The following is a 112514-nucleotide window of genomic DNA, read 5'->3' on the forward strand; positions in this document are numbered from 1 at the left end:
GGGTTGTGTCCCCCCCCCGGCGCCGCGGCGGCTCCGCGCCCCCCACAACCCGGTTGGAAACCCGGCGGGGCTGGATTGCCCCATCAGTACGCCCCTCGGCCGTCCACGACGGCCCGAAGCGTGCGGGCCATGACGTCGACGTCACTGGTGAAGGTCCAGTTGTCGACGTACCGAAGGTCGAGCGCAAGCGTCTCGTCCCAGGAGAGGTCCGAGCGGCCGCTGATCTGCCAGAGGCCGGTGAGGCCGGGCTTGACGGAGAGCCGCCGTAGCTCGACCTCGTCGTAGTGCGCGACCTCGTCGGGGAGGGGCGGGCGTGGCCCCACCAGGGACATGTCACCCATCAGGACATTGAAGAGCTGAGGAAGCTCGTCCAGCGAGCAGCGCCGCAGGATGCGGCCGATCGAGGTGACGCGGGGATCGCGACGCATTTTGAACATCAGGCCGTCGTTCTCGTTGACCGTGGAGAGGTCGGCCTTCCGGGTGTCGGCGTCGGTCACCATCGTGCGGAACTTCCACATGGTGAAGGGTGCGCAGTCCAGGCCGTGCCGGATCTGCCGGTAGAAGACCGGGCCCTTGGAGCCGAGCCTGATGGCTGCCGCGATCACCCCGAAAAGCGGTGAAAGCAGCAGGAGTCCGATTGCCGCGCCGGTCCGGTCCAGGGTCGCCTTGAGGCCGACCTGGGGTCCGCGCCGCACGGGCGGGCTGACGTGCAGCAGGGTGAGCCCTGCGGCGGAGGCGAGCTCCACTCTCCGTACGGAGACGTCCGTCAGGCCGGGCAGTACGGCCAGCGGCACCCCCGCGTCGTGCAGGGCCCACGAGAGTCTTCGGAGCCGTTCCCCCGCCATCCGGGGGCCCGGCGCGACCAGGACCAGATCCGCTCCGTGCTCCCGTATGGCGTCCAGCACCGACCGCGAGTCGCCACTGGGCTTGGCCGGCGGGACCGAGGCCAGCCGCGCCGCGACCGGTGCTCCGCATTCCAGGTTGGCCAGCCCCACCGGGACCACGCCGACCACCACGTACTCATGGTCGGTACGGGCGGCGAGATGGCCCACCACATGGTCGGCCGCACTCGGCTCGCCGATCACCAGCACCTGCCGTACGGCATGCGCCTCGCGCCGCGAGCCGAGCAGATGACGGTACGTCAGCTTTCGGCAGGCGGCCGTCAGCAGCAGCCCCGGCGTGAGTGCCAGCAGTGCCAGGAACGGCTCCGAGCTCTCGCCCAGCAGCGTCCGGGCGACGGCCAGCACGCCCAGCAGGATCAGCCAGTCGTACAGCACGGGCCGCGTTGCCCGTGACTCGCCCAGCGACCGTACGACGTAGCGATGCCGCGCCGCCTGTACGCACAGCCAGGCGGCCGCCGCCACGTACGCGCACAGCAGCGGATGCGGTTGCCGCGAGGCATGAAAGACCAGCCCGACGGCCACGCCGATGCCGACCACGTCGACGAACGCCGCAACCGGCAGATACCAACGCGCCTTCTCACTCAGTCCGAGCGGAGCAGGCCGGACTGGCCTGCTCCGCTCGGCGATGGAATCGATCACTCCGACTTCGGGGACAACGACACGCCGCATGGACCCCCCTGGCACATAGCGACAGATTTGGCGCACAAGCCACTTCCCCAAGCGGTGATGCGCCGTAGTAACCCGGAACGCTAGGCCAAACAGGTGTACGTTCGCTGCTGTTTGTGAATTTTCGGTGCCTAGTTGTCCTGAAGTTCACACAGGGACGTCTCGGGTGGATCTGAGGTGTCGGTCCGGGAAACATCCCGGCTCGCCGCGCCTGGCGCGCCGCGTAGGGCAGCAGGGCCATCGCGCGCGCGTTCTTGACGGCCCGGGCAAGCAGCCGCTGCTGCCGCGCACTCACCCGGGTCACCCGCAGGCTGCGGATCTTCCCCGGTCCGAGACGAACCTACGCAGCAGATCGGTGTCCTGGTAGTCGATAGTCGATATACGTGACCCCGGCCGCGTCAAGGGGGGTGACGCGCTTCTTCCGGTCCGGCTTCTCGGCGCGCACGCGCTTCATGGGGTCGTGTCCCTCGGGTGGCTCAGGTGGTGACGTGGTCGACGGGCTCCGGCGCCCCGCCGGCCGCGTCCCACGCGAGCATCGTGTCGGGCCGGTCCTCCAGGGCCGTATACAGGCGCTCCGGGCGGAACGGCCGGTGCCGATGCCACAGCCGCCGCGTACGGCGTCCAGCTGGGGGAGAGACGACTGCCCGCAACCCTTTACGGGGCCAACGGAGCCGCTTCGTCGGACTCGTCCTTCAACGCCACGCCCGTAAGCCCCAGCTCCCGCGCCCGGCGCATCAGCGCCGCGAGCTTCGCGGCCGCGTCGGCGTGGGAAAGGCCCAGCGGGGGGCGGATGTTGGAGAGGCAGTTGCGGTCGGCGTCGGTGGTGACACCGGGCCGGGGGCGGTACGTGAGGTACGCGCCGAGGGAGTCGGCGGCGGACATGCCGGGGCGTTCGCCGATGAGGACGACGACCATGGTGGCGCCGAGGGTGTGGGCGATGTCGTCGCCGAGGGCGACGCGGGCCTGTTCGGCGAGGACGACGGGGGCGGTGCGCCAGCCGGGGCCGGGGAGGAGGGCGGCGGTGGCGCGGAGGACGGCGGCGGCGTGCTCGTGGACGGCGCGGCTGGAGAGGCCGTCGGCGATGACGAAGGCGAGGTCCCAGTCGCCGCGCGGCAGGCGGGCCCGGTCGGCGGGGTCCAGCCGGCGGCCCAGGTCGGGGCGTTGGAGGTAGGTGAGCCGGTCGGGGGCGGCACTGCGCACCCGCAGCGTCGGCAGTCCGGTCAGCGCGCCGGCGACCGCGTCGGCGTCGAAGGGGGAGTGGACGGCGTCCCGGGCGGCGGCGTGCGCGGCCTGGAGCGCGAGCCGGTGCTGGGTGGGCAGCGCCGAACCCGCCCGCCCGAGCCCGATACGGGCCTGGGTGTGGCGGCGTAGGGCGGCCCACATCGTGGCGTCCGTGGCCTGGGCGACGAGGTCGGTCATGCGGCCAGCTCCTTCAGCGGGTGGGCGGTGCCCGTGACGTCGCGTATGCCGCCGCGCTCGTCGAGCAGCCCGATCCGGTCCAGCCAGGCCTCGAACTCCGGCGCCGGGCGCAGCCCCAGCACCTCCCGCAGATACAACGCGTCGTGGTACGAGGCCGACTGGTAGTTGAGCATGATGTCGTCGCCGCCCGGCGTGCAGATCACGAACGACGCCCCCGCCACGCCCAGCATGGTCAGCATCGTGGCGATGTCGTCGTCATCCGCGTCCGCGTGGTTGGTGTAGCAGATGTCCAGGCCCATCGGCAGCCCGAGCAGCTTGCCGCAGAAGTGGTCCTCCAGGGCGGCCCGCAGGATCTGCCGGCCGTCGTAGAGATACTCCGGGCCGATGAAGCCGACCACCGTGTTGACCAGCAGCGGCTCGTAGCGCCGGGCCACCGCGTACGCCCGCGCCTCCACCGTCTGCTGGTCCACTCCGTGATGCGCGTCGGCGGACAGCGCGCTGCCCTGCCCGGTCTCGAAGTAGAGCGCGTTCTTTCCCACCGTGCCCCGGCCGAGGGTGCCCACCGCCTCGTACGCCTCGTCCAGCAGGCCCAGCGTGACGCCGAAGGAGGCGTTGGCGGCCTGGGTACCGGCGATGGACTGGAAGACCAGGTCGACGGGTGCACCGCGCTCCATGAGGCCGATGCTGGTGGTGACGTGGGACAGGACGCAGGACTGGGTGGGGATGGCATAGCGCTCGATCACCCCGTCCAGCAGTTCCAGGAGATCGCGTACGGCCTTAGGGCTGTCGGTCGCCGGATTGATGCCGATGACGGCGTCGCCGGAGCCCAGCAGCAGACCGTCCAGCAGCGCCGCTGCCACGCCTGCCGGGTCGTCGGTGGGGTGGTTGGGCTGCAGGCGGGTCGATATCCGGCCGGGCAGGCCGATCGTCGAGCGGAAGGCGGTGACGACCCGCACCTTGCGGGCGACGGCGACGAGGTCGGCGTTGCCCATGAGCTTGGACACGGCGGCCGCCATCTCCGGCGTGATGCCAGGGGCGACGGCGGCCAGCGCGGTCGCGTCGGCGGCCTCCGACAGCAGCCAGTCGCGGAACCCGCCGACCGTCAGTCCCGCGACCGGCGCGAAGGCGGCGGCGTCGTGGGTGTCGATGATGAGCCGGGTGACGTCGTCGTCCTCGTACGGAATCACCGGCTCGGCCAGGAAGCGCTCCAACGGCACCTCGGCCAGCGCCAGCCGTGCGGCGACCCGCTGTTGCGCCGACTCGGCGGCGAGCCCGGCCAGCCGGTCGCCGGAACGCTCCGGGCTCGCGGCGGCCAGCAGCGGCCCGAGGCCTGCGAAGCGGTACTGGCGGCCGCCGAGCGTCGCGGTGTAACCGCTCATCTGTGTGGTGCTCCGTTCGTTTTCCGTCCCAGGGCCGACGGTAGGAGGGCCCGGGCCGCCGGTCCACGCGGGGACGGAGAGTTAACACAGACGTTCCTTTCCTGCGGGTAGTTGACGCGGAGTTAACGCGCTGACCAGCAGAACGACGCATTTGGGCTGTCACCATGCGATTCGCAGGACGCAACAGACAACATGCAGCGAAACGCGGAGAGGGGCCACTCGATGGCAGTACAAGAGGGCGTAGCCCCTGCGGCACCGGAAACGTCCGAGGCGACCCACCGACTCGCCTCCGGCGCGCTGGGGCTGCCGGGCGTCATCTTCTGCATCGTCACGGGCGCGGCGCCCATGACAGCGATGCTCTTCAACGTCCCCGTCGCCGTCATGGGTTCGGGATACAGCGCGCCCGCCGCCTTCCTGTTGGCCACCGTCGCGCTGACGATCTTCTCCGTCGGCTACATCGCGATGAGCCGCCGGGTGACGTCCGCCGGCGGCTTCTACACCTTCGTCACGCGAGGCCTCGGCCGGATCCCCGGTGTGGGCTCCGGTGTGCTGATCGCGCTCTGCTACATGCTCTTCTCGGCGTCGGTCATCGGCGTCATGGGCTACTTCGCGGCGACCAGCATCGAGTCCTGGACCGGGGTGAAGATCCCGGTCTGGGTCTACATGTTCGTGGCGCTGGGCGTCATGACCGTGCTCGCCTGGTTCCACATCGAGCTGACCACCAAGATCTTGGGCGTCTCCCTCGTCCTCGAGGTCCTGGCCCTGGTGATTCTCTCCGTCGGCGTGTTCGCGCACGGCGGGGCGCACGGTCTGTCGGCCAAGCCCATGAACCCGGCCGAGGTCTTCGGCAACAGCAGCGCGGCCCACACCTTCGGCACGGCCGCCGCCGGCGTCGCCCTCTTCGCCGCCTTCTGGTCCTGGGTCGGCTTCGAGATGGCGCCCAACTACGCCGAGGAGTCCCGCGACCCGCACCGCATCGCCAAGGCCGCGACCTACGGCTCGGTGATCGGGCTCGGCGTGCTCTACATGATCGTCTCCTACGCCTTCGTCTCCGGCTGGGGCCTGAGCCAGGCCGCCGAGGCGGTGAAGGCCCAGTTCGCCGGCACGTACGACTCCGCCTTCTATCCGCTCGCCGAGACCTTCGTCGGCCACTGGCTGGTGGTCATGATGCAGGTGCTGGCCATCGTCAGCCCCTTCGCCTGCGCCATGGCGTTCTACAACACCGGCGCCCGCTACCTGTACTCGCTGGCCCGCGAGGGCGTCGCGCCCGCGCCGCTGGCCCGTACCTCCAAGCACCACAGCCCCGCCGCCGCGTCGATGACCGTCACGGTCCTGGTCGGCCTGATCGTCCTCGGCTTCACCGTCTACGACAGCAGCACGCTGGGCGCCCTGACCAAGCTGGGCACCTGGGCGCCGCTGATGGGCGTGCTGGGCATCCTCGGGGTGCAGGGGCTGACCTCGTTCGCGGTCATCCGGTACTTCCTCACCACCGCCCGCGACGGCTTCCACTGGTTCACCACACTGGTCGCCCCGATCGTCGGCGCCGCGGCCATGATCGGCGCCTGCTACCTGCTGATCGAGAACCGCGACGTGCTGGCCGGCAACGGCGACGTGGCGTTCATCAAGTACCTGCCCGAGGCCGTCATCCTGATGTTCGCGCTCGGCGTGGGCATCGCCCTGTGGCTTCAGGCCACGAAGCCCGCGCAGTACGCGGCCCTGGGCCACTTCGACCACGCCGACCCGGTCGACACGGCGGTCCCGCCCGTCGCCGACGGACAGCCGGCCGTGAGCTGAGCTGCGCAGCGCCCTCCGGGGTTGATCGGTAGCTGATCGGTAAGGGGCGGGTGCCACGGCGCCCGCCCCTTACCCTTGACGCTTGTGTCCACTCTGCAAGCCGCCCTCGCGGACCTCCTCGACGGACTGCCGCCGGGCCGCGCCGCCCAGGCCGTCGACCGGCTGATCGCCACCTACCGGGGGCGTACGGCCGGCAAGACGCCCATCCTCCGTGACCGCTCCGACGTCGCCGCCTACGCGGCCTACCGGATGCCCGCCACGCACGCCGCCGTACGGGCCGCGCTCGGCGAGTTCCGCGCCCGGGCGGGGGAGTGGACCCCCGCGACCCACCTCGACGTCGGCGGCGGCACCGGCGCCGCGACCTGGGCGGTCGCCGCCGCCTGGGCGGACGCCGACTCCGCGCACACCAGCACAGTCCTGGACTGGTCGCAGGCGGCACTCGACCTCGGCCGCGAGCTGGCCGCCGGTGCCGAATCGGCCTCCGTACGCGAAGCGCAGTGGCGCAGGGCCCCGCTCAGCGGCGCCTCCGCAGCACGCCTGCCGGAGGCCGACCTCATCACCGTCTCGTACGTCATCGGCGAGCTGGCCGACCCCGACCGCAAGGCCGTGATCGCCGAAGCCGCCCGCGCCGCCAGGGGCGCCGTCCTCGTCGTCGAGCCCGGCACCCCCGACGGCTACACCCGCGTCCTCGCCGCCCGCGACCAGCTCATCGCCGCGGGCTACACCGTCCTCGCCCCCTGCCCGCACGACGCGGCCTGCCCGGTCCAGGCGCCGGACTGGTGCCACTTCGCCGCCCGCGTCACCCGCTCCTCGCTCCACCGCCAGGTCAAGGGCGGCTCCCTCCCCTACGAGGACGAGAAGTTCAGCTACGTCGCCGCCGCCCGCTTCCCCGCGGCTCCCGCTCCCGCACGGATCGTCCGGCATCCCCAGATCCGCAAGGGACAGGTCCTGCTCGACCTGTGCACCGTGGAGGAGGGCCTGCGCCGGAAGACCGTCACCAAGCGGCACGGCGACGCGTACCGCGCCGCCCGCGACGCGGACTGGGGCGACGCCTGGGAGCAGACCTGAGGTCCTAGAGCCAGCCGACCCGGCGGAAGGCCCGGTACGCGGTGTAGGACAGCGTCGCCGTGACGACCAGCATCAGCGGGTAGCCGTAGAGCCAGCCCAGTTCGGGCATGTGCTTGAAGTTCATGCCGTAGAAGCCGGCGATCATCGTCGGGATGGCCAGGATGGCTGCGCCGGCGCTGATGCGGCGCATGTCGACGTTCTGCTGGACGGCGAGCTGGCTGAGGTTGGCGGCGAGGAGGCCGTCGACGAGTTCGCTGTAGCCGGAGAGGCGTTCACGGACCTGGGTGAGGTGGTCGTGGACGTCGCGGAGGTAGCGGCCGGCCTCGGGGTCGATGCACGGGAAAGGCTCCTCGGCCAGGCGCTGCAGGGGCCGGGCCATGGGCTGGACGGCCCGCTTGAACTCGATGAGCTCACGCTTGAGCTGGTAGATGCGCTCCGCGTCGTCGCCGTGTCCGGCCGAGAAGACGTCGGCCTCCAGCTGCTCCACATCCAGCTCGACGGCGTCGGCGACATCGAGGTAGTCGTCGACGACCTGGTCGGCTATGGCGTGCATGACGGCGGCCGGCCCCTGCGCGAGCACCTCCGGCCGGGCCTCCAGGGAGCGCCGTACGCGGCCGAGGCCTGGGGCGCTGCCGTGCCGGACGACCACGACGAAGTCCCTGCCGATGAACATCATGATCTCGCCGGTGTCGACGACCTCGCTGGTCGCCGTCAGCTGCTCGTGCTCGACGAAGACGATGGTCTTCAGCACCAGGAAGAGCGTCTCGCCGTACTGCTCCAGCTTGGGCCGCTGGTGCGCGTGCACGGCGTCCTCGACGGCGAGCGGGTGCAGGTCGAAGGCCTCGGCGACCTCGGCCAAGTGCTCGGCGTCGGGCTGGTAGAGGCCGATCCAGGCGAAGCTTCCGGGCCGGTCGCGGGCGGTCTTCATGGCCTCGCGCAGCGGCAGCGTCGCCTGCCGTACGCCGTCCTCGTACACGGCGCAGTCCACGACCACGTCATCGGTGCACTTGCGGGGCGGGGGCGGCCCGTCCGTGGCGCCGGCCGCGCCACCGGCCCGCCGCCGGCGGTGCACCACCGGCATCCACTGCCGTCGTCCTGCCGTCGCGCTGTCCTTCATGCGTCACCCTCCCGTTCGAGCACGGCCATCGCTGCATTGTGCCCGGGAATGCCGCTGACCCCGCCACCGCGGACGGCGCCCGCGCCACAGAGCAGGACGTTCGGGCGGGACGTTTCGACTCCCCACCGGCCGGTGTTCTCCCCCGCGTACGGGAAGGAGAGGTCCCGGTGGAAGATGTGACCGCCGGGCAGCCCGACCTCCCGCTCCAGGTCGGCCGGGGTCTTCGCCTCGATGCACGGGCGGCCGTCGGCGTCCAGCGCCAGACAGTCCGTGAGCGGCTCGTCGAGCACGGCGTCCAGCTGGGCCAGCGTCGCCTTGAGCAGGGCGTCCTTGGCGGAGGACAGCCGCGCCGGGGCGTGCAGGCCGAAGAGGGTGAGCGTGTGCGTGCCCTGCGCGGCCAGCTCGGGGGAGAGGATCGACGGGTCCGTCAGGCTGTGGCAGTAGATCTCCGACGGCGGCGCGGTGGGCACCGCCCCGGCCGCCGCCTCCTCGTACGCGGTCTGCAACTGCCCGTACGACTCCGCGATATGGAACGTCCCCGCGAACGCCTCCCTCGGGTCCACCGTCCTGTCCCGCAGCCGCGGCAGCCTGCGCAGCAGCATGTTGACCTTGAGCTGCGCCCCCTCCGGCTTCGGCGGCGCCGCCTCGCCCAGCAGCCCCGCCAGCGCGTACGGCGACGCGTTGACCAGCACATGCCTCGCCCCCACCCGGCCACCGGCGTACGTCACTTCGGCCTGCTCGCCGTCCGTCTCGATCCCCGTCACCTCCGCCCCGGTGACGATCTCCGCCCCCGCCGCGCGGGCGGCGTCCGCCAGCGCGTCGGTGAGCGCGCCCATGCCGCCGACCGGCACGTCCCAGTCGCCGGTGCCGCCGCCGATCACGTGATACAGAAAGCAGCGGTTCTGCAGCAGCGACGGGTCATGCGCATACGTGAACGTGCCGATCAGCGCGTCCGTCAGCACCACCCCCCGCACCAGGTCGTCCGCGAACTCCGCCTCCACCGTTTCCCCCAGCGGCCGCTCGAACAGCGCCGACCACGCCTCCCGGTCGTCCACGATCCGCTCCAGCTCGGCCCGGGAGGGCAGCGGCCTCGTCAGCGTCGGGAAAACCCGCTGCGCCACCTGGTGCGTCATCCCGTAGAAGCGCTGCCACGCCTCGAAGTCCCGGTCCGAGCCCGTCACCCGCACAAAGCTCTCCCGCGTGCGGGACGCCGACCCCGAATCCACCAGCAGCCCGCCCTCCCCCTTCGGGGTGTACGACGAGATCCGGCGCCGCCGGGTGTCGAACTTCAGGCCCAGCTCCTCCACGATCTGCCGCGGCAGCAGGCTCACCAAGTACGAATACCGCGACAACCGCGCATCCACCCCCGTGAACGCCCGCGTCGACACGGCGGCCCCTCCGGTATGGTCCAGCCGTTCCAGCACGAGGACGGAGCGGCCCGCCCGGGCAAGATAAGCGGCGGCGACCAGGCCGTTGTGGCCTCCGCCGACGATGACGGCGTCGTACGCGGTACGTAGGGGCATGCGCCCTTTCGTATCACGTCCGGGTTGGGGGTAGGCCTCCCCCCAGCCTTCGGTCGGGGGACGGAACCGCTAGTCGCGGAGCTCGAGCGTGCAGCATTTGACGCTGCCGCCGGCCTTGTGGAACTCGGACATGTCGACGCCGATCGGCTCGTAGCCGCGGTCGCGCAGCGGCCGGAAGAGCCCACCGGCACCTGCGGGCAGCAGGACGTGCCGACCGTCGCTGACGGCGTTGAGGCCGAGCGCGGCGGCGTCCTCGGCGGTGGCGGTGAGGGCGGTGGGGAAGAGGCGGGCGAGGACGTCGCGGCTGCCGGGGGAGAAGGCTTCGGGGTAGTACATGATGTCGTCGCCGGACAGCACGGCCAGCGCCGTGTCGAGGTGGTAGAAGCGCGGGTCGACCAGCTCCAGCCCGATGACGGGGCGCCCGAAGAACTCCTGGGCCTCGGCATGCGACAGCGGACTGCTGCGGAAGCCCCGGCCGGCCAGCAGCCAGGAGGCGGTGACGACGAAGTCGCCCTCGCCCTCGTTGATGTGCATGGGGTCGTGGACCTGGGAGAAGCCCTGGCCGAGGAACCACTCCCGGTGGGCCGGGGCCTCGGCCGTGCGCTCGGCGTTGGCGAAGCGGGCGCCGAGGACGCGGCCGTCGACGACGGTGGCGCCGTTGGCGGCGAAGACCATGTCGGGGAGGCCGGGGAGCGGCTGGAGGATCTCGACGCTGTGCCCGAGGGCGCGGTAGCGGTCGCGCAGGTCCTCCCACTGGAGCAGGGCGAGCGCGGGGTCGACCGGCTTGGTGGGATCCATCCACGGGTTGATCGAGTAGGTCACCCGGAAGTACGTCGGCGGGCACATCAGATACCGCCGGGGCGTGCGCTGGCTCATGATGCACATGGTGGACCCGCCGCCCGCACATAAGGTGACGCCATGCCAACGCCTGACGAAGACTTCGAAGAGTTCCGGGAGCTGCTCCCGGAGACCCGCCGCGCGCTGTTGCACCGGATCGCGGTCGGCCAGGCCGAAGGCCGTACGCCGTCGCTCGTGGGCGCGGTCGTACGTGACGGAAAGCCGGTGTGGAACGGCTCCCGCTCCTGCGTGGACGGACATGCGCCGGACACGGACACGCAGTACCGGATCGGGTCGATCACCAAGACCTTCGCGGCGGTGCTGGTGCTGCGGCTGCGCGACGCGGGAGAGCTGGATCTGGCCGACCCCGTCGACAAGCACCTCGGGCCGACGGCGGCGGACGGGCTGACCATCGCCCAGCTCCTCGCCCACACCTCGGGCCTGCCCTCCGAGACCCCCGGCCCCTGGTGGGAGCGCACGCCGGGCTCACTGCGCCCCGAGCTCGGCGACGTGCTGGGCGCGCCCGTGCACCCCGCCGGGCGGCGGCACCACTACTCCAACCCCGGCTACGCCCTGCTCGGCGCGATCGCCGAGCGGCACCACGGCGCGCCCTGGTACGAGGTCCTGCGCCGCGACGTCCTGGAACCGCTGGGCATGCTCCGTACGACGCTGCTCCCGCAGGCCCCGCACGCGGGCGGCTTCGCCGTGCATCCGTACGCGGACGTCATGCGGCCCGAGGTCGTGGTCGACACCGGAATCATGGCCCCCGCCGGGCAGTTGTGGTCCACGGCCGCCGACCTGTGCCGTTGGGCGGCCTTCCTGGTCGACGGCGCCCCGGACGTGCTGAGCCAGGACACGCTCGCCGAGATGCGCAGGCCCGCCGCCCCGGACGGCGAGTACGGCCTCGGGCTTCAGCTCCTGCGTACGGACGGCCGCAGCCTCGCCGGCCACACCGGCTCCATGCCCGGCTTCGTCGCCGGCCTCTGGGTCAGCCCCGACGACCGCCTCGCCGGCATCGCCCTCGCCAACGCCACCTCCGGCACCCCGGCGGGCACCATCGCCGCCGACCTCGTACGCATCGTGGCCGACCGCGAGCCCGCCTTCCCCCAGACCTGGCAGCCCCGCTCCGACGACGACCCGGCCCTCCTCGCCCTCACCGGCACCTGGTTCTGGGGCACCGCCCCCTTCACCCTCCGCCTCCGCGCCGGCCGGGACCTCGAACTCGTCCCCGCCTCGGGCCGCGGCCGCGGCTCCCGCCTCCGCGCCGAACCCGACGGCACCTGGACCGGCCTCGACGACTACTACGCCGGCGAAACCCTCCGCCTCATCCGCGACCCGGACGGCACCCTCACCCACCTCGACCTCGGCACCTTCGTCTTCACCCGCACCCCCTACGACCCCGCGGGCTGGTCCGTCACGCGCTGACCCGGCCCCTCTTTCTGCCGCCCTCGCGCCGCTTCGCGGGCTTCGGGCGGCTGCGCCGGACTCCGTCCGTCGTGCCGGGGTCGGGGCCCGCGGGTCGTCACGCGCTGACCCGGAACTCCCGGCCGAGGTCGGCGAACAGCCGGGTGTTCAGCGCGAACGCGCCCCGGCATTCCTGCACGACGCGCTGCTTTTCCAGGTCGTCCAGCGGCAGCGCGTCGAGCAGGGCGCGGTACTCGCGTTTGAAGGCGGCGGGGTTGCTGATGGCGTCGAAGACATAGAAGCGGACGCCGTCGCCCTTGCGGGGGAAGCCCCAGGTTTTTTCGGCGATGCCGCGGATGATCTGGCCGCCGGAGAGGTCGCCGAGGTAGCGGGTGTAGTGGTGGGCGATGTAGCCGGCCGGCCAGGTGTGGGCGGTTTGGGTGATGCGGGCGGCGTAGGCACGGGTGGCGGGGAGGGGGGTGGCGCGGGGGCGCCAGGTGGGGCCGAGGAGGTGGTCGAGGTCGCGTTCGAGGGCGGGGACGCGGAGGAGTTCGGGGCGGAGGAAGGGGCCGGAGACGGGGTCGGCGGCGAGCCGCGCGGCCTGGGAGGCGTCCTCCAGGGCGCGGTAGACGAACCAGAGCTGCTCGGTGTAGCGGGCGTAGGCGTCGACGCCGAGGCGGCCGCCGAGCAGATCGGTCATGAAGGTCGAGTTCTCGGCCTGCGTGTGCTGGTCGTGGCTGGCCGTGCGGATCACGGTGGAGAACGGCGTCATGAGGCAATCATTCCCGCTCAGTCCCTCACATCAACGAGTTACCGACAGTCTGTCGGAAAACCAATCTACTCCTGCTTCGGCAACCCCGGCACTCCACGACCCCCTCCACCGCCCGGGCGCTGTCTGTGACGCTAGGTGTCCGGGTGGTGATGCGCAGTCGCAGCACGGCTGAACGGAGGGCACCCCGCGTGCGCACAGGATCCTGACAAGGAGCAGGATGGGGTCCATCATCCGTGAATTCCGCTTACGCCCTTCGCGGCGTTACGTACTGTGGAGCGTGGGTAACCACGGGCGAGGGAAGGGGCTCGATGGCAGGCAAGAGCAGGATGTCCGACTGGCTGCGCCGCCGTTCGGCAGACCGCGACAGCGACGACGGGGCGGGGGCCCGGGGGTCGGTCCGGAGGTCAGCCGTCCGCAGCCGGGACGATCTGCGCCGCGAGGAGCTGCTGCGTGCCGCAGCGGCCGCCGGCCTGCCGCTCGCTCCCGCCGCACACCCCTCCGGGGTCTCCGGCTTCCGATGTTCGTGTGACCGGATCGGCTGCCCCACGCCCGGTATGCACCCGGTGTCCTTCGCCTGGCACACCCAGGCCACCACCGACCCCGAGAAGCTCGACCTGTGGCTGCGTACCCAGCCCCTCGCCAACTTCATCGCGGCCACCGGCAGTACGCATGACGTCCTGGACGTCCCCGCCGAGGCCGGCCGCATCGCCCTGGACCGCCTCGCCGCCGAGGGCGCGGCGCTCGGGCCCGTGGCCTCCTACGGTGCCGACCGGCTCCTCTTCTTCACCGCCACCCGTGGCGCCGTGGAGGACGAGGACGAATGGTGGCCGTGCGAACTCGACTGCCACCCCGAGACGCTCGACGAACACCCCGGCCTGCGTTGGCACTGCCGCGGCAGCTATGTCCTCGTACCGCCCGCTCGTCTTCCCTCCGGCGAGACCGTCGCCTGGCTCCCGGGCCGCGGCCCCGACTGCGCCCTGCCCGATCCGCTGCCCCTCCTCGGGGTCCTCACGGACGCCTGCGCGCAGATCGAGCACGAACCGGAAACAGCGGGTTGGCTCTGAAGCGAGGACGTCACTCGCCCTTGGCGGAGATGAGGCCGACCACGCGGCTGAGGACGACCACCTTGCCGCCGGCCGACTTGGGCGGCACCGTCGCGGCCTGCTCGGCGAGCCGGAGGTACGTGACGGAGGTCTTCGCGGTGCCGGTCATCAGGGCCCGCGTGTCGGCGTTGGTCGGCGGGGCGACCCCGGCCCGGAGTGAGGTGTCCTTCGCGGTGTGGTGCGAGGCGAAGAAGACGAGTGCGCCGCCGTCCTTCGTACGGAGCGCGATCGGCGGGTACTCACCGGCCTTGGCGGGCTGGTCGGCGTACTGCGTGGCGAGCGTCGCCGTACGGGAGTTGGCGGTACGCCAGGTCCGCAGCTGCGAGGTGGCGGGGCCGGCCGCGAAGACGGCGGAGCCCGCCGAACCCTTCTGCAGGTAGTCCGTGTAGGCCGTGCTCAGGTCGCCGGGCCGGACCAGCAGACCGGACCCGGCAGAGGACACCGGCTCGACGTACCCCTCCCCGTCGCGGGCGAACGCGAGGTGGGTGGAGTCGCTGTAGACGCCGAGGTGGGAGGCCTTCCAGGGCTCGGCGGAGCTGTTGCGCTGGAAGACCAGCAGCCAGCGGCCGTTCTTGGTCTTGTTGCTGACCGCGTCGGCGACGAACCACTTGGGCCAGCCACGCTGACGCGGGATCAGAAAGCTCGGGTCGGTGAGCTGAATGGGGACGTACGAGGGATTGCCCGCAGGGTTGTTGGCGTGCTTCGCCTGGAGACCGGCCACGTCGGAGCCGCCGAGCGGGCCGGTCTCGATGGTGGCCATGAGCTTCGGGTCGAAGTTCTTGTTGGCCTTGTTGTTCGTGCTGGTGAAGTCGGCGAGGACCTTGGCGGCCTCAGCCTTCCTCACCGACGGTATGAGCGCCTGCTCCCCGTGCACCGTTACGCACCCGGTCATGGCCGACGCCATCAGTGTCAGCAGGGCGAGAGCTGGCAGGAAGCGCGACCTGCGGGTCATCGGACGTGGGCTCCTTCGGGACTGCGGCGGCACTCGGCGCGGCAACCCTACCGGGGGCCAGGAAGAGGAACATCGTCGGGACGAGATACAGCGCCCAGACCGTGACCTGCAGCCAGGTCGGGTCGGGCTGGAAGTTGAACACGCCCTTGAGCAGCGTCCCGTACCAGCTGTCGACCGGGATCTGCTCACTGATGTCGAAGGCCTTCGAACCCAGTCCGGGCAGCCGGCCGGCCTCCTGCAGATCGTGGAATCCGTACGCGAGGACGCCCGCCGCGACGACCACCAGCATGGCGCCGGTCCAGGTGAAGAACTTCGCCAGGTTGATGCGCAGCGCGCCCCGGTAGAAGAGCCAGCCGAGCACGACCGCCGTCAGCAGCCCCAGCGTGGCGCCCACCAGGGGACGTACGCCGTCGTCCGTCGCCTGGACGGCGGTCCAGATGAACAGGGAGGTCTCCAGGCCCTCGCGCCCGACGGCGAGGAAGGCGGTGACGACCAGCGCGGTGGTGCCCATGGCGATCGCGGCGTCGAGCTTGCCGTGCAGCTCGGCCTTGAGATGCCGCGCGGTACGACGCATCCAGAAGACCATCCAGGTCACCAGGCCGACCGCGATGACCGACAACGATCCGCCGAGCGCCTCCTGCGCCTCGAAGGTCAGCTCCTGGGAGCCGAACTGCAGCGCAGCGCCGAAACCGAGGCTGAGCGCGACGGCGAGGCCGACGCCGAGCCAGACCGGCGGCAGCTTGTCCGTGCGCTGCGTCTTGACCAGGTAGGCGATGAGGATGCAGACGACCAGGCTGGCTTCCAGACCCTCACGGAGCCCGATCAGATAGTTGCCGAACACGATCGGTCACTTCCCTTCAGAGGATTCGAACAGAGCCCGGCCCCACCAGTCGCCGCTGTTGCGGACGCCCGGCGGTACGACGAAGACCGCCGAACCCACGTGCTGGATGTACTCGTTGAGCGCGTCGTGCTGCGCCAGCTGCTTCTGCAGCGGGATGAAGCCCGAGCGCACATCGCGCTGGTACGCGAGGAAGAACAGCCCCGCCTCCAGGCGGCCCAGGCCGTCCGTGCCGTCCGTGAAGGAGTAGCCGCGGCGCAGGATCGTCACGCCGCTGTTGTCCGGGTGGGCGAGCCGGACGTGCGCGTCTGCCTTCATGGCCTTGAAGTTGGGGGTGTCGCGCTCGTTCTTCTTGCCGATCGGGGCGCCCTCGCCCTTCGTACGGCCGAAGACGTCCTCCTGCTCGCCGAGCGAGGTGCGGTCCCAGGTCTCGATGTGCATCCGGATCCGGCGGGCGACCAGATACGAGCCTCCGGCCAGCCAGGCCGGGCCGTCCGCCTCCGAGACCCAGACGTGCTCGGTCTGCGTGGCCCTGTCGGAGCCGGCGACATTGTGGGTGCCGTCCTTGAAGCCCATGAGGTTGCGCGGGGTCTGCTCGTCGGGGGTGGTCGAGGAGGTCTTGCCGAAACCGAGCTGCGACCAGCGGATGGCGACCTTGCCGAAGCCGATGCGGGCGAGGTTGCGGATCGCGTGGACGGCGACCTGCGGATCGTCGGCGCAGGCCTGCACGCACAGGTCGCCGCCGCTGCGCCGGGTGTCCAGGGCGTCACCGGCGAACTTCGGCAGGTCGACCAGCGCTTCGGGCCGGTGCTTCTTCAGGCCGAAGCGGTCCTTGCCGTCCTTCTCGAAAAACCCGGCGCCGAACCCCACGGTCAGCGTCAGCCGGGACGGCTGCAGGCCCAGCGCCTCGCCGGTGTCGTCCGGCGGCGCCTCGGCGAGGCCGCCGACCGCCCCGTCGCCGACCTGCTGGCCCTTGGTCATCCTGGCCGCCGCGTCCGTCCAGTCCTTGAGGAGCTGGACCAGCTCGTCGCGGTCGTCGGTGGTGATGTCGAACGCCGCGAAGTGCAGCCGGTCCTGGACGGGCGTCACGATGCCCGCCTGGTACGTGCCGTGGAACTCGACGGCCGCCCCCGCCGACGCCGCCGACTGCGCGTCGCTGCCGGTCTTGAGAGCGGCGACCGCCCCGCCCGCTGCGGCCGCGCCGAGCACGACGCCCGCGCCGGTCCAGCCGAGCACCGAACGGCGCGACGTGGTGGCGGTCGCGGTGCCGGTGTTGTCAGTCTCAGCCATGAGCCGGTGTCCCCTCTTCCTACTTCGCTACCGCGGCGGCCAGCTTGGACAGCGGCTCGGCCAGCGAGTTGACGGCGTCGGCCAGATCCTTGCGGTCGGTCTTGCCGACGGTGTCGTACGACACGAAGCCGTCACCCTTGCGGTAGGTGTCCAGGAGCTTCTTGATCGACGCGAACTGCTTGTCCAACTCCTTGGTGAGGGCCGGCTCGTTCGTGGACGCGACCGGCTTCAGCAGCTCGTAGGCCTTCTCGGCGCCCTCGACGTTGGCGTAGAAGTCCGACAGGTCGGTGTGGCTGTAGCGGTCCTCCTCACCGGTGACCTTGCCGGTGGCGACCTCGTCGAGGAGTTCCTTGGCGCCGTTGGCCATGCTGGTCGCGGTGATCTCGGCCTTGCCGACCCGGGTCTGCCAGTCCTCGAGGTCGGTGACCAGCTGGGCGGCGAGCTTCTTCTCGTCCGCGCCGATCTTCTTGTCCTGCCACAGCGCCTTCTCCAGGCGGTGCCAGCCGGTCCACTTCTGGCCCGGCTCGACGCCGTCCGCGCGAGTGTCGGTCTTCGGGTCGATGTCGCCGAAGGACTCCGCGACCGGCTCGGTGCGCTCCCAGCCGATCCGCGAGTCGGCGAACTCCGCCTTGGCGGCGGCGATGTCGCCCTTCTCGATCGCGTCGGCGAACTTCTTCACCGCCGGAATCGTCAGATCGGCCTGCGCCTGCGCGTACTGGCGGTACTGCGCGACGGCCGTGTCCAGGCGCGGGTCGGTCTTCGTCGCGCCCTTGCCGGTGACGGTGATCTTCTGCCGGATTCCGTCGCCCTTCATGCCGGGCTTGCAGGCGACCTCGTACGAACCCGCCTTGATCTCGGCGGTGATGGAGGCCTTGGTGCCGGGGCCGATGTTCTCCCGCTCGGTCACGATCTTGTCGCTCGGCGTGTAGACGTAGACCTCGGTGACCTTCGAGCCCTTGTTCTGCACCGCGATCTTGACGTGCCCGGCCGGGAAAGTGGTCTTCGAGACCTGGCACTTGCTGTCGGTCGCGGTCACCTGCACCACGTCCGAGCCCTTCGCGTCCGTCTTCTCGGCGCACCCCGTCACAGCGGATATGGCGACCACTATGCCGACGGCGGTGACGGCGGACGTACGGGCGGCGGACATGCGGGCTCCAGGCTGCAGGCGACAGATAGGGCAGCCTTCCCTTGGGAAGGCTGCCCTAACCTATATGAGCCTTGCCTAACCTGTCATGCCCGGCGGCGGTCACGGCAGGGTCAGGATCTCCGCCCCCGTGTCGGTCACCACGAGCGTGTGCTCGAACTGGGCTGTGCGCTTGCGGTCCTTGGTGACCACGGTCCAGCCGTCGTCCCAGATCTCGTAGTCATAGGTGCCCAGGGTCAGCATCGGCTCGATGGTGAACGTCATCCCGGGCTTGATCACGGTGGTCGCGCGCGGGTCGTCGTAGTGCGGGACGATCAGCCCGGAGTGGAACGACGTGTTGATGCCGTGGCCCGTGAAGTCCCGTACGACGCCGTAGTCGAAGCGCTTCGCGTACGACTCGATGACCCGGCCGATCACACTGATCTGCCGGCCCGGCTTGACCGCCTTGATCGCCCGGCTGAGCGACTCGCGGGTGCGCTCGACCAGCAGCCGCGACTCCTCGTCGACGTCGCCGACCAGGTACGTGGCATTGGTGTCCCCGTGCACGCCGTGGATGTACGCCGTCACATCGAGGTTGACGATGTCGCCGTCCCGCAGCTCCGTCGAGTCCGGAATGCCGTGGCAGATGACCTCGTTGATCGACGCGCACAGCGACTTCGGGAAGCCCCGGTAGCCCAGATCCGACGGGTAGGCCTGGTGGTCGACCATGTACTCGTGAGCGATCCGGTCCAGCTCGTCGGTCGTCACGCCGGGCGCGATCGCCTTCGCCGCCTCCTCCATCGCCCGGGCGGCGATCCGGGACGCGATGCGCATCTTCTCGACCGTCTCGCTGTCCTGGACCTCCGGCCCTGTGTACGGAGTCGGGCCCGGCTTGCCCACGTACTCCGGACGCGGGATCGAGGCGGGGACGGGGCGGGGCGGCGAGAGCTTCCCGGGCACGAGGACTGACATGTCAGCGAGTGTATCGGCGTGTCCGACGGGCCATGTCGGGCACCATTACGCCATGGCTCTGTTCAAGCGCGTACGCAAGCCGGCCGGCAAGCCGGGCGAGTGGTACTACTGCATCGAGCACAAGAAGGTCGAAGAGGGCCCGGACTGCCCGGGCAAGGACCGCTTCGGCCCCTACGCGACCCGCGCCGAGGCCGAGCACGCCATGCAGATCGCCGCCGACCGCAACCTGGAGTGGGAGACCGACCCCCGCTGGCACGACACGGACCGCTCCGGCGACGACGAGGGCGACTAGGGCGACCAGGGCGACCAGGGCCCGTCCTCGCTAAGCGGGCTCCACCGCCGTCCCCGTGGTCGTCGCTTCCCGGGCCGCCCCGGCCGCCGCCTCGCGCAGGCGTCGCGCGTGCTCGTCGGTACGGCCGTCGTACGACATGAGCTTGGGCAGGCACGCGGCGAGCAGGCCGACCGCCCCGACGCAGGCGAGGCCGCCGGACCAGATGGAGGTGCGGACGCCGGCCAGCGCGGCGACGCCGCCGGAACGGACCTGGCCGAGCTGGGGGCCGACGGAGAAGGAGAGGAGTTCGATCCCGGCGAGGCGGCCGCGCAGGTCGTCCGGGATGGTCTGGTTCCAGATGGTGGAGCGGAAGATGCCGCTGACCATGTCGCAGCCGCCCGCGAGGGCGAGGAAGAGGAGGACGAGCCAGACGTTGTGCATCCAGCCGGCGACGGCCATGGCGGCGCCCCAGGCGACGGCGGCGTAGACGATGAGCCGGCCGTGGTGGTGGACGCGCGAGGCCCAGCCGCTGGTGAGGCTCACCAGGAGCGAGCCGACCGTGCCGGCGGCGTACATCAGCCCCAGGGACCAGGGGGCGTGCAGGTCGTCGGCGAGGAAGGGGAAGAGGGCCATGGGGTACGCGAAGAACATCGCCGCCAGGTCGACGGCGTACGTGCCCAGCAGCTCCTTGCGGCTCCACGCGTAGCTCGCGCCCTCCCAGATGCCGCGCAGCGACGGCTTGCCGGCGCCGGGGGCAGCGGGCGAGGGACGCAGGCCCAGCCCGAGGGCCACGGAGACCGCGAAGGACACCGCGTCCAGGGCGTACGCCCACTCCAGGCCGGCGAAGGCGATCAGCACGCCGGCCAGCGACGGCCCCGCGATCGCACCGACCTGCCAGCGAAGGGCGTTGAGGGCGGCCGCCGCGCTCAACTGCTCGTGCGGGACGATACGCGGCACGATCGCGTCGAGCGCCGGGCGCTGGACACCGGTGAGCGCGCTGCTCAGGGCGGCGACGACGTACAGCGGCCAGACCATCGGGATCGGCAGCAGGGTGTTGGCCAGCAGCAGGACGGACAGCAGGCCCAGCGCCGCCTCCGTGTACACGATGAGCTTGCGGCGGTCGACCGCGTCCGCGAGCGCGCCCCCGTACAGCCCGAACACGATCAGCGGGACCAGCTCGACGACGCCGATCGCACCGACGGCGAGAGTGGAGCCGGTCAGCTCCTTGATCTGCACCGGGACGGCGACGACGGTCAGAAAGCTGCCGAAGATCGTCACCACTCCGGCCATCCACATCAGCCGGAAGTCGCGCGAGGAGCGCCAGGGGGCGAGGTCGGGCAGCAGTCGGGGCACGTTGGCTGATGCTGCGTGCCGTGCCGGGCCTGCGGCAACCGGTTTTCCGCCGCCGCTGTTCGTCGCCTATCCCAGTCCCGCCGCGGATAGCAGCCCCTGCACGTACTTGACCGCCGTGTCGTCCAGCGGCACCTGCGGCGCGGCCGTCGCCGGGCAGGCGATGACGCCGAGCAGATGCAGCGCCGCCTTGAAGGCGCCCAGGGCGGAGGAACTGCGGCCCATCAGCGCCTCGTCGCCCGCGTCCACGATGGAGAAGAGCGCCGCCAGCCGGTCCTGTTCCGCCGCCGCCTCCGTCCAGCGCCCGGCCCGGGCGTGCTCGTAGAGCCGTACGTAGCCGTGCGGATCGACATTGCCCAGCCCCGGCACCACCCCGTGGGCCCCGGCCAGCAGGGCCCCGTCGACGGCGAGTTCCGAGCCGGTCAGCACCGAGAACGACCGGTCGAGGCCGCGCCGGCGCAGCTCCACCAGGAGCCGCCGCAGCGGTCCGTCCGCGCCGCTGCTGTCCTTGAGCCCGGTCAGCGTGCCGTCCTCGGCGAGGGCGAGGACCGTGGCGGCCGGCAGGTTGGTGTGGACGGCGGACGGGATGTCGTACGCGAAGAGCGGCAGCCCGACGCCCTCGTGGAGCCGGCGGAAGTGGTCGGCGATCTCGACGGGATGGGTCGCGGTGTAGAAGGGCACGGTCGCGACCAGCCCGTCCGCGCCCTCGGCGGCGGCCACCCGGGCGTGGTCCAGCACGCGGGCGGTCGTCATGTCGACGGCCCCGGCCAGCACCGGCACCCGGCCGTCAACGGCCTCGACGACCGTCGCGAGCGCGGTGCGGCGCTGGGCGTCGGAGAGATACGCGGCCTCGCCGCTGGAGCCGAGGGTGAAGACGGCGTGGACACCCGCCGCGAGGACGTGCCCGACGAGCTGCCGCAGCGAGGCGGTGTCGACCTCGCCGTCGGGGGTCAGCGGCGTACAGAGCGGCGGTACGACGCCGCGCAGAGGGGAGGGGAGGGGCATGGTGGCGCTCCAGTTCGGTCCGAAAACGGCCGTCCGACGTGTCCCACGTAGGACGTGGGATGTCCTCCAGCCTAGGCCCGGCCGAAGGTTTTCCGCGGCACATGAAGCGGCAGGTCGGACAATGGACCAAAGGGGCCGCGAACTGCCTTCCGGGCACAGCGTCTTGGCGTAATCTCTGGGCCCGACGATCCGTCTCAACGGGGGACCACCGATGCCCACCAGCCATATCAGTTCCGTCCCGTTCGCCGCCGCCACCAACGACGTCTACGCCAGCTTCCGCATTCCGGCCGTCGTGGTCACCAAGAAGGGCACCCTGCTCGCGTTCGCCGAGGGCCGCCGCGATTCGGCGGCCGACACCGGCGACATCGAGATCGTGCTGCGCCGGTCCGTCGACAAGGGCAGAACATGGCACGTCCTGAAGAAGGTCGCCGACCACAAGACGAACACAGCGGGCAACCCGGTCCCGATCGTGACCAGCACGGGCCGCATCGTCCTGGTCCATGTGCGCAACGCGGCCGCCGCCGCCGAGAAACTGATCACCACCGGCGTCATCGGTCCCCTGAACGGCCGCCGGATCTGGGTACAGCACAGTGACGACGACGGGGTCACCTGGTCCAAGCCCCGCGAGATCACCAGCTCCGTCAAGCAGCCGACCTGGCGCTGGTACGCCACCGGGCCCGGCCACGGCATCCAGCTCAAGCACGGCAAGCACGCCGGCCGCATCGTGGTCGCCGCGAACCACTCCGTGCAGCCCACCGGCAAGGACACCGGGGGCGAGCGGAAGTACAACGCCGGGCACGGCATCTACAGTGACGACCTCGGCGAGACCTGGCACCTCGGCTACGTCGACGAGACCCCGAACGACAGCTGGATCAACGTCAACGAGTCCACCGCCGCCGAACTCCCCGACGGCCGCATCTACATCAGCGCCCGCAACCACTCCGACGCCCCCGGCAACCGCGCCGAAGCCTATTCCTCCGACGGCGGCACGACCCTGGACGAGCCCTTCCGGGCACAACCCGGCATCACCACCCCCGTCGTCGAAGGCAGCCTCCTGCACCTCGGCACACCGGACGTGCTGCTCTACTCCGGCCCCGGCGACCCCGACCAGCGCGCGGTCATGACGATCCGGGCCAGCCACGACCAGGGCGTCACCTGGAAGACCGTGCTCACCGTCGACCGGCTGCCGGCCGCGTACTCCGATCTCGTACGGATCGACAAGGACACCGTCGGACTGCTCTACGAGACCGGGAAGGCCGGCCCGTACGAGACCATCACCTTCCGCCGGATCCCCGTTTCCGAACTCACCGGCTGACCAGCGGCGGCGAGGCCGGCATCACAGTCCTGGCCGGTACGCGATCCGGCCGGGCACCTGGCAGGATCACGCTATGACTGCTGACAACACCGCTGCTCCCGCCCCCGCCAAGGCCCCGGCCAAGGACCCCTGGGACCTGCCCGATGTCTCCGGCCTGGTGGTCGGCGTGCTCGGCGGGACCGGCCCCCAGGGCCGCGGCCTCGCCTACCGGCTGGCCCGGGCCGGCCAGCAGGTGATCATCGGCTCGCGCGCCGCCGAACGCGCCCAGGCCACCGCCGACGAACTGGGCCTGGGCGTCCAGGGCGCCGACAACGCGGAGACCGCGCGGCGCAGCGACATCGTGATCGTCGCGGTGCCGTGGGACGGGCACGCCAAGACCCTGGAGTCGCTGCGCGAGGAGCTCACCGGGAAGCTGGTCGTCGACTGCGTCAACCCGCTGGGCTTCGACAAGAAGGGCGCGTACGCGCTGAAGGTCGAGGAGGGCAGCGCCGCCGAACAGGCCGCCGCGATCCTCACCGAATCGCGGGTCACCGCCGCCTTCCACCACCTGTCCGCCGTGACCCTCGAGGACCCGGCCGTCGAGGAGATCAACACCGACGTCCTCGTCCTCGGCGAGACCCGCGCCGACACCGACCTGGTCCAGGCCCTCGCCAACCGCATCCCCGGCATCCGCGGCGTCTTCGCCGGCCGCCTGCGCGGCGCCCACCAGGTCGAGGCGCTGGTCGCCAACCTGATCTCCGTCAACCGCCGCTACAAGGCCCACGCCGGCCTGCGCGTCACCGACCTCTGACCGCGACCGGGCATGGGGGACAATGGCCCGGTCCGTACGTGACCCGACAGGAGCCGCCCCCCATGCCCCGCCTCGCCCTCTACGCCTTCGTCGTCTGCGCCCTCGCCGTCGCCGCCGCCGTCGTCTCCTTCGTCCAGGGCAGTTGGCTCGGCATCCTCTGGGTCCTCATCGCGGGCGTGTCCAGCAACATGTGCTGGTACTACCTGCGGCGGGGCAGGCTCAACCGCTGAGGTAGCTGGTGCACAGCTCGGGATCGCCCTGCCAGAAGCGGAACCACTCCTGACCGCAGTACGTGAACAGGTCGTGCACCCCGAAGGTCCGCATGATCCCGTCCACCAGGCCGAAGAACGCGGTGTTCACCTCAGGGATCCACAGGATCCCGAACACCGCCAGCAGCCCGAACTGCGCGAACGGCTCCACCTGCCTGCGGATGCCGTACGACAGCCACGGCTCCACGATCCCGTAGCCGTCCAGCCCCGGCACCGGCAGCAGATTCAGGATCGCCGCCGTCACCTGCAGCATCGCCAGAAACGCCAGCGCCGACAGAAACGGCCCCGGCACGCTGTCGAACGCCCCCAGCGCGAACGGCGCCAGCAACACCACCGCGCACGCCACATTCACCAGCGGCCCCGCCGCCGAGATCAGGCTGTGCTTCCACCGCCCGCTGATCCGCCCCCGCTCGATGAACACCGCCCCGCCCGGCAGCCCGATCCCGCCCAGGATCACGAAGATCACCGGCAGCACGATGCTCAGCACCGCGTGCGTGTACTTCAGAGGATTGAGGGTCAGATAGCCCTTCGCCCCGATCGTGATGTCCCCGCCATGCAGCGCGGTCCGCGCGTGCGCGTACTCATGCAGACACAGCGACACCACCCACCCCGTCACCACGAACAGGAACACCGCGAACCCCGTACTCGCCGAGGCGCCCGTCCACACCCCCCAGCCCGCCACCCCCATGATCGCGACCAGCCCTATGAAAATCGGGCTGATCCGCCGCTCGCTACGCGTTGCTGCGGTGGTCATCTCGCGGGGCTCCTCTTACGGGTCTTACGGGCGGGCACAAGTTCCTGGCCGCCCGATCATGTCACCTGTCCCCCAACCGCACGAGTGCCTCCCGCTCCGTGGGCCTTTTCCCGCAACGAGGGGGCAAGCCGGGTTGTGGGTAGGCCGTCCGCCTGAGGCGAGCGAAGCGAGGTGGGGGTCCCCCCGGCCGAAGGCTGGGGGGAGGGCTGGCACAACCCGGCCACGCACCCACCCGGGGTCCAGGGGCAGCGCCCCTGGTTTCGGGAAGGGGCGGGGTGGGGGAACCGAATCCGCCCACGGACCCGCAGCCCCCGACGGACGGAGTCCGGCGCAGCCGGGCGCAACCCATGAGGCCCCCGGGGACCTCACGGTGCGAGGGCGGGGTCAAAGATAGGCAGAATGGGCCCGTGCGCTACGGGATTTTGGGGACGACGCAGGCTTACCGGGACGACGGCACCGCCATGCCGCTGTCCGGGACGCGGTTGCGCGCACTGCTCGCCGCGCTGGCGCTGAGCGCGGGTCGGGTGCGGACGACGGACGGGCTGATCGGCGAGGTGTGGGACGGGGAGCCCCCGGCGGACGCGGCGGGGGCGTTGCAGGCGCTGATCGGCAGGCTGCGCCGGGCGATCGGGCACGAGGCGATCGGCTCGGTCGACGGCGGTTACCGCCTCGACGCCCCGCCCGACGCAGTCGACGCGCACCGGTTCGAGCGGCTCGTGGACGAAGGCGGCCAGGCCCTCGCCGACGGCGACGCGGCGAAGGCCGCAAACGCCCTGGACGACGCGCTCGCGCTGTGGCGCGGCCCGGCGCTCGCCGACCTGCCGGACCGGACCTCGGCCGCGCAACGCTACGACGCGCTGCGGCTGAACGCCCAGCGGCTCCGCCTCACCGCCGAGGTGACCCTCGGCCGGGCCGAGCAGGCGCTGCCCGAGCTGACCGGCCTGACCGCCGCGCACCCCCTGAACGAGCCGCTGCAGGCACTCCGTATCCGCGCGCTGCGCGAGGCGGGCCGCCCGGCCGACGGGCTCGCCGCGTACGAGGAGGTCAGGCGGACCCTCGCGGAGGAGCTGGGCGCGGATCCGGGCCCCGAACTGCAGGCGCTGTACGCCGAGTTGCTGGCCGCTCCGGAACCGGTCGCCCCGCGGACCCCGCGGAGCGGCAACGCCCGGGCCCGCCTGACGAGCTTCGTGGGCCGGGAGGCCGACCTCGCAGCACTGCGCGCCGACCTCACGACGGCGAGGCTCGTGACGCTGACCGGGCCCGGCGGCACGGGGAAGACCCGGCTGTCCCAGGAGGCCGGCGACCTGGAGGCGAACCGCTGGCCGGACGGCGTGTGGTTCGCGGAGTTGGCCCCGGTCGAGGACCCCCGTACCGTCCCGGAGGCGGTGGTCAACGCGCTGGGCCTGCGCGAGACGCAGCTGCACGGCGGCTCGGCGGCCGAGGCCGCGATAGCGGCGAAGAACAAGGCGAAGGACGCGGCGCTGCAGCTCGCCGAGTACTGCGCCGGGCGCCGCCTCCTCCTCGTACTGGACAACTGCGAGCACGTCATCGACGCCGCCGCGGCGCTCGCCGAAGGGCTGCTGGAGCGCTGCTCCGGCGTGGCGGTGCTGGCCACCAGCCGCGAACCGCTGGGCGTACCGGGGGAGTTGGTGCGGCCCCTCGACCCGCTGCCGGAACCGCCCGCGCTGCGGCTGCTCGCCGACCGGGGCGCGGCGGCGCGGCCCGGCTTCACGCCGGACGAGGACCCGGAGGCCTGCGCCGAGCTGTGCCGCCGCCTGGACGGGCTGCCGCTGGCGATCGAGCTGGCCGCCGCCCGGCTGCGCGGGCTCACCCCGCGCCAGCTCGCGGACCGCCTGGACGACCGCTTCCGCATTCTGAACGCCGGCAGCCGGACCGTACTGCCGCGCCAGCAGACGTTGCGCGCGGTCGTCGACTGGAGCTGGGACCTGCTGGAGCCGGACGAGCGGGTGCTGCTGCGCCGCCTCGCGGTGTTCGCGGGCGGCTGGACCCTCGAAGCCGTCGAGGAGGTCTGCGCCGGGGACGGCATCGAGGCCGCCGACACCGCCGGGCTCCTCGGTTCCCTCGTTGACAAGTCACTGGTCCTCGCCGACCTCACCGACGACGGCGCCCGCTACCGCATGCTGGAGACCATCGCCGAGTACGCGGCCGAGCGGCTGGCCGCCGCAGGCGAGCGGCCCGCCGTCGAGCGCCGCCACATCACCCACTTCCGCGAGTACATCCGCACCGCCGACCCCAAGCTGCGCGGCCCCGAGCAACTGGTCTGGCTGGACCGTCTGGAGTGCGAGCACGACAACCTCCGTGCCGCACTGCGCCGGGCGATCGACGCGGGGGACGAGCACGAGGCGCTGGTCATCGCCCTGTCCTGCACCTGGTTCTGGGAGATGCGCAACTACCGTACTGAGCTGCGCTCCTGGCCGGACGCGGTCGCGGCGATGAGCGACGCGGACCCCTTCGCGGAGTCCGAGCCGCTCGTACCGCTGGACCACGGGCCGTTGGACCGGCCGCCGCCGTTGGCCCCCCTCCAGCTGCGGGAGGCCCGCCGCTGGGTGAAGCTGGCGGTCTACCTCGGCTATGAGGGCGACCTGGAGCGCTGGACCGACCCCGAGGCGATCCGGATCGGCAGGGCCTTCGTGGCGGCCTATCCGCCCGAGCTGCCGCAGTCCAGCGTGCGGCCGGGGCTGCTGCGGCCCTTCGCCTGCTTCATGAGCGGCCAGTTCGAGCGGCTGGGCGAGCTGGCCGACGAGGCGGTGGCGAGCTGCCGCCGCTACGGCCGCGTATGGGAGCTGGCGTACATCCTGCAGTTGCGCGGCAAGGTCATGAACGACATCGCCGACAGCATGGAACCCTCGATGAACGACCTCCGCGAGAGCCGCGCGCTCTTCGAGCGGGTCGGTGACATCTGGGGTGTGACCGAGTGCCTCGCCGGCGAGGCGGAGACCACCGCCGGCCTCGGCGACTGGGCCCGCGCCGCCGAGTGCTGCCGCGAGGCGATCACGCTGTCCCGCCGGCTCGGCTCCCACCAGTACGAGCCGCTGCTGCACGTCCGGCTCGGCGACGCCCTGGTCAACAACGGTGAGACGGAGGAGGGTGAGCGGCTGCTGCGCGCCGGCATCGCCGAGGCCGAGCGGTTCGGCGCCAGCGGCGACGGCGCCGGCCTCTACGGCCGGGTGCTGCTGACCGGGCTGCTCGGCCAGCGCGGTGACGTGGCCGAGGGGCACGCCCTGATGGACGAGGCGCTCGCCGACATGCCCGCGACCGTGCCGTCGTTCATGGGCGGGCTGCTGCTGGGCATGAAGGGCTGGCTGCTGGGCATCGAGGGCGACCCCGTCGGCGGTCTGGCGATGATCGCCGAGGGCATCGAGCGTCTCCTCGGCCACCCCCTGACCTCCGCCATCGCCCCTCGCCTCGGCGTCCTGCTGCTCCCCATCGCCGTCACCACCGTCGCGCGCCTCCCCGAAGCCGCGGCCGGCCCGGACCACGACCGCTTCCGCCGCGCGGCCGTCCTGCAGGGCGCCCAGCCGCGACTGCGCCCGTTCGCCCTCGGCCCGTCCCAGGCGGCCGCTGTCGCCGAGGCCGTGGACACGCTGAAGCAGCGGCTGGGGGAGGAGGCGTACGCAGCCGCTTACGCGGAGGGCGCGGATGCCCCCGAGCTCACCATCGAGCGGGCGGTCGACTCGATGCGCGAGATGGTCACCCTGCCGGGCGCAGCCGCAGCACCGTGATCAGCCCGTGCCGACCGGTGCCCTGCAGCACCTCCACCGGCAGCGGTGCGTCGGGCCTGGGCGGTACGGGAAGCGCGGCCAGCTCCGCACGCAGCTCGGCGCCCAGCGGCGCGGTCTCGACCGGCCCGTCGCCCAGGTCGACCACCAGCGACGCCCCCGCCGTGCCGATCGCCATCGCGTCCTGGGGCACGCTGTGCCGTAGCTTCAGCCAGTCCCGCCGCCCCGGCCGGTACCGCTGGGCCCGGCCCTTGACGACCAGGCCCTCGATGCCACTGGCGGCGAGCCCGGCATACCAGGACTCGGCCTCCGCGCGGTCCACGGTCATCGGCACCGGCTGCAACGGCGGGCCGAGCGGGCCCAGCAGCGCGGCCAGGCCGAGGCGGCGCTCCTCGTACGGGCGGCTCCGCCAGTCCAGGCCGTTGCAGGCCAGCAGGTCGAAGGCCGCGTAGTTGGCGGCCGGCGTGTGCTGCCCGCGCAGCGACCGCTTCTGCAACGCCCCGAAGTCCAGCTTGCCCTCCCGCCAGATCACCAGTTCCCCGTCCAGCACCGTGCCCGGCGGCAGCGCCTCGGCCGCCTCGGCGATCTCCGGGAAGGTGCCGGTGACCACCCGCCCGGACCGGGTCTGCAACCGCACCGGCCCGGTGAGCACCACCAGCCGGTGCCCGTCGAACTTCGGCTCGTACGCACACCCGCCGGGCATGTCGCCCGGCTCGGGCAGCCGTTCCACCCGCCGGGCCAGCATGACCTCGACGGGCTGCGGAATCGGGTCGCCGGTCGTCACGGCAGCGTCCCCCTCCCGGCGTCGGCGTCCAGCCCGGCGGCCAGGTCACCGTGCTCCTCCACCCGCCGCATCACGTGCTCCGGCGCGAAGGCGAGGTCCTCCGCGCTCCGGCAGGCGGCCACCTCGTCCCAGGTCACCGGTGTCGCGACCCCCGGCCGCTCCCGCACCCGCACCGTGTAGGGGCAGGCGGTGGTCTTCGCCGACGCGTTCTGCGACCAGTCGATCAGCACCTTGCCGGCCCGCAGACTCCGGGTCATCGACACCACCACCAGCCCCGGATGCTCGTCCCGCATCCGTCCCGCCAGCGCCTTCGCATAGCCGGTCGCCGCCTTCGCCGCGGCCGGCACGAGCGGAGCGTACAAGTGCAGCCCCTTGCTTCCGGACGTCACCGGATACGCCGTGAGCCCGTCGTCCTCCAGCATCTGCCGCAGCCGCTCGGCGACCCGGCAGCACACCACCAGATCCGCCCCTTCCCCCGGGTCGAGGTCCAGCACCAGCCGGTCGTGCGCGTCCCGGCCCCCCTCGGCCTTCCATTGCGGCACATGCACCTCGAACGCCCCCAGGTTGGCCATCGCCACCAGCGCCGCCGTCGAGTCGACCACCACATGCGGCTGCGGGTCACCGTTGTACTGCCCCTCCGCCGTCCGCACCCACTCGGGCGTACCGTTCGGCGGCCGCTTCGCGAACCAGATCTGCCCGTCCGGCCCCTCCGGCGCCCGTACGAAGGACGCCAGCCGCCCGGCGGCATGCGGCACCAACGCCGCTGCGACCTGCGCGTAGTAGTGCAGCAGCTGGGCCTTGGTGTGGCCGGAGGCCGGGAAGATCACCTTGTCCAGGTGGGTCAGGACCACACGGCGGCCGTCGACCTCCACGGCCTGCCGCTCGGGTGAGGTCGGCATAGTCTGGAAAGTCCCCATGGAGGGACAAAAGTATGCGAAGTATGTGGAAAGGGTCGATCGGCTTCGGCCTGGTGTCCATCCCCGTCAAGCTCTACTCGGCCACCGAGGAGCACGGGGTCTCGCTCCATCAGGTCCACGCCGACGACGGCGGCCGCATCCGCATGAAGCGCACCTGCGAGAAATGCGGCAAGGAAGTCGCCTACGCCGACATCGCCAAGGGCTACGAGGACGACGCCGGCCGCACGGCCGTCCTCACCGACGCCGACCTCGCGCAGCTCCCCCTGCCCAGCAAGAAGCTCATCGACGTCCTGGCCTTCGTCGACGACGGCGACATCGATCCCCTCTCGCTGTCCCGCGCCTACTACGTCGGCGCCGACGCGGCCGCCTCCAAGCCCTACGTCCTGCTCCGCGAGGCCCTCCTCAAGAGTGGCAAGTCCGCCGTCACCAAGATCGCCCTCCGCACCCGCGAATCCCTCGCCCTCCTCCGTGTCCACGACGACGTCCTCGTCCTCCACACCATGTACTGGCCCGACGAAATCCGCTCTGCGAGCGGCCTCGCACCCTCGGACAACGTCACCGTCCGCCCCCAAGAACTCAAAATGGCCGAAAGCCTCATGGAAACCCTCTCCGAGGACTTCGACCTCACCGCCCTCCATGACGAATACCAGCACGCCCTCGACGAACTCGTCGCCGCCCGCCTCGAAGGCGAACCAGTACCGGAAATCGCGGAAACCGCCGCCGCCCCCGACAACGTCATCGACCTCATGGCAGCCCTCCAGGCCAGCATCGACGCCCGCGCGGACGAGAAGAAGTCGGCTGCGCCGGCGAAGAAGGCTGCCGCCAAGAAGGCTCCCGCCAAGAAGGCCGCGGCCAAGAAGGCTCCCGCCAAGAAATCCGCTGCCGCCCGCAAGAAGGCCGGCTGACCTGCGGCCCCTTTTTTTGCGCCTAGCCTCGTCCGTCCGAACGGGGTGCCGTCGACGCCCCTGCGGGGTGGGTGGCTGGGGTCGCGTTGGCGCCTGCCGGTGTGTGGCCGGGTTGTGCCAGCCCTCCCCCAGCCTTCGGCCGGGGGGACCCCCACCTCGCTTCGCTCGCCTTGCGGAACGTTCTCCCACAACCCGGATGGGCAAATTCAGCCCGTCCGGCGTTTGAGGACACGCCCGAAGGGCGTTCGGGGGAGGACAACGGGCCCGGTCAGGCGGCCGGGTCGCGGGTGCGGGTCCAGGCGAGGAGTTGGGGGGCGGGCCAGGTGTTGATGACGCGCCCGGGAGGGACACCGCATTCCTCGGCCCGGGCGCAGCCGTAGATCTGCCAGTCGAGCTGCCCCGGGGCATGCGCGTCGCTGTCGACGGAGAAGAGAACGCCCGCCTCGACGGCCTGGCGCAGCAGCCGCCGGGGCGGGTCGAGCCGCTCGGGCCGGCTGTTGATCTCGACGGCGGTGCCATAGGCCTGGCACGCGGCGAAGACCATCTCCGCGTCGAACTCCGACTCGGGCCGGAGCTTGCCCTCGTTACGACGGCCCTCGCCGCCGGCGACGAGGCGCCCCGTGCAGTGCCCCAGCACATCGACGTGCGGGCTGGCGACGGCGGCGACCATGCGCCGGGTCATCTCGGCCCGGCCCATCCGCAGCTTGCTGTGGACGGAGGCGACCACGACGTCCACGCGCTCCAGGAGTTCGACGCTCTGGTCGAGGGAGCCGTCCGTCAGGATGTCGCACTCGATGCCGGTGAGCAGCCGGAAGGGCGCGAGCCGGGCGTTGAGTTCGGCGACCATGTCGAGCTGCTCCCGCAGGCGTTCCGCCGAGAGCCCCCGGGCGACGGTGAGGCGGGGGGAGTGGTCGGTGAGGGCGGCCCACTCGTGGCCCAGGTCGATGGCGGTACGGGCCATGGCCTCGACGGGGCTGCCGCCGTCGGACCAGTCGGAGTGCAGATGGCAGTCCCCCCGCAGCGCGGCCCGCAGAGCGCCGCCGCCCTCCACCGGCGGCCAGGCGGACGCCGCCTCGGTCTCCAGCTTGGCCAGATACCCCGGCATCCGGCCCCCCAGGGCCTCCTTGACGACGCCCGCGGTCTTCGGCCCGACCCCCTTGACGGCTTCCAGCGTCCCGGCCTCGGCCCGCTCCTTGAGCTCACGCTCGGGCAGTGCGGCAATCGCGGCCGCCGCCGTCCGGAAGGCCCTGACCCGGTAGGTCGGCGCCTGGTCGCGCTCCAGCAGGAACGCGATCCGGTCCAGGGCCCGGACAGGCCCGAGGGGCTCCATAGGTCCAGCGTGCACGCTGGTTGCGCTGACCGCGAACCGTCGCGCGCGCCCGGGCACCGACGCACATGCTGGAGGTCATGACACAGAGACCAGAGCGAGCAGCGACCCTCTACGAGGCCGTCGGCGGCACCGACGGCCTGCGTCGGCTGAGCAACACCTTCTACGAAGCCGTCCTGGCCGACCCGCTCCTCGCCCCCGTCTTCGCGAACTTCACCCCCACCCACATCGAGCACGTGGCCGTCTGGCTCGCCGAGATCTTCGCCGGTCCGGCGGACTTCACCGCCGATCTCGGCGGCCATCAGGCGCTGCTCCGGGCCCACCTCGGGCTGTCGATCACCGAGGAGCAGCGGCTGCGCTGGATGGAGCTGATGACGACCGCGGTGGACAAGGAGCTTCCGGACGACGAGCTGCTGCGGCGCCGCGTCCTGGAGTACTTCGACTGGGGCACCCGGATCGCCCGTGACGTCTCCGCCGCCTCCGTGGGCGAAGACCTCGGCGACCCGGGGCCCACCCCGCGCTGGGGCTGGGACGGCCTGGCCTGACGGAGACCCGGCCCGGGGCTCAGGTCTTCTTGCGGAAGCGGGCCACCGCCAGCGGCGCCGTGATGAGCGTGATGCCCGCCGCCCAGGCGAGGGTCAGCCACACGGAGTGGGCGACGGGTCCGCCGTTGATGAGGTTGCGGCTGGCGTCGGCGAGGTTGGAGAGGGGATTGACCTCGGTGAAGGACTGGAGCCAGCCCGGCATCGTGGTCGGCTTGGTGAAGATCGAGCTGCCGAACTGGAGCGGCATGACGACGATCATGGCGAGTCCCTGAACCGACTGAGGGGTCTTGGCGACAAGGCCCAGCAGGATGAAGATCCACATCAGTGAGGCACCGAAGACGGTGGACAGGGCGACCGCCGCGAGCAGTCCGAAGACGCCCGTGCTGACGTGCAGCCCGAGGATGAAGCCCATGGTCAGCAGGATGATGGTGGCGATCAGCGCCCGGCCGACCTCCACGACCATCTTGGCGATCAGCACCGAGGACCTGGCTATCGGCATGGTCCGGAAGCGGTCCATGACGCCGGTCTTGAAGTCGGAGTTGATGCCGGTGCCGACCGCCATCGCGATGTTCATGCCCATCATCGCCATCAGGCCGGGGACCATGTAGTTGACGTACGCGGTCTGGCTACCTTCGAGGGCGCCCCCGAAGACGTACACGAACAGCAGGGTGAAGACGATCGGCATCAGCAGGGCGTCGAACATCGACTCCGGGTCCTGCTTGATCTGCATGATATTGCGGCGCACCAGCGCGCCGATATGCCGGAGGTTCGCCCGCAGGCTGATGCGTCCCTCGGCGGGAGCGGGGGCGGGGCGGGTCAGTACGGTCGCGCTCATGCCACGAGCTCCTTGTCTTCGTCGCGTACGCCGTCCTGTGCGTCAGGGCTTGGTACGTCTTCCGGGGAGGCCTTCTGGCCGGTGATGGCGAGGAACACCTCGTCCAGGCTGGGCAGATGGGTGCCGATGCCGGCGACGGCGAAGCCGCGTGCGCCCAAGAGGCCGACGGCCTCGGTCAGTTGCTCGTCGCTGACGATCGGAACATTCAGCACGCCGGCGGCGTGGTCCGGTGTCGACCCGGCGAGCACGGCCGCCATGGCGGGGAGCGTGCCGGGGTCGACCGGGCGGATCTGCAGGGTGCGGCCGCCGACCTTGGCCTTGAGCTCGTCGACGCGGCCGGCGGCGATCACGCGGCCGCGGTCGAAGACCGTCAGCTCGTGCGCGAGCTGCTCGGCCTCCTCCATGTACTGGGTGGTGAGCAGCACGGTCGCCCCCTCGGCGACCATCCGCTGGACCTCCTGCCACACCTCGTTGCGGGTGCGCGGGTCCAGTCCGGTCGTCGGCTCGTCCAGATACAGCACCGCCGGGTGCCCGATCATGCTGGCGGCCAGGTCGAGGCGGCGGCGCATACCGCCCGAGTAGCCCTTGGCGGGCCGCTTGGCGGCCTCGGTGAGGGAGAAGCGCTCCAGCAGATCGTCGGCGCGGGCCCGGGCTTCCTTGCGGGACAGATCGAGCAGCCGCCCGATCATGTAGAGGTTCTCCCGCCCCGACAGGGCCTCGTCCACCGACGCGTACTGTCCCGTCAGCCCGATCACCCGCCGCAGCTCGCGCGGCTGGCGCAGTACGTCGTACCCCGCCACCCGCGCCGTCCCGGCGTCGGGCTGGATCAGCGTCGACAGCACCCGCACCAAGGTGGTCTTGCCTGCCCCGTTGGGCCCCAGGACCCCGAGTACGGTGCCTTGCCGTACGTCGAGGTCCACCCCGTCCAGCGCCTTGGTGGCGCCGTAGTGCTTGACCAGGCCGCGCACTTCAACGGCGTTCTCGTACGTCCTCCGTGATGTCATGCGGCAACGATCGCGTGCCCCACCGACAGGGCGCCGACATACCGCCGACAGGAATCAGGTGTTCACCGACACCAGCCGTTCGCCCTTGGTCGTGACGACGTCCAGCCGGGTGATGTCGCTGGGCGACAGTCCGGCACCGCCCTCGATGGTCAGCGGTGTGGGCTGGGTGGTCGTTCCGTAGCCGGTGGCCGGGACGGACCAGGTGGAGACGGTCTGCTGGGAGCCGTCCTTGCCGATGGCGACCAGACGGCAGGTGAGAGGACCGGAGACGCCGGCGAGGGTGAGGTCGACCTGGGTGCCCCACTTCTTGGGTGTGAGGCCGACGGTGGCCTTCACGCCGGTGGAGGGGTCCTTGGTGGTGTGGGTCTCGGAGGCGGTGACCTTGGGGGCGGCCGAGCCGGAGTTGCCGGAGCTCGCCGCCAGGTAGGCCGCGGTCGGGCCGCCGACGACCAGCACGGCCGCCGCCACCAGCGAGAGCCAGCGGCGGCGGCGTTGGACGCCCCGCTCCGTGCTGACCCGGTCGACGAGCTTGCGCAGCATCGCGTCGCCGCTGGGCGGCACCGGTGATCCGGCGCCGGCCGGGCCGAGCTCGGCCAGGAGGGGGACGAGCCCGCTCAGCTCGTCGAGCTGCTCCCCGCATTCGGGGCAGACCGCGAGGTGGTGTTCGAAGCGTGCCATCTCGATGTCGTCGAGCACGCCGAGGACGTACGCCCCGACGTCGACATGGGGGTCACGGGGGTCGTGGGGCGCCCCGGGCCCGGAACCGTAGACCGTCACGAGGTGGTCACACCCCTCTCCTCCAGTGCGATTTTCAGTGAGCGAAGTGCGTAGAACACCCGCGAGCGGACGGTGCCCGGCGGAACGCCCAGCTCGGCGGCCGCCTCGTTGACTGTACGACCCTTGAAATAGGTCTCGATCAGTACCTGGCGGTGTGCCTCGCTGAGGTCGTCCAGGGCGTCGGATATCGTCATCAGCCGCAGAGAACGGTCGAGTTCGTCCTCGGCGGGCAGTTGGTCAAGGGCTGCGGGGGAGGCCTCCGGAGGTCTGGCCTGACGGCTGCGGTGACCGTCGATGACGATCCGCCGTGCGACCGTCACCAACCAGGGCCGCAGAGACCGGGCAGCGGGGTCGAGCCGCGACGCGCTTTTCCAGGCCCGGAGCAACGTCTCCTGTACGACGTCCTCGGCCAGATAGCGGTCGCCGCCGACCAGCCGCATGACATAAGCGAAGAGCGCGCCCGCATGGGCTTTGTACAGCTCCCGCATCAAATCTTCTTCCGGGGCTCTCCCGGCGCGGTGATCGGCCACGGCCCGATCCTGCCCTACCTGAGGCCGTCGGTCGAGTCCCATCAAAGCTTCCCCGATCATCAGTATCCTGACGGGTTGGTCGAGGTGCTGGGGCTGCTGCCTGCGGGCTCTCCAGCCTTCTGACCATCGGGTGTTGCTGCGTACCAGACCTGGCCGACGTCCTGTCCGTTGGTGTCGCCGGGTTGTTTGTCGCCGGTGTAGCGGTAGAGCGGCCAGCCGTTGAGGGTGAGCTGCATGGTGCCGTCGGGGCGCTTGATGCTGCCGACGAGGTTCTGGTCCACGCCCGTCACTTGCGTGTCGGAGACGGCCGCGGCGGCCGGCCATGTGGTCGCGCACTGATCGGTGCAGTTGGTGGTGGGTGGATTGTTCTTGTCGTTGTCGAAGCGGTAGAGCGTCCAGCCGCTGCCGTCGGTGACGATGTTGCCGCCGAGCGCGGCACTCGGCGCGCTCTTCAGGCCTGCGCTGGACTGCGGCTGGGACTGCGAGGGAGACTGTGCGGGCACCGAGTTCGACGGAGCCGTACTCGTCGTGGCGGACGAGCCGCAGGCGGTGGCGACGATCAGCATCGCCGCGGCGAACCCGCCCGCGACGGCGGATCGGCGCATGCTTGAAGTATTCATGTCACGGCCCCAGGCTGCTGCTTCACTCGGCTTTCCGCATTGAGCGGCGGACACCTGTAGATACGCAGCCGGGCCGGGCGTGGCTCAACGTGGCCGGAAAAAAGTTGCGTGCCCGGCAATCCGCGGACCGCCGGGCACCGAACACCACCTGTCAGTGGAAGCTGTGCTCCTCCGCCGGGTACGCCCCGCCGATCACGTCCTCCGCGAAGGCCTGGGCGGCCCCGCCCAGCACCTCGCGCAGCTGGGCGTACTGCTTGACGAAGCGCGGCAGGCGGCCGCCGGTCATGCCTGCCATGTCCGTCCAGACCAGGACCTGGGCGTCGCAGTTCGCGCCCGCGCCGATGCCGACGGTCGGGATGTGCAGGGAGGTGGTGACCTCGGCGGCCAGCTCGGCCGGGACCAGTTCCAGGACGACGGAGAAGGCGCCCGCGTCCTGCACGGCCTTGGCGTCGCGCAGCAGCTGGTGGGCCGCCTCGTCGCCGCGCCCCTGGACCGGGTAGCCGCCGAAGGCGTTGACCGACTGCGGGGTGAGGCCGATATGCGCCATGACCGGGATGCCGGCCTGGACGAGCAGCTCGATCTGGTGGGCGGAGCGCTCGCCGCCCTCCAGCTTGACCGCGCCGACCCCGGCGTCCTTGACCAGCCGGGTGGCGCTGCGCAGCGCCTGCGTCGGGCTCTCCTGGTAGGAGCCGAAGGGCAGGTCGCCGATGACCATGGCGCGGCTGGTGCCGCGCACGACGGCCGCCGACAGCATCGTCATCTCGTCCATGGTGACCGGGACGGTGCTTTCGTAGCCGAGGTGACAGTTGCCCATCGAGTCCCCGACCAGCAGCACGGGGATACCGGCCTCGTCGAAGACGGAGGCGGTCATGGCGTCGTAGGCGGTGAGCATGGGCCACTTCTCGCCGCGCTCCTTGGCGGCGGCGATGTCCCGCACGGTGATGCGGCGGGTGCCCTTTCCTCCGTACAGCGCCTTGCTGCTGTCGGCGGGCTTTTGGGCAGCCGAAACGGGATGCGTCATTGCAACGGCTCCTTCGTCATCTCGAGGCGCCCTGACGGCGTCCCCGGACCACATCCATGCTGACACGCGCGGCTCCGGCCGCAAAGGGGACGGTCACGTGATCCACGAGACGTCCCGAGTTTGCCGAGCCTTTACGATACGAGACGGTCCCGTATCGTAAATCGGTCTAGCCTGGAGAACATGTCGTCCCCTGCAACCTCACCGGCCCGAAGCGTTTCCGAGGCGGTCCACAACCGCCGCTGGGCCATCCTCACCGTGCTGCTCTTCAGCCTGCTGGTGGTGGTCCTCGACAACTCGATCCTCAATGTGGCGATGAAGACCATCGCCCAGCCCGCCCCGACCGGCCTGGGTGCCACCCAGAGCCAGCTGGAGTGGGCGATCAACTCCTACACGCTGGTCTTCGCGGGACTGCTGTTCACCGCAGGGCTGCTCGGTGACCGGCTCGGCCGCAAGAAGACCCTGCTCCTCGGCATGTTCGTGTTCGGCGCGGGCTCCGCGCTCTCCGCGATGTCCGACTCCTCGGGGCAGCTCATCGTCTTCCGCGCCCTGATGGGCTTCGGCGGCGCCTTCATCATGCCCGCCACCCTCGCGATCATCATGAACGTCTTCGAGCGTGACGAGCAGCCCAGGGCGATCGGCATCTGGGCCGGCGTCGTCGGCCTCGCCATCGCGATAGGCCCCATCACCGGCGGCCTGCTGCTCCAGCACTTCTGGTGGGGCTCGGTCTTCCTGGTCAACGTCCCCATCGTGATCGCCGGCATCATCGCCATGATCCTCATCGTCCCCGACTCCCGGGACCCACGGCCCGGCCGCCTCGACCCGGTCGGCGTCCTGCTGTCCATCGTCGGCCTGGTCCTGCTGGTCTTCGGCATCATCAAGGGCGGCCAGCTCGGCGACTTCTCCGCCCCCGAGGCCTGGGGCGCCATACTCGGCGGACTCGTCGTCCTCGCGGCCTTCGTGCTGTACGAGAAGCGCAGCGACCACCCCGCGCTGGACGTCACGTACTTCCGCAACCGGCAGTTCTCCGCCTCCGTGGCCGCCATAGGCCTGGTCTTCTTCGCCCTCATGGGCGTGACCTTCTTCGTGGTCTTCTACACCCAGAGCGTGCGCGGCTACAGCGCCCTGCAGTCCGGCCTGCTGCTGCTCCCGCTCGCCGCCGCGCAGATGGTCTTCGCGCCACGTGCCCGGCTGGCGGTCGACCGCTTCGGCCCGCGCGCGGTGTGCGCGGCGGGCATGCTCGTGACGGCCCTCGCGTTCTTCGGTTTCCTGCTGCTGGACGCGAACAGCCCGATCTGGATCCTCGAGGTGCTGTTCGCCCTTATGGGTGTCGCGATGGCGCACGTCATGCCGCCCGCGACCGTGATGATCATGTCCTCGCTGCCGCGTGAGAAGGCCGGTTCCGGATCGGCCGTCAACAACACCTTCCGGCAGGTCGGCGGGGCCATCGGGGTCGCGGTGCTGGGCTCGGTGATGTCGACCATCTACCGCAACGGCATCAACAGTCACCTCAGCGTTCTGCCCGCCCCCGCCCGGCACGCCGCCGGTGAGTCCATCGAGGCCACCCTCGCCGTCGCCGGAAAGCTCGGGCCCGCCGGGCGGTCCCTGGTCGGCCCGGCCAACGACGCCTTCATCCACGCCATGCACATCACGGCCGTCTGCTCCGCCTCGGTGGCCCTGATCGGCGCGGTCGTCGTCCTGGTCTTCCTGCCCCGCAAGGAGGCCGTCGCCGGCGCGTCCGGCGGCGGTGAGCGCGAGGGCGAGCCGGTGGGGGCCGGCCGATGACCGCGCCAGGAGGTGTGGACGGCGGCACCAAACCGGTCGAGGCCGCCGTCGCGCAGCGTCGCGGGCGGCCGCGCAGCGTCGCCGTCGACACGGCGGTCGTCGAGACCGTGCTGCACCTCCTGGAGGAGGGCGCCACCATCGGTGACCTCTCGATAGAGCGGATCGCGCGCTGCGCGGGCGTCGGCAAGGCCACCCTCTACCGGCGGTGGTCGGGCAAGGACGAGCTGATGCTCGACGTCCTGCGCTCCATCGACGAGGATCCGCCGGCCCTGGAGGGCGTATCGGTCCGCGACGACATGGTCGTCCTCGTCGACACCATCAGGCGGCGCGGCCTCGCCAAGCGCACCTCCGCCGTCCTGCGCCAGATCATGGCGGCCCTCCAGAGTCGGCCCGAGCTGTGGGACCACTACCACCGCACCGTCATCGAGGCCCGCCGCGACCAGATGTACGAAGTGCTGAGCCGGGGCGTCCGCACCGGCGAACTGCGCGACGACATCGACCTGGAGACCCTCGGGGACCTCTTCTCCGGGCCGATGCTGGCCCGTTCGATGTTGCGGCCCGGGACCACGCTGGAAGAGGGACTGTCGGAACGTATGGTCGACGCGCTCCTCGAAGGGGTACGCAAATCGGCCTGAATGTAGCCGTTGTGTCACAGATGCGCGGTGTGGCGAGTCCCACGGGAACCCGCCGCACCGCGCGCCCCGTCCTCCAAGTGTCGATCCCCTATGGTCGACACTGCACTTGGCAAGACAGTGAGGACTCCCCCCATGACCCAGGCGTACGATTCGGACGTTTCCACCGACGGCGGCCCCGGGGCGCGCGGCACGGCGGACGCGTCCCGGCGCGGCGGACCCGGTGGGCGGTTCGGCTGGCGCAGAGAGGGCATGTGGCGGCGCGGCGTCGTCACCGCCGCCTGCGCCGTGGTGCTGGCGCTGCTGCTGCTCCTCCACTCCGATGTGCCCAACCGCATCGGCAATCTGGGCAGCCTTCTCGAGACCTTCCTGCCCTGGCTGGGCCTGGCGATCCCGGTGTTGCTGGTCATCGGCCTGCTGCGCCGCTCGGCGACCGCGCTCATCGCCGTACTGCTGCCGCTCGCCGTGTGGGTCAACCTCTTCGGCGGCCTGGTCAGCGACAAGTCGGCGGCCGGCGGCAATCTGACCGTCCTGACGCACAACGTCAACGCGGAGAATCCTGACCCGGCGGGGACCGCCAAGGACGTCATCTCGGGCGGCGCGGACGTCGTCGCGCTGGAGGAGCTGCCGGACACTCAGGTCTCCACGTACGTCGCGCAGCTGAAGAGCGCGTACCCCTACCACGCCGTCAAGGGCACGGTCGGGCTGTGGAGCAAGTACCCCATCAGCGGCGTCAGGGCCGTGGACATCCGGCTCGGCTGGACCCGCGCCATGCGCGCCGCCGTCGCCACGCCGCACGGGAGTGTCGCGGTCTACGTCGCCCATCTGCCCTCCGTACGGGTCAACTTCAGCCTCGGCTTCACCGCGAACGGGCGGGACCGCAGCGCCGACGCGCTCGGTGAGGCCATCGCGCAGGAGAAGCTGCACGACGTCATCCTGCTCGGCGACCTCAACGGCACCATGAACGACCGGGCGCTGGCCTCCATCACCTCGCAGATGCGCTCCACGCAGGGCGTCGCGGGCGACGGCTTCGGCTTCAGCTGGCCGGCGGACTTCCCGATGGCCCGGATCGACCAGATCATGGTCAAGGGCATCCAGCCGACCAAGTCGTGGGTGCTTCCGGCGACGGGCAGCGATCACCGGCCGGTGGCGGCCCGGGTGCAGATCGGTTAGCACGGTCGCAACCTGGCGTTTTCCGTGCGGGAAGATTTGTCTGAGAGACTTTGTTCCAAGACTGAACATACTCTCGCTCCTCCGCACCGCTGGAAGGTCTCTCATGCCCCTGGCCCTGCTGGCCCTGGCCATCTCGGCATTCGGCATCGGCACAACGGAGTTCGTGATGATGGGCCTGCTGCCCAACGTCGCCGACGATCTCCACACCTCGATCCCCACCGCCGGCTACCTCGTGTCCGCCTACGCCCTCGGCGTCGTCATCGGCGCCCCGCTGCTGGCCGCGCTCACGACCCGCATGCCGCGCAAGACCGTGCTGATCTCCCTCATGGGGCTCTTCACCGTCGGCAACGCCCTGTCCGCCCTCGCGCCCGGCTTCGGCTGGCTCTTCGCCGGGCGCGTACTGTCCGGGCTGCCACACGGCGCCTTCTTCGGCGTCGGCGCGGTCGTCGCCGCCGGCATGGTCGAGCCCGCCCGCCGGGCCCGCGCGGTCTCCCTGATGATCGCCGGGCTCACCGTCGCCAACATCGTCGGTGTCCCCGTCGCCACCCTCATGGGCCAGCACCTCGGCTGGCGCGCCACCTTCCTCGCGGTCGGGGTCATCGGGCTCGCCGCCATCGCCAGCATCGCCCTGCTCGTGCCCCAGCTCCCGGCCGCGCCCGGCGCCGGGCTCCGGGGCGAGCTCGCCGCCTTCCGCAGCGCGCAGGTCTGGCTGGCCCTGGGCACGACGGTCTTCGGCTTCGCCGCGGTCTTCGCGGTCTACAGCTACATCACGCCGCTGCTCACGGACGTCGCCGGCTTCGGCGACAGCAGCGTCACGCTGGTGCTCGCGCTGTTCGGCGTCGGCGCCACCATCGGCAACCTGCTGGGCGGCCGCCTCGCCGACCGGGCCCTGCGCCCCTCGCTCATCGGTGGCCTCGGCGCGATGGCGGTCGTCCTGGCGCTCTTCACGGTCACCGCACACGCGAAGTGGAGCGCGGCCCTCACGGTCGTCCTGCTCGGCATCGCCGCGTTCGCGGCCGGCTCCCCGATGATGGTCATGGTCATGGAGAAGGCCCGCCACGCGCCCAGCCTCGCCTCCTCCGCCAACCAGGCCGCCTTCAACCTCGCCAACGCCGGCGGTGCCTGGCTCGGCGGCCTCGTCATCGCCCACGGCTTCGGCTACACCGCCCCCGCCGTCCTCGGCTCCGCCCTCGCCCTCAGCGGCCTCGCCATCGCCACCACGGCGGGCCTCCTGGAGCGGCGCACGCCGGAGGCGTCCCGCGTCGTTGCGGGCGGTGCCGGCGCGCCTGCGGCGCAGGCCGAGCGGGTCTAGCGCGCGCTACTCCCAACGGGTTGGGGGTAGGCCGCCCGCCTGAGGCGGAGCGGGCTGGCCCAACCGCCCGCAGCCCGGCGACGGCGCGCACCACGACGGTGGGTGGCCGGGGCGGTTGGGCGGCGTGCGCCGGGTGGCCGGGTTGTGCCAGCCCGTTCCGCCTTGCGGAACGTTCTCCCACAACCCGGTGCGCCGGGGGGCGCGGCACCGTACCCCCGGCGAGGCGGAGCGCAGCGCTACGCGTGCTCGCGCCAGCGGTTGGTGATGGGGAGGCGGCGGTCCTTGCCGAAGCCCTTGGCGGAGATCTTGGTGCCCGGAGGGTATTGGCGCCGCTTGTACTCGGCGGTGTCCACCATGCGCAGGGTGCGGGCGACAAGTTCGGCGTCGAAGCCGGCGGCGACGATGGCGTCGCGGCCCTGGTCCTGGTCGACGTAGAGCGCGAGGACGCGGTCGAGGATGTCGTAGTCGGGCAGGGAGTCGGTGTCGACCTGGCCGGGGCGGAGCTCGGCGCTGGGCGGCTTGGCGATGGAGTTCTCGGGGATGGGCGGGGTCTGGCCGCGCTCTTCCGCGGCGGCGTTGCGCCAGCGCGCCAGCCGGAAGATCAGGGTCTTGTAGACGTCCTTGATCGGCCCGTACGCGCCCACCGAGTCGCCGTAGAGCGTCGAGTAGCCCACCGCCAGCTCGCTCTTGTTGCCGGGGGCGAGCACGATGTGGCCCTCCTGGTTGGAGATGGCCATCAGGGTCGTGCCGCGCAGCCGGGACTGCAGGTTCTCCTCGGCCAGCCCGGTCAGCTGGAGCGCGCCCATGTACGCGTCGAACATGGGCCCGATCGGTACGGTCCGGAGGTTGAGCCCGGTGCGCCGGGCCAGCTCGGCCGCGTCGCCCCTGGAGTGCTCGGAGGAGTAACGCGAGGGCATCGAGACGCCGTAGACGTTCGCCGCGCCGACCGCGTCGCACGCGATGGCGGCGACCAGCGCGGAATCGATTCCTCCCGAGAGCCCGATGAGCACCGAGCGGAAGCCGTTCTTGGCGACGTAGGCCCGCAGGCCCACCACCAGTGCGGTGTAGACCTCCTCGTCGTCGGCGAGGCGGGGCGCGTGACCGCCGCGCACCTCCACCTCGTACGGCGGAAGGGGCTCGGCGGTCAGGACGACGTGCTCGATCTCCAGGCCGTCCTCGGCGACACCGCTCGGCGGCTCGGGGGCGGCCGCCGGCAGGTCGAGGTCGACGAGGACGCAGCCCTCCTCGAACTGCGGGGCGCGGGCGATGACTTCGCCGTCCTCGGAGACGACGATGGAGTCACCGTCGAAGACCAGCTCGTCCTGACCGCCCGTCATGGCGAGGTACGCGAGGCTGCAGCCGGCCTCCTGGGCGCGCTTGCGCACCAGCTCGAGGCGGGTGTCGTCCTTGGCGACCTCGTACGGGGACGCGTTGATGGACAGCAGCAGCCCGGCCCCGGCGGTACGGGTGGCCGGCACGCGCCCGCCGTCCTGCCAGAGGTCCTCGCAGATCGCCAGGGCGACATCGACACCCCGGACCCGCACCACCGGGAGGGTGTCGCCGGGCACGAAGTAGCGGAACTCGTCGAAGACGCCGTAGTTCGGCAGGTGGTGCTTGGCGAAGCGCAGCACCACGCGGCCGCCGTGCAGCACGGCCCCCGCGTTGCGCGGGGAACCGGCCGGCTGGCCGTAGCGGGGCTGGGCCTTGTCGCTGCGGTCGAGGTAGCCGACGACCACCGGCAGCTCGCCGAAGCCCTCGGCCGCCAGACGGGCGGCGAGCGCGTCCAGGGCGGCCCTGCTGGCCTCGACGAAGGAGGACCGCAGGGCGAGGTCCTCGACGGGATAGCCGGTCAGCACCATCTCGGGGAAGGCCACCAGGTGGGCCCCCTGCTCGGCGGCGTGCCGGGTCCAGCGCACGATCGACTCGGCGTTCCCGGCGATGTCGCCGACGGTGGAATCGATCTGATTCAGGGCGAGGCGAAGTTGAGGCACGACGCCCAGTGTAATCGTCAGTCCGACGCATAGCCCAGCACGGTCATCATGCCCGCCTCCTGGTGGTAGATGTTGTGGCAGTGCAGCATCCACAGCCCGGGATTGTCGGCGTCCAGGTCCACCGTCAGCTTCCGCCCGGGCAGGATGATCGCGGTGTCCTTCCGGGCTCCTCCGCCGGGCTGCGAGAACGTGTGCCCGTGCAGATGCATCGGATGCCACATCCCGGTGTGGTTGGCGAACGCGAGCCGTACCCGCTCGCCCTCCCGCACCGCGTGCGGGGTGCTGTGGTGGTGGTTGTACGGCTGCCGGTTGAAGGCCCAGTCGTGCCGCCGCATGCCGCCGGTCAGCGTCAGCCGGATCGTACGGTCCGGCCGGCGGTCCGTCTGCCGCGCGCCGTCGGCCGCCCGCATCAGATCCGCGGTGACCAGCGCCCCGTCCAGCTCCGCCGGGCGGGTGCCGGCCGCCGGTACGGCCCCGGTCGGCGAGGTGCGCAGCACGGCCAGCGCGGTCGGGCCCTTGCCCTCGGCCAGGGAGGCCAGGGGGAAGACGCCGTCGCCGGCGGTGACCAGGACGTCGTAACGCTCGCCCATGCCGATCAGCAGTGCGTCGGTGTCGGCCGGCTGCACGGGTTCGCCGTCGGTGTGCGTCACCGTCATGCGGTGGCCGCCGAGCGCGACCCGGAAGGCCGTGTCGCTGCCGGCGTTGATGAAGCGGATCCGGATCCGGTCGCCGGGCTTCGCCGCGAAGACCGAAGGGTCGTCCGCCGTGCGGCCGTTGACCAGGTACATCGGGTAGTCCACATGGCCGACCTCGCCCCGGCCGAGCAGGAAGCTGCGCGCGCTCGGGCCCAGCATCCTGCTGGGATGGGTGGCCGGGCCGCCCATCATCTCGGCCATGACCGCGTCCGGGGTGCTGCCGTCCACCCCGTCGAGCCAGTCGTCGAGCACGACCGTCCACTCCCTGTCGTACGACAGCGGCTCCCTCGGGTCCTCCACGATGAGCGGCGCGTACAGCCCCCGGTCCACCTGCACCCCGGTGTGCGGATGGAACCAGTACGTCCCCGGCCGGTCCACCACGAAGCGGTACGCGAACTCGCCGCCCGGCGCGATCGGCGCCTGGGTCAGGTCCGGCACGCCGTCCATGTCGTTGCGGATGGACATCCCGTGCCAGTGGGCGGAGGTCGTGTCGGGCAGGTGGTTGACCACGGACGCCGCGAGCGTGTCGCCGGCGGTCAGCCGGATCTCGGTGCCGGGCAGGTCGCCCCCGTACGTCCACGTCCGCACGGTCCGGCCGCCGCCGAGCTCCACCGGTCCCTCCACCGCCGTCAGCCGCACCTCCCGGACGGTGCCGTTCGTCGTTCGCAGGCGTTCGACGGCCGCGACCTCGGGCCCGTTCGGGCTGACGAAGCCGCCGGGGGAGCCCCCGGGGTCCGGCGCCGCGTTGTCGCTGCGGTCCTGGGCGGTGCGTGTACAGGCGGCCAGTGCGGCCGCCCCGGTGAGGGCGAGCGCGGCTCGCCGGGTGTGCATGGCCATGGGGACAGCTCACAGCCACAGCCCGGCGAGCGCAGTGCAGGTTGCGCCGGACCGGGCCCGATTCACCGGAACGGCCCACATCCGGTGGTCGGACCAGGGCCGCCCTGTCGGAGAAGCCGTTCGCGATCCTTACGGCCACCTGGTCACCCGTCCGGCGGAGTGGGTGCGTAATGTGGAGGAAACCACAGGGGGCGATACTGGCATGCCCCCCGGAATGCCGCCGAATGCCCTGGCTGTGGTGCACAGGCCGTATGACCTGCAAGGATGTAGCTATGGACAAGCAGCAGGAGTTCGTTCTTCGTACGCTGGAGGAGCGGGACATCCGCTTCGTGCGGCTGTGGTTCACCGACGTGCTCGGCTATCTGAAGTCGGTGGCGGTGGCGCCCGCGGAGCTGGAGCAGGCGTTCGACGAGGGGATCGGCTTCGACGGGTCGGCGATCGAGGGCTTCGCGCGCGTCTACGAGTCGGACATGATCGCGAAGCCGGATCCGAGCACCTTCCAGATCCTGCCCTGGCGCGCCGAGGCCCCCGGCACCGCGCGGATGTTCTGCGACATCCTCATGCCGGACGGCTCGCCGTCCTTCGCGGACCCGCGCTACGTGCTCAAGCGCGCGCTGGCCAAGACCTCCGACCTCGGCTTCACCTTCTACACCCACCCCGAGATCGAGTTCTTCCTGCTCAAGGACAAGCCGACGGACGGCACGCGCCCCACGCCCGCCGACACCTCCGGCTACTTCGACCACACCCCGCACAACATCGGCCAGGACTTCCGGCGCCAGGCGATCACCATGCTGGAGTCGATGGGCATCTCGGTGGAGTTCTCCCACCACGAGGGCGCCCCCGGCCAGCAGGAGATCGACCTGCGGTACGCGGACGCGCTGTCCACCGCCGACAACATCATGACCTTCCGCCTGGTCATGAAGCAGGTCGCGCTGGAGCAGGGCGTCGAGGCCACCTTCATGCCCAAGCCGTTCAGCGAGCACCCCGGCTCCGGCATGCACACGCACCTCTCGCTCTTCGAGGGCGACCGCAACGCCTTCTACGAGTCCGGCTCGGAGTTCCAGCTCAGCAAGGTCGGCCGCTCCTTCATCGCGGGCCTGCTGAGGCACGCCGGCGAGATCTCCGCCGTCACCAACCAGTGGGTCAACTCCTACAAGCGCATCTGGGGCGGCTCCCAGCGCACCGCCGGCGCCGGCGGCGAAGCCCCCTCGTACATCTGCTGGGGCCACAACAACCGCTCCGCCCTCGTCCGCGTCCCCATGTACAAGCCCGGCAAGACCGGTTCCACCCGCGTCGAGGTCCGCTCCATCGACACCGGAGCCAACCCCTACCTCGCCTACGCCGTCCTGGTCGCCGCCGGCCTCAAGGGCATCGAAGAAGGCTACGAGCTCCCCCCGGGCGCCGACGACGACGTCTGGGCGCTCACCGACGCCGAGCGCCGCGCCCTCGGCATCGAGCCGCTGCCGCAGAACCTCGGCGAGGCGATCACCCTCATGGAGCGCAGCGAACTCGTCGCGGAGACGCTCGGCGAGCACGTCTTCGACTTCTTCCTCCGCAACAAGAAGCAGGAGTGGGAGGAGTACCGCTCCGAGGTCACCGCCTTCGAGCTCCGGAAGAACCTCCCGGTGCTGTAGGGACGTCAGGACCCGGTGATCGCCGGACGGGCGCGTTGGGCGCGCCTGTCCGGCGATCGCGTGTTCAGCGGTCAGGCGTGGGCGCGGGTGTGGGAGCCGATGACGGTGTCCAGCCGGCGGGCCAGCTCCGTGTCGAGGGCGGTGATGCCGCCCGCGGAGTGCGTGGTCAGCGTGAAGTGCAGCTTGTTGTAGCGCACGTCGACGTCCGGGTGGTGGTTGAGCTTCTCGGCCTCGATCGCGACGTCGTTGAGGATGCGAATGGCCGAGGGGAAGTCCCGGGCCTTGACGTCACGGCGCAGGGTGACTCCCTCCTGGCGCCACTCCGGTAGGTCCTCCAGGGCTTCTTCGATCTCGGATTCGTCGAGCAGGTCCAGGGGGTCCAGTTCGGGCATGTCGCACACACCTGCCTTCGCTTCCGTTTCCGCTGTCCCTTTCAGCCTACGTATGCGGGCGCCAGAGCGGCGGTCATGAGCCGCCGGGCGGTGCCCGTGCCGTCGGCGGGCACGGTCCACAGGTCGGCGCCGTAGTCGCCGGCGAGGGCGTAGACGACGGTGCGGCCGTCGGGCTGCCAGACGACCTGGTCGTCGACGCTGCGGGTCTCGGCGAGCGGGGTCTCGCGCATCGTGCGCAGGTCGAGTACGTAGAGCCGCCAGGGCGCGTCGGGGGAGCGGCCCGGGACGCGCTTTTTGAAGACGAGGCGGTCGCCGCCGGGGGAGAGGGACGGGCATTCGACGTTCGTACGGAGGGTGCGCACCGTGTGGGTGGCGGTGTCGCCGCGTACGAGGTAGGTGCTGCCGCCGGTGGCGAGGGTCGCGTAGAAGTGGGTGTCGTCGGCGAAGGTGACGCCCCAGAAGTTGGTGTCGGAGGCGTGGTAGGTGCGGCCCTGCTTGAGGATGCGGAAGCTTTCGAGGTTGGGCTGGAGGCGCCAGGTGCGGGTGTCGAGGACGGACGTGCGGGTGGAGAAGTTCGTGCCCGCGTACGAATCGCCGCTGACGAAGACGGTCCAGGCCACCATGCGGCCGTCCGGGGAGACCCGGGCCCGGGTCGGGATGCCGGCGAGGGCGTAGTGGCGCAGCTCGCGCAGGCGCGCGTCGAGCACCACGGCCCGGTAGGTGTCCTGGACGGCGCCGCGGACCGCCTGGAGGCAGATGCCGGTGCCGCCGGCGGCGTAGAAGCGCAGGCACTTCACGCCGGAGGCGGTGCGCCTGCCGTCGGGGGTGGTGGCGGGGACGGTCGCCAGTTCGTCGCGGTGGGGGCCCCAGGCCATGTTGCGGAAGACGAGCTTCCGTTCACCGGAGCCGGGCGTCAGGGCCACCGTTCCGGCTGCGACGTCCGGACCGCCGGCCTGCGGGCGGTCCTTGCGGGCGGCCCGGTCGGCGGCGTGCAGCACGGAGGCGGTGGCGACGGCGGCCAGTAGGGCGAGCGCGGTGAGCAGGATGAGCACGCGGTTACGGGTCGTCATGCGGTGGCCTCCGGTCGCAGCCCTGCGGCGGTGGCCGCGCAGACCGCCAGTGCCACGGCGGCCGTGATCAGCGCCGTACGGTCGCCCCAGGCCGTCCAGGCGGCGCCGAAGGCGATCGACGCGGCGAAGCGGGCCGCCGCCTGGCCGGTCTGGACGATGGCCAGCCCGCTCGCCCGCAGCTCGGCAGGCACCGCCCCGGAGGCGGCGGCCATGAGGACGCCGTCGGTGGCCGCGTAGAAGGCACCGTGCAGGACGAGGACGGAGTACACGGGCCCGTGCGCGAGCAGCAGCCCGTACGCGGCGAGCAGCGCGAGGTGCCCGCCCAGGAACACCCGCCACCGCCCGAGCCGGTCGGCCAGCCGGCCCAGCGGCACCGCGAGGACCAGGAAGGTGGCCGCCGTGCCGAGCGGGAGCAGCGCGAACCAGCGGTCCGGGACGCCCAGCCGGTGCTGGAGCAGCAGATAGACGAAGGCGTCGCTCACCGTGGCCAGCCCCAGCAGCAGCGCGCACGTGGTCAGCCGCCGCACGTCCCGGCGGCGCAGCAGCGCGAGGGCGGCTCGCAGCGACGGCACCGGGGCGGCAGCCGCGTCCCCCTCCACGGAAGGGGCAGAGGGCGTGCGGGCCCGGCCCGGCACGAACAGCAGCAGCACCAGAACCCCGACCGCCGCGACGCAGAAACTCACGGTGAACACGGCGTCGTAGCCGTCCGCCGCCTGCCGCAGGATGAGGAAGGCGGCGAGGGGACCGAGCAGCGCGCCGGTGGTGTCCATGGCGCGGTGGACGCCGAAGGCGCGGCCCCGGGCCTCGGGAGCCGTCGACAGCGAGATCAGGGCGTCGCGCGGGGCGGTGCGCAGGCCCTTGCCGGTCCGGTCGGCGGCGAGGACGGCGCCGATCAGCGGAAGGCTGTGGACCGCCAGAAGTGCGGGCTTGCACAGGGCCGAGAGGCCGTACCCGACGGCGGCCACGGTCTTGTGACGGCCGCCGCCCCGGTCGGCGAGGTGGCCGCCGACCAGCCGGACGAGCGCGCTGAAACCGTTGTAGACGCCGTCGAGGAGGCCGAAGCCGAGCGGGGTCAGGCCGAGGCCGGTGACGAGGTAGAGCGGCAGGACGGCGGTGACCATCTCCGAGGAGACGTCGGTGATGAGACTGACCGTGCCCAGCGCGAGGACGGTCGGGGCTATGGCAGCGGCACGGGACCGAGGCCCGGAGCGGTTGGCGCTCCGGGCCTCGGCCTCTGGGGTGCCGCGGCTGTCCGCGACATACACCTCAGGAAGCCCAGATGCCGGTGATGTCGGAGGCGGAAGCCGAGTTGCCGGCGTGCGCGGAGAGGCCGGCCATGTCCTCCAGCGTCCGCAGCAGGTTGTAGTGGTTGTACGTCGTCGAGGACGACGAGCCCGCCGTGACCGACTGCCCGTAGAAGACGGTCGGGATCTTGTTGCCGGACAGCCGGTTGTCCTCGTCGAAGGTCACGACGAGCAGGCTGTTGTGGGCCTTGGCCCAGGTCGCGTACGCGCTCAGGTTGTTCTGCAGCCAGGTGTCACCGGTGGCGACCGAGCAGTCGTGCATGTCGCTGCAGAGGTTCGGCACGACGAAGGAGACCTTGGGCAGCGTCGTGTAGTCCGTGGGGAACTGCGCGAAGGTGTGGGCGCTGGAGGTCGGCACATTGCTGAAGCCGAACCAGGGGTCGTGCTTCTGCGCGTAGTTGCCGCTGCTGCAGGTGGTCGAACCGGCGCTGGGCAGCGACTCGTTGTAGCTGCCCCAGGTCTGGCCGGCGGCTATCAGTTCGGAGCCGAGGTTGGCGGCGGAGCTGAAGCCGGGCGTGTAGCAGCTGTCGTCGGTGATGCCCTGGGTCGCGCCGGAGAACAGCGCGAAGTAGTTGGGCTGGCTGGGGTGGGTCTCGGCGTAGGAGGCGGTGAGGTTGGCGCCGCCGGTCTTCAGGGAGTTGATGTAGGGGGCGCTGGAGCTGCCGATGACCTGGCTGTACGCATGGTTCTCGAAGACCACCACGACCGTGTGGTCGGGGGTGGGCACGCTGCTCGCCGAGGGCGCCATCCGGGGGCCGCTGAGACCGGCCCAGAGGCCGATCGCCAGGCCGACCAGGAGGAGGGCGGTGCTGAGAGCGGTGAAGGTGCGTTGTCGGCCGGTCACGGCTGACCTCCGTTGAGTGTGGGGGGAACGGAAACGCGCAGGGTCAAGGCTAGGAGCAGGCTGTGAGCGCCGGAAGCTCACACAGGTAAAGCTCTGGGGAACGCTCAGGTGCGTACGGGGAACCGTGTGCCACAGGCCGCGTGCTGTGGGCTGACCCCGGCCGGGTGGCAGAGGTTAGGCTCTGCACGGGCGGTTCAGGGACGATCGGCCCAGCTCGGAGGCGGAGAGGCGGTGGGGTCGGCGTGCCGGAAGGGCGACGGGACAGCAGGTTCGGACGGCTGCTGCGACACGGCTTCACGGACGCGGCGACAGCGGAACGGCTGCTGAACACCCCGGAGCTGACGTCCGTACGCAGCGATTCGGTGCTCCTGGACGCCCTGGGCGCGACCGCCGACCCCGACGAGGCGCTGCTCGGCCTCGTACGGCTGGTGGAGGCCCTGGACCCGGGGGAGCGGCGGACCTTCCTGGACACCCTCACCTCCGCCAAGCCGCTGCGCGACCGGCTGCTCGGGGTGCTGGGCGCCTCGGCGGCCCTCGCGGACCATCTGGCGCGGCACCCCCGCGACTGGCACGCCCTGGTGACGTACGAGTCGGCGGACCTGCATCCCGGAGTCGAGGACTTCGAACGGGTGCTCGGGGACGCGGCGGATCCGGACGCGCTGCGGGCCGCGTACCGCCGCTGCATGCTGGGCATCGCGGCACGGGATGTGTGCGGGACCAGCGACCTGGTGTGGACGGCGGCGGAACTGGCCGACCTGGCCACGGCGACCCTGCGGACGGCGCTGGCCATAGCGGCGTCGGAGGCTCCGCACGACGCGGCGGTGTGCCGGCTGGCCGTGATCGGCATGGGCAAGTGCGGCGGCCACGAGCTCAACTACATCTCGGACGTCGACGTCATCTTCGTCGCCGAACCCGCGGAACCCGGCAGCGACGTCTCGGAGAACGCCGCCCTGCAGGCCGCCACCCGGCTCGCCTCGCGGATGATGCGGATCTGCTCGGACACCACCGCCGAGGGCAGCATCTGGCAGGTCGACGCCAATCTGCGGCCCGAGGGCAAGAACGGCCCGCTGGTACGGACGCTCAGCAGCCACCTCGCCTACTACCGGCGGTGGGCGAAGACCTGGGAGTTCCAGGCCCTCCTCAAGGCCCGGCCGGTGGCCGGCGACCGGGCGCTCGGCAAGGAGTACGTGGAGGCGCTGGCGCCGATGGTCTGGCAGGCCGCCGAGCGTGAGCACTTCGTACAGGACGTCCAGCAGATGCGTCGCCGGGTGGTGGACAACATCCCGGCCGCGCGTGTCGAGCGCGAGCTGAAGCTCGGCCCGGGCGGCCTGCGTGACGTCGAATTCGCCGTGCAGCTGCTGCAGTTGGTGCACGGCAGGACCGACACCTCGCTGCGCAGCGGCACCACGCTGACCGCGCTGGGCCGGCTCGCCGAGGGCGGCTACGTCGGCCGGGCGGACGCGGCGGCGCTGGACGCGGCGTACCGCTTCCTGCGGTCCATGGAGCACCACATCCAGCTGCACAAGCTGCGCCGTACGCACCTGGTGCCCGACGACCCCGCCGATCTGCGGCGGCTCGGCCGCTCGCTGGGCTTCCGCGGCGACCCGGTCACCGAGCTGCGGAGGGAGTGGCGGCGGCACGCGGTCGAGGTGCGGCGGCTGCACGAGAAGCTCTTCTACCGGCCGCTGCTGGACGCCGTCGCCCAGCTCGCGCCCGGCGAGGCGGGGCTCTCGGCGGCCGCGGCCAAGCAGCGGCTGGAGGCCCTGGGGTACGCCGACCCGGCCGCCGCCCTGCGGCACCTGGAGGCACTGGCCTCCGGCGTGAGCCGCAAGGCGGCCATCCAGCGCACCCTGCTGCCGGTCCTGTTGGGCTGGTTCGCCGACTCCGCCGACCCGGACGCCGGGCTGCTCGGCTTCCGCAGGGTGTCGGACGCGCTGGGGCGTACGCCCTGGTACCTGCGGCTGCTCCGGGACGAGGGCGCGGCGGCGGAGAACCTCGCCCGGGTCCTCTCCTCCGGCCGGCTCGCCCCCGACCTGCTGATGCGTGCCCCCGAGGCGGTCGCCCTGCTCGCCGACGACGAGGGCCTGCGCCCGCGTGGCCGCGCTGCCCTCGACCAGGAGGTGCTGGCCGCCGTCCACCGGGCCATCACCCCCGAGCAGGCGGTCGCGGCGGTACGAGGGGTGCGGCGGCGGGAGCTGTTCCGTACCGCGGCCGCCGACCTGATCGGCGTGCACCGCGACTACGCCGACGCCGACGCGATCGGCGCCGCCCTGACCGACATCAACGCCGCCGCCATCACCGGCGCCCTGCAGGCCGCCGTCAACGCGGTCGAGGCGGAGAGCGGCGAGTCGCTGCCCACCCGGATCGCCGTCATCGGGATGGGCCGCTTCGGCGGGCACGAGCTGGGCTACGGCTCCGACGCGGACGTGCTCTTCGTGCACCACCCGTACGAGGGGGTGGACGAGGAGAAGGCCTCGCGGGCCGCCCTGAAGGTCGTCAACGAGCTGCGGCGGCTGCTGCAGATCCCGACCGCCGACCCGCCGCTGCTGGTGGACGCCGACCTGCGGCCCGAGGGCAAGAGCGGGCCGCTGGTCCGGACGCTGGCCTCGTACGAGGCGTACTACCGGCGGTGGTCACTGGTCTGGGAACGGCACGCGCTGCTCCGCGCCGAGCCGATCGCCGGGGACGAGGAGCTGGCGGCGCGCTTCCTGAAGCTGATCCAGCCGCTGCGGTATCCGAGCGGCGGCCTCACCGAGGAGGAGGTGCGCGACATCCGCCGCCTCAAGGCCCGCATGGAGGCGGAACGCCTGCCGCGCGGCGCTGACCCGACGACCCACGCCAAGCTCGGGCGGGGCGGCCTCAGTGATGTCGAGTGGACGGTGCAGCTGCTGCAGTTGCAGCACGCCGACCGCGAGCCGGGCCTGCGCACGACCCGTACCCGGGCCGCGCTCGCCGCCGCGCGGGCGGCCGGGCTGCTGGACGCGGAGGACGCCGACGTCCTCGACACCGCCTGGGTGCTGGCCACCCGGGTCCGCAACGCCGTGATGCTGGTCCGGGGCCGGCCCGGCGACACCTTCCCCTCCGGCGGGCGTGAGCTCGCGGCGGTCGGGCGCTATCTGGGCTACGAGCCCGGGCACGTCGGCGAGATGCTCGACGACTACCGCCGGGTCACCCGGCGCGCCCGGGGCGTCGTGGACACGCGCTTCTACGGGGCGTGAAGGGGCGTAAAGCGGCCTGACGGAAGGCCTTCAGCCCCCGGCGGGCACCGGCACGCGGCTCGGGAGGCGGTAGGCGAAGCCGCCGTACACCGCCCAGGAGACGGCGAAGCCGACACTCAGGCAGAGGCCGCCGCCGAAGGCGTCCAGCCAGAAGTGGTTGGCGGTGGAGATGATGACGAGCAGGGTGACGACCGGGTAGAGCAGGCCGAGCACCTTGGCCCAGAGGGGCCGGGCGAGCATCGCGATGGTGATGCCGCACCACAGGGACCAGCCGATGTGCATGGACGGCATGGCCGCGTACTGGTTGGAGACATGCGCCAGGTCGCCGGAGGCCATGGAGCCCCACGTGTGGTGGACCTTGACCGTGTCGATGAAGCCGCCGTCCATGAGGCGGGGCGGGGCGAGCGGGAAGCAGTAGTAGCCGACCAGGGCGATGCCGGTGGTGACGAAGAGGACGAGCCGGGTGGAGGCGTAACGCCCGGGGTGCTTGCGGAAGAGCCAGACCAGGACGCTCAGGGTGACGATGAAGTGCAGGGTCGCGTAGTAGTAGTTCATCCCGACAATCAGCCAGGGCACCGAGTTCGCGGCGTGGTTGACGCCGTGCTCGACCGCGAGGTTGAGCGAGCGCTCGAAGTTCCAGACCTGGTCGGCGTGGCGCAGCGCCGCGTCCTTCTGCTCGGGCACGGCGTTGCGCACCAGCGAGTAGAGCCAGTAGCTGACCGCGATCAGCAGGATCTCGAACCACAGACGGGGTCGCCGGGGTGCCCTGAACCATTGCATGAGCGTGCGGGTGCCCTCCGTACGGCCCTCGTACTCGGACCGGCGCACTGGCGTCCGGTCTCTTACGATCTTCGTCGTCGTTTCCCCCATGGGGCGATAGTCTGCCATGCACCCGGCGGGCCCAGATCAACCCCCGGTGGGATTGCGTGCATCCCTTGTACGTCTGGCCGATACCTGCTGGACGGGCAGCGCCATGGCCTGCGCGGACTGTCCGCCGGGCCCGGAAGCGGTGGAGCCGCGGACCACCAGCTCGGGCAGGAAGACGAACTCGCTGTGCGGGGCCGGGGTGCCGCCGATCTCCTCCAGCAGGGCCCGGACGGCCGCCTGGCCCATCGCGGTGACCGGCTGGCGGATGGTGGTCAGCGGCGGATCGGTGAAGGCGATGAGCGGTGAGTCGTCGAAGCCGACGACCGAAACATCACCCGGTACGGTGAGGCCGTGCTGCCGGGCCGCCCGGATCGCGCCGAGAGCCATCATGTCGGAGGCGGTGACTATCGCCGTGCAGCCCGCGTCCAGCAGGGCCGAGGCGGCGGCCTGGCCGCCTTCGAGGGTGAAGAGCGAGTGCTGGATGAGCTGTTCGGCCTCTGCGGGCGGCAGACCGAGGACGTCCTCCATGGAACGTACGAAGCCCTGGATCTTACGCAGCACCGGGACGTAGCGCTTCGGGCCGACCGCGAGCCCGATCCGCTCGTGGCCGAGCGCCGCCAGATGGGTGACGGCGAGCCGCATCGCGCCCCGGTCGTCGGGGGAGATGAAGGGGGCCTTGACCTTGTCGGTGAAGCCGTTGATGAGGGCGAAGGGCACGCCCTGGCCGTGCAGTCGCTCGTAGCGCTCCATGTCGGCGGTGGAGTCGGCGTGCAGACCGGAGACGAAGATGATGCCGGCGACCCCGCGCTCGACGAGCATCTCGACGAGCTCGTCCTCGGTCGAGCCGCCCGGGGTCTGGGTGGCGAGCACCGGCGTGTAGCCCTGCCGGGTCAGTGCCTGGCCGATGACCTGCGCGAACGCGGGGAAGATCGGGTTCTCCAGCTCGGGCGTGATCAGGCCGACCAGACCTTCGCTGCGCTGCCGCAGCCGGACCGGCCGCTCGTAGCCGAGCAGGTCGAGCGCGGTCAGCACGGACTGGCGGGTGGCGGCGGACACTCCGGGCTTGCCGTTGAGCACACGGCTGACCGTCGCCTCGCTGACCCCCGCCTGTGCTGCGATGTCGGCAAGCCTGGCGGTCACAGGACTGGACCTTACCGGTCGCATCTCAGACCGCCCACCAAACACAGGAATCCGCCGGAACCCGGGCCATTTCGCCCTCAACGGTCACCGGCTCCGAGGCGAGCACCGGACGCCCCGGGACGGGCAGTTCGACCGCGTGGCCGAGCAGGTTGACCGTGCAGACGAAGCCCGGCCGGGCGAAGGACAGCACACCCTCCGGGCTGTCCAGCCAGCTCAGCGAGCCGTCGCCGAGGCCCGGCAGCTCCCGGCGCAGCCGCAGCGCGGCCCGGTACAGCTCCAGCGTGGACGCCGGGTCGCCGGTCTCCGCCTCGACCGAGAGGTCCTTCCACTCCGGCGGCTGCGGCAGCCAGCTGTCGCCCGGGCCGAAGCCGTACGGAGGCCGGTCCCCGGACCACGGCAGCGGCACCCGGCAGCCGTCGCGCAGGCCCTCCTGGCCGTTGTCGCGGAAGAAGGACGGGTCCTGGCGCACCTCGTCCGGCAGGTCGGTGACCTCGGGCAGTCCGAGTTCCTCGCCCTGGTAGAGGTACGTGGAGCCGGGCAGCGCCAGCATCAGCAGGGCCGCCGCCCGGGCCCGGCGCAGGCCGCGTTCGCCGCCGCCGTAGCGGGTCGGGTGGCGTACGACGTCGTGGTTGGACAGCACCCAGGTGGCGGGGGCGCCGACCGGGGCCATGGCCCTGAGGGTCTCGTCGATGACCGCGCGCAGCCCGGCGGCGTCCCAGCCGGCCATGACGTACTCGAAGTTGAAGGCCTGGTGCAGCTCGTCGGGGCGCAGGTAGCGGGCGCTGCGCTCCAGGGTGGGGGTCCAGGCCTCGGCGACGGCGATCCTCCCCCAGCCTCCGGCCGGGGGGACCCCCACGCCGGGGTACTCGTCGAGGATCCGCCGCCAGTCGCGGTAGATCTCGTGGACGCCGTCCTGGTCGAAGAACGGCAGCTCCTGGGTGTTGAGCAGGCCCATCTCCTCGTTGCGGCCGATGTCGGGCAGGCCGGCGGCCTTGACCAGGCCGTGGGCGACGTCGATGCGGAAGCCGTCGATGCCGAGGTCGAGCCAGAAGCGCAGGATGGAGCGGAACTCGTCGCGGACGGCGGGGTGCTCCCAGTTGAAGTCGGGCTGCTCGGGGGCGAAGAGGTGCAGGTACCACTCCTCCTGCTCGCCGTCCGGGCCGGTCACGCGGGTCCAGGCGGGGCCGCCGAAGAGCGAGTTCCAGTCGTTGGGTGGGAGTTCGCCGTGCGCGCCCTTGCCGGGGCGGAAGTGGAAGCGCTCGCGCAGCGGCGAGCCGGGGCCCTCGCGGAGTGCCTGCTTGAACCATTCGTGCTGGTCGGAGCAGTGGTTGGGGACCAGGTCCACGATCACCCGCAGGCCCAGCGCGTGGGCGTCGCGCACCAGGTCGTCGGCGTCCGTCAGGGTGCCGAACATCGGGTCGACGGCGCGGTAGTCGGCCACGTCGTAGCCGCCGTCGGCCTGGGGGGAGGCGTAGAACGGGGTCAGCCAGACGGCGTCGACGCCGAGGCCCTTCAGGTAGGGCAACCGGGCCCGGGCACCCGGCAGATCGCCGATGCCGTCGCCATTGCCATCGGCGAAGGAGCGCACGTACACCTGGTAGATGACAGCGCTCCGCCACCACCCGGCGCCGCCGGTACCCTCGCCGGGTCGGCCGGCCGGGCGGTCGTGGACGTCGGGGGCGAGCTCCTGGGTCATAGGGGTCCCTCGTGAGTCGGGCCTGGCGGAAGCAGTCCGTGAGCGAGTGAAGCAATGCGTTTCAGGAATTTGCGGAAGGATACGCAATAGCTTGCAGCAGGGGGAGCGTGCCACGTCAAGTCTTCCGACGGCAACCGTGAGGACACGCGGATGTAACGATCAGAAGATCTTGCAAGTCTTTGCAGCAAGGTCTTTCATCGGCCTTGCATCCCTGTTACTTTCACCGACAGCCCGACGGCCGCAAAGGCGCAGTCGGCAGGGGGGAAGCGTCATCGCATCCCTGACCATCACGGGCTTTCACCTCAAGGAGAACCTCATGCGGCGTGGCATAGCGGCCACAGCGCTGGTGGCGTCCGTCGCCCTCGCGGCGACGGCGTGCGGCGGCAGTGGCAGCGGTGACAAGGCGAGCGGCCCCGTCACCATCACCTGGTGGGATACGTCGAACTCCACCAACGAGGCCCCGACGTACAAGGCCTTGGTCAACGAGTTCAACAAGGCGAACCCCTCCATCAAGGTCAAGTACGTCAACGTCCCCTTCGACTCGGCGCAGAACAAGTTCGACACCGCCGCCGGCAGCAAGGGCGCCCCCGACGTGCTGCGCTCCGAGGTGGGCTGGACCCCCGCCTTCGCCAAGAAGGGCTACTTCCTGGCCCTGGACGGCACCGCCGCGCTCGCCGACAAGAGCAAGTTCCAGGCCAGCCTCGTCACGCAGGCCCAGTACGACGGCAAGACGTACGGTGTGCCGCTGGTCACCGACACCCTCGCCCTGGTCTACAACAAGGCCGTCTTCAAGCAGGCCGGCATCACCGCCGCCCCCAAGACCTGGGACGAGCTGAAGGCCGACGCCAAGCTCGTCAAGCAGAAGGCGAAGGTCGACGGCTTCTGGCTGAACACCGCCGCCTACTACGCGCAGCCGTTCCTGTACGGCGAGGGCGTCGACATGGTGGACACCGCCAGCAAGAAGATCACCATCGACGGTGCCGCCGCCAAGAAGGGTCTCGCGACCTGGCAGAGCATGTTCTCCGGCACCGGCCTGCACAAGGCCGACATCACCGCCGACGCCTACGCCCACATCGAGGACGCCTTCGTCAACGGCAAGGTCGCCTCGATCATCCAGGGCCCGTGGGAGATCACGAACTTCTACAAGGGCTCGGCCTTCTCGGACAAGAGCAACCTCGGCATCGCCGTCCTCCCGGCCGGCTCCTCCGGCTCGGCCGGCGCCCCCACCGGCGGTCACAACCTCGCGGTCTACGCGGGCTCGGACAGTGCCCACCAGCAGGCCTCCATCACGTTCGTCAAGTGGATGACCTCCGCGAAGACCCAGACGCAGATCGCGCTGAAGAACGCCACCCTGCCGACCCGCTCGGACGCCTACACCGCCGCGGTCACCGCCGACCCGGGTGTCGCCGGCTTCCAGTCGGTGCTGTCCTCCGCCCAGCCGCGCCCCGCGCTGCCCGAGTACAGCTCGCTGTGGGGCCCCCTCGGCACCGAGCTGACCAAGGTCGCCGGCGGCAAGGAGAGCCTGGACAGCGGCCTCAGCAACGCCGACACGGCCATGGCCAAGCTCCTCCCCGACTACAGCAAGTGATGTGAGCGGCCGCCGGCCCCGCCCCCACCGGGCGGACCGGCGGCCGGCCCGTTGTCGAAACCGAGAAGGTGTCCCACGATGACAGTCGCCGTCGAGGGCGGCGCGGCCGCAAAGAGCCGCGGTGCCCAGGGGCCGCGTAACGGCCCGTTCGAGCGCCTCAGGCGCTCCTACCAGAAGCACTGGTACGCGTACGTGATGATCGCCCCGGTGATCGTCGTGCTCGGCGTGCTGGTCGGGTACCCGCTCATCCAGGGCATCTACCTGACACTCACCGACGCCAACAGCCTCAACTCGTCGCGCACCATCGGCGTCAACCACATCGACGCCACCTACCACTTCATCGGCTTCGGCAACTACGCCGACATCCTGTGGGGCCCCACCTCCTGGGACCGCTTCTGGTCGCACTTCATCTGGACCATCTTCTGGACCTTCGCCTGCGTGGTCCTGCACTACACCTTCGGCCTGTCACTGGCCCTGCTGCTCAACCAGAAGCTGCGCGGCCGCACCTTCTACCGGATGATGCTGATCCTCCCCTGGGCGGTGCCGACCTTCGTCACCGTCTTCTCCTGGCGGATCATGCTCAGCGACTCCGGGGTGATCAACTCGATCCTCGGCGGCCTCCATCTGCCCCAGCCACAATGGCTGGAGGACACCAGCTTCCAGCGGACCGCCGCCATCATGGTCAACACCTGGGTCGGCGTCCCCTTCATGATCGTCTCGCTGCTCGGCGGTCTGCAGTCCATCCCCTCCGAGCTGTACGAAGCCGCCGAGATGGACGGCGCCAACGCCTGGCAGCGCTTCCGCAACGTCACCCTGCCGGGGCTGCGCTCGGTCAGCAGCACGGTGGTCCTGCTGGGCGTCATCTGGACCTTCAACCAGTTCGCCATCATCTACCTGCTGTTCGGCAGCAACGCGCCCGACGTCCAGATCCTGGTGACCTGGGCCTACTACCTCGGCTTCGGCCAGCAGCCCCGCGACTACGCCCAGTCCGCCGCGTACGGCGTGCTGCTGCTGTCCATCCTGATCGTCTTCACCTCCTTCTACCGACGCTGGCTGGCCCGCAATGAGCAGCTCGCCGGCTGACGCCGACAAGGAAGGGACCTCCACCATGAGCACCACCACCGAGATCACCGCCCCTGGCGCCGCCGAGCCCGCCCCCGCCGCCGGTTCCGGGCGATCCGGCCGACCGGCCCGGGTGCGGCGCCGCGGAGAGCGCAGCCGTACGGCCACGATCCTGACGCACGGCGCGCTGATCACCGCCAGCCTCGTCGCGGTCTTCCCGATCGCCTGGCTGATCTTCCTGTCGCTCGGCCCGGACAAGGACGACTACCTGCACCCCGGCCGGATCCTCGGCAAGTGGGGCTTCGACAACTACTCCTTCGTCCTGCAGCACACCAGCTTCTTCACCTGGTTCGGCAACACCTGCCTCATCGCCTTCGCCACCAGCGTGATCGGCGTTGGTATCGCCGCGACCACGGGCTACGCGGTGTCCCGGATGCGCTTCCCCGGCTACCGGAAGTTCATGTGGGTGCTGCTGGTCACCCAGATGTTCCCGATCGCCGTGCTGATCGTCCCGATGTACACGATCCTCGGCGACCTCGGCCTGATCGACACCTACAGCGGCCTCGTCCTGGTCTACTGCACCACCGCCGTGCCGTACTGCGCCTGGCTGCTCAAGGGCTACTTCGACACCATCCCCTTCGAGATCGACGAAGCCGGCCGCGTCGACGGCCTCAGCCCCTTCGGCACCTTCTGGCGCCTCATCCTCCCGCTGGCCCGCCCGGGCCTGGCCGTGGCGGCCTTCTACACCTGCCTCACGGCGTGGGGCGAGGTCGCCTTCGCCAACACGTTCATGCTCGACGACCAGAAGTACACGCTCGCGGTGGGCCTGAGCAGCTTCATCAGCGAGCACGACTCACAGTGGAACTACATGGCCGCTACGGCTGTGCTCATCGCGATCCCGGTGAGCCTCGTTTTCTACGTCGTGCAGAAGCACTTGGTCACCGGCCTCACCGCCGGCGCCGCCAAGTCCTGACGCCGGGGGCTCCGCCCCCGGACCCCGGTCCTCAAACGCCGGACGGGCTGAATGTGCCCCCGGGCTGGCACAACCCGGCCACGGCCCGCAGGCCGCTCACGAAACCGCACCCCCCACGAACCCGCGAACCAAGGACGTCATGACCCAGCACCTGGACCTCGACCAGGCCCTGACCGAAGCCGAGGCCGAGGCCACCGACACCGGTTGGTGGCGAAGCGCTGTCATCTACCAGGTGTATCCGCGCAGCTTCGCCGACGGCAACGGCGACGGCATGGGCGACATCCCCGGCATACGCGAGCGTCTCCCGTATCTGAAGGACCTCGGGGTCGACGCCGTGTGGCTGAGCCCCTTCTACGCCTCGCCGCAGGCCGACGGCGGCTACGACGTGGCCGACTACCGGGCCATCGACCCGATGTTCGGGACGCTGCACGACGCGGACGGGCTGATCCGGGACGCGCACCGCCTGGGCCTGCGCATCATTGTCGACCTGGTCCCCAACCACTCCTCCGACCAGCATGAATGGTTCAAGCGGGCACTGCGCGAGGGCCCCGGCTCGGCGTTGCGCTCGCGCTACCACTTCCGGCCGGGGAAGGGCGAGAACGGCGAACTCCCCCCGAATGACTGGGAGTCGGTCTTCGGTGGGCCCGCATGGACGCGGGCGGAGGACGGGGAGTGGTTCCTGCATCTGTTCGCGCCCGAGCAGCCGGACTTCAACTGGGAGCACCCCGCCGTCCGCGACGAGTTCCGCTCGATCCTGCGCTTCTGGCTCGACATGGGCGTCGACGGGTTCCGGATCGACGTCGCGCACGGTCTGGTGAAGGCCGAGGGGCTGCCCGACATCGGCGACCATGAGCAGCTGAAGCTGCTTGGCAACGATGTCCTGCCCTTCTTCGACCAGGACGGGGTGCACGAGATCTACCGCTCCTGGCGGCTGATCCTGGAGGAGTACGACGGCGAGCGCATCGGCGTCGCCGAGGCCTGGACCCCGACCGTCGACCGCACGGCGAACTACCTGCGGCCGGACGAGCTGCACCAGGCCTTCAACTTCCAGTACCTGAGCACCGGCTGGGACGCGGTGGCGCTGCGCGAGGTCATCGACCTGTCGCTGGACGCGATGCGCCCGGTCGGCGCGCCGACGACGTGGGTGCTGTCCAACCACGACGTCGTACGGCACCTCACCCGCCTCGGCGGCGGGGTGCGGCGGGCCAGGGCGGCCTCGCTGCTGATGCTGGCGCTGCCCGGTTCGGCGTACATCTACCAGGGCGAGGAGCTGGGCCTGCCCGAGGTCACCGGGCTGCCGGACGAGGTACGCCAGGACCCCGCGTTCTTCCGGGCCGCGGGGCAGGACGGCTTCCGGGACGGCTGCCGGGTGCCGATGCCGTGGACGGCGGAGGGGACGTCGTACGGATTCGGGGCGGGCGGCAGCTGGCTGCCGCAGCCGGCGGAGTGGGAGCAGCTCAGCGTCGAGGCGCAGAGCGGCGACCCGGACTCCACGCTGGAGCTGTACCGCAGCGCGCTGGCCGTACGCCGCGAGCAGCCCGGGCTCGGTGCCGGAACGGCGGTGGAATGGACCGGGGCACCGGCAGGGGTGCTGGCCTTCCGCCGGCCCGGCGGCTTCGCGTGCACGGTGAACACCACGGGCGAGCCGGTGACGATCCAGGCCCCCGGCAGGGTGCTGCTGGCCAGCGCGCCGGTCGAGGTGGGGGCGGAAGGCGTTATCGCACTTCCGGCCGACACGACCGTTTGGTGGGCTGTCTGACCTCGCTCGCATAAAGTCGGGCCGTGAACACAGCGCGACTTGCGGACATCGCGGCACAGGCAGGGGTCAGTGAGGCCACCGCCAGCCGCGTCATGAACGGGAAGCCCGGAGTCGCCGCCGCCACCCGGCAGAAGGTGCTGGCGGCGCTCGACGTCCTCGGCTATGAGCGGCCACTACGGCTGCGGCAGCGCAGCGCCGGGCAGATCGGGCTGATCACTCCTGAGCTGAGCAACCCGATCTTCCCGGCATTCGCGCAGGTCATCGAGCAGAATCTGACCGGCTGCGGCTACACGGCCGTGCTCTGCACCCAGCACCCCGGCGGCGCCACCGAGGACGAGTTGGTGGAGGCGCTGGCCGAGCGCGGAGTCATGGGCATCGTCTTCCTGTCCGGACTGCACGCCGACCTGAACTCCGACCCCGAGCGCTACGCCAAGCTCGTCGGCCGGGGCGTGCCGTACGTCCTGATAAACGGATACAACCCGGCCGTCGCCGGCCCCTTCGTGTCCCCGGACGACCGTGCCTCGGCCCGGATGGCCGTGCAGCACCTCGTCGACCTCGGCCATGAGCGGATCGGTCTCGCCGTCGGGCCGAATCGTTTCGTGCCGGTACGGCGCAAGGTGGAGGGCTTCATGGCGGCGCTGGGGGAGGGGGCGCTGGTGCAGCACACCCTGTTCTCGGTCGAGGGGGGCCACGCGGCGGCCGGGGCGCTGCTCGACAAGGGCTGCACCGGCATCATCTGCGGCAGCGACCTGATGGCGCTGGGCGCGGTCCGGGCGGCGCGCGAGCGCGGGTTGACGGTGCCGGGCGACGTCTCGGTGGTGGGTTACGACGATTCGCCGCTGGTCGCGTTCACCGACCCGCCGCTCACCACGATCCGGCAGCCGGTCGAGGCGATGGGCGCGGCCGCGGTCAACGCGCTCCTGGAGGAGATCGGCGGAAACCCGGTGCAGCGCGCCGAGTTCGTCTTCCAGACCGAGCTGGTCGTACGCGGTTCCACCGCCCAGATGCGCAGCCGCTGAGCGGCGGTTGATGAGGCCGGACCCGGGGCCTGCCCCAGGGTGGGGCGGCGGGGTGGTGATGTCGACCCCGGGTCCTGCCCCGGTCCTGGGGACCGGGCCGATCGGCCGGGCGCGTGGGACCTGCGCGGTGAACCCCCGTACTCCGCGCGGACCCCCGGCCGATCGGACCGGGCTGGAGAGGAACGTAACAGCGATGCAAGCCCTTGCGAAAGCCCTCGGTTAGAAACTTTCTGCAAGATCCTGCAAGGATCTCTTTACTTCCAGGTGTCGCTGGTCGTGTAGCCCGACGACGTGCCCGTGGTGTACGAGCGATTGTCCCCGGACTCCCAGGTCACGTTCCCGTTCGCGTCCTTCTTGATGTACTTGTACGTGAAGGACGTGCTCTGCGGCACGATCGCGAGCTTGCTCCAGGTCGGGTAGTTCGTCGAGGACAGCGGGATCGCGTCGTCGGTGTCCCAACTGCCGAGCGAGGCGATGGAGCCCACGACGTAGACATTGGTCCCGGAGATGGTCGTCGCCGTCTCGTTGAAGGTCACGTCGGTGGCGGAGGCGCCGGCCACGTTCCAGCTGTTGTTGAGGGTCACCGCCGAAGTGCCGGTGGTGGCCGATCTGTTGGCGTTGGACTCCCAGGTGACGTTTCCGGAGGAGTCCTTCTTGATGTACTTGTACTCGAAGCTGCTGCTCGCCGGCACCGAGACGGCCTTGGTCCAGATCGGATAGCCGCCTGACGAGAGCTGGATGGCGCTACTGGTGTCCCAGTTGCCCAGTGCGGAGTTCGAGCCGACCACGTAGACGTTGGTGCCGGTGTCGGTGGACGCGTACTCGTTGAAGGTCGCGGTGACGGTCGAGCTGGTCGACGTGGCCGTGGCCGTGGTGGTGGCTGTCGCGGTGGCGGTGGCCGTCGGGGTGCTGGTGGCGGTGGCGGTGGCGGTGGGCGTTGCCGTGGCCGACGATGACGGCGAGGTGTAGGTGCCGGTGTGGATCGCCACCGCGCTCATGGCGGGGACGGTGATGGTCGCCGAGCCGCTGGAGACGGTGACCTTGTCCGCGCAGTCGGTGATGACGTTGCAGTAGGTGCCGTCGGCCAGGTTGGTCGCGTAGGTGTAGGTGGCCGAGCTGGAGGTGTTGTTCATGGCGATGAAGCCGGTGGTGCCCCGACTGAAGCCGATGACATTGCTCGCCTTGGCCTGGAAGTTGGTGTACGAGGCCGAGCCGACGGCGTTGTGCCACTCCACCATGCCCTTGACGGCGGTGTTGCGGTCCAGGCAGGTCCAGCCGCTGGAGCAGTCGGTGTTGGTGACGAAGCCGCTGGAGTTCGGCGGGGCCTGGTCGCTGGTGGTCCAGTTCCAGCTGGCGTAGATCGAGGGGGAGGTGCCGTAACTGCGGGCCAGTTCGTAGATGTTGGCCAGGGTGGTCTGGTCTCCGCCCTGCAGGGTCAGCGTGTAGCCGTTGCGGTCGGTGTCGTGGTTGGTGACGAAGGTCGCCGAGGAGCCCTCGTCCACGAAGCCCCAGGTCGAGCCGAAGGTCTCCAGGTTGGAGATGCTGCCCTGGAACTGCGCCTTGAGCTTGTTGGCGTAGACGAAGTCCAGGACGTCGCCTGTTCCTTCGTAGGAGGCGGCCGTGGGTGTGGTGCCCGGGTAGACCTCCTGGAAGACGTACGGCGCGCTGCCCGAGGTGGTGTTGTTCAGGTACCCCTCGATGGCGGCGAGGTCGGTGGTCGGGATGTGCTTGGCGGCGTCGATGCGGTAGCCGTCGACGCCCAGCGCGGTCATCTTGTTCAGGTAGCCCGCGATGCCCTGGCGGACATTGGTGTTCTCGGTCTTCAGGTCGGGCAGGCCGAGCAGCTCGCAGTTCTGGACCTGGGAGAGGTTGGAGTAGTCCAGGATGGTGCCGTCGGACGAGGTGCACTCCGAGTGGTGGTAGTCGGCGTAGTCCCAGTCCGGGGTGTCGTACTTCGTGGTGATGGTGGTGCCGTTGTAGCCGGTGCCGGTCTGGGCGGCGGTGTGGTTGATCACCGCGTCGACGTAGACCTTGATGCCCGCGTTGTGGCAGGTGGTGACCATGTTCGCGAACTGGGTCGCCGTCCCGAAGCGGCTGTTGAGGTTGTACGAGTACGGCTGGTAGACGTCCCACCAGTAGTAGTTGGACTGCTTGAGGGACTCGGCGGGCGGGGCGACCTGGACGGCGCCGTAACCGGCCGGGTCGAGGACGTTGGTGCACTCGGAGGCGACCGAGTCCCAGTTCCATTCCCAGAGGTTGGCGATGACGTCGCCGTTGGCCACGCCGGTGTCGGTGGCGGCGTGCGCCTGGGTGGCCGGCAGTGCGGCGACGCCGCCGAGGGCGAGGGCGGCGGCGAGGGCGAGGGCCCCGGCGGAGAGCCGGGTCCGTATGCGGCTGCGTGGTGGTGGCGTCGGGGTTTCGAGTGTGCGGCTCATGGCAGTGCGGCTCTCCTGGGGTTGGTCCAATGGAGTGCGTTGAACGCGACAGTGAGCGTGCGACCGTGAACGATGCACGTCAATAGCTTGGTTGAAAGTTCTTGCTGTGAATTGCAAGCGCTTGCGCAGTGGTTGAGGGTGCCTGCGGGCGTCTTCGCAGCCCGGCGCACCTGTCCCCGAACCCGGTGCGGCGAGCCGATTCCTGGAAATCCTTGCGACATCTTGCTGTAAGGCCCGCGTAAGCGATACCGTCCGGCTCAAGTCCGGCACCGACGCCGGATGGCACCCGGCTCATGCGCGTGGGTACCGGGCGCGAGCGTCACTGGCGGTTCAGAGGGGGATCGCCAGCGGCACAACCGTCCGCACACGGATTCCGCAAGGAGATCGCCCCGTGGCCCAGCAGTCCTGGCTGTCTGTGTTCGCTGCGCGCGCCCGGCGCGTGCGCAGCAGACGCAACACCGTAGCCGTCGCCCTGGCGGCACTCGCCGCCGCCTTCATACAGCCCGTCGCCGCCCGCGCGGCCACCCCGCAGGCCCCGCCGTCCGACCGCACGCTGGTCGCGCAGGCCGCCGCCCGCAACGACCTGACCCGCGAGCAGTTCTACTTCGTCATGCCGGACCGTTTCGCCAACGGCGACACGTCCAACGACAAGGGCGGCCTCACCGGCACCCGGCTCACCACCGGCTACGACCCCACCGACAAGGGCTTCTACCAGGGCGGCGACCTCAAGGGCCTGACCAAGCGGCTCGACTACATCAAGGGCCTCGGCACCACCTCCATATGGATGGCGCCGATCTTCAAGAACAAGGCCGTCCAGGGCACAGGTGACAACGCCTCGGCCGGCTACCACGGCTACTGGATCACCGACTTCACCCAGGTCGACCCGCACTTCGGCACCAACGCCGACCTGAAGAACCTGATCTCCAAGGCCCACGACAAGGGCATGAAGGTCTTCTTCGACGTCATCACCAACCACACCGCCGACGTCGTGGACTACGAGCAGCAGTCCTACGGCTACCTCTCCAAGGGCGCCTTCCCGTACCTGACCAAGGACGGCGTGCCCTTCAACGACTCGGACTACGCCGACGGGACGAAGACCTTCCCCGCCGTGGACACCGGCTCCTTCCCGTACACCCCGACGGTGACCTCGCAGAGCAAGGTCCCGTCCTGGCTCAACGACCCGACCATGTACCACAACCGGGGCAACTCCACCTTCGCCGGCGAGAGCGCCGACCAGGGCGACTTCTCCGGCCTCGACGACCTGTGGACCGAGCGCCCCGAGGTCGTCAAGGGCATGGAGAAGATCTACGAGAAGTGGGTCAAGGACTTCGACATCGACGGCTTCCGGATCGACACCGTCAAGAACGTCGACATGGCCTTCTGGACCCAGTGGGCCACCGCCCTCGACGCGTACGCGGCCCAGCACGGCCGCAAGAACTTCTTCCAGTTCGGCGAGGTGTACTCCGCCGACACGTCCGTCACCTCGCCCTACGTCACCCAGGGCAAGCTCGACGCGACCCTCGACTTCCCGTTCCAGGAAGCCGCCCGCGAATACGTCTCACAGGGTGCATCGGCGGCCAAGCTCTCCTCGGTCTTCGCCGACGACTACAAGTACACGTCGGGCACGTCCAACGCCTATGAGCAGGTCACCTTCCTCGGCAACCACGACATGGGCCGCATCGGGTACTTCCTCAAGACCGACAACCCCGGCGCCACCGACGCCGAGCTGGTCAAGAAGGACAAGCTCGCCAACGAGCTGATGTTCCTCAGCCGGGGCAACCCCGTCGTCTACTACGGCGACGAGCAGGGCTTTACCGGCTCCGGCGGCGACAAGGACGCCCGCCAGACGATGTTCGGGTCGAAGGTCGCCGACTACCTCGACGACGACGAGCTCGGCACCGACCGCACCGCCGCCTCCGACGCGTACGACACGAGCGCGACGCTCTACCGTTCCATCGCCGCCCTCGCCAAGCTGCGCAAGCAGAACCCGGCCCTCACCGACGGCGTCCAGGTCGAGCGCTACGCGGCCGACGGGGCCGGCGTCTACGCCTTCTCCCGCACTCTCGCCTCGGACGGCGTGGAGTACGTCGTCGCCGTCAACAACGCGACGACCGCCAAGAGCGTGGACCTGTCCACGTACTCGTCCGGAGTGGGCTTCAAGGAGATCTACGGCGGCTCGGACGACGTCACCTCAGGCGCCGACAAGAAGATCACCGTCGACGTCCCGGCCATGTCCGCCGTGGTCTACAAAGCGACGAAGCGCCTTGCCGACGCGACCGGAACCCCCGCCATCACCCTCACCGCCCCCGACGCGGGCGCCACCGGCACCGTCACCGTCTCCGCCGACATCGACGCCCAGGCGCTGAGCCGCGTCGTCTTCGCCGCCCAGGTCGGTAACGGCGACTGGCAGGTCCTCGGCTCCGCCGACCACGCCCCGTACCAGGTGACGCAGACCATCGGCGACGACGTCGCACCCGGAACGGCCGTCCGCTACAAGGCCGTTGTCGTAGACACCGGCGGCCATACGGCAAGCGCCCTCGCGCAGACGACCAGCGGCACCCCGCCCGCGGCGGCGACCCCGACCGCCACCCAGCGGGACTACGCGATCGTCCACTACAAGCGCACCGACGGCGACTACACCGACTGGCGGCTCTACGCCTGGGGCGACATCGCCGACGGCGAGTCCACCACCTGGCCCGAGGGCCACAACTTCATCGGCCGCGACGCGTACGGCGCCTTCGCCTACGTCAAGCTCAAGGCGGGCGCGAGCAGCGTCGGCTTCCTGGTCATCGACAAGGACGGCAACAAGGACGTCTCCGCCGACCGCACCATCGACGTCAGCCAGACCGGCGAGGTCTGGGTCTCACAAGGCAACGCGGACGTCCTGACGAAGGCCCCCGACGGCGCCTACCCGGCCCAGGACACCACAAAGGCGGTCATCCACTACCACCGCGCCGACGGCGACTACAGCGGCTGGGGCCTGCACGTCTGGACCGGCGCCGCCACCCCCACCGACTGGTCCAGCCCCCTGGCACCGGTGAGGACCGACGCCTATGGCGCGGTTTTCGAGGTACCCCTCACCGACGGGGCGACATCGCTCAGCTACATCATCCACAAGGGCGACACCAAGGATCTCGACGCCGACCAGTCCCTGGACCTCTCGACGTACGGTCACGAGGTGTGGCTCCTGAACGGAACCCAGAAATACCTGCTGCCGTCCACCGCCGGCTCCTCCGCCGACCTCGACCTCTCCGCCTCGAAGGCCCAGTGGATCGACCGGAACACCGTCGCCTGGGACACCAGCACCACGGCCGCCGCGAGCTACCAGCTCGTCTACGCTCCCGACGGCGGCATCACAGTGAAGGACGGCGCCCTGTCGAGCGAGGGCCACTGGCTGCGCCTCCAGCCGGTCTCCGGCGGCCTCACCGACGCCCAGAAGGAACGGTTCCCGCAGCTCAAGGACTACGCCGCCTTCACCGTCGACCAGCGCGACCGCGACCGGATCGGCAACGCCCTGACCAGCCAGATCATCGCCACCCAGCGGCTCGCCAACGGCGCCCTGCTCGCCGCCACCGGCGTCCAGACGCAAGGCGTGCTGGACGACATCTACGCCGCCAAGGCCGGCAACGCCTCACTCGGCCCGGTCTTCAGGAACGGCACGCCGACGCTCTCCGTCTGGGCACCCACCGCCCAGTCCGTCGCCCTGGACCTGGACGGCACGACGGTCGCCATGAAGCGCGACGCCGGCAGCGGCGTCTGGAGCGTCACCGGCAGCAAGTCCTGGACCGGCAAGCCCTACCGGTACGTCGTCAAGGTGTGGGCGCCCAGCACCCAGAAGGTCGTCACCAACACGGTCACCGACCCCTACTCGGTTGCCCTCACCACCGACTCCAAGCGCAGCCTCGTCGTCGATCTGGACGCCAAGTCCCTCGCCCCCAGCGGCTGGACGAGCCTCACCAAACCCAAGGCCGTCTCCCTCAACAACGCCCAGATCCAGGAACTCCACATCCGCGACTTCTCCTCCGAGGACACCACCGTCCCGGCGGCGGACCGCGGCAAGTACACCGCCTTCACCGACACCGACTCGGCGGGCATGAAGCACCTCAAGGCGCTCGCCAAGTCGGGCGTCAGCTACGTCCACCTCCTCCCGGCCTTCGACTTCGCGACGGTCGCGGAGAACACGGCGGACCAGGCGGTGCCGGACTGCGACCTCTCCTCGTACGCCGCCGACTCCGACAAGCAGCAGGAATGCGTCAGCGCGGTCGCTGCCAAGGACGCGTACAACTGGGGCTACGACCCGCTGCACTACACCGTGCCGGAAGGCTCCTACTCCACCGACCCCGACGGGACGAAGCGCACCGTCGAGTTCCGCAGGATGGTGCAGAGCCTCAACACGGCAGGTCTGCGGGTCGTCATGGACGTGGTCTACAACCACACCGCCGCCTCGGGTGAGGACGACAACTCCGTCCTCGACCAGATCGTGCCCGGGTACTACCAGCGGCTGCTGGCCGACGGCTCGGTGGCCAACTCCACGTGCTGCAGCAACACGGCGACCGAAAACGCGATGATGGGCAAGCTGGTCGTCGACTCGGTCGTCACCTGGGCCAAGGAGTACAAGGTCGACGGCTTCCGCTTCGACCTCATGGGCCACCAGCCCAAGGCCAACATCCTCGCCGTGCGCAAGGCGCTGGGCGCGCTGACGCTCAGCAAGGACGGTGTCGACGGCAAGAAGATCATCATGTACGGCGAGGGCTGGAACTTCGGCGAGGTCGCCGACGACGCCCGCTTCGTCCAGGCCACCCAGAAGAACATGGCCGGCACCGGCATCGCCACCTTCTCCGACCGGGCGCGCGACGCGGTGCGCGGCGGCAGCCCCTTCGACTCCGACCCCGGCGTCCAGGGCTTCGCCTCCGGCCTCTACACCGACCCCAACACCTCGACGGCCAACGGCACCGAGGCCGAGCAGAAGACCCGCCTCCTCCACTACCAGGACCTCATCAAGGTCGGACTGACCGGCAACCTGAAGAACTTCACCTTCACCGACTCCGACGGCAAGGAAGTCAAGGGCTCCGAGGTCGACTACAACGGCACAGGAGCCGGCTACGCGGACGCCCCCGGCGATTCGGTGGCCTACGTCGACGCCCACGACAACGAGACCCTCTACGACGCCCTCGCCTACAAGCTCCCCTCCGGCACCTCGGCGGACGACCGCGCCCGTATGCAGGTGCTGGCCGAGGCGACGGCCGCGCTGTCGCAGGGACCGGCGCTGTACCAGGCCGGATCCGACCTCCTGCGCTCCAAGTCCCTCGACCGCAACTCGTACGACTCCGGCGACTGGTTCAACGCCATCCACTGGGACTGCTCCACCGGCAACGGCTTCGGCCGCGGTCTGCCCCAGGCGACGGACAACGCGTCCAAGTGGCCATACGCCAAGCCCCTGCTGGGCATCAGCTCGCTCAAGGCGGCCTGTTCGCAGATCGACTGGGCCACGGCGGCCTACCAGGACCTCCTCAAGATCCGTTCCACGGAGTCCGCGTTCGGCCTCACCACCACCTCCGCGGTCCAGGACCAGCTCTCCTTCCCGCTTTCGGGTAAGGACGAGACGCCCGGCGTCATCACCATGAAGCTCGGCAAGCTCCTCGTCGTCTTCAACGCCACCCCGCAAAGCCAGGACCAGCAGGTCACCACCCTGGCCGGCAAGACCTACGCCCTCCACCCTGTCCAGGCCAACGGCTCCGACGCCACTGTCAAGAAGTCCTCGTACGACTCCACCACCGGCACCTTCACGGTCCCAGCCCGAACGGTGGCGGTCTTCGCCCAGAAGTAACCGCCCCGTCTTCTCCGCCCCACGAACGCGGCCCGCCCGGAGAGCTCCGAGCTCCCCGGGCGGGCCGTCCGCCGTCCTCTACAGCTTCTTCTCCAGCAGCGTCACCGCGTACTTACCGCCCAGCCCCCCGTCCTTGGACGGCTGCTCGCCCACCACCACATACCCCTCGCCCTCGTAGTACGCCCGCAGCCGTGGATTCGTCGACACGCAGTCCAGCCGGCAGTACGCCCGCCCCGCCTCCGCGATCCGCCGTTCCGCCTCGCCCAGCATCGCCCGCCCCGTCCCGCGCGGCGCCGCCGACCGGGTCGTCGCAGAGGCATGCGTACACGGGGGGCGTCAGCGGAGCTCGTCCGCCAGCAGTCCCATCGTGAACATGTCGTACCACTTTCCGTCGCGGCGGAAGACCTGACGGAGGCGGCCCTCCTCGACGAAGCCGACCTTGTCGTAGACCCTGCGGGCGGCGTGGTTCTCGGTGACGACGGTCAGGGTCACCTTGTGGAGGCGCATGTCCTCGAAGCCGTAGCGGCAGATCGTCCGCATCGCGTCGGTGGCGTAGCCGCCGCCCCAGTAGTCCTTCTCGCCCAGGTAGATGTCGAGGGTCGCGATGCCCGTCTCCGGGTCTGCGTCGTGCAGTGTGACGAGGCCGATGAGGGTGCCGTCGGTGAGCGCCTCGATGCCGAGGAGAAGGTCGCGGTAGGTGTTGCGGGGGCGTTCGGCCAGCCGGTTGCGGACCTGCTCGACGGTCTGGGCGTATGTGTTGTCCATCCAGCGCATGACCTCGGGGTCGTGGTTCCAGCGCCACAGTGCCTCGGCGTCCGCGGGGCCCATCGCCCGGAGTTTCACCAGCTCGCCGACTGCCATGCTCACCGTCTCCTCGCGCGCTGTGTGATCGTCTTGCGAACCACGAAGTGGTACCACGGCGGGGATCGTACGTTCCATCGAATAAGGCGGTCCGGGGTGACCATCCCAGGAATCACTCGTTTCCCTGAACGTGGAGTCGAAGCAGGCGACAGCCGTCCGCCCGGCGCAGGGTGCGCCCGCCGAGGTGGACGTCGAAGAGGCAGAAGCAGCTCTGGTCGAGAGCTATCCGCATGTGGTGCGGCTGGCCTATCTGACGTTGCCCGCGTCCTTGGGGCGGCACCGGCGCGTGCTGACCGCGCACACGCTGGTGCAGGGGGCGCTGCCCCGGGCGCGGCGGGCGGCGGGCGAGGGTGCGGCGGATGTGCCGGGGCCGCGCGGGACGACGGACCCGGCGTATGCGCTGGTGCGGCAGGAAGTGCTGCGCGGGGCCCTGCGGTTCGAGGGCCGGGCGGGCTGGCGGCGGTATGCGGGGCCGGCGGTGGCGTGGGCCAGGCCGCCGTATGTGTGGGGCCTGCGGTTGCATCCGAAGGCGGGCGGGACGGACGAGTCGGCCCTGGACCGTACGTTGGCCGGGCTGGACGCGGCGGGGCGGGCGGCTTACGTACTGCGGGAGCTGGAGGACCTGGACGGCCGGGAGGTCCGGGGACTGCTGGCGGCGCTGGGGGTGCGGGATGCCCGGGCGGCGGTGCGGGCGGCCGAGGGCGTGGCCGAAGGGCTGCTGGACGGTGGGGAGTTCGATCCCTGCACCGTGCAGGCGAGGCCGACGGATCTGCTGCGGAGGCGGCAGCATGTGAAGGCGGGACTGATCGTGGCGGGCGCGGTGGCGATCACCGGCGTGCTGGTCGGGATGCTGGGCGGGGCGCCGGCGCCGTACGCGGCCGGAGGCTCCCCGTCAGGGACGTACGGCGGAAGCTACCGGGACCCGGGAAAGCTGGTGCGGGCCAAGGCCGCGGCCTGGAAGGACACCGGGCGGGTGGACTTCACGGCCTGGCCGGCGCGCGGCGGCCGCACCAAGGACGAGGCGCTGCTGCGCAGGGCGTTGGCGGTGTGGGCGAGCCCGGGCAAGCGCGTGCAGGTGTCGGCGACGCAGGGGACCTCGAAGGGCGTGCCGTCGCAGGAGCCGCAGCTGCTGTACGCGGGGGATGTGGACCAGGCCGCCGTCGTGGTGATGTACGACGGGATGCGGATCGTACGGTACGCCGAGCCCCACGGCGGCGACGGCGCGGCGGCGCTGGACTTCGCCCGGGTGGACGGCGCGGATGTGACGACGGCGGCCGTGGTGGTCGGGCGGGCGGACGGCAACACGCGCTTCCTGACCGCCCCTTGGGTGAGCGAGGCACGGACCCGTGACCTGCTGGGCCCCGGCCGGGCATCGCAGGGGCTGCACCGGTCGGCGGACGGGGTGACGGACCCGGTGCGGATGCCAGGGGCGGACAGCACGGACGGGGCGTGCGGCAGTTCGTGGCCGGTGCTCCAGCTGAAGGCCGCGGCAAGGCTCGGCGACAGCCGGCCCTTCCTGCTGACCGACCTCGGGGACCTGGTCCCGGTCCACCTCACCTACCAGGCGAGCGGATCGGCCGGCCCGACCGAGGCAACCGGCCGCAACGCGCTGGCGAGTTGGGCGCGTACGGCCTGCCACCTCGGCAGCCTGGCCGGCCAGGGCGTACGCAGCGTCAACAACTGGGAGTACGCGGACCAGCAGCTGCCCGAGTCCAACGGCACCGCCGCCTGGGTGTGCACGCGGTCCGACACCTGGCGGGGCGGCGGCCGGGCCCTGGCCCTGTTCCTGCCCCCGGCGTCGTCCGCGACCAGCCCGGCGGCACCGGTCGGGCAGAGCAGCTCGGACACCGGGGCGTGCAGCGGTTACGTACCCCACGTCCTGGCGGGCGTGCTGTGGAAGTCGACCGCCGGGCACTGGTACCTGCTGGCGGCCGGGAGCCCCGACGTGGCGCGGATCAGGGCCACGGACGGGGTGAGCGGGACAGCGACGGGCAGCACGATGGCGGTGCCCGCGAAGCAGGGCGCCCGGGCCGAGCTGACCGGCGTGCTCGACTCGGGCGACCCACTCACGACACTGCGGTAGTACGCGGGCGGCGCCGCCGGAAGATGCGGCGCCGCCTCGGCTCCTGGTCGGGCAGCCAGCCGAAGGCCATGCAGCAGCCGACGAGGCCGAGCAGCAGGCCGATGACGAAGCCGCCGAGGTTGGACGTGATCCAGGTGCCGAGGGCGAGCAGGCAGCCGACGATGGAGTAGAAGAGCCGCTGGGCCGGGTTGAAGAGGATCAGCAGGCCGCACACGATCAGCAGGGCGGGCAGCAGGAAACCGGCCAGGCCCAGCATGCCGATGTGCAGCGCGATGCTCATCGGCATGTGCTGGGTCAGCAGGATCTCGCCGCCGCCGAGGGTGGCCAGGACGCCACCCCAGAAGGGACGGCTTCCGCGCCACGCGGCGAACCGGCTCGGCTCCCGGTCTCGGTCAGCAGCCATCACTGCTGAAGCTGAGGTGGAGGCCGGGCAGCTTGAACGACGCCGCTGTGGTGGCGTAGTTGGTCTGCCGCAGGTTGTTGATGGTGACCGTGTCGGACTGCTGGCTGAAGACCCCGATCGGGCCCTTGACGCCCGCCTTGTCGAGGGTGCTGGCGTCGTTGCCGATCTCGATGTTGGTGAACGACGCGTCGCCCTGGACGATGGTGGAGTCCGTGGTCAGATCGCTCGCGCTGACCGGATCGCTGCCGCGGCCGGCCCGGATGAGCAGGTTGGTGCCGCCGAGGTCGACGCTCTGGCAGAGGTTGGTCAGGGTGGCCTTCTTGATGGCGGACGTGATGATCAGGACCTGGCCGCCGGTGTCACCGGCGTTCGGGCTGTTGTCGGCCATGTTGTCGAGGCCGCCGAACTGCTCGAAGCCGGTGCCCTCCAGCTTGTCCGCGGTGACCGTGAACGGCATGCCGGAGATGGCGAACTGGGCGGCGAGTACGCCCTGCGCGGTCAGGACCATCAGGGTCGCGCCGAGCAGACCGGCCGGTACGGCCATCACGGCGGCCCGGCGCAGCCGGACCCGCCCGCGTCTGGGCGAGGGCGGTGGGGCGGAGTCGTCGACTTCGACGGAATCGGGGGTCGTGCTCATGACAGCTCCCAGGAACGTGGTGAACGCGGAACGAAATCACGCATGATTCAGTGGCACGTTGTCCTGGCGCGGACAGCGGGTCGAACCGCAGCGGCGTACCTCGTCCCGTGGACTTCCCGGCGGAGTGCAAGGGCTTTCCCGCGGCACGTCGCTGTAGCCGGTGGCGAAGCTACCCCTGGGTAGTAGTCGGGTCAAGTGGCTTGTGCGAAACGGATGTTGATGATGTGTTGGTTACGTGATCGCGCTGCGTGCCGACCAGACACGGTGGCGAGGCCGCCAGCGCCACGGGCCCCGGCTCGGCCAGCCACGCGGCCGCCTCGGCCGGACCCAGGAAGGGCGCCAGTACGAAGTAGTGCAGCGAGGGCAGCAGTTCGGGCAGTTCGGCGGTCCGGCCTGCGGCGATCCGCCGGTAGATGCTGGCGTGGACCCCGCCCACGACGGCGTCGACCAGCTCGGTCAGCGATACGGCAGCCGGTGCCCCCGCCCCCGGTGCCCCGGCCCTCGGTGTCCCGGCCCCCGGTGCTGCCGACTGCCGCTCGGCCGTCGCGAAGAACCGCCGGAAACCCTCGAGCAGCCTCTCGCGCTGCGCCCGGCCTGCCGCGCCGACCGCGTCGATCTCGACCACGGCCATCGTGGCGAAGGCGGGCGCCTCGGCCAGGATGCCGAGCAGGGTGCCCAGAGCGTTCCGGATGCCGGCCGGCCAGTCCGGTGCCGCGTCGAAGGCCGCCTCCATCGAGGCCACGACCAGGGTGGTGCCGTGCCGGTGGGCGGCGAGGAAAGCGTCCTCCTTGCCCTCGAACTGCTCGTAGAAGACCGGCCTGGTGACCCCGGCCGCCTGGCAGATATCGCTGATCCGGGCCTTGGTGTAGCCGGACTGGGCAACCGTGCGGACGATCCCGTCCAGCAGTCGGTCGCGCTGGGTCGCGGCCACCACCTCGGCCGGCAGGCGGCGCGGTCCTCGCCTGATGGAGCGCTCTGGGTCGCGGCCGGTCCTGGTGCCGGGAAGAACGACGCTCATTTTACTCGAACTTCCTTCCGAGTCCTTGACGCTGAATACCTATCAGGTTTACAACCTTCACAGGTTTCTTACGAGTCCGTGGCGCCGGACCGAAACCACGTCACACCGTTCCATCGGACGTTCCGCACGTCATCCTCCCGGCACCCCTCCCCCCTGAGGAGTGCGTGCACATGAAGTTTTCCGGGCCGGCTGCCCCCCTTCCCCCCGCCCGCGCCATCCCCCGCGTCACGACCGCGTAGGCGCGTGGCGCGCTGCCCGGAAATATGCCGCTGCCGGTCCGTCGCGTTAGGAGAAGGCGCCACGGGCCGGCGGCGGCGCCCACCCCCGCGTACGCCTCCTCACCCCCCACTCCCGAAAGAGGCAACCCGCATGCGCAACCGAACCGCGTTCGCCATAGCCACCTCTGTCGCGGCGCTCTCGCTGCTGCCCGTCCTCCCCGCCTCGGCGGCGGCCCAGGACACGACCGTACTCACCACCGGCAGTGCGGGCGGCACGGCCGTGGCGGTGGGCGACGTCCTGACCGCCCCCCTGGCAAGCGGCACCACCGCCACCCTCTACTCCAGCTCCACCGGGACCAGCGGCGTCATCTGCTCCACGTCCCAGTTCACCGCCGGGGTGACCGACAACCCGGCCTCCTCCGGCACCGCCACCGAGTCCGTCACCGCCCACACCTTCGCCGACTGCACCAGCAACGTCCTCGGAGTCACCAGCGTCGGCGGCGTCACCGTCAACAACCTCCCCTACGTCACCACCGTGACCTCCGACGGCGTGGTCACCGTGACCCCGGCCGGCTCCGCGGCGCCCATCCAGACCACCGTCGTCCTCAAGACCCTGCTCGGCACGATCACCTGCGTCTACCAGGCCAGCAGCCTCAGCGGCACCGCCGGCAACACCGACAACAGCATCACCTTCACCAACCAGGCCTTCACCAAGACCTCCGGCTCCTCGCTCTGCTTCAGCACCGGCTACTTCACCGCGAAGTACGCGCCGGTCACCGACACCACCCAGACCGGCAGCCCCTCGGTCTTCGTCAACTGACATGAGCTGAGGTCTGTCCCACGATGACAAACCGCCGCCCGGATCCGTTGTTACCGACGGGTTCCCTTCCGGGCGGCGGTCCGGCACCTGGACGCCGGTGGTGAACCCTCCTCACGCCCCGTCGAGATAGGCCAGCACCGCCAGCACGCGGCGGTTGTCGTCGTCGGAGGGCGGGAGGTCGAACTTGGCGAAGATGTTGGAGGTGTGCTTGGCGATGGCCCGTTCGGTGACGACGAGTTGGGTGGCGATGGCGGTGTTGGAGCGGCCCTGGGCCATCAGTTCGAGCACTTCGCGCTCGCGCGGGGTCAGCCGGCCCAGCGGTTCGGCGCGGGTGTTGCGGCCGAGGAGCTGGGAGATGACCTGGGGGTCCATGGCGGTGCCGCCGCCTGCCACCCGGCGTACGGCGTCGACGAACTGGGCGGCGTCGAGGACGCGGTCCTTGAGGAGGTAGCCGATGCCGCCGCTGCCGTCGGCGAGGAGTTCGCGGGCGTAGAGCTGCTCGACGTGCTGGGAGAGGACGAGGACGGGCAGTCCGGGGATGGCGCGGCGGGCGTGGAGCGCGGCCTGGAGGCCCTCGTCGGTGAAGGACGGGGGGAGGCGTACGTCCACGACGGCGACGTCGGGCTTCAAATCCAGGAGGGCGGTGCGCAGTTCGGGGCCGGATTCGACGGCGGCGGCGATCTCGAAGTCGTACGCCTCCAGCAGCCGGACGAGCCCGTCCCTCAGGAGGAAGAGGTCTTCAGCGAGGACAACGCGCACGGAAGCTCCATCGTCACGGTCGTGGGGCCGCCGGGCGGGCTGCTGACGGCTAGGACACCGTCGAATGTAGCGAGGCGGCGCTCCACGCCGGCCAGTCCGGTGCCGCGCGAGGGGTCGGCCCCGCCCCGGCCGTCGTCACCGACCGCGACGCGCAGCACGTCGTCGGTGTAGTGGACGTCCAGCCAGAGCCGCTGGGCGCCGGAGTGCTTGGCGGCGTTGGTCAGCACCTCCGACACGGCGAAGTACGCGGCCGCTTCCACCGGGGCCTCGAAGCGGCCGGGCAGCTCCACGGTCACGTCCGCCGGGATGGGGGAGCGCAGCGCCAACGCCCGCACCGCGTCGCCGAGTCCGCGCTCGGCCAGTACGGGCGGGTGGATGCCCTGCACCAGTTCGCGCAGCTCGGTGAGGGCGTGCGCGGATGACTCCCGGGCGTCGGCGAGAAGTTGGCGGGCCTTGGCCGGGTCGGTCTCCAGGAGGTGCTCGACCATGCCGAGGCTCATGCCCATCGCGACCAGTCGGGCCTGCGCCCCGTCGTGCAGGTCGCGCTCGATCCGGCGCAGTTCGGCGGCGGAGGCGTCCGCGGCGGCCGTACGGGTCTCGGCGAGGCGGCTGACCCGCAGCCGCAGCGCCTGCTCGGGCGTGGGGGACAGGTAGGTCCGGCTCAGCCGGGTGTGCAGCACCATGAGGCTCGGCGCGAAGCGCAGTCCCAGCGCCAGCCATACGATGCCGAGCCCGGCCGCCGCCCATGCGGTGCTCTGGCCGGTGATGTGGATGAAGCCGTACCAGTCGGCGCCGCCCAGCTTGTGGACGCCCTGCCATGCGCCCGCCCCCAGCGCGATGCCCCACAGCCCCTCGGCGAACATGCCGACCGCGAGCCAGCCGAGAAAGGCGCCGGCGATGGAGTCGACCACCAGCCATTGGAGGTCCCGCCAGGTCGCGTGGTCCTCCAGCATCCACCGGGTGCGCTGCCACTGCCCGGTGAGGCCCCCCTTGAAGTGCGGCGGTTCCGGCCGGTAGGGGCTGGGAATCCGTACGCCGTACCACTCCTCGGCCAGCCGCCGCCGCTGGTCGGCCCGGCGGCGCACCCTCGCCAGGACGCGTGGGGTGGTCAGGATGCCGACCCCGGAGCCGATGGCGGCGATCGACCAGGTCGCCAGGGCCAGCAGGCAGACCGAGTCCAGCGCCAACAGGCCCGTCACCAGGCCCTGCCGGGCCGCTCGCAGTGCGCTTCGCATCTTCATGGTTGAAGTCTGTCGACGGCGGCCGTGCCCGTCACGGGCGTTCGCCCCCGGAAGTGGGGGTGTAGCCGGCACCACCTCCCGGTGTCAGCCAAGGCCTTCGCCGCCCTCGCGGCCGTCGTACGCCGCCCGGGCGGAGTCGATCGTCGGCCGGTGGCGGCGGGCCCAGGCGGCCATCGCCTCCAGCGGCTCGTACAGCTCGCGCGCGATGTCGGTGGCGGTGTACTCGACCTTGGGCGGGACGGTCGGGTACACGGTGCGGATCAGCATCCCGTCGCGCTCCAGGTGGCGCAGGGTCAGGGTGAGCATGCGACGGCTGATGCCGGGGATGCCGCGCTCCAACTCCGTGAAGCGAATAGGGCGTTGGATCACCGCCAGGATGATCTGCACGCTCCACTTGTTGCCGACGCGGTCGAGGATGTCGCGGATCGGGCAGGCGACCTCATGGATGAACGGATCGGGTACAGCGATGTTCCCCTGGGACATAAAAGTGCCTCCTTACGCCGATCGTCAGGGTCACAGACGATGGACCCGGTAACAAGACGTGCCCCAAGGGCACTTGTCGATACTTACAGGGGATTCCCATGCCCAAGACGGCGAAGACAGTCCTGTTCGACGAGATCGGCGGCCCCGAGGTCCTCAGAGTCGAGGAGATCGAGATCCCCGACCCCGGCCCGGGCGAAGTCCGCATCCGCGTCGACGCCTTCGGCCTCAACCGCGCCGAGGCGCTCTTCCGCGCGGGCGCGTACTACTACCAGCCGACCCTCCCCGGCTCCCGCAACGGTTACGAGGCGGCGGGCGTCGTGGACGCGGTCGGCGAGGGCGTCGGGGACCTCGCGCCGGGCGACCCGGTCAGCACCTTCCGGGTGCCGGAGCTGTCCGCGTACGGGGTGCACGGCGAGTACGCCGTCCTGGCGTCAACGGACCTCGTCCACCGGGCGGAGGGGGTCGACGTCGTCACCGGTACGTCGGTCTGGCTGACGTACGCGACCGCGTACGGGGGCCTGGTGGAGACCGGCGGAATGCGTCCCGGCGACACCGTCCTGATCACCGCCGGGTCCAGCGCGGTGAGCCTGGCCGCCATCCAGGTCGTCAACCACCTCGGCGCGATCCCCGTCGTGACCACCCGCACCGGCGCCAAGCGGGACCGGCTGCTGGAGGCGGGTGCGGCGCACGTCCTCGCACTGGACGAGGGAGACCTGGTCAAGCGGGTGCAGGCGGTCACCGGCGGCCAGGGGGCGGACCTGGCCTTCGACTCGGTCGGCGGCCCGGAGTTCGAGGAGCTCGCCCAGGCGCTGGTCCCGGGCGGCGCCGTGATCGTCTACGGCTGGCTCAACCCGGACCGGCCGCTGCTGCCGCGCAACTGGCCGCAGACCATCCACACGTACGCCAACTACGCCCTCATGGCGGACCCGAAGGTCCGTCGCCGTACCGTGCACTTCATCAACGCGGGGTTGCGCTCGGGCTCGTTCAAGCCGGTGATCGACCGGGTCTACGAGGGCATCGAGCAGGTCGCCGACGCCCACCGCCGCATGGAGTCCAACGAGCAGTTCGGCAAGATCGTGGTGACCGTCCAGCACTGACGCGCCGAGGGCGCCCGTCGTGTCGACGGGCGCCCTCAGGACGAACAGAAGTGCGGAACGGATCAGACGAGGTCGGCCTCGGCGAGCGCCTCGCCGCAGGTGCCGACGATCAGACGGGTCACGACGTAGGGGTCGACGTTCGCGTTGGGACGCCGGTCCTCGATGTAGCCCTTCTTGTCGACCTCGACCTGCCACGGGATGCGGACCGAGGCGCCGCGGTTGGAGACGCCGTAGCTGTACTCGTTCCACGGGGCGGTCTCGTGGGCGCCGGTGAGGCGCTCCTCGACACCGGTGCCGTAGTTCGTGATGTGCTCGAGCGGCTTGTCGCCCTTGCCGAGGGACTCGGCCGCGACGATGATCGCGTCGTAGTCCTCGCGCATCTTCTTGGTGGAGAAGTTGGTGTGCGCGCCCGCGCCGTTCCAGTCGCCCTTGGCCGGCTTGGCGTCCAGGGTCGCGGAGATGCCGAAGTCCTCGGCGGTGCGGTAGAGCAGCCAGCGCGCGATCCACAGCTGGTCGGAGACCTCCAGCGGGGAGACCGGGCCGACCTGGAACTCCCACTGGCCGGGCATGACCTCGGCGTTGATGCCGGAGATGGCGAGGCCGGCGGTGAGGCAGTTGTCGAGGTGCTTCTCGACGACCGGGCGGCCGAAGATCTCGTCTGCGCCGACGCCGCAGTAGTAGCCGCCCTGCGGGGCCGGGTAGCCGCCGATGGGGAAGCCGAGCGGCCGCGAGCCCTCGAAGAAGGTGTACTCCTGCTCGATGCCGAACAGGGACTCCTGGGCGGCGTACTTCTCGGCGACCGGGCGGAGCAGCGCACGGGTGTTGGACTCGTGCGGGGTGCCGTCGATGTTGAAGACCTCGCACATGACGAGGATGCTGTCGCCGCCGCGGATCGGGTCCTTGTACGTGGCGACCGGCTTGAGCACGCGGTCCGAGGCGTGACCCTCGGCCTGGTTGGTGCTGGAACCGTCGAAGCCCCAGGTGCCCGGCTCTTCGCCGTCGGCGATGATCTTGGTCTTCGAGCGGAGCTTGGCAGTCGGCTCGGTGCCGTCGATCCAGATGTACTCAGCCTTGTAGGGCACGGGCCTCATCCTTAACAAACGCGGGCTTTGCGGGTGCATTGGGCTATGCCGCAGCGTCACAACCTGCGATTTCTCAACCATTGCCCTGGTGTTAACCCACTGTGAACGAGTCTACGAATGTCTGGGAATGCGAGCCGGGTGGCCACAGGAGCCCCGGTAATCGCCGGTAATAGGGTGGAGGCATGCCGCACATCACAGTGGACTACACCGACACCCTCGCCGAGGCGTTCGACCGGCAGGCCTTCGCGCACGAGCTGCACCCGCTCGTCGCCGACATCGCCACGACCAAGGTGGAGGCCTGCAAGACCCGCTTCCGCCGGGTCGACGAGGCGGTCATCGCCGACGGAGCCCCCGGCCACGCCCTGATCCACATCGAGCTCGCGCTGCTGGCCGGACGCACCCCGGAGACCAAGTCCGAACTCACCGCCGCCGTCCTGGACCTGGCCCGCCGTCACACCGCCGCCACCCCCGGGCTGAGCGTCTCGACCTCGGTCGACGTCTCCGACCTCGGCCCCGCCTACGTACGCCACACGGAGCCGTAGGCCATGGCCCTGCGATTCGGACTCCTCGGCACCGGCCCGTGGGCTGCGCTCGCCCACGGACCGGCCCTTGCCGCGCATCCGGATGTCGAGCTCGTAGGCGTCTGGGGGCGCCGCCCGGAGGCCGCGGCCGCCCTCGCCGAGCGCCTGGGCGCCGCGGCGTACCCGGACGCCGACGCGCTGTTCGCCGATGTGGACGCCGTCGCCATAGCGCTGCCCCCGCACATCCAGTCGGGCCTGGCGGTCCGCGCCGCCGAGGCGGGCTGCCACCTGCTCCTCGACAAGCCGGTCGCGACCACTGCCGACGCCGCCCGCCGGGTCGCCGAGGCGGCAGAGCGGGCGGGGGTCGCCTCCGTGATCTTCTTCACGCTGCGCTTCGCAGCCGAGAGCGCGGCCTGGATCGAGGAACAGGCGGCGGTCGAGGGCTGGTTCACCGCCCGCGCCGACTGGCTCGGCTCGGTCTTCACCTCCGGGGACAGCCCGTTCGCGGCTTCCGCCTGGCGCCGCGAGAAGGGCGCACTCTGGGACGTCGGGCCGCACGCCCTGTCCGTACTGCTGCCCATCCTCGGCGACGTAACCGAACTGACCGCCGCTCGCGGCCCCGGCGACACCACCCACCTCGTGCTGCGCCACGCCGGAGGGGCCTCCAGTACCGCGACCCTCAGCCTCACCGCGCCCCCCGCCGCGGCCGGGGTCAGCGTCGAACTGCGCGGCGAGGCAGGAGTGGCAACGCTTCCGGCCCGGACCGAAGGACCTACGGCAGCCTTCCGTAACGCCATCGACGCCCTTGCCGACGCCGCCCGCACCGGCCGCCCGCACCCCTGCGACGCCCGGTTCGCCCTTCGCGTCACGGAACTGCTGGCATCCGCCGAATAGCTCTGGCGGTGCGGCCCGGCGGTGCCTATCGTCATGGTATGGCTGCGGATTGGTGGTCGATCGAGGTCCTGAACGCCCCCGGGACCCCGGCCGCCGGGTGGCGTGACGCGTATGCGCCCGCGCTCGTCGAATCGGCTGTGACGAACAGGGCGTTGGCGTGGGAATGGCACGGGTTCAGCTGGGGTGTGGTCTTCGAACTGCGCTTCGCGACCGAGGAGCACTGGCAGGTGTGGCACGCCCGCCCCGGGACCCGGGCGGCTCTCGACGCCGTTCCCGACCCGGTCGCCGGGCTGCTCGTCCATCGCGGCCGGGGCGGTGCCTCGGGCGCGTACGTACCGCGTCGCCCGCGTCGCTCGCCGGGGGCGGAGGCCGTGGAGCTGCCGGTTCAGCCGGCCATGGACCAGGCCGTGATGACGTAGATCATCCCGGCCAGCCAGGCCACCCCCACCGCGCCCGCCACCGCCAGGCCCGCGGCGACCGCGCGGTCGGTCCGTATGCCGTCCCGCGTCCCGGCCTGCATCTCGTTCATACCGTTCATACGGTGCAGCCTGCCGGGCGCGGCCGCCGAGCGCATGAGTGCGGATACTCAGATGTCGGCCGGGACCACGGCGGTGAGGCTGCTGCCGGCCACCGCCGCGTTCCCGTCCGCGGTCAGCCCTTCGGCCCGGAGTCCGGTCCCTGCCCGGAGTCCTGCCCCGGCCCGTAGTCCGGTCCGGGCCTGGAGTCCTGTCCCGGCCGGTCGTCCTGTCCTGGCCGGGAGTCCTGTCCCGGCCCGTAGTCCTGTCCGGGCCTCGAGTCCTGTCCCGGCCGGGAGTCCGGTCCCGCTCCCGGCCCGTGCTGCTCTCCCGGTCCCTGCTGCTCTCCCGGCCCGTGCTGCTCTCCCGGTCCCTGCTGGTTGTACGGCTGGCCCCCTGTGCCGATCGCCGGGCGGCGGATCGACTTGATGTCCGAGATCCGCTTCGCGGCGAAGTCGGACTGCACGCTCAGGTAACTGAACGTGCGCTGCCCGCCGTTGCCCCACGTCAGCCGTACGAGGCTCCACAGGTGGCCCGCATCACTCCTGTCGTACTTGACCGCCCATGCGGTCGGCACGTTCTGGGCGCGCAGCACACCGTCCGCGTGGTTGTGCTGCTCCCACGTCGCGAGGCGCTGCTGCAGCTTGCCGGTGAGGTAGTGGTTGCGCAGCTCCGCGGCGAGCCGGCTGCGGCCCGAGTCGTGGACGGCGTCGATGTACGCGCCGTAGAAGTTCGCCACCCGGTCGGTCGGCGAATTCGTGTTGCCGCTGCGAACGACGGCCGCCGGTGCCGGCCCCTGCGGCCCGGGCGGTGGCGCCTGCTGCGCCGCCGCCGGGATGGTGAACGCCGCCACCAGAGCGGCGGCGGCGAGAAGAGTGCGGCGGACCGTGCGAGTGCTGGTCATGGCGATCGGTAACCTTTCGCGTGCCGGAATGGGCTAATTCACCCATAAGGTGACGCCTTATCCTGTGCGACCCGATACGTCACAGCCGGTTGCACACGCGGCGAACGCCCGACAGTCCTACGAAAGGCCCTGCCGCCCCGGCCCGGCGTAGCGGCCGGGCGGGTCGCCCACCGCCGCGGTGAAGTCGCGGGTGAGGTGGGCCTGGTCCGCGTAGCCGAGGTCGGCGGCGAGGGCGGCCCAGTCGATGCCGACGCCCTGGTCGGCGCGTGCGGCGGCCTCGTGGAGCCGGGCCCGGCGCAGCACCCACTTCGGGCTCGCGCCGACGTACTCGGCGAAGAGCCGCTGAAGGCGCCGTACCGACAGGCCCAGGTCGGCCGCGACCTGGTCGACGCGGAACATGGAGGGCTCGGCGGTGATCCGCTCGAGCATCAGCCCCACCTCGAGCGCGACCGGGTCGGGCCGCGCGGGCAGCCGGGGGAGCAGGAAGCCCTCGGCCAGGCCGGCCATCGCGGTGCCGTCCTGACCCGCCCCGAGGATCACGCGGCCGGTCACCTCGGCCTCGGCCCCGAAGACCTCCGACGCCGGCACCCGCCGGTCCGCGAAGTCCGCCACGGGCCTGCCTGCGAAGGCCCGGAAGGCCCCCGACCGGAACTTCACGCCGAGCACCTGGCCCACGCCTTCGAGGCGTCGTACGAACAGCCCCCGGTCGACGCCGTACACCAGCGGCACGGGCTCCTCGAAGACCAGGTGGACGTTCGGATGCGCCAGCACCTTCGTCTCGTACGGCGGCCTGCCGCGCAGATCCCAGCGGACGTGCCAGTAGAACTCCACGTACGGCTCGGCCGCCGGCCCCGGCTCGTGCCGTACGAGAGTGCTGACCTGCGCCGTCTCGCCGGGGTGGAGCACGCCGCGGCCCATGTCGCGTTTGTTCAAGACCAGCCTCCGCCCATGCCTCTAGCGTCCCATCCATGCAGACACCCGTGGAGCACCTGCACGCATACATGTCCGAAGCCGCCGCCGAGGCGGCCCGTATCGCCCGTGGCGTCACCCCCGACCAGCTGTCCGCGCCAACCCCCTGCGACAAGTGGGACACGCGGACGCTGGTCAACCACTGGGTCCTCTACTCCTCCCACGGCCTGGAGCACCGCGCCCTGCGCAAGCAGCTCCCCGAGTCCCTCACCGAACGCGACTTCACCACGGACCCCGACTGGGCGGAGGCCTACGCGGCACAGCTGGACCGCGCGGTCGCGGCCTGGGCGGACCCGGCGGTGTGGGGGGGAGAGGTGGACCTCGGCTTCGCGAAGATGCCCGCGGCCGAGATCGCCTCGCTCGTCGTCAAGGAGACCGTCGTCCACGGCTGGGACGTGTCCCGCGCCACCGGCCAGCACTACCGCTGCTCCGACGGGCTCGGCGAACTCATCCTCAAGGTCGTGGACCACCACGCCGAGATCTACCGCCAGTACGAGGGCTTCGCCGAGCCCGTCCCGCTGCCGGACCCGGCCCCGGACTCCACTCTGGACCGCGCGCTGGCCCTGTCGGGCCGCGACCCGCGGTGGGTCAGGCGTTGAGCACGCCGGCACCCAGCAGGCCGAACAGCAGCACGCCGATGATGAGCCGGTAGATCACGAACGCGTTGAAGGAGTGCTTGGCCACGAACTTCAGCAGCCAGGCGATGGACGCGTAAGCGACCAGGAACGACACCAGCGTGCCGACCGCGAGCGGTGCGGCACCGACACCGGCGCCGACCGCGTCCTTGAGCTCGTACAGGCCGGCGCCGGTGAGTGCGGGGATGCCGAGGAAGAAGGAGAGGCGGGTGGCGGCGACGCGGTCGAGGTCCAGGACGAGGGCCGTGGACATGGTGGCGCCGGAGCGGGAGAAGCCGGGGAAGAGCAGGGCGAGGATCTGGGAGGAGCCGACGAGCATGGCGTCCTTGAAGGTGGTGTCATCCTCGCCGCGCTTGTGGCGGCCCATCTGGTCCGCGCACCACATCACGATGCTGCCGACGATCAGGGAGCCCGCCACCACCCACAGTGAGGCCAGCGTGCCCTCGATCAGCGGCTTGGCGGCGAGCCCGACGAGCACGATCGGGATGGTCGCGTAGATGACCCACCAGGCGAACTTGTAGTCGTGGTGGTAGCGCTCCTCGCGGTTGCGCAGGCCGCGGAACCAGGCGGAGACGATCCGCACGATGTCCTTGAAGAAGTACACGAGCACGGCCGCGATCGCCCCGACCTGGATGACCGCGGTGAAGGCCACCACCGACGTGTCGTCCACCGGGATGTTCATCAGCCCTTCGGTGATCTTGAGGTGGCCGGTCGAGGACACGGGCAGGAACTCGGTCACCCCCTCCACGACTCCGAGCACCGCGGCTTGGCTGATACTGATCGCGCTCATGAGACCCATCTCTGCGGAGTTCGTGGGACGGCCTGGAGTCAGACCCTACGTAGTGTAGGGGCTCGCCTTTGGTGGCTCCGCACAGTCTGCAACAAGCCCGCGGCGGCCCGCACCGAGGCTGCCTTATTGACGGCGTGACGCACAGCGGCGACTGTAATGAACATGACCAGACGAGTCGCTTTACTGGGTACCGTCCTCGCCCTCGTCGCGGCCCTCGCCTTCGGCGGCGCCGGTACGAGCGCCGCCGCTACCGGCGCTCCGGCCGACTCGCTCTGGTTCGACGGCACCGCCCTGACGGTCACCGGAACCGGCTTCACCGACAGCTACGGCCGCCAGGTCGTCCTGCGCGGCTACAACGTCTCCGGCGAGACCAAGCTCGAGGAGAACGCCGGACTGCCCTTCGCCTCCGTCGCCGACGCGAAGAAGTCCGCCACCGCCCTGCGCGCCCTCGGCGGCGGCAACGCCGTCCGCTTCCTGCTGTCCTGGGCGCACGCGGAGCCCGTACGCGGCCAGGTCGACACCGCGTACCTCGCGGCCGCCACCGCGCAGATGCAGGCCTTCCTCGACGCAGGGATCCGGGTCTACCCCGACTTCCACCAGGACCTCTACTCCCGCTACCTCTTCAACGAGGGCAGCTGGTACAGCGGCGACGGCGCCCCGAAATGGGTCGTGGACGCGGGCGGCTACCCGGCCGAGTACTGCGGCGTCTGCCTCTTCTGGGGGCAGAACATCACTGGGAACCAGGCCGTCACCCTCGCGACGTACGACTTCTGGCACAACACCGGCGGCGTCCAGGACGCCTTCCTCGCCACCGCGCAGACCACCATGACGTACCTCGCCCAGCACCTCACGAGCTCCGAGTTCGCGGCCGTCGCCGGCTTCGACCCGTACAACGAGCCGCACTTCGGGACACTCGACTCGGGCCAGACCAGCCGCAGCTGGGAGCAGGACGTGCTGTGGCCCTTCTACCAGAAGTTCCGGGCCCGGATGGACAGCGCGGGGTGGACCGCCAAGCCCGCGTTCGTCGAGCCCAATCTCTTCTGGAACGCCAACCTCGACTTCCAGAAGCAGGAGGGCGGCCTGCTCGACGCCGGGACGCTGGGCCCGCGCTACGTCTTCAACACCCACTTCTACGACCAGGCGGCGATCTCCGGCGTCTTCATGTGGGGCAACGCCTCCGACGGCCAGTACGCCGGCAACTTCGGCACCGTCCGCGACCGCGCCACGGCCTCCGGCACGGCGGCGGTCGTCAGCGAGTTCGGGCACCCCCTGTCGGGGTCGGTGTCGGGCAAGGCGCCGACCGTCCTGAAGGCGATGTACCAGGCACTGGACTCCCGGGTGAAGGGCGCCGACTGGTGGTCGGATCCGCAGGACTCCGGGTCCGTGCTGTCCGGCACGCAGTGGCAGTGGGACATCTACAACGACCGCCACAGCGAGCTGATGAACGGCAACCCCGACAAGGTCCTCACCGCCGACGACGCCTGGAACGACGAGGACCTGTCCGCCGTCGCCCTCGACGACTCGGGTACGGCCGTCCTGCGCCAGGACACCCGGCTGCTCGACCGCGTCTACCCGGCGGCCACGGCCGGCAGCACCCTCGCCTTCACCTACGAGGACCGCTCCCGCGACGGCTCCACCACCCTGACCTGGAACCCGGTCCCCAGCTCGCTGCCCAATGTCTCCTCCCTCGTCGGCACCGGCCAGTACGGCCTGCTCGTCTGGCGCTCCAGCGGCATCACCGCCCCCACCGAGCTGCACCTCCCGGCCTCCTTCGCGACCGCCTCGACCACGGTCGTCTCCGACCTCGGTACGGTCACCGGCCCCTCCGCCTACACCGCCGGCACTGCTGTCGCGGCCGCCGCCGAGCCCGGCGGCACCGGCAGCCGGCGCCTCCTGCTCACCGCTCCCGCCACCTCCGGCACCCTCCACTACGCCCTGGTGGCCAACACGGCGGGCGCGGCGCCGTCGGCGGCACTGCGGGCGGCCGCGCAGAGCGAGTTGGCGGCGTGGGCGGCGAATCACTTCTGACCCAGATGCCCCACCCACACCGGAAGTGACACAGCTTGACATATACCCATAAAGAAAAGATAAGCGCACAATAGTGGTGAACCAGCTCGGTCAGACTTGCAAGGAATCGAAGGAGGCGAGTCGTATGGCCGACGTCTCTCACCGCCCAGGCGATATCTCCGGTCACCCCGATGTGACGGAGATGCGCGACCGCTACGCCCGTGTGCTGGGCGGGCGGGATGTCGTTCTCGTGGACGGCCCGGTGCTTCTCGCCGGCCTCTACTGCGCCATCTCCCCCTGGACGGTCCACTTCTCGGGTGCCCAGCCGCAGCTGGCGCTCAACAACCTCATCTTCGGCATCGCCATCGCCGTGCTCGGGTTCGGGCTCGCGATGGGGCCCACCAGGATGTACGGCCTGAGCTGGGCCTTGGCCGCGGTGGGCGTCTGGCTGATCGTCGCCCCGTGGATCGTCGGCAGCAACCCGACGACCGGCACGATCGTCAACAACATCATCATCGGCGCCATCACGTGCCTCCTCGGCCTCGTGGCCGCCGCCACACTGATGCGGGCGACCCGCCAGCCACCCGGCTGACCTCTGAGAGGACCCGGGCCGTCGCGCGAGCGGCGGCCCGTCTGTTTGCTGCGCCTTGCCTTCGCTGTGCCTCCGCGCCGGTCCGGCCGAGGAGGCAGAATCCGGCGTTATGGAACTGCGCCAGCTCGAATACTTCGTCGCCGTCTCCGAAGAGGCGAGCTTCACCAAGGCCGCCGCCCGCCTGCATGTGGCGCAGCCAGGGGTGAGTGCGCAGATCCGGCAGCTGGAACGGGAGTTGGGCCAGCCGCTGTTCGACCGCTCGGGGCGGACCGTACGGCTCACGGAGGTCGGACAGGCCGTGATGCCGTTCGCACGGGCGGCGCTCGGGGCGGTCGCCGGAGCGAGGCTCGCCGTGGACGAGCTGGCGGGGCTGGTGCGCGGGCACGCCGCCGTGGGCATGGTGGCGTCGTGCGGGCCGCTGGGCCTGCCGGGGCTGCTGGCCGAGTTCCACCGCGTACACCCGGGCGTCGAGATCAGCCTGACCGAGGCCAACTCCGACGTTCTGCTGGAGGGCATCCAGAGCGGCCGGCTCGACATGGCCGTGGTGGGCCTGGCCACCGACCCGCCACCGGGGATCGCCGTCCAGGTCGTCGTCGACGAAGCCCTCGCCGCGGCCGTGGCCCCGGACGACCCCCTGGCCGGCAGCCGTACGGTCCGCCTGGACGCCCTCCAGGACCGCGCCCTCATCACCCTCACCCGGGGCACCGGACTGCGCACCGCCGTCGACAACGCCTGCGCCAAGGCCGGCTTCCGGCCGCGTATCGCCTTCGAGGCCAGTGACCCGAACATCCTGGCCGACCTGGCCGCGCAGGGCCTCGGCGTGGCGATCCTCCCCGAATCCCTCGCCGCCGCCCGCACCGCCGACCTGTGCCCCCTCACCGTCACCGACCCCGCCCTGCGCTCCCAACTCGCCCTCGCCTGGCGCGCCGACACCCCGCCCGGCCCCGCCGCCCGGGCCCTGATCCGGCACGCCCGCGCCGCGCTACGGTGACCTGAGGATCATCTGCTGTAGCCCGGGAACTCGGCCCACGGCGCCCCCAGCCGCTCGGCGATCACCAGCGACGGAGTCCAGTAGTCCCGGTCCCGGTCCTCGGCGCCGGCTCGCGCAGGGCCGGGAATTCGCGGCGGAAGATACGGTCGCGGTTGCCCGCGAAGCGCTTCCGGACATCCGCCGGCCAGGCGTACGTGCCCTCGCCGTGGATGGTGGAGCCGAAGCGGACGGCGGCCGGGATCAGGCCTTCGTCGCGCGCGAGGGCGATCATCTCGTCGAAGAAGGCCCGCCACGGATCACCCTCGGGGAGCAGCTGGACGAGCGGTGGCTCGTGCGCGATCAGCCCGGACAGCGCCTCCGGATGCCCGGCGGCCGGCGCAAGACCGATGATCGCGCCCGCACTGTTGCCGAAGACCAGCGCCTGCCCGCCCGCGAGCCGGTCGATGACCTCCTCCACGTCGGCCGCCTGCTCGGAGACCGATGTCGGCGCCTCAGACTCACCGGTGCTGCGCCGCGAGTTGCCCCGCCGGTCGTAGGCGATCACCGTGAACGCGTCGCCGAGTGCCTCGGCCACCTCCGCGTAATAGCCCGCGTCGCCGCCCGACCCGGAAATCATCCTCTGATGAACGTTGGCGGCTGTGTCAGGTTTGCCAGGTCGCCGGGGTCGGTGTTGGCGCCGCACAGGACGACAGCGACCTTCTCGCCGGGTTCCGGGACGTACGCGCCCGTGCGCAGCGCGGCCAGTGCGGCGGCGGCGGAGTGCTCGACGGCGAGCCGGCGCTGGTCCCACAGGGCCTGGCGGGCGGCGACGATGGCCTCGTCCGGGACGAGGACGGAGCGTACGTCCGCATGCTGCGCCCAGCGCAGGGCGGTGGCGGAGACGCGGCGGGCGCCGAGCGAGTCGGCGGCGACGGAGTCCACCGGCACGTCCACGACCCGGCCCGCTTCGAGGGCGGCGTTGAGCGACCGGCAGTGCTCCGGCTCCACGGCGACGACCCGCACTCCGTGGTGGTCGGCGGCGGCCGCGACGCCCGCGAAGAGTCCGCCACCGCCCACCGAGACGACGACGGTGTCCAGGCCGCCGCCGAGGGCTGCGTGGACCTCGTTCAGCAGCGTGCCGGCGCCTGCGGCGATGAGCGGGTGGTCGAAGGCGTGGGACTGGACCGCACCGGTCTCGGCGGCGTACGTACGCGACGCCTCCAGCGCCTCCGCGTACTCCGTACCGACCTGCGTCACATCCGCGCCCAGCGCCCGCAGTCCCGCCACCTTCACCTCGGGCGCGGTGACCGGCACGAAGACGCTCGCCCTGATCCCGTACCGCCCGGCCGCCCAGGCGCAGGCCAGGCCCGCGTTGCCGCCGCTGGCGATGACCACGCCCGCCTCGGGCATCGTGCCGGCCTCGAGGAGCGCGGCGGTGAAGTTGGCCGCGCCCCGGGCCTTGAACGTGCCCGTGTGCTGAAGGAATTCAAGGGCGAACGACACCTCGGCGGAGCCGAACTCCCCGGGGTCGGAGGGGACCACGGTGACGGGCCGGACGTGGCCGGCGATGCGGTCGGCGGCGGACTTCACGCCGCTGTAGGTGAGCTCAGGGAGTTCAGTCATGGTCCGATCACGGTATCCCTCACGCCCACGACGAGCCGCCCCCGCTCCGGCGGAGCCGATGCACCCAATGCCGTATCCAGGACCCGACAGGCAGCGGGACCGCGACGCGCGTCTCGTGCCTGTGCTGAAGTTGCCGCTCGTATCTGTCAGTGATGTCCACTCGGCTGAGTCTGTAGAGTGATTGGCCTGGACGACATGGCCAATCACGGGAGAGTGGCACGGTGGCGGAGACACGGCTCGGCGCCCGGCAGCTCGCCGCACTGCTGCCCGATCCGGCGGGGGCACGGCCCGCCTACCGGCATCTCGCGCAGGCGGTCGGCGCGTTGATCCTGGACGGCCGGATCGGGCTGCACGTGAAGCTGCCGGCCGAGCGCGAGCTCGCCCCGGCGCTGCGGACCAGCCGGGCCACCGTCACGGCGGCGTACGACCTGCTCCGGGAGAGGGGTTACGCCCGCAGCAGGCGCGGCTCGGGGACCTTCACCGCGCTCCCGGAGGACCTGCGGCCGGCCGCCGTCAACCGGCTGCTGAGCACCGAGGACACCGCCATCGACCTCACGAAGGCGGCCCCCGGGATCCCCGGACAGGTGCTCACCGACGCCCTCGCCGAGATCGCGCCCAGGATGGCGGAGTACGCCCACACCCCCGGCTACCACCCCTACGGCCTGCCCGAGCTGCGCGCCGCCGTCGCCGACCGCTACACCGCGCGCGGCCTGGCCACCCTGCCGGAGCAGATCCTGATCACCTCGGGGGCGCAGCACGCCAACACCCTCGTGCTCGGCCTGCTGTGCGGGCCCGGCGACCGCGTGCTGATCGAGAACCCGACGTACGCCAACGCCCTTGACGCCATCCGTCGCGCCGGGCTGCGGATCGCCCCCGTGCCGGTCACCGACGACGGCTGGGACAGCGAGATCTTCGAGTCGACCTGCCGCCAGGCCGTGCCCCGCCTCGCCTACCTGATCCCCGACTTCCAGAACCCGACCGGCTGCCTCATGCCCGACGAGCAGCGCGCCCGGGTCCTGCGGGCCACCCGGCAGTCCGGCACATTGTTGGTCGTCGACGAGACCATCGCCGCCATGGCGCTCGACGTCCCCGCCCCGGCGCCCCTCGCGAGCGTCGCGGGGCGCGGCGAGAGCGACCACGTCATCACCATCGGCTCGATGAGCAAGACCCATTGGGGCGGTCTGCGCGTCGGCTGGCTGCGCGCCCCCTCCCGGCTGGTCACCGAACTGGCGGGCCAGCGCGTCGCCTCCGACATGGCGGGCGCGGTCCTGGACCAGCTGCTGTCCGTGGTGCTCCTCGCCCGCGACGGCGAGCTGATGCCGGCCCGCCTGCAGCGGCTGCGCGAGCAACGCGCGGCCCTCACCGCCGCCCTGGCCCGGCACCTCCCGCAGTGGAGCCGGCCGTCGCCGCCCGGCGGCCTCGGGCTCTGGGTCGACCTGGGCGAGCCGATCGGTTCGGCCCTGGCCGAGCGGGCCCTCGACTACGGCGTACGGATCGAGAGCGGCACCCAGTTCGCCGCCCACCCCGGCACGCTGGAGCACCGGCTGCGCATCCCGTACACCCTGCCCGCGGACACCCTCGACGAGGCCGTACGCCGCATGGCCGCCGCCCTCGCCACCGGCCTGCCGCCGTCCCCGGGGGCCGAACGGCCGCGCTGGGTCGCCTGATCAGGCCGGCTGTGGCTTGCGTACGAAGGTGAGCGCGGCCAGCGTCGTCAGCCCGGCCAGCAGCCCCCAGAACGGCGCGCTGACCCCCGCCACGGTGATCCCCGACGCGCTCACGGCGAAGGCCACCATCGCCGCCTCCCGGCGCTCGGGGTCGGCCATCGCGGCACCGAGGGCGCCGCTCAGCGCGCCCAGCAGCGCGAGTCCGGCGACGGCCTCGATCAGCAGCGGGGGAGCGGCGGCGAGCAGCAGCGTGGCCGAGCCCGCGCACAGCCCGAAGACCAGGTAGGCGCCGCCCGCCGTCACCGAGGCGACCCACCGGCGCTCGGGCAGCGGATGCGCGTCGGGCCCGGCGGCCAGCGCCGCCGTGATCGCCGCCAGGTTGACGGAGAACCCGCCGAAGGGTGCACCCAGCACGGTGGCGGCGCCGGTGCTCAGCAGCACGGGCCGCATGGGCGGCCGGTAACCGTACGTGGCGAGGACGGCCGCGCCGGGGAGGTTCTGCGAGGCCATCGTCACCAGATAGAGCGGGACGCCCAGACCGATCAGCGAGCCCGCACCGAACGCGGGCATGGTGAACGTCAGACTCGGCAACAGGCTGCCCGATATGTGCGCGCCCTGTGTCCCCGGGTGCCAGGCGATCCCTGCCAGCGCCACGACCAGCGCCCCCGGTATCGCCCACCGCCGCGCGAAGCGGCTCAGCAGCAGCCACGCCGCGATCACCGGCAGCGCCAGCGCGGGGAGTTGCACGGCGGCCCTCGCCGGGGCGAGGCAGATCTGCAGCAGCACGCCGGCCAGCATCGCGGCGGCTATCGGTGCCGGAATGGCGGCGATCAGGCGGCCCAGTCGGCCGGACAGCCCAGTGAGCAGCATCAGCCCGCCGGCCACCACGAACGCCCCCACCGCATACCGATATCCCCCCGGCTGCCGCCCCGCCGCCACCAGCATCGCCGCGCCCGGCGTCGACCACACAATGCTGATCGGCTGCCGATACCGCAGCCCCAACCCGATCCCCAGCGCCCCCATCGCCACACACAACATGAACAGCCCCGACGTCGCCTCCCCCTGATCCGCCCCCACCGCCCGCAGCCCCGCCACCACCACCGCAAACGAACTGGCAAACCCCACCACGGCCGCCACCACGCCGGTCCACACCGTGTTCCACATATGGAACACCCTAACGGGTTGGGGGTAGGCCGCTCGCCTGAGGCGAGCGAAGCGAGGTGGGGGTCCCCCCGGCCGAAGGCTGGGGGTGGGGGCACCTCCCAAAGGAAGCTTTGGGGGAGGCTGGCCCAACCCGCCCGCACCCGGCAACGGGCGCGCACCACGACGGTGGGTGGCCGGGGGTGCGTCGGCGGCTGACGGTCCGCAGCCGGGACCGGGGTTGGCCGGGGGTCCGGGGTGCAACCCCGGAGAGGCGGCGGCCAGGCGATACTGTCGGCCATGAGCGCAAGCGCCCCCGGCGACCTCGCGGCAGCGATCGGCACCCGAATCGCGCGGCTCCGCCGCGAGCGGGGGCTGTCCCTCTCGGAGCTGGCCCACCGGGCGGGCGTCGGCAAGGCGACCCTCTCCGGCCTGGAAGCGGGTACCCGCACCAACCCCACCGTCGAGACCCTCTACGCACTCACGGGACAACTCGGCGTACCCCTGGCCGCCGTCCTCCCCGAGCCCACCACGCCAGGCGCGAAGACCCTGCACGGCGCCGCCGTCTCCGCCACGCTTCTGGAGGCCTTCACCGACGCCGACGGCTCCACCACCGAGCTCTACCGCCTCCGGATCCGGCCCGGCCGCACCCAGACGTCCCCGCCGCACCCGCCCGGCACCGTCGAGTACCTGACCGTCTTCTCGGGCACCGCCCAAGTCGGTCCCGCCGAGGCGCCGTTGACGGCGGGCCCGGGCGGTCACGTCAGCTGGTCCGCCGACGTCCCGCACACCTACGCGGCGGTCGGCGAGGTCGAGGTCGAGGCCGCACTCCTCATCCGAAGTCCGGTTCTGATCAGGGGATTTGTCGGCGGCACGGGGTAAAATCGAAGGAGTGAGCGAGAGTTCGCCGACCGCCTCAGGAGGTTGCCCATGACCGCTTCCGCAACCCTGACCACTCCTCTGACCACATCTCTGCCGAAGAAGCCCCTGCCCGCCGGACAGCCGCGCGAGTGGTACGTGTCCCACAACCGCCGGCTGAAGGCCATGCGCCTGGCCATCGCCCTGCTCGACGCGGGGGTCTACACGCCCGCCCAGGCCCACAATGTGCGGATACGTTCCACCGCGGCCCGCATCGGCGTGCACCCGCCATCCAACACCACCTGCCACCTGGTCCGTTCACTGATCCGCCACCACGCCTGATCCGACGACCGTGCCCGCCGCCGCACACGCGGCGGCGGGCACGGTCGTCAGAGCCGGATGACGACCAGGGCTGTGTCGTCCGCGGTGCCGTGCGCCGGGGTCAGGTCGTCCAGCAGGGCGTCGGCCAGCGACTCGGGGTCGAGGCTGCCGTGCCGGACCAGGCTCTCGGCGAGCCGGGCCAGGCCGGTGTCGATGTCCTCCCTACGGCGCTCGATGAGGCCGTCGGTGTAGAGCGCCAGCAGGCCGCCGGCCCTGAAGGAAACGCCGGCCTGTGGCCTCGACCGCTGATCCGGCCGGGCCGCGAGCGGCGGATCAGTCGCCTGGTCCAGGAACTCCACCGTGCCGCCCGGACTCACCAGCACGGGCGGCGGATGGCCGGCGCTGCTGTACGTGATGGTGTGCGCGGCATCGTCGATCACCGCCTGCACCGCCGTCGTCGACTCGGCCCCCGGCACCGACCGGGCGTACAGCTCAAGCCCCTCCAGCGCCTGCGCGGGCCCCTCCGCGACCCGTACCGCCGCGCTGAGCGCACTGCGCAGCTGCCCCATGACGCACGCGGCCGCCAGTCCGTGCCCGACCACGTCCCCCACCGCCACCGCGCAGCGCTCGTCGGGCAGCACCACCAGGTCGTACCAGTCGCCGCATACATTGAGCGCGGTGGTGGCGGGCCGGTAGCGCACGGCGGTCAGGTGCGGCCCCACGGGCTGCGGTGCGGGGAGCATGGCCTCCTGCAGGGCCAGAGCCACTTCCCGCTCCCGGGCGTTTGCCTGCCGCAGCCGGTCGTTGACCTCCTGGAGCTCCCGGGCGCGGGTGTACAGGTCCGCCTCCAGCACGCGCTGCCGGTCGTCCCCGTCCGGGGTCCCCTGGCGCCGGATCAGCTCGGTCACCTCCTCCACCCGGTGCACGATCAGCGTCACCTGCCCGTCAGGCCCGACCACGGGCGTGTTCACCGGGCTCCAGTACCGCTCCTCGAACGTCCCCGGATGGCCCGGGACCTCCACGTCGTACCGCTGCAGCGCCATGCTCTCCCGCTCGCCTGTCTCCGTGACCCGGCGCAGCGAGGCCTGCACGTGCCGCATTCCGGTCGCCCCGGAATTCGCCGGATTGTCGGGGAACACATCGAGGAGATGCCGCCCCACCAGCTCCCACCGGTGCTTCCCCGCGAGCCGCAGATACTCGTCATTGACGTCGGCCACGACCAGCTGCGGCGTCAGGAGCGCGGCGGCACCGGGCAGGGCCTGGAACACGGCCGCGTAATCGATCTTCTCCCCGCTCACGTGCCACCTGCTTAGTGAAGCCCCCGCAGCTTCGCTTCTAGAGGAACTTGGCCTCGATCTCGGCGAAGAAAGCCTTGGCGAGCAGCTGGAAGTCGTTCTCGCGCAACGCGATCACGTCGCCCACCTTGTACCCCAGCACCGATTTCTCGGGGTTCAGCCGGATCTGCTTGTCGGCTGACAGCTTGCCGTCATTGCTCGTCATCGAGGTGCACAGCACTCGCACCTCGTTGAGCGCGTTGCCGTCCTTCTTCTCCAGCGTGCGGCTGCGGTGCACGAAGTAGTTGTCCAGGACCTGGACCATGTTGTTGAAGAACACCGGCTCGAAGGCCTCCGCCGCGGCGTCGTACCGCGCCTTGCCCTCACCGCCCAGGGCCGCTCCGGCGGCCGCCGTCTCGCGGTACGCGGCGACCTGCCCCTCGATCTTCGCCCGGCAGTCGTCGATGTACTCGCGACTGTATTTGTTCATGCTCAGCATGACCGCAGCCTCCTGGTCCTTTGCCTATCCACATCGTGCCACGCCGGGCAAACACCGCTTCAGTCGTGGTCGTACACCGTCACCGCTATGCCCTGCTCGCTCAGCCTCGCCAGGACCAGCGGTTCAATCCTCTCCCATCGTCCGCCCGCCGGCCCACACCCGATACGAGGCATATGCACGGACGCACCGAGCCCGGCCACGCGGCCGGGGACGCCCTTGCTGCCGGGGCCGAAGTCATTGCCCGCCGTGATCCGCACCGTAGCGGGCGGCACTGACAATCGGCGCACGGCTCAACCTCGACCGGAGCTTCTGCGTCCTCGTACATACCGCGTATGCATACGCGGTATGGAGAGAGCAGAAGGGCATCCATGTACAGCAAGGCATTCGCCCCGGAGTATCAAGGGGCGCTCACCTCCCTGTCGGTGAACTCCTCCCTGGTGGACGTACTGGCCAAGGGAAAGGAGCAGTTGAGGTGGGCGGAGCGCGCGGGGTCGCGGGAGGAGGTGTCGCGGTCGGCGCTGGCCGTCGCGGAGGCGCACCGGCGGCTGGGGCATGTCGCCGAGGCCGACCGGGCGTGGAAGGCGAGCTACGGCGCGGCTCGGTCCGTCGGTGACCTCGGGGCGATGGCGTGGGCGCTGTGGAGCGGCGGCACGCTGGCCCGGCAGCGGGGCGCGCTGGCGCTGGCGCGCCGGCTGCTCGGGCTCGCGGCGGAGCTGGGTGAGCGCGGCGGGGACGTGGTCGTACGGGGATACTCGCTCGCCGGGATGGCGGAGACCGGCCGGATCCAGGGGGACTACGCGTCCGTGGCGACCCTGCACGAGCAGCTGCTCGCCGAAGCCAGGAGGCGCGGCGAGGCCCGGCACACGGTGTGGGCGCTGGAGGGCATCGCGCAGATACACCGCAACACCGGCTTGTACGACACCGCGCTGGCGATGTTCGAGGAAGCGGCCGCGATAGCGGAGAAGGCCGACGACCGCCGGGGCCGGGCCTGGGCACTGCGCGGCATCGCCGACATCGTGTCCGTACGGGACGAGGACGCCGACCGCGCCCTGGCACTGCTCGCCGAAGCGGAACTCACCTGCCGCGAGATGACCTTGTCCAGCGCCCTGGCCTACAACCACAAGATGCGCGGCAACGTGCTCTTCCGCGCCCGCCGTTACCAGGAGGCCAGGCCGGTGTACGAAGAGGCGCTGGCGGAGTTCCGCGCCATGAGCGAGCCGCGCGGCGAGGCACTGGCACGGCTGGGCCTGGTCAAGACGCTGGCCCATCTCGGGCGGGACCGCGCGGAGACCGCCGCCGATCTGGACGAGCTGCGCGAGACCCTCGACCGGATCGGCCTGCGCCACGCCCGCGACATGGTCGACAAGGCCCGCGCCGAGTTCGGCCTGGACGGGGAGGCCCGGCGATGACCGTGCCGACGACAACCGACCGCACCGCCCAGGCCACCGCCCAGCAGATCCTGGCCCGCTGCCGCGAACTCGTGCGGCCGCAGCTGGCGGCGGCCATCGGACGCCTCCACCCCTGGCCCGGCGAAATGGCGGCCTTCTCGCTCGGCTGGAGCGAGCTGAACGGCAGGCCGGTTCCCGGCACCGGCATCGGCTCCGGACGCGGCACCGGCACCGGACGCGGCACCGGCGGCAAGGGGGTGCGCCAGGCCCTCACCGTGCTGTGCGCAGAGGCCGTCGGCGCGCCCGGCGAGACCGCCGTCGCCGGCGCGGTCGCCGTCGAGCTGATCCACACCTTCTCCCTGCTCCACGACGACATCATGGACGGCGACGAGCTGCGCCGGCAGCGCGCGACCGTATGGAAGGCCTACGGCACCGGCCCCGCCGTCCTCGCGGGGGACGCACTGTTCGCCCTCGCCCTGGAGACGCTCGCCGAATCCGGCAACCCCCACAGCGGCGAAGCCGTACGGCATCTGGCAGGGGCGCTGAACGACCTGGTCCGCGGGCAGGCGGAGGATCTGCTCTTCGAAAGCCGCCCGTGGACCGGCCCCCATGCCGTGGAACCGCACGAGTACCGGTCCATGGCCGACCACAAGACCGGCTCCCTCCTCGGCTGCGCCGCCGCCCTGGGCGCGACGCTCGCCGGAGCTCCGGCCCCGACCGTCGCCGCCCTCGCCCGGGCCGGACGTCACCTCGGGGTGGCCTTCCAGGCCGTCGACGACCTCCTCGGCATCTGGGGCGACCCCGAGGTCACCGGCAAGCCCGTCCACAACGACCTCCGTCAGACGAAGAAGACCTTCCCCGTCCTCGCCGCCCTGGCCACCCCCGGTCCGGCCGCCCGGCGCCTCACCGCGCTCCTCACCTCGCCGACCCCGCTGGACGCCGCCGCCCTGCGCGACGCCGCCGCCCTGATCGAGGAGGCCGGCGGGCACTCCGCCGCCCTGGACGAGGCCCACCGCCACCTCGACATCGTCCGTGACTGCCTGGACAGCGTCCCGCTCTCACGGGACGCGGCCGGTGACATCCGTACGCTTCTGCCCTTCCTCGTCAGCCGCAGAATGTGACCCGCGGGCTCAACTGACCGTCCATACGAAGTCGGCGGTATCGGTGGCACCGCCGCTGTCGGTCGCGGTGACGTGGACCGTCCTGGTGCCGGTGGAGGTGGCGGTGCCGGAGATCACCCCGGAGCGGCTGATGGACAGTCCGGCGGGCAGCCCGGTCGCGGTGAAGGTGAGGGCGGACCCGGCCGTGGTGGTGCGTCCGGCGATCCGCAGCTCCACCGCGCTGTGGGCCTGGCTGCTCATGCCGTGCGGATTGGTCACCGTCACGCTGCCACCAGAACTGCCCGTGTCGGTGAGGGCCTTGGCGCTCAGCGTGCTGCTGACGGTCAGGGCCCCGGTCAGGGGCAGGTTCCTGGACGAGTCGCCGACCATGATCTGGTAGCTGCCGGCGGTGGTGGTCCAGCCGCCGGCGCTGTCCGACCAGTGCGCCAGATCGTGCGCGGTGACGGTGAAGTGCACAGTCTGGCTCGCCCCCGGTTGCAGGTCGACCCGCTGGAATCCCTTGAGCTGCTTGGCCGGTTCACCCGTCGAGGCCGGATCGCCGACGTACAGCTGGGCGATCTCGGCGCCCGCCCGGCCGCCGGTGTTGGTGACGGTCGCGCTGACCGTGGCATTGCCGCTCGCGTCGAGCGCGCCGACCTGGAGGCCGGAGAAGGAGAAGGTCGTGTACGACAGCCCGTACCCGAAGGGGTAGAGCGGGGTGATGTTCTGGGCGTCGTACCACCGGTAGCCGACCTTGAGGCCCTCCGAGTACTGCACCGTGCTCCCGTCGCCCGGCCACTGGGCGGTGGTGTGCGCGGGCACGTCGGCCAGGCTCGCCGGGAAGGTGACCGGCAGCTTCCCCGAGGGGTTGACGTCGCCGAACAGCAGCGCCGCCACCGCGTTGCCCACCTCCTGGCCGGCGTACCAGTTCTCCAGCACGCCCTGGACCTGACCCAGCCACGGCATGGTGACCGCCGAGCCGGTGTTGAGGACCACGACGGTCTTCGGGTTGGCGGCCGCGACCTGCGAGATCAGCGAGTTCTGCTGCCCCGGCAGGTCGATGCCGGTCAGGTCGGTGCCCTCCCGCTCCCCGTAGCTGGCGAAGACGATCGCCACGTCGGAGTTACGGGCCAGGGTGACCGCCGACGCGATGTCGGAGGCGTCGTTGTACTGCACGCTGACCCCGGAGCCCGCCCGGTTCTGGATGCCCGTCAGCGGCGAGACCGTACCGGAGCTGGTGGCGGTGGCGCTGCCGCCGCCCACGCTCTGCACGCCGGCGCCGCCGTCGGTGCCGAGGACCGCGATGGACTTCGTCGTCGAGGTCGACAGCGGCAGGATCCCGGTGTTCTTCAGCAGGACGCTGCCCTGCTCGGCGACCTGGCGGGCGGTCGCCTGGTGCGCGGCGGAGGTGACGACCGCCGTGGTCGAGCCGGTCTTCGTCTTGTCGAAGAGGCCGAAGGAGAACATCTGGGTCAGCACCCGGCTCACCATCGTGTTCAGCGTGGCCTGGCTGACCTGGCCGTTGGCGAGCGCCTGGGCCAGGAAGTCGGCGTAGAAGTAGCCGCCCGGCATCTCCATCGTCATCCCGTTGTTCGCCGCCGCGACGGTGGAGTGCGCCGCGCCCCAGTCGCTGGTGACGAATCCGCCGAAGCCCGCCTGCTGGTAGAGGGCGGTGTTCAGCAGATACGGGTTCTCGCAGGCGTACGTGCCGTTGACCGTGCTGTAGCCGCACATCACCGACGCGGCCGCGCCCTTGCTCACCGCGTCCTGGAAGGCGGGCAGATAGATCTCCTGCAGGGTCCGGGTGTCCACGACGGCGTTGTCGGCCGGCCCGTTGCGGTTGGTCTCCTGGTTGTAGACCGCCGCGTGCTTGGCCTGCGCCATGACGCCCTGGCTCTGCAGGCCCTGGATGGAGGCGGTGGCCATCTGCCCGCTGAGATACGGGTCCTCGCTGTACGTCTCGAAGGCCCGGCCCCAGCGCGGGTCGCGCACGATGTTGAGCGTCGGGCCGAGCGCCACATCGGCGCCCTTGCCCGCGAACTCGTTCCCGGCGACGGCGCCGTACTGCTGTTGCAGACCGGTGTCCCAGGTCGCGGCGGACGACACGGCCGAGGGCAGCTGGGTCACGCCGCCGAGGCCGTCACCCACGCCGCTGGGGCCGTCCTGGAAGCCCATCGCGGGGATGCACAGCGACGGGATCGCGGACATGTCGCCGATGTAGGGCGAGGAGTCGCCGTTGCCGTGCAGCATCTGGATCTTCTGGGCCTGCGTCATCTGCTCCATGACCTGGGCGACACGGTCGGCGACCGGTGCGCTGGAGCCCACCCAGGGGCAGACCCCGTTTCCGCCGGAGGGCGGGGTGGTGCCGCCGGGGGTGAGAAGCGTGAACTCCCAGAGGGAGTAGCCGTACTGGGTGGCCCGCTGGGTGCCGTACAGGCGGACGTAGCGGCCGGTGCCGTTCAGGCTCAGCGTCTCGGTGTTGCCCGTGCCCGTGGTGGTGGAGTAGACGGTGGACCAGTTCGTGCCGTCCGCCGAGGTCTGGATCTGGTACGCCTTCCCGTACGCCGTCTCCCAGCTCAGCTGTGCCCCGCAGATCGTCTGGCTGGAGCCGAGGTCGACCTGCAGCCACTGCGGATCACTGGCGGCGCTGGACCAACGGGTGCCGAGGTTGCCGTCGAAGGCCGAGCTCGCCGGGGTGCCGGTGTTCTCGGTGGAGGACGCGGTGGCGGGCTTGCCCAGCGCGGCGGTCGCGGTGCCGCAGGCGGCCGCCGAGCCGCCGTAGACCTGGAACTCCCAGAGGGAGTAGCCGTACTGGGTGGCCCGCTGGGTGCCGTACATGCGGACGTAGCGGCCGCTGCCGGTGAGGCTCACCGTCTGGGTGCCGCCGGTGCCGGTGGTGGTGGAGTAGACGGAGGTCCAGCTCGTGCCGTCCGCCGAGGTCTGGATCTGGAACGCCGTCGCGTACGCCGTCTCCCAGGTGAGGACGACCTGGGTGATCGACTGGGTCGACCCCAGATCGACCTGGAGCCACTGCGGATCGCTGAAGGCGCTGGACCAGCGGGTGCCGGTGTCGCCGTCCACGGCCGCGGACGCGGGCGAGGCCGTGTTCTCGGTCGAGGACGCCGTCGCGGCCTTCCCCTGGGAGAGCAGGACGGGATCGGCGGCCACGGCCTGCTGAGGCGTGCTCATCAGGCCGAGGACGGCGATCATCAGGAACCCGAGAAGGGCAGCCAGCCGTGACCTCGACGTCGACGCGCGCCGGCGTCGTCTCGCGTACCGCGTCTGGGACATGGTGGCTGCCCTTCTCTTACGGGTGTGGGGGGATATGTGGGGGGATGTGGGGGGTCTGGAGGTCTGGACGTGTGGGGGGTTACTGCGAGACGCGCACGTAGTCGATCAGCATCTTCTGCGGGAAGACGGTCGAGGCGTCGGGAGCGCCGGGCCAGTCACCGCCCACCGCGTTGTTGAGGATGATGTAGAACGGGTGGTCGTACACCCAGGGGCCCTTGGTCTGTTCCAGGGTCGAACGCTCCACGGTGAAGAAGGCGTTGCCGTCCACCGAGAACGTCATGTGGCTGGAGTCCCAGTCCAGGGCGTAGGTGTGGAAGGCGCTCGCGAAGTCGCTGCCCGCGACCGTGTAGGGGAGGCCGTAGCCGCCGGCGCCGAAGTAGGCGGGCGCGTGAATGGTCGAGTAGACGGAGTCCGCGACCTTGCCGACGTGCTCCATGATGTCGATCTCACCGCAGTTGGGCCACGGCGTACCGGTCTTGAAGTTGGAGCCGAGCAGCCAGAAGGCGGGCCACAGTCCCTGGGTGCCGGTCACCTTGATGCGGGCCTCGACATGGCCGTAGGTGAAGTTGAAGTGGTCGGAGGTGTTGATCCGGCCCGAGGTGTACTGGCAGGTCGTGCTGCCGCTCAGCGGGTCCGTGGGGCAGCTGGAGCCGGGGGTGACCTCCTTGCGGGCCTCCAGGACCAGATTGCCGTTCCCGTCCTGGTAGGCGTTCTTGTTGTCGGTGTAGTACTCCAGCTCGTTGTTCACGCCGGCGCCCGCGTCCGCCGTCCACTTGGACGAGTCCGGGGTGGTCCCGGAGGCGGCGTTGAACTCGTCGCTCCACACCACGTGTTCCGGGTTGCCCGGGTTCGGCGGCAGCGCCGGGGGAGCGGTGGGGTTGCCGCCGGTGCCGTAGACGTCGAAGGTCCAGAGGGAGTAGCCGTACGCAGTGCCGCGTGCGGTGCCGTACATCCGCACGTATCGGCCCGTGCCGTCGACGGTCAGCGTCTCCTTGAAGCCCGTGCCGGTGGTGGTCGAGTAGATGCTCGTCCAGTTGGTGCCGTCGGACGAGACCTGGATCTGGTACGCGGTCGCGTAGGCCGGGTCCCATTGCAGGACGACCTTGTCGATGTGCGCGGTGGCTCCCAGGTCCACGGCGATCCAGCCGGGGTCGACCCAGCCGTTGGTGTCACTGGTCGCCCAGCGGGTGGCCGGGTCCTCGTCGAACGCCTTGGCCGGGGTGCAGCCCGAGCAGTTGGCGCTGTCCTGGTAGGTGGAGGCGGTGGCCGGCTTGCCGTACGAGAGCAGTACGGAGCTGTCCGACGGCGGGGTCGTGGTGCCGGTGGTGAAGACCTGGAACTCCCAGAGGGAGTAGCCGTACTGGGTGGCGCGCTGGGTCCCGTACATCCGGATGTAGCGGCCGGTGCCGGAGAGGGTGATCAGCTCGGTCGCCCCCGGGCCGGTGGTCGTGGAGTGGACGCTGGTCCAGTTGGTGCCGTCGGTGGAGACCTGGATCTGGTACGCGGTCGCGTACGCGGTCTCCCAGCTGAGCTGGACCCCGCAGACGGACTGGCTCGAGCCGAGGTCGACCTGGAGCCACTGCGGGTCGGAGGCGGCGGAGGACCAGCGGGTCCCCGTGTTGCCGTCGACCGCTGCGGAGGCGGGGGTGCCGGAGTTCTCGGTGGACGACGCGGTGGCGGTCTTGTTGAGTGCCGCGTTGGTGGTGCCGCAGCCCGCGTCGGTGGTGCCGGCGGTGCCGTAGACCTGGAACTCCCAGAGCGAGTAGCCGTATTGGGTCGCGCGCTGGGTGCCGTACACGCGGACGTAGCGGCCGGTGCCGGTGACGCTCAGGGTCTCGGTGCCGCCGGTGCCGGTGGTGGTGGACCGGATGCTGGTCCAGTTGGTGCCGTCGGTGGAGGTCTGGATCTGGTAGGCGGTGGCGTACGCGGTCTCCCAGTTCAGGATGACCTGGCTGATCGTGGCGGCCGCGCCGAGGTCGACCTGGAGCCACTGCGGGTCGGCGGCGGCGGAGGACCAGCGGGTGCCCGCGTCGCCGTCGACCGCTGCGGAGGCGGGGGTGCCGGCGTTCTCGACCGAGGAGGCGGTCGCCGTCTTCCCCTGGGAGAGCAGCGTCGCGGCGGCCTGGGCCGGTGAGCCGGTCACGGCCACGGCGAGCACCGCCACGAGAGCGGAGACGACTGCGAGGGCGATGCTGCGGTAGCTCAGGCGTCTTGCGAAGGGGGTGGGGGGACTGCCTGTCATGGCGTCTCCTCTCGGTAGTCGCCAGGCAGAGAGAGCGCTCTCTCGGGTCCTGCGATAATTACGGCGCTGTTGCTTACATGTCAACGAGTAGGACGAGATCCGGCCGAAGCCTTCATTAGTTGACAGTCAACTCGCCCAAGACCCGGGCTATTTGCCGGACTTGACGGGATACGTGGCGTCGGTCGGCCGGGGGCCGTGTCCGATGCCTCGACAGTTCGTATGCGTTGCCCTGGGGCCGACTCCCCGGGGGAGCGCTCTCTCGACCAAGTGGCCAGGGTATAAAGGCGTGATGAGCTCCGATCCGCCCCCGCTGCCCCGGCCGGCCACCCTGGAGGACGTCGCACTCGTGGCAGGCGTCTCCCGGGCCACCGTGTCCCGGGTGATCAACGGTGCGCAGACCGTCGACCCGGCCATGCGACGCGCCGTCGAGCGTGCCATCGCCGACACCCGGTACGTACCGAACCGGGCCGCCCGCTCCCTGGTCACCCGGCGCACGGGCTCCATCGCCCTGGTCGTCTCCGAGCGGGAGCAGCGGGAGGTCACGGACGCCTTCATAGGGCGGATGTTCACCGACCCCCACTTCGGCAGGGTGGTCAGCGGTGTGCTCGACGTCCTGCGCCCGGCGGGCACCCAGATGCTGCTGATGCTCGCCGACGACGACACCTCCCGCACCCAGCTCGTCAGCTACCTGCGCCAGGGGCACGTCGACGGCGTCATCCTCATCTCCTCACACGCCGCCGACCCGCTCCCCTCCATGCTCACCAGAACCGGGCTCCCCGCCGTCCTGGCCGCCCGCCCCGCCCAGCCGACCGATATCAGCTTCGTCGACGTCGACCAGCAGGCCGGCGCCAAGGTCGCCGCCGACCACCTCGTCGCCCTGGGCTGCCGCAACATCGTCACCATCTCCGGCCCCCTGGACATGCCCGCCGGCCAGGACCGCCTCGCCGGATTCCGCGCCGCGATGGCCGAGCACGGCAGACCCGACATCATCTCCGCCGAAGGCGACTTCACCCAAGCGGGCGGCGCCGCCGCCATGAAGCGACTCCTCGGCGAACACCCCGGCCTCGACGGCGTCTTCATCGCCTCCGACCTGATGGCCCTGGGCGCCCTCCCGGTCCTCTACCGCCAGGGCCGCCGCGTTCCCGAGGACGTCGCCGTCGTCGGCTTCGACGACAGCAGCGCCGCCCTCGCCTGCGACCCGCCCCTGACCACGGTCCGTCAGCCCGTCGAGGAGATGGCCGCCGAAATGGCCCGCCTCCTGCTCCGCCGGATCAACGAGCCCGACCGCCCGGTCACCTCTGTGATCTTCCAACCCGCCCTGGTGGCACGGCAGTCCGCCTGACCGAGGCGACCGCGGAGCGGCAGTGCCGTGCCGGCTCAGCTAATAGTAAAGACTCTTGACAGATGATTGGACTAGACCAATCATTGATCGCAGTCCGGCGGGTCGGGAGTCATTCCCGGAGGTTGGGGCGGCCGTGGGTGGTCGGTCGGACGGATTTCGCACAGAATCCGCGCTCGTTTCTGTCCTGTCCTGCTTGCTCTTTTCCTCTGTGGGAGCGTTGATGAGACGATCTAAAACCGTTCGCGCGTCACTGGCGGCCATAGCCACCGCTGCCGTGTCCGCCGGACTGGTTGTCCTCGGGGGAGGCGCCGCCCAGGCCACCTCGGCCGCGTCGGCACCCATGCCGCCTCACCTGTCGGCCCCGTACTTCGAGACCTGGTCCGGCCAGAGCCCGGCCACGGTCGCCGCCGAGTCCGGCAACACGTACCTGACGATGGCCTTCCTCCAGACCGACGCGCCCGGATCGTGTACGGCGTACTGGAACGGCGAGACGACCCAGCCGATCTCCAAGTCGGTCTTCGGCAGCGACATAGCGAAGATCCAGGCGCGCGGCGGCAACGTCATTCCGTCCTTCGGCGGCGGCCAGGCGGACGGCAACCAGACCGAGCTCGCCGACAGCTGCACAAGCGTCGACGCCATCGCGAAGGTGTACGAAAGCCTGGTCACGACGTACGGCGTCACCCGGATCGACCTCGACATCGAGGGCGCCTCCGTCAACAACGCCGCCGGGGTCGACCGCCGCAACAAGGCGATCGCGCAGGTCCAGCGCTGGGCCCAGCGCACCGGCCACAGCGTGCAGTTCGCCTACACCCTGCCTGCGGCCCCGACCGGGCTCGAGTACAACAGCCTCGACTTGCTGCAGAACGCCGTCGACAACGGTGCCCGGGTGGACATCGTCAACATCATGACGTTCGACTACTGGGACGGCCTGGACCACGACATGGCGGCCGACACCGAGACGGCCGCGGCCGCCCTGCACGACCAACTGGCCGCGCTGTACCCGTCGAAGTCGTCGGCGAAGCTGTGGAACATGATCGGCGTCATCGAGATGCCCGGGATCGACGACTACGGACCCAACGAGACGTTCACCACGGCCGACGCCGTCACCGTCGAGCACTGGGCCGTCTCCAAGGGGATCAACACCCTCTCCTTCTGGGCCCTCCAGCGCGACAACGGCGGCTGCCCCGGCACCGCCAGCGCCCCCACGTGCTCCGGTGTCGAGCAGCCGGACTGGTACTTCAGCCACGCCTTCGAGCCCTTCAACCACGGCCGCAGGACCAAGCCCGGCGATCTCCCCACCGGGGCCTCACCGACTCCCGCCTCCCCGGCACCGACGGCTCGCAACCGGCGTATGTGATCCCTGAATCCCTGAGCTGAATTGACGTGCCCGAACAACACGTCGGCCGTGCCACCCCCTCACGGGATGGCACGGCCGACGGCGTGGAGACGGTGTTTCGGCTTGGATGTCGAAGTACTGCATGAAGAAAGATCTGACCAGCGGCTTTACAGCACCTTGGTTGATCATCTTGCACAACCGCTGCACAAAAAGTTGATCAGGATTGCCCGGCGCTGATCAATTGGCGTAAGGATTCCCCAAGGTCATCGGGGTGCGAGCGATATCGAGGGCGGACTGGGGGAAGCGCGGGCCTGCGGTGTAGTAGCGGGCCCGAGTCCGGCCGACGGGTTCGAGGATCTGTGCGGTGACGAGGTCGCGGAGGTCTCGTTGCGCCTGCTGCAGGCTCAGGCCTTCGGCGTGCTCGTATCGGGAGCGGCGGACGCGGCCGGCCATGGCCACGTCGTGCAGGGCGGTCACCGCGCGCTCGTCCAGGCGGTTGTTCTCGGCGAAGTCGGCCAGTGATCCCCATACTCGCCCGGAGCGGTCGAGTCGGCCTTGGACGGTCTGGGCCTGTTGGTGGTAGGCGGTCAGGTTGAAGCGGATCCAGTTGGAGACGTCCTGGTCGGGGACGTACTCCGGTCCCCGGTCTGCGAGTTCGCGGTAGTACTCCCAGGTGTTGCCAGGGCGGCCCAGCCAAGCCTCGATGGACGAGAACTCCGGGGCCAGGACTCCTTCGCGACCGATCATGAGCGTTTGCAGCGAGCGGGACATCCGGCCGTTCCCGTCGGCCCAGGGGTGGATGGAGACGAGGTGCAGATGTGCCATCGCGGCTCGCACCAGTAGGTGGGTTTCATCATCGACGTTGAGCCAGTCGACGAGTTCCTGCACCAGCACGGGAACGCTGTCGGCGTCCGGGGCGGTGTACGCCGCGATGCTGGGGTCGCGGGCGTCAGTGACGTAGACCGGGCCGCGACGCCACTGCCCTGCCGGTTTGCGCACGGTGTGGCGATGGCCTTGCAGTATCCAGTGCAGGGCGTTGAGCAGACCTTTGCTGTAGGTGAAGTCCCCCGCGTCGTGGAGTGTGTGGATGTACGTCATCATCCGCTGATAGGCGAGGGTCTCCTCACGGTTCTCCTCCGAGACCTCGACGTCGCGCTCGCCGTCCATCAGGTCTTCCACGTCGACCGTGGACACCTTGAATCCCTCGATGGAGTTCGAGGCCGCGACGGCATCTGCGGTCAGGAACTTACGGAGTCCAGCAGTCCATTTCGACGGCGCTGTGCGCACTTGGTGCCGCAGCGCCTCCCGCATGCGGTCGATCTCGCCGAGCACGTGTTCGTCGACGGGGCTGAGGGCAGGAGTCGGGTAAAGCATGCAAGAATAATACATTGACGCAGTCATTGCGTCAATGTAGGAAGGCTGCGCTTTTGAGGGTCCTTGGCCAGCACCACCCGCATCAGCGCACTCGTCCAAGCCATCCTCACCCTCCGCCTCAACGCCTCAGGCTGAGGTTGGGAAAGGCTCAGTGGGAGTGATCCCGGAGAGGCGACCGGGCGAGCGCTTCGCCTCGTCGCGCGGACATGGGATGTACGTGCTGCGGCACTTCTTCGCCTTGGTCGTCCTGGACGCGGGGGGAACATCAAGGCTCTGGCCGAGTACCTCGGGCACTCCGATCCGGGGTTCACCCTTTGCGCCTACACGCACCTGATGCCGGGTAGCCAGGCGCGCGCGAAAGGCCGTCGATCACGTCTTCCGACAGCGGAAGG

General features: G+C 70.9%; 95 protein-coding genes and 3 pseudogenes (1 of these 98 running past the window's edge). 41 read left to right on the forward strand and 57 right to left on the reverse strand.

Translation table 11 applies throughout. From position 1 onward, the window contains the following. Nucleotides 1–83: 83 nt before the first annotated feature. From ACFXJ5_RS16495 to ACFXJ5_RS16510, 4 genes and pseudogenes are all read right to left on the reverse strand, one after another. Complete coding sequence (locus ACFXJ5_RS16495; protein ID WP_384631084.1) at nt 84–1571, reverse strand: sugar transferase; 1488 nt, start codon at nt 1569–1571, stop codon at nt 84–86. Continuing rightward, nucleotides 1480–1970 (reverse strand): annotated as a pseudogene (gene rpsR / locus ACFXJ5_RS16500) (30S ribosomal protein S18). The gene ACFXJ5_RS16495 and the pseudogene rpsR overlap by 92 nt, the downstream one beginning before the upstream one ends. A gap of 252 nt (nt 1971–2222) precedes the next feature. Next, nucleotides 2223–2987 (reverse strand): ethanolamine ammonia-lyase subunit EutC, encoded by a 765-nt coding sequence (eutC, locus tag ACFXJ5_RS16505; protein ID WP_384631085.1) that lies wholly within the window; start codon nt 2985–2987, stop codon nt 2223–2225. Next, complete coding sequence (locus ACFXJ5_RS16510) at nt 2984–4366, reverse strand: ethanolamine ammonia-lyase subunit EutB (RefSeq protein WP_384631086.1); 1383 nt, start codon at nt 4364–4366, stop codon at nt 2984–2986. Before ACFXJ5_RS16510 ends, eutC begins: the two co-directional genes overlap by 4 nt. 222 nt (nt 4367–4588) lie before the next feature. On the opposite strand from ACFXJ5_RS16510, the gene ACFXJ5_RS16515 reads away from it, so the two are divergent. Further along, nucleotides 4589–6160 carry an APC family permease gene (locus ACFXJ5_RS16515; RefSeq protein WP_384631087.1) on the forward strand — a complete coding sequence of 524 codons (1572 nt, stop codon included), beginning with the start codon at nt 4589–4591 and terminating at the stop codon, nt 6158–6160. Nucleotides 6161–6244: 84 nt separating this feature from the next. After that, nucleotides 6245–7228: a small ribosomal subunit Rsm22 family protein gene (locus tag ACFXJ5_RS16520; RefSeq protein ID WP_384631088.1), complete on the forward strand. Its 984-nt coding sequence runs from the start codon at nt 6245–6247 to the stop codon at nt 7226–7228. Nucleotides 7229–7232: 4 nt separating this feature from the next. Here the strand turns inward: ACFXJ5_RS16520 and ACFXJ5_RS16525 are convergent, their stop codons facing one another. The 3 genes from ACFXJ5_RS16525 to ddaH form a co-directional block, all read right to left on the reverse strand. After that, nucleotides 7233–8345: a magnesium and cobalt transport protein CorA gene (locus ACFXJ5_RS16525; protein WP_384631089.1), complete on the reverse strand. Its 1113-nt coding sequence runs from the start codon at nt 8343–8345 to the stop codon at nt 7233–7235. Next, nucleotides 8342–9868, reverse strand: coding sequence for a phytoene desaturase family protein (locus tag ACFXJ5_RS16530; protein WP_384631090.1), 1527 nt, complete (start codon nt 9866–9868; stop codon nt 8342–8344). Before ACFXJ5_RS16530 ends, ACFXJ5_RS16525 begins: the two co-directional genes overlap by 4 nt. A 69-nt stretch (nt 9869–9937) precedes the next feature. Further along, nucleotides 9938–10744 carry a dimethylargininase gene (gene ddaH, locus ACFXJ5_RS16535; RefSeq protein WP_384631091.1) on the reverse strand — a complete coding sequence of 269 codons (807 nt, stop codon included), beginning with the start codon at nt 10742–10744 and terminating at the stop codon, nt 9938–9940. 42 nt (nt 10745–10786) lie between these two features. Here ddaH and ACFXJ5_RS16540 point away from each other — a divergent pair, with 42 nt between their 5' ends. Further along, nucleotides 10787–12130: a serine hydrolase domain-containing protein gene (locus ACFXJ5_RS16540; RefSeq protein ID WP_384631092.1), complete on the forward strand. Its 1344-nt coding sequence runs from the start codon at nt 10787–10789 to the stop codon at nt 12128–12130. Between the two features lie 97 nt (nt 12131–12227). Here the strand turns inward: ACFXJ5_RS16540 and ACFXJ5_RS16545 are convergent, their stop codons facing one another. Continuing rightward, entirely contained in the window at nt 12228–12881 is a 654-nt protein-coding gene (locus ACFXJ5_RS16545) for a heme oxygenase (biliverdin-producing) (RefSeq protein ID WP_384631093.1), read from the reverse strand. Between the two features lie 308 nt (nt 12882–13189). On the opposite strand from ACFXJ5_RS16545, the gene ACFXJ5_RS16550 reads away from it, so the two are divergent. Then, a complete protein-coding gene (locus ACFXJ5_RS16550) occupies nt 13190–13945 on the forward strand; it encodes a bifunctional DNA primase/polymerase (protein ID WP_384631094.1) in 756 nt (251 codons plus the stop codon). 10 nt (nt 13946–13955) lie between these two features. On the opposite strand, the gene ACFXJ5_RS16555 is transcribed toward ACFXJ5_RS16550, so the two are convergent. The 5 genes from ACFXJ5_RS16555 to map form a co-directional block, all read right to left on the reverse strand. Then, nucleotides 13956–14828: a hypothetical protein gene (locus ACFXJ5_RS16555; RefSeq protein ID WP_384631095.1), complete on the reverse strand. Its 873-nt coding sequence runs from the start codon at nt 14826–14828 to the stop codon at nt 13956–13958. Continuing rightward, nucleotides 14815–15777, reverse strand: coding sequence for an iron uptake transporter permease EfeU (gene efeU / locus ACFXJ5_RS16560; protein WP_384631096.1), 963 nt, complete (start codon nt 15775–15777; stop codon nt 14815–14817). The genes ACFXJ5_RS16555 and efeU overlap by 14 nt, the downstream gene beginning before the upstream one ends. Before the next feature lie 6 nt (nt 15778–15783). Continuing rightward, nucleotides 15784–17064, reverse strand: a complete 1281-nt coding sequence (efeB, locus tag ACFXJ5_RS16565; RefSeq protein WP_384631097.1) for an iron uptake transporter deferrochelatase/peroxidase subunit — start codon at nt 17062–17064, stop codon at nt 15784–15786. 19 nt (nt 17065–17083) lie between these two features. Next, nucleotides 17084–18211 carry an iron uptake system protein EfeO gene (gene efeO / locus ACFXJ5_RS16570; RefSeq protein ID WP_384631098.1) on the reverse strand — a complete coding sequence of 376 codons (1128 nt, stop codon included), beginning with the start codon at nt 18209–18211 and terminating at the stop codon, nt 17084–17086. Nucleotides 18212–18310: 99 nt separating this feature from the next. Then, nucleotides 18311–19159, reverse strand: coding sequence for a type I methionyl aminopeptidase (gene map / locus ACFXJ5_RS16575; protein ID WP_384631099.1), 849 nt, complete (start codon nt 19157–19159; stop codon nt 18311–18313). Nucleotides 19160–19211: 52 nt separating this feature from the next. Here map and ACFXJ5_RS16580 point away from each other — a divergent pair, with 52 nt between their 5' ends. Then, nucleotides 19212–19451: a hypothetical protein gene (locus ACFXJ5_RS16580; protein ID WP_384631100.1), complete on the forward strand. Its 240-nt coding sequence runs from the start codon at nt 19212–19214 to the stop codon at nt 19449–19451. A gap of 30 nt (nt 19452–19481) precedes the next feature. Here the strand turns inward: ACFXJ5_RS16580 and ACFXJ5_RS16585 are convergent, their stop codons facing one another. After that, a complete protein-coding gene (locus tag ACFXJ5_RS16585) occupies nt 19482–20783 on the reverse strand; it encodes an MFS transporter (protein ID WP_384631101.1) in 1302 nt (433 codons plus the stop codon). Between the two features lie 66 nt (nt 20784–20849). Next, nucleotides 20850–21785: a dihydrodipicolinate synthase family protein gene (locus tag ACFXJ5_RS16590; RefSeq protein WP_384631102.1), complete on the reverse strand. Its 936-nt coding sequence runs from the start codon at nt 21783–21785 to the stop codon at nt 20850–20852. A gap of 211 nt (nt 21786–21996) precedes the next feature. On the opposite strand from ACFXJ5_RS16590, the gene ACFXJ5_RS16595 reads away from it, so the two are divergent. The 3 genes from ACFXJ5_RS16595 to ACFXJ5_RS16605 all read left to right on the forward strand — a co-directional run bounded on the left by ACFXJ5_RS16595 (nt 21997) and on the right by ACFXJ5_RS16605 (nt 24120). Continuing rightward, nucleotides 21997–23100, forward strand: coding sequence for an exo-alpha-sialidase (locus ACFXJ5_RS16595; protein WP_384631103.1), 1104 nt, complete (start codon nt 21997–21999; stop codon nt 23098–23100). A gap of 73 nt (nt 23101–23173) precedes the next feature. Further along, complete coding sequence (gene npdG / locus ACFXJ5_RS16600) at nt 23174–23890, forward strand: NADPH-dependent F420 reductase (protein ID WP_384631104.1); 717 nt, start codon at nt 23174–23176, stop codon at nt 23888–23890. Between the two features lie 62 nt (nt 23891–23952). After that, nucleotides 23953–24120 carry a hypothetical protein gene (locus ACFXJ5_RS16605; protein ID WP_384631105.1) on the forward strand — a complete coding sequence of 56 codons (168 nt, stop codon included), beginning with the start codon at nt 23953–23955 and terminating at the stop codon, nt 24118–24120. Here the strand turns inward: ACFXJ5_RS16605 and ACFXJ5_RS16610 are convergent. Further along, nucleotides 24110–24913 carry a site-2 protease family protein gene (locus tag ACFXJ5_RS16610; RefSeq protein ID WP_384631106.1) on the reverse strand — a complete coding sequence of 268 codons (804 nt, stop codon included), beginning with the start codon at nt 24911–24913 and terminating at the stop codon, nt 24110–24112. The two genes, ACFXJ5_RS16605 and ACFXJ5_RS16610, sit on opposite strands and share 11 nt — an antisense overlap. Before the next feature lie 407 nt (nt 24914–25320). Between ACFXJ5_RS16610 and ACFXJ5_RS16615 the strand changes: the two genes are divergently transcribed. Further along, the gene (locus ACFXJ5_RS16615; protein WP_384631107.1) at nt 25321–28656 is read left to right on the forward strand and encodes a BTAD domain-containing putative transcriptional regulator; all 3336 of its coding nucleotides are present in this window, start codon (nt 25321–25323) and stop codon (nt 28654–28656) included. Here the strand turns inward: ACFXJ5_RS16615 and ACFXJ5_RS16620 are convergent. Together ACFXJ5_RS16620 and ligD are read right to left on the reverse strand one after the other, a co-directional pair. Then, nucleotides 28625–29437, reverse strand: coding sequence for an ATP-dependent DNA ligase (locus tag ACFXJ5_RS16620; protein WP_384631108.1), 813 nt, complete (start codon nt 29435–29437; stop codon nt 28625–28627). The genes ACFXJ5_RS16615 and ACFXJ5_RS16620 overlap by 32 nt on opposite strands. Beyond that, complete coding sequence (gene ligD / locus ACFXJ5_RS16625) at nt 29434–30336, reverse strand: non-homologous end-joining DNA ligase (protein ID WP_384631109.1); 903 nt, start codon at nt 30334–30336, stop codon at nt 29434–29436. Before ligD ends, ACFXJ5_RS16620 begins: the two co-directional genes overlap by 4 nt. Before the next feature lie 32 nt (nt 30337–30368). Between ligD and ku the strand changes: the two genes are divergently transcribed. Then, nucleotides 30369–31259, forward strand: a complete 891-nt coding sequence (ku, locus tag ACFXJ5_RS16630; RefSeq protein ID WP_384631110.1) for a non-homologous end joining protein Ku — start codon at nt 30369–30371, stop codon at nt 31257–31259. A 268-nt stretch (nt 31260–31527) separates the two neighbouring features. On the opposite strand, the gene ACFXJ5_RS16635 is transcribed toward ku, so the two are convergent. Beyond that, nucleotides 31528–32589 (reverse strand): PHP domain-containing protein, encoded by a 1062-nt coding sequence (locus ACFXJ5_RS16635; protein WP_384631111.1) that lies wholly within the window; start codon nt 32587–32589, stop codon nt 31528–31530. A 77-nt stretch (nt 32590–32666) separates the two neighbouring features. Between ACFXJ5_RS16635 and ACFXJ5_RS16640 the strand changes: the two genes are divergently transcribed. Beyond that, nucleotides 32667–33131 (forward strand): group II truncated hemoglobin, encoded by a 465-nt coding sequence (locus tag ACFXJ5_RS16640; RefSeq protein ID WP_384631112.1) that lies wholly within the window; start codon nt 32667–32669, stop codon nt 33129–33131. Between the two features lie 19 nt (nt 33132–33150). On the opposite strand, the gene ACFXJ5_RS16645 is transcribed toward ACFXJ5_RS16640, so the two are convergent. The 6 genes from ACFXJ5_RS16645 to panB form a co-directional block, all read right to left on the reverse strand. Further along, nucleotides 33151–33966 (reverse strand): ABC transporter permease, encoded by an 816-nt coding sequence (locus ACFXJ5_RS16645; RefSeq protein WP_384631113.1) that lies wholly within the window; start codon nt 33964–33966, stop codon nt 33151–33153. Further along, complete coding sequence (locus ACFXJ5_RS16650; RefSeq protein ID WP_384631114.1) at nt 33963–34970, reverse strand: ATP-binding cassette domain-containing protein; 1008 nt, start codon at nt 34968–34970, stop codon at nt 33963–33965. The genes ACFXJ5_RS16645 and ACFXJ5_RS16650 overlap by 4 nt, the downstream gene beginning before the upstream one ends. A gap of 54 nt (nt 34971–35024) precedes the next feature. Then, nucleotides 35025–35747 (reverse strand): anti-sigma factor family protein, encoded by a 723-nt coding sequence (locus tag ACFXJ5_RS16655; RefSeq protein WP_384631115.1) that lies wholly within the window; start codon nt 35745–35747, stop codon nt 35025–35027. Beyond that, nucleotides 35744–36319, reverse strand: coding sequence for a sigma-70 family RNA polymerase sigma factor (locus ACFXJ5_RS16660; protein WP_127360140.1), 576 nt, complete (start codon nt 36317–36319; stop codon nt 35744–35746). The genes ACFXJ5_RS16655 and ACFXJ5_RS16660 overlap by 4 nt, the downstream gene beginning before the upstream one ends. A gap of 17 nt (nt 36320–36336) precedes the next feature. Beyond that, on the reverse strand, nt 36337–36882 hold the full coding sequence (locus ACFXJ5_RS16665; RefSeq protein ID WP_384631116.1) for a hypothetical protein: 546 nt from the start codon (nt 36880–36882) through the stop codon (nt 36337–36339). A 166-nt stretch (nt 36883–37048) separates the two neighbouring features. Further along, nucleotides 37049–37918: a 3-methyl-2-oxobutanoate hydroxymethyltransferase gene (panB, locus tag ACFXJ5_RS16670; RefSeq protein WP_384631117.1), complete on the reverse strand. Its 870-nt coding sequence runs from the start codon at nt 37916–37918 to the stop codon at nt 37049–37051. Nucleotides 37919–38098: 180 nt separating this feature from the next. Here panB and ACFXJ5_RS16675 point away from each other — a divergent pair, with 180 nt between their 5' ends. From ACFXJ5_RS16675 to ACFXJ5_RS16690, 4 genes are all read left to right on the forward strand, one after another. Further along, nucleotides 38099–39700, forward strand: a complete 1602-nt coding sequence (locus tag ACFXJ5_RS16675; protein WP_384631118.1) for an MFS transporter — start codon at nt 38099–38101, stop codon at nt 39698–39700. Next, entirely contained in the window at nt 39697–40335 is a 639-nt protein-coding gene (locus tag ACFXJ5_RS16680; RefSeq protein WP_384631119.1) for a TetR/AcrR family transcriptional regulator C-terminal ligand-binding domain-containing protein, read from the forward strand. Before ACFXJ5_RS16675 ends, ACFXJ5_RS16680 begins: the two co-directional genes overlap by 4 nt. A gap of 249 nt (nt 40336–40584) precedes the next feature. Beyond that, nucleotides 40585–41505: an endonuclease/exonuclease/phosphatase family protein gene (locus tag ACFXJ5_RS16685; RefSeq protein ID WP_384631261.1), complete on the forward strand. Its 921-nt coding sequence runs from the start codon at nt 40585–40587 to the stop codon at nt 41503–41505. Nucleotides 41506–41608: 103 nt separating this feature from the next. Continuing rightward, nucleotides 41609–42817, forward strand: coding sequence for an MFS transporter (locus ACFXJ5_RS16690; RefSeq protein WP_384631120.1), 1209 nt, complete (start codon nt 41609–41611; stop codon nt 42815–42817). A gap of 236 nt (nt 42818–43053) precedes the next feature. Here the strand turns inward: ACFXJ5_RS16690 and ACFXJ5_RS16695 are convergent, their stop codons facing one another. Both ACFXJ5_RS16695 and ACFXJ5_RS16700 read right to left on the reverse strand, forming a co-directional pair. Next, nucleotides 43054–44808 carry an NAD+ synthase gene (locus ACFXJ5_RS16695; protein WP_384631121.1) on the reverse strand — a complete coding sequence of 585 codons (1755 nt, stop codon included), beginning with the start codon at nt 44806–44808 and terminating at the stop codon, nt 43054–43056. Between the two features lie 17 nt (nt 44809–44825). After that, nucleotides 44826–46340, reverse strand: coding sequence for a multicopper oxidase family protein (locus ACFXJ5_RS16700; RefSeq protein ID WP_384631122.1), 1515 nt, complete (start codon nt 46338–46340; stop codon nt 44826–44828). A 272-nt stretch (nt 46341–46612) separates the two neighbouring features. On the opposite strand from ACFXJ5_RS16700, the gene glnA reads away from it, so the two are divergent. Continuing rightward, complete coding sequence (glnA, locus tag ACFXJ5_RS16705; RefSeq protein ID WP_384631123.1) at nt 46613–47974, forward strand: type I glutamate--ammonia ligase; 1362 nt, start codon at nt 46613–46615, stop codon at nt 47972–47974. A gap of 71 nt (nt 47975–48045) precedes the next feature. Here glnA and ACFXJ5_RS16710 read toward each other — a convergent pair whose 3' ends face one another. From ACFXJ5_RS16710 to ACFXJ5_RS16725, 4 genes are read right to left on the reverse strand one after another with little or no spacing between them, the layout of a single operon-like run. Further along, on the reverse strand, nt 48046–48366 hold the full coding sequence (locus ACFXJ5_RS16710) for a 4a-hydroxytetrahydrobiopterin dehydratase (RefSeq protein ID WP_384631124.1): 321 nt from the start codon (nt 48364–48366) through the stop codon (nt 48046–48048). Nucleotides 48367–48407: 41 nt separating this feature from the next. Beyond that, nucleotides 48408–49436 (reverse strand): TolB family protein, encoded by a 1029-nt coding sequence (locus ACFXJ5_RS16715; protein ID WP_384631125.1) that lies wholly within the window; start codon nt 49434–49436, stop codon nt 48408–48410. Beyond that, nucleotides 49433–50701, reverse strand: a complete 1269-nt coding sequence (locus tag ACFXJ5_RS16720) for an MFS transporter (RefSeq protein WP_384631126.1) — start codon at nt 50699–50701, stop codon at nt 49433–49435. Before ACFXJ5_RS16720 ends, ACFXJ5_RS16715 begins: the two co-directional genes overlap by 4 nt. Before the next feature lies 1 nt (nt 50702). Further along, complete coding sequence (locus ACFXJ5_RS16725) at nt 50703–51584, reverse strand: alkaline phosphatase family protein (protein ID WP_384631127.1); 882 nt, start codon at nt 51582–51584, stop codon at nt 50703–50705. Between the two features lie 242 nt (nt 51585–51826). On the opposite strand from ACFXJ5_RS16725, the gene ACFXJ5_RS16730 reads away from it, so the two are divergent. Then, complete coding sequence (locus tag ACFXJ5_RS16730; RefSeq protein WP_384631128.1) at nt 51827–54802, forward strand: bifunctional [glutamine synthetase] adenylyltransferase/[glutamine synthetase]-adenylyl-L-tyrosine phosphorylase; 2976 nt, start codon at nt 51827–51829, stop codon at nt 54800–54802. Between the two features lie 30 nt (nt 54803–54832). On the opposite strand, the gene ACFXJ5_RS16735 is transcribed toward ACFXJ5_RS16730, so the two are convergent. From ACFXJ5_RS16735 to ACFXJ5_RS16745, 3 genes are read right to left on the reverse strand one after another with little or no spacing between them, the layout of a single operon-like run. Further along, nucleotides 54833–55672, reverse strand: a complete 840-nt coding sequence (locus ACFXJ5_RS16735; protein WP_384631129.1) for a phosphatase PAP2 family protein — start codon at nt 55670–55672, stop codon at nt 54833–54835. A gap of 36 nt (nt 55673–55708) precedes the next feature. Further along, nucleotides 55709–56809, reverse strand: coding sequence for a LacI family DNA-binding transcriptional regulator (locus tag ACFXJ5_RS16740; RefSeq protein ID WP_384631130.1), 1101 nt, complete (start codon nt 56807–56809; stop codon nt 55709–55711). A gap of 25 nt (nt 56810–56834) precedes the next feature. Further along, nucleotides 56835–58505, reverse strand: coding sequence for a glycoside hydrolase family 13 protein (locus tag ACFXJ5_RS16745; RefSeq protein ID WP_384631131.1), 1671 nt, complete (start codon nt 58503–58505; stop codon nt 56835–56837). Between the two features lie 316 nt (nt 58506–58821). On the opposite strand from ACFXJ5_RS16745, the gene ACFXJ5_RS16750 reads away from it, so the two are divergent. The 5 genes from ACFXJ5_RS16750 (at nt 58822) to ACFXJ5_RS16770 (ending at nt 64906) form a co-directional block, all read left to right on the forward strand. Continuing rightward, on the forward strand, nt 58822–60093 hold the full coding sequence (locus ACFXJ5_RS16750; protein WP_384631132.1) for an extracellular solute-binding protein: 1272 nt from the start codon (nt 58822–58824) through the stop codon (nt 60091–60093). Nucleotides 60094–60171: 78 nt separating this feature from the next. Continuing rightward, on the forward strand, nt 60172–61176 hold the full coding sequence (locus ACFXJ5_RS16755) for a carbohydrate ABC transporter permease (protein WP_384631133.1): 1005 nt from the start codon (nt 60172–60174) through the stop codon (nt 61174–61176). A 25-nt stretch (nt 61177–61201) separates the two neighbouring features. After that, a complete protein-coding gene (locus ACFXJ5_RS16760; RefSeq protein ID WP_384631134.1) occupies nt 61202–62128 on the forward strand; it encodes a sugar ABC transporter permease in 927 nt (308 codons plus the stop codon). Nucleotides 62129–62267: 139 nt separating this feature from the next. Then, a complete protein-coding gene (locus ACFXJ5_RS16765; RefSeq protein ID WP_384631135.1) occupies nt 62268–63887 on the forward strand; it encodes a glycoside hydrolase family 13 protein in 1620 nt (539 codons plus the stop codon). 23 nt (nt 63888–63910) lie between these two features. Then, nucleotides 63911–64906, forward strand: coding sequence for a LacI family DNA-binding transcriptional regulator (locus ACFXJ5_RS16770; protein WP_384631136.1), 996 nt, complete (start codon nt 63911–63913; stop codon nt 64904–64906). Nucleotides 64907–65160: 254 nt separating this feature from the next. Here ACFXJ5_RS16770 and ACFXJ5_RS16775 read toward each other — a convergent pair whose 3' ends face one another. After that, nucleotides 65161–67341 carry a carbohydrate-binding module family 20 domain-containing protein gene (locus ACFXJ5_RS16775; protein ID WP_384631137.1) on the reverse strand — a complete coding sequence of 727 codons (2181 nt, stop codon included), beginning with the start codon at nt 67339–67341 and terminating at the stop codon, nt 65161–65163. Between the two features lie 439 nt (nt 67342–67780). On the opposite strand from ACFXJ5_RS16775, the gene pulA reads away from it, so the two are divergent. After that, nucleotides 67781–73168, forward strand: coding sequence for a pullulanase-type alpha-1,6-glucosidase (gene pulA, locus ACFXJ5_RS16780; RefSeq protein ID WP_384631262.1), 5388 nt, complete (start codon nt 67781–67783; stop codon nt 73166–73168). A 78-nt stretch (nt 73169–73246) separates the two neighbouring features. Here pulA and ACFXJ5_RS16785 read toward each other — a convergent pair whose 3' ends face one another. Then, complete coding sequence (locus ACFXJ5_RS16785; protein ID WP_384631138.1) at nt 73247–73438, reverse strand: hypothetical protein; 192 nt, start codon at nt 73436–73438, stop codon at nt 73247–73249. Between the two features lie 66 nt (nt 73439–73504). Beyond that, entirely contained in the window at nt 73505–74029 is a 525-nt protein-coding gene (locus tag ACFXJ5_RS16790; RefSeq protein WP_384631139.1) for a GNAT family N-acetyltransferase, read from the reverse strand. 130 nt (nt 74030–74159) lie between these two features. On the opposite strand from ACFXJ5_RS16790, the gene ACFXJ5_RS16795 reads away from it, so the two are divergent. Next, a complete protein-coding gene (locus ACFXJ5_RS16795) occupies nt 74160–76112 on the forward strand; it encodes a hypothetical protein (protein ID WP_384631140.1) in 1953 nt (650 codons plus the stop codon). On the opposite strand, the gene ACFXJ5_RS16800 is transcribed toward ACFXJ5_RS16795, so the two are convergent. From ACFXJ5_RS16800 to ACFXJ5_RS16810, 3 genes are all read right to left on the reverse strand, one after another. Further along, entirely contained in the window at nt 76096–76515 is a 420-nt protein-coding gene (locus tag ACFXJ5_RS16800) for a DUF6114 domain-containing protein (protein WP_384631141.1), read from the reverse strand. The two genes, ACFXJ5_RS16795 and ACFXJ5_RS16800, sit on opposite strands and share 17 nt — an antisense overlap. Beyond that, nucleotides 76505–77152, reverse strand: a complete 648-nt coding sequence (locus ACFXJ5_RS16805; RefSeq protein ID WP_384631142.1) for a DUF6230 family protein — start codon at nt 77150–77152, stop codon at nt 76505–76507. Before ACFXJ5_RS16805 ends, ACFXJ5_RS16800 begins: the two co-directional genes overlap by 11 nt. 169 nt (nt 77153–77321) lie before the next feature. Further along, nucleotides 77322–78170, reverse strand: coding sequence for a TetR/AcrR family transcriptional regulator (locus ACFXJ5_RS16810; protein WP_384631143.1), 849 nt, complete (start codon nt 78168–78170; stop codon nt 77322–77324). A 369-nt stretch (nt 78171–78539) separates the two neighbouring features. Between ACFXJ5_RS16810 and ACFXJ5_RS16815 the strand changes: the two genes are divergently transcribed. Next, the gene (locus ACFXJ5_RS16815) at nt 78540–79208 is read left to right on the forward strand and encodes a Tat pathway signal sequence domain protein (RefSeq protein ID WP_384631144.1); all 669 of its coding nucleotides are present in this window, start codon (nt 78540–78542) and stop codon (nt 79206–79208) included. 111 nt (nt 79209–79319) lie between these two features. Here ACFXJ5_RS16815 and ACFXJ5_RS16820 read toward each other — a convergent pair whose 3' ends face one another. From ACFXJ5_RS16820 to ACFXJ5_RS16830, 3 genes are all read right to left on the reverse strand, one after another. Continuing rightward, nucleotides 79320–79967, reverse strand: a complete 648-nt coding sequence (locus ACFXJ5_RS16820) for a LuxR C-terminal-related transcriptional regulator (protein ID WP_384631145.1) — start codon at nt 79965–79967, stop codon at nt 79320–79322. After that, the gene (locus ACFXJ5_RS16825) at nt 79931–81208 is read right to left on the reverse strand and encodes a sensor domain-containing protein (RefSeq protein ID WP_384631146.1); all 1278 of its coding nucleotides are present in this window, start codon (nt 81206–81208) and stop codon (nt 79931–79933) included. Before ACFXJ5_RS16825 ends, ACFXJ5_RS16820 begins: the two co-directional genes overlap by 37 nt. An 84-nt stretch (nt 81209–81292) precedes the next feature. After that, on the reverse strand, nt 81293–81691 hold the full coding sequence (locus ACFXJ5_RS16830) for a winged helix-turn-helix transcriptional regulator (protein WP_384631147.1): 399 nt from the start codon (nt 81689–81691) through the stop codon (nt 81293–81295). A gap of 98 nt (nt 81692–81789) precedes the next feature. Between ACFXJ5_RS16830 and ACFXJ5_RS16835 the strand changes: the two genes are divergently transcribed. After that, nucleotides 81790–82788 carry a zinc-dependent alcohol dehydrogenase family protein gene (locus tag ACFXJ5_RS16835; RefSeq protein ID WP_384631148.1) on the forward strand — a complete coding sequence of 333 codons (999 nt, stop codon included), beginning with the start codon at nt 81790–81792 and terminating at the stop codon, nt 82786–82788. Nucleotides 82789–82850: 62 nt separating this feature from the next. Here the strand turns inward: ACFXJ5_RS16835 and glnII are convergent, their stop codons facing one another. Further along, a complete protein-coding gene (gene glnII / locus ACFXJ5_RS16840; RefSeq protein ID WP_384631149.1) occupies nt 82851–83870 on the reverse strand; it encodes a glutamine synthetase in 1020 nt (339 codons plus the stop codon). A 182-nt stretch (nt 83871–84052) separates the two neighbouring features. On the opposite strand from glnII, the gene ACFXJ5_RS16845 reads away from it, so the two are divergent. Genes ACFXJ5_RS16845 through ACFXJ5_RS16855 form a run of 3 tightly spaced genes read left to right on the forward strand, consistent with a single transcriptional unit; the run spans nt 84053 to nt 85704 of the window. Continuing rightward, complete coding sequence (locus tag ACFXJ5_RS16845) at nt 84053–84412, forward strand: 5-carboxymethyl-2-hydroxymuconate Delta-isomerase (protein ID WP_384631150.1); 360 nt, start codon at nt 84053–84055, stop codon at nt 84410–84412. Nucleotides 84413–84421: 9 nt separating this feature from the next. Beyond that, the gene (locus tag ACFXJ5_RS16850) at nt 84422–85285 is read left to right on the forward strand and encodes a Gfo/Idh/MocA family protein (protein ID WP_384631263.1); all 864 of its coding nucleotides are present in this window, start codon (nt 84422–84424) and stop codon (nt 85283–85285) included. 38 nt (nt 85286–85323) lie between these two features. Continuing rightward, nucleotides 85324–85704 (forward strand): hypothetical protein, encoded by a 381-nt coding sequence (locus ACFXJ5_RS16855; RefSeq protein ID WP_384631151.1) that lies wholly within the window; start codon nt 85324–85326, stop codon nt 85702–85704. Here the strand turns inward: ACFXJ5_RS16855 and mmpA are convergent. The 3 genes from mmpA to ACFXJ5_RS16870 all read right to left on the reverse strand — a co-directional run bounded on the left by mmpA (nt 85671) and on the right by ACFXJ5_RS16870 (nt 87637). Further along, nucleotides 85671–85823, reverse strand: a complete 153-nt coding sequence (gene mmpA, locus ACFXJ5_RS16860; RefSeq protein ID WP_384631152.1) for a morphogenic membrane protein MmpA — start codon at nt 85821–85823, stop codon at nt 85671–85673. The two genes, ACFXJ5_RS16855 and mmpA, sit on opposite strands and share 34 nt — an antisense overlap. A 113-nt stretch (nt 85824–85936) precedes the next feature. Beyond that, nucleotides 85937–86704, reverse strand: coding sequence for a hypothetical protein (locus tag ACFXJ5_RS16865; protein WP_384631153.1), 768 nt, complete (start codon nt 86702–86704; stop codon nt 85937–85939). Between the two features lie 117 nt (nt 86705–86821). Further along, on the reverse strand, nt 86822–87637 hold the full coding sequence (locus tag ACFXJ5_RS16870; protein ID WP_384631154.1) for a DUF6597 domain-containing transcriptional factor: 816 nt from the start codon (nt 87635–87637) through the stop codon (nt 86822–86824). 35 nt (nt 87638–87672) lie between these two features. Here ACFXJ5_RS16870 and ACFXJ5_RS16875 point away from each other — a divergent pair, with 35 nt between their 5' ends. Continuing rightward, complete coding sequence (locus ACFXJ5_RS16875) at nt 87673–88272, forward strand: TIGR03086 family metal-binding protein (protein ID WP_384631155.1); 600 nt, start codon at nt 87673–87675, stop codon at nt 88270–88272. On the opposite strand, the gene ACFXJ5_RS16880 is transcribed toward ACFXJ5_RS16875, so the two are convergent. Continuing rightward, nucleotides 88262–89098, reverse strand: coding sequence for an undecaprenyl-diphosphate phosphatase (locus tag ACFXJ5_RS16880; RefSeq protein ID WP_384631156.1), 837 nt, complete (start codon nt 89096–89098; stop codon nt 88262–88264). The two genes, ACFXJ5_RS16875 and ACFXJ5_RS16880, sit on opposite strands and share 11 nt — an antisense overlap. A 162-nt stretch (nt 89099–89260) precedes the next feature. Here ACFXJ5_RS16880 and ACFXJ5_RS16885 point away from each other — a divergent pair, with 162 nt between their 5' ends. From ACFXJ5_RS16885 to ACFXJ5_RS16895, 3 genes are all read left to right on the forward strand, one after another. Then, nucleotides 89261–91126 carry a cellulase family glycosylhydrolase gene (locus tag ACFXJ5_RS16885; RefSeq protein WP_384631157.1) on the forward strand — a complete coding sequence of 622 codons (1866 nt, stop codon included), beginning with the start codon at nt 89261–89263 and terminating at the stop codon, nt 91124–91126. A 124-nt stretch (nt 91127–91250) separates the two neighbouring features. Beyond that, entirely contained in the window at nt 91251–91697 is a 447-nt protein-coding gene (locus ACFXJ5_RS16890; protein ID WP_384631158.1) for an SPW repeat protein, read from the forward strand. Between the two features lie 109 nt (nt 91698–91806). Next, entirely contained in the window at nt 91807–92688 is an 882-nt protein-coding gene (locus ACFXJ5_RS16895; protein ID WP_384631159.1) for a LysR family transcriptional regulator, read from the forward strand. 61 nt (nt 92689–92749) lie between these two features. On the opposite strand, the gene ACFXJ5_RS16900 is transcribed toward ACFXJ5_RS16895, so the two are convergent. After that, nucleotides 92750–93304: an alpha/beta fold hydrolase gene (locus ACFXJ5_RS16900; RefSeq protein WP_384631160.1), complete on the reverse strand. Its 555-nt coding sequence runs from the start codon at nt 93302–93304 to the stop codon at nt 92750–92752. After that, nucleotides 93301–94290 carry a threonine/serine dehydratase gene (locus tag ACFXJ5_RS16905; RefSeq protein WP_384631161.1) on the reverse strand — a complete coding sequence of 330 codons (990 nt, stop codon included), beginning with the start codon at nt 94288–94290 and terminating at the stop codon, nt 93301–93303. Before ACFXJ5_RS16905 ends, ACFXJ5_RS16900 begins: the two co-directional genes overlap by 4 nt. A gap of 221 nt (nt 94291–94511) precedes the next feature. On the opposite strand from ACFXJ5_RS16905, the gene yczR reads away from it, so the two are divergent. Further along, entirely contained in the window at nt 94512–95957 is a 1446-nt protein-coding gene (yczR, locus tag ACFXJ5_RS16910; RefSeq protein WP_384631162.1) for a MocR-like transcription factor YczR, read from the forward strand. Here the strand turns inward: yczR and ACFXJ5_RS16915 are convergent, their stop codons facing one another. Further along, nucleotides 95958–97121, reverse strand: coding sequence for a benzoate/H(+) symporter BenE family transporter (locus ACFXJ5_RS16915; RefSeq protein WP_384631163.1), 1164 nt, complete (start codon nt 97119–97121; stop codon nt 95958–95960). It abuts the gene before it with no gap. Nucleotides 97122–97397: 276 nt separating this feature from the next. On the opposite strand from ACFXJ5_RS16915, the gene ACFXJ5_RS16920 reads away from it, so the two are divergent. Beyond that, entirely contained in the window at nt 97398–97979 is a 582-nt protein-coding gene (locus tag ACFXJ5_RS16920; protein ID WP_384631164.1) for a helix-turn-helix domain-containing protein, read from the forward strand. 48 nt (nt 97980–98027) lie between these two features. Then, complete coding sequence (locus ACFXJ5_RS16925) at nt 98028–98297, forward strand: hypothetical protein (RefSeq protein ID WP_384631165.1); 270 nt, start codon at nt 98028–98030, stop codon at nt 98295–98297. 47 nt (nt 98298–98344) lie between these two features. Here the strand turns inward: ACFXJ5_RS16925 and ACFXJ5_RS16930 are convergent, their stop codons facing one another. From ACFXJ5_RS16930 to ACFXJ5_RS16940, 3 genes and pseudogenes are all read right to left on the reverse strand, one after another. Next, complete coding sequence (locus ACFXJ5_RS16930) at nt 98345–99574, reverse strand: PP2C family protein-serine/threonine phosphatase (RefSeq protein WP_384631166.1); 1230 nt, start codon at nt 99572–99574, stop codon at nt 98345–98347. A gap of 37 nt (nt 99575–99611) precedes the next feature. Continuing rightward, on the reverse strand, nt 99612–100040 hold the full coding sequence (locus ACFXJ5_RS16935) for a hypothetical protein (RefSeq protein ID WP_384631167.1): 429 nt from the start codon (nt 100038–100040) through the stop codon (nt 99612–99614). Between the two features lie 68 nt (nt 100041–100108). Further along, a pseudogene (locus tag ACFXJ5_RS16940) lies at nt 100109–100273 on the reverse strand (Appr-1-p processing protein); the annotation flags it as partial. 144 nt (nt 100274–100417) lie between these two features. On the opposite strand from ACFXJ5_RS16940, the gene ACFXJ5_RS16945 reads away from it, so the two are divergent. Together ACFXJ5_RS16945 and ACFXJ5_RS16950 are read left to right on the forward strand one after the other, a co-directional pair. Further along, the gene (locus ACFXJ5_RS16945) at nt 100418–101458 is read left to right on the forward strand and encodes a tetratricopeptide repeat protein (protein ID WP_384631168.1); all 1041 of its coding nucleotides are present in this window, start codon (nt 100418–100420) and stop codon (nt 101456–101458) included. After that, nucleotides 101455–102558: a polyprenyl synthetase family protein gene (locus ACFXJ5_RS16950; RefSeq protein ID WP_384631169.1), complete on the forward strand. Its 1104-nt coding sequence runs from the start codon at nt 101455–101457 to the stop codon at nt 102556–102558. The genes ACFXJ5_RS16945 and ACFXJ5_RS16950 overlap by 4 nt, the downstream gene beginning before the upstream one ends. 9 nt (nt 102559–102567) lie before the next feature. On the opposite strand, the gene ACFXJ5_RS16955 is transcribed toward ACFXJ5_RS16950, so the two are convergent. Both ACFXJ5_RS16955 and ACFXJ5_RS16960 read right to left on the reverse strand, forming a co-directional pair. Continuing rightward, nucleotides 102568–105747, reverse strand: coding sequence for a glycoside hydrolase family 3 C-terminal domain-containing protein (locus ACFXJ5_RS16955; protein WP_459253987.1), 3180 nt, complete (start codon nt 105745–105747; stop codon nt 102568–102570). A gap of 160 nt (nt 105748–105907) precedes the next feature. Then, nucleotides 105908–108070, reverse strand: a complete 2163-nt coding sequence (locus ACFXJ5_RS16960; RefSeq protein WP_384631171.1) for a discoidin domain-containing protein — start codon at nt 108068–108070, stop codon at nt 105908–105910. 289 nt (nt 108071–108359) lie between these two features. On the opposite strand from ACFXJ5_RS16960, the gene ACFXJ5_RS16965 reads away from it, so the two are divergent. Further along, nucleotides 108360–109412: a LacI family DNA-binding transcriptional regulator gene (locus tag ACFXJ5_RS16965; protein ID WP_384631172.1), complete on the forward strand. Its 1053-nt coding sequence runs from the start codon at nt 108360–108362 to the stop codon at nt 109410–109412. Nucleotides 109413–109632: 220 nt separating this feature from the next. After that, nucleotides 109633–110769, forward strand: a complete 1137-nt coding sequence (locus ACFXJ5_RS16970; RefSeq protein WP_384631173.1) for a chitinase — start codon at nt 109633–109635, stop codon at nt 110767–110769. Nucleotides 110770–110985: 216 nt separating this feature from the next. Here ACFXJ5_RS16970 and ACFXJ5_RS16975 read toward each other — a convergent pair whose 3' ends face one another. Next, nucleotides 110986–112122, reverse strand: coding sequence for a Fic family protein (locus tag ACFXJ5_RS16975; protein ID WP_384631174.1), 1137 nt, complete (start codon nt 112120–112122; stop codon nt 110986–110988). A gap of 148 nt (nt 112123–112270) precedes the next feature. On the opposite strand from ACFXJ5_RS16975, the pseudogene ACFXJ5_RS41260 reads away from it, so the two are divergent. Continuing rightward, nucleotides 112271–112514: pseudogene (locus ACFXJ5_RS41260) on the forward strand (site-specific integrase); its annotated part runs 41 nt beyond the window's last position; the annotation flags it as partial.

The sequence above is a fragment of the Streptomyces sp. NPDC059373 genome (assembly GCF_042751495.1).
In the GTDB taxonomy this organism is placed as follows: domain Bacteria; phylum Actinomycetota; class Actinomycetes; order Streptomycetales; family Streptomycetaceae; genus Actinacidiphila.

Coding starts and splice junctions, on each gene's coding strand:
- ACFXJ5_RS16675 (WP_384631118.1), top strand. CDS start 38,099: ATGTCGTCCCCTGCAACCTCACCGGCCCGAAGCGTTTCCGAGGCGGTC.
- ACFXJ5_RS16900 (WP_384631160.1), bottom strand. CDS start 93,304: ATGATTTCCGGGTCGGGCGGCGACGCGGGCTATTACGCGGAGGTGGCC.
- npdG (WP_384631104.1), top strand. CDS start 23,174: ATGACTGCTGACAACACCGCTGCTCCCGCCCCCGCCAAGGCCCCGGCC.
- ACFXJ5_RS16835 (WP_384631148.1), top strand. CDS start 81,790: ATGCCCAAGACGGCGAAGACAGTCCTGTTCGACGAGATCGGCGGCCCC.
- ACFXJ5_RS16605 (WP_384631105.1), top strand. CDS start 23,953: ATGCCCCGCCTCGCCCTCTACGCCTTCGTCGTCTGCGCCCTCGCCGTC.
- ACFXJ5_RS16895 (WP_384631159.1), top strand. CDS start 91,807: ATGGAACTGCGCCAGCTCGAATACTTCGTCGCCGTCTCCGAAGAGGCG.
- ACFXJ5_RS16515 (WP_384631087.1), top strand. CDS start 4,589: ATGGCAGTACAAGAGGGCGTAGCCCCTGCGGCACCGGAAACGTCCGAG.
- ACFXJ5_RS16650 (WP_384631114.1), bottom strand. CDS start 34,970: ATGACATCACGGAGGACGTACGAGAACGCCGTTGAAGTGCGCGGCCTG.
- ACFXJ5_RS16905 (WP_384631161.1), bottom strand. CDS start 94,290: ATGACTGAACTCCCTGAGCTCACCTACAGCGGCGTGAAGTCCGCCGCC.
- ACFXJ5_RS16580 (WP_384631100.1), top strand. CDS start 19,212: ATGGCTCTGTTCAAGCGCGTACGCAAGCCGGCCGGCAAGCCGGGCGAG.
- ACFXJ5_RS16805 (WP_384631142.1), bottom strand. CDS start 77,152: ATGAGCACGACCCCCGATTCCGTCGAAGTCGACGACTCCGCCCCACCG.
- map (WP_384631099.1), bottom strand. CDS start 19,159: ATGTCAGTCCTCGTGCCCGGGAAGCTCTCGCCGCCCCGCCCCGTCCCC.
- ACFXJ5_RS16920 (WP_384631164.1), top strand. CDS start 97,398: ATGAGCGCAAGCGCCCCCGGCGACCTCGCGGCAGCGATCGGCACCCGA.
- ACFXJ5_RS16540 (WP_384631092.1), top strand. CDS start 10,787: ATGCCAACGCCTGACGAAGACTTCGAAGAGTTCCGGGAGCTGCTCCCG.
- ACFXJ5_RS16880 (WP_384631156.1), bottom strand. CDS start 89,098: ATGAGCGCGATCAGTATCAGCCAAGCCGCGGTGCTCGGAGTCGTGGAG.
- efeO (WP_384631098.1), bottom strand. CDS start 18,211: ATGTCCGCCGCCCGTACGTCCGCCGTCACCGCCGTCGGCATAGTGGTC.
- glnA (WP_384631123.1), top strand. CDS start 46,613: ATGGACAAGCAGCAGGAGTTCGTTCTTCGTACGCTGGAGGAGCGGGAC.
- ACFXJ5_RS16660 (WP_127360140.1), bottom strand. CDS start 36,319: ATGGGACTCGACCGACGGCCTCAGGTAGGGCAGGATCGGGCCGTGGCC.
- ACFXJ5_RS16715 (WP_384631125.1), bottom strand. CDS start 49,436: ATGACGACCCGTAACCGCGTGCTCATCCTGCTCACCGCGCTCGCCCTA.
- ACFXJ5_RS16635 (WP_384631111.1), bottom strand. CDS start 32,589: ATGGAGCCCCTCGGGCCTGTCCGGGCCCTGGACCGGATCGCGTTCCTG.
- ACFXJ5_RS16935 (WP_384631167.1), bottom strand. CDS start 100,040: ATGAACAAATACAGTCGCGAGTACATCGACGACTGCCGGGCGAAGATC.
- ACFXJ5_RS16530 (WP_384631090.1), bottom strand. CDS start 9,868: ATGCCCCTACGTACCGCGTACGACGCCGTCATCGTCGGCGGAGGCCAC.
- mmpA (WP_384631152.1), bottom strand. CDS start 85,823: ATGAACGGTATGAACGAGATGCAGGCCGGGACGCGGGACGGCATACGG.
- ACFXJ5_RS16495 (WP_384631084.1), bottom strand. CDS start 1,571: ATGCGGCGTGTCGTTGTCCCCGAAGTCGGAGTGATCGATTCCATCGCC.
- ACFXJ5_RS16745 (WP_384631131.1), bottom strand. CDS start 58,505: ATGACCCAGGAGCTCGCCCCCGACGTCCACGACCGCCCGGCCGGCCGA.
- ACFXJ5_RS16965 (WP_384631172.1), top strand. CDS start 108,360: ATGAGCTCCGATCCGCCCCCGCTGCCCCGGCCGGCCACCCTGGAGGAC.
- ACFXJ5_RS16765 (WP_384631135.1), top strand. CDS start 62,268: ATGACCCAGCACCTGGACCTCGACCAGGCCCTGACCGAAGCCGAGGCC.
- ACFXJ5_RS16755 (WP_384631133.1), top strand. CDS start 60,172: ATGACAGTCGCCGTCGAGGGCGGCGCGGCCGCAAAGAGCCGCGGTGCC.
- ACFXJ5_RS16735 (WP_384631129.1), bottom strand. CDS start 55,672: ATGGGGGAAACGACGACGAAGATCGTAAGAGACCGGACGCCAGTGCGC.
- ACFXJ5_RS16890 (WP_384631158.1), top strand. CDS start 91,251: ATGGCCGACGTCTCTCACCGCCCAGGCGATATCTCCGGTCACCCCGAT.
- ACFXJ5_RS16680 (WP_384631119.1), top strand. CDS start 39,697: ATGACCGCGCCAGGAGGTGTGGACGGCGGCACCAAACCGGTCGAGGCC.
- ACFXJ5_RS16975 (WP_384631174.1), bottom strand. CDS start 112,122: ATGCTTTACCCGACTCCTGCCCTCAGCCCCGTCGACGAACACGTGCTC.
- ACFXJ5_RS16865 (WP_384631153.1), bottom strand. CDS start 86,704: ATGACCAGCACTCGCACGGTCCGCCGCACTCTTCTCGCCGCCGCCGCT.
- ACFXJ5_RS16855 (WP_384631151.1), top strand. CDS start 85,324: ATGGCTGCGGATTGGTGGTCGATCGAGGTCCTGAACGCCCCCGGGACC.
- efeB (WP_384631097.1), bottom strand. CDS start 17,064: ATGGCTGAGACTGACAACACCGGCACCGCGACCGCCACCACGTCGCGC.
- ACFXJ5_RS16700 (WP_384631122.1), bottom strand. CDS start 46,340: ATGGCCATGCACACCCGGCGAGCCGCGCTCGCCCTCACCGGGGCGGCC.
- ACFXJ5_RS16645 (WP_384631113.1), bottom strand. CDS start 33,966: ATGAGCGCGACCGTACTGACCCGCCCCGCCCCCGCTCCCGCCGAGGGA.
- ACFXJ5_RS16950 (WP_384631169.1), top strand. CDS start 101,455: ATGACCGTGCCGACGACAACCGACCGCACCGCCCAGGCCACCGCCCAG.
- ACFXJ5_RS16790 (WP_384631139.1), bottom strand. CDS start 74,029: ATGGCAGTCGGCGAGCTGGTGAAACTCCGGGCGATGGGCCCCGCGGAC.
- ligD (WP_384631109.1), bottom strand. CDS start 30,336: ATGCCGACCTCACCCGAGCGGCAGGCCGTGGAGGTCGACGGCCGCCGT.
- ACFXJ5_RS16595 (WP_384631103.1), top strand. CDS start 21,997: ATGCCCACCAGCCATATCAGTTCCGTCCCGTTCGCCGCCGCCACCAAC.
- ACFXJ5_RS16590 (WP_384631102.1), bottom strand. CDS start 21,785: ATGCCCCTCCCCTCCCCTCTGCGCGGCGTCGTACCGCCGCTCTGTACG.
- ACFXJ5_RS16640 (WP_384631112.1), top strand. CDS start 32,667: ATGACACAGAGACCAGAGCGAGCAGCGACCCTCTACGAGGCCGTCGGC.
- ACFXJ5_RS16825 (WP_384631146.1), bottom strand. CDS start 81,208: ATGAAGATGCGAAGCGCACTGCGAGCGGCCCGGCAGGGCCTGGTGACG.
- ACFXJ5_RS16510 (WP_384631086.1), bottom strand. CDS start 4,366: ATGAGCGGTTACACCGCGACGCTCGGCGGCCGCCAGTACCGCTTCGCA.
- ACFXJ5_RS16550 (WP_384631094.1), top strand. CDS start 13,190: ATGGCAGGCAAGAGCAGGATGTCCGACTGGCTGCGCCGCCGTTCGGCA.
- ACFXJ5_RS16545 (WP_384631093.1), bottom strand. CDS start 12,881: ATGACGCCGTTCTCCACCGTGATCCGCACGGCCAGCCACGACCAGCAC.
- ACFXJ5_RS16970 (WP_384631173.1), top strand. CDS start 109,633: ATGAGACGATCTAAAACCGTTCGCGCGTCACTGGCGGCCATAGCCACC.
- ACFXJ5_RS16945 (WP_384631168.1), top strand. CDS start 100,418: ATGTACAGCAAGGCATTCGCCCCGGAGTATCAAGGGGCGCTCACCTCC.
- ACFXJ5_RS16915 (WP_384631163.1), bottom strand. CDS start 97,121: ATGTGGAACACGGTGTGGACCGGCGTGGTGGCGGCCGTGGTGGGGTTT.
- ACFXJ5_RS16925 (WP_384631165.1), top strand. CDS start 98,028: ATGACCGCTTCCGCAACCCTGACCACTCCTCTGACCACATCTCTGCCG.
- ACFXJ5_RS16685 (WP_384631261.1), top strand. CDS start 40,585: ATGTGGCGGCGCGGCGTCGTCACCGCCGCCTGCGCCGTGGTGCTGGCG.
- ACFXJ5_RS16960 (WP_384631171.1), bottom strand. CDS start 108,070: ATGACAGGCAGTCCCCCCACCCCCTTCGCAAGACGCCTGAGCTACCGC.
- eutC (WP_384631085.1), bottom strand. CDS start 2,987: ATGACCGACCTCGTCGCCCAGGCCACGGACGCCACGATGTGGGCCGCC.
- panB (WP_384631117.1), bottom strand. CDS start 37,918: ATGACGCATCCCGTTTCGGCTGCCCAAAAGCCCGCCGACAGCAGCAAG.
- ACFXJ5_RS16610 (WP_384631106.1), bottom strand. CDS start 24,913: ATGACCACCGCAGCAACGCGTAGCGAGCGGCGGATCAGCCCGATTTTC.
- ACFXJ5_RS16690 (WP_384631120.1), top strand. CDS start 41,609: ATGCCCCTGGCCCTGCTGGCCCTGGCCATCTCGGCATTCGGCATCGGC.
- ACFXJ5_RS16750 (WP_384631132.1), top strand. CDS start 58,822: ATGCGGCGTGGCATAGCGGCCACAGCGCTGGTGGCGTCCGTCGCCCTC.
- ACFXJ5_RS16815 (WP_384631144.1), top strand. CDS start 78,540: ATGCGCAACCGAACCGCGTTCGCCATAGCCACCTCTGTCGCGGCGCTC.
- ACFXJ5_RS16525 (WP_384631089.1), bottom strand. CDS start 8,345: ATGAAGGACAGCGCGACGGCAGGACGACGGCAGTGGATGCCGGTGGTG.
- ACFXJ5_RS16810 (WP_384631143.1), bottom strand. CDS start 78,170: ATGAGCGTCGTTCTTCCCGGCACCAGGACCGGCCGCGACCCAGAGCGC.
- ACFXJ5_RS16800 (WP_384631141.1), bottom strand. CDS start 76,515: ATGGCTGCTGACCGAGACCGGGAGCCGAGCCGGTTCGCCGCGTGGCGC.
- ACFXJ5_RS16785 (WP_384631138.1), bottom strand. CDS start 73,438: ATGCTGGGCGAGGCGGAACGGCGGATCGCGGAGGCGGGGCGGGCGTAC.
- ACFXJ5_RS16875 (WP_384631155.1), top strand. CDS start 87,673: ATGCAGACACCCGTGGAGCACCTGCACGCATACATGTCCGAAGCCGCC.
- ACFXJ5_RS16830 (WP_384631147.1), bottom strand. CDS start 81,691: ATGTCCCAGGGGAACATCGCTGTACCCGATCCGTTCATCCATGAGGTC.
- ACFXJ5_RS16885 (WP_384631157.1), top strand. CDS start 89,261: ATGACCAGACGAGTCGCTTTACTGGGTACCGTCCTCGCCCTCGTCGCG.
- ACFXJ5_RS16775 (WP_384631137.1), bottom strand. CDS start 67,341: ATGAGCCGCACACTCGAAACCCCGACGCCACCACCACGCAGCCGCATA.
- ddaH (WP_384631091.1), bottom strand. CDS start 10,744: ATGAGCCAGCGCACGCCCCGGCGGTATCTGATGTGCCCGCCGACGTAC.
- ACFXJ5_RS16665 (WP_384631116.1), bottom strand. CDS start 36,882: ATGCGCCGATCCGCCGTCGCGGGCGGGTTCGCCGCGGCGATGCTGATC.
- ACFXJ5_RS16955 (WP_459253987.1), bottom strand. CDS start 105,747: ATGATCGCCGTCCTCGGCCTGATGAGCACGCCTCAGCAGGCCGTGGCC.
- ACFXJ5_RS16845 (WP_384631150.1), top strand. CDS start 84,053: ATGCCGCACATCACAGTGGACTACACCGACACCCTCGCCGAGGCGTTC.
- ku (WP_384631110.1), top strand. CDS start 30,369: ATGCGAAGTATGTGGAAAGGGTCGATCGGCTTCGGCCTGGTGTCCATC.
- ACFXJ5_RS16760 (WP_384631134.1), top strand. CDS start 61,202: ATGAGCACCACCACCGAGATCACCGCCCCTGGCGCCGCCGAGCCCGCC.
- ACFXJ5_RS16710 (WP_384631124.1), bottom strand. CDS start 48,366: ATGCCCGAACTGGACCCCCTGGACCTGCTCGACGAATCCGAGATCGAA.